The organism is Burkholderia sp. 22088 (assembly GCF_052045915.1).
Lineage (GTDB): Bacteria > Pseudomonadota > Gammaproteobacteria > Burkholderiales > Burkholderiaceae > Burkholderia > Burkholderia cepacia.
In genome coordinates, this window is record NZ_JBQEPY010000006.1 from 57672 (window position 1) to 173014 (window position 115343).

96 protein-coding genes, 1 tRNA gene and 4 pseudogenes (1 of these 101 only partly in view) are annotated in these 115343 nt (G+C 66.0%); 40 read left to right on the forward strand and 61 right to left on the reverse strand.

Annotated features, from left to right (window positions below; genetic code table 11):
* The 4 genes from ACTJLD_RS13075 to ACTJLD_RS13090 form a co-directional block, all read left to right on the forward strand.
* Nucleotides 1–863 carry the 3' portion of an AraC family transcriptional regulator gene (locus ACTJLD_RS13075; protein ID WP_440658957.1) on the forward strand. The gene continues 172 nt to the left of window position 1, outside the view, so only the last 863 of its 1035 coding nucleotides appear in the window; its start codon lies beyond the left edge, outside the window; the stop codon is at nt 861–863.
* Between the two features lie 121 nt (nt 864–984).
* The gene (locus ACTJLD_RS13080) at nt 985–2577 is read left to right on the forward strand and encodes an NfeD family protein (RefSeq protein WP_059698293.1); all 1593 of its coding nucleotides are present in this window, start codon (nt 985–987) and stop codon (nt 2575–2577) included.
* Entirely contained in the window at nt 2574–3347 is a 774-nt protein-coding gene (locus ACTJLD_RS13085) for a slipin family protein (protein ID WP_027789620.1), read from the forward strand. The genes ACTJLD_RS13080 and ACTJLD_RS13085 overlap by 4 nt, the downstream gene beginning before the upstream one ends.
* A gap of 168 nt (nt 3348–3515) precedes the next feature.
* Nucleotides 3516–4457 (forward strand): Abi family protein, encoded by a 942-nt coding sequence (locus ACTJLD_RS13090; RefSeq protein ID WP_059698297.1) that lies wholly within the window; start codon nt 3516–3518, stop codon nt 4455–4457.
* 439 nt (nt 4458–4896) lie between these two features.
* Here the strand turns inward: ACTJLD_RS13090 and ACTJLD_RS13095 are convergent, their stop codons facing one another.
* Nucleotides 4897–6174: an HAD family hydrolase gene (locus tag ACTJLD_RS13095; RefSeq protein WP_059698299.1), complete on the reverse strand. Its 1278-nt coding sequence runs from the start codon at nt 6172–6174 to the stop codon at nt 4897–4899.
* Between the two features lie 425 nt (nt 6175–6599).
* Here ACTJLD_RS13095 and ACTJLD_RS13100 point away from each other — a divergent pair, with 425 nt between their 5' ends.
* From ACTJLD_RS13100 to ACTJLD_RS13125, 6 genes and pseudogenes are all read left to right on the forward strand, one after another.
* The gene (locus ACTJLD_RS13100; RefSeq protein ID WP_440658960.1) at nt 6600–7496 is read left to right on the forward strand and encodes a M24 family metallopeptidase; all 897 of its coding nucleotides are present in this window, start codon (nt 6600–6602) and stop codon (nt 7494–7496) included.
* A 44-nt stretch (nt 7497–7540) separates the two neighbouring features.
* Nucleotides 7541–9328, forward strand: coding sequence for an SDR family oxidoreductase (locus ACTJLD_RS13105; RefSeq protein ID WP_440658962.1), 1788 nt, complete (start codon nt 7541–7543; stop codon nt 9326–9328).
* Nucleotides 9329–9358: 30 nt separating this feature from the next.
* Nucleotides 9359–10264 carry a metal-dependent hydrolase gene (locus ACTJLD_RS13110; RefSeq protein WP_027789624.1) on the forward strand — a complete coding sequence of 302 codons (906 nt, stop codon included), beginning with the start codon at nt 9359–9361 and terminating at the stop codon, nt 10262–10264.
* Between the two features lie 79 nt (nt 10265–10343).
* The gene (locus ACTJLD_RS13115; RefSeq protein ID WP_060349946.1) at nt 10344–10631 is read left to right on the forward strand and encodes a hypothetical protein; all 288 of its coding nucleotides are present in this window, start codon (nt 10344–10346) and stop codon (nt 10629–10631) included.
* A 251-nt stretch (nt 10632–10882) separates the two neighbouring features.
* Nucleotides 10883–11260, forward strand: a pseudogene (locus tag ACTJLD_RS13120) (DUF2917 domain-containing protein).
* 314 nt (nt 11261–11574) lie between these two features.
* Nucleotides 11575–11949, forward strand: coding sequence for a DUF2917 domain-containing protein (locus ACTJLD_RS13125; RefSeq protein ID WP_027789627.1), 375 nt, complete (start codon nt 11575–11577; stop codon nt 11947–11949).
* Nucleotides 11950–12097: 148 nt separating this feature from the next.
* Here ACTJLD_RS13125 and ACTJLD_RS13130 read toward each other — a convergent pair whose 3' ends face one another.
* Nucleotides 12098–12376 (reverse strand): hypothetical protein, encoded by a 279-nt coding sequence (locus tag ACTJLD_RS13130; protein WP_006480752.1) that lies wholly within the window; start codon nt 12374–12376, stop codon nt 12098–12100.
* A gap of 819 nt (nt 12377–13195) precedes the next feature.
* Here ACTJLD_RS13130 and ACTJLD_RS13135 point away from each other — a divergent pair.
* Complete coding sequence (locus ACTJLD_RS13135; RefSeq protein ID WP_021163282.1) at nt 13196–14497, forward strand: NCS2 family permease; 1302 nt, start codon at nt 13196–13198, stop codon at nt 14495–14497.
* A 90-nt stretch (nt 14498–14587) separates the two neighbouring features.
* On the opposite strand, the gene ACTJLD_RS13140 is transcribed toward ACTJLD_RS13135, so the two are convergent.
* The 3 genes from ACTJLD_RS13140 to ACTJLD_RS13150 form a co-directional block, all read right to left on the reverse strand.
* Nucleotides 14588–14860, reverse strand: a complete 273-nt coding sequence (locus ACTJLD_RS13140; RefSeq protein ID WP_334045871.1) for a tetratricopeptide repeat protein — start codon at nt 14858–14860, stop codon at nt 14588–14590.
* Between the two features lie 210 nt (nt 14861–15070).
* The gene (locus ACTJLD_RS13145) at nt 15071–15358 is read right to left on the reverse strand and encodes a DUF1488 domain-containing protein (protein WP_011354308.1); all 288 of its coding nucleotides are present in this window, start codon (nt 15356–15358) and stop codon (nt 15071–15073) included.
* 239 nt (nt 15359–15597) lie between these two features.
* The gene (locus ACTJLD_RS13150; RefSeq protein ID WP_011354307.1) at nt 15598–15789 is read right to left on the reverse strand and encodes a DUF2964 family protein; all 192 of its coding nucleotides are present in this window, start codon (nt 15787–15789) and stop codon (nt 15598–15600) included.
* 553 nt (nt 15790–16342) lie between these two features.
* On the opposite strand from ACTJLD_RS13150, the gene ACTJLD_RS13155 reads away from it, so the two are divergent.
* The 8 genes from ACTJLD_RS13155 to ACTJLD_RS13190 all read left to right on the forward strand — a co-directional run bounded on the left by ACTJLD_RS13155 (nt 16343) and on the right by ACTJLD_RS13190 (nt 21767).
* Nucleotides 16343–18247: a sigma-54-dependent Fis family transcriptional regulator gene (locus tag ACTJLD_RS13155; protein ID WP_174392605.1), complete on the forward strand. Its 1905-nt coding sequence runs from the start codon at nt 16343–16345 to the stop codon at nt 18245–18247.
* Nucleotides 18248–18312: 65 nt separating this feature from the next.
* Nucleotides 18313–18615: a 2Fe-2S iron-sulfur cluster-binding protein gene (locus tag ACTJLD_RS13160; protein ID WP_042977775.1), complete on the forward strand. Its 303-nt coding sequence runs from the start codon at nt 18313–18315 to the stop codon at nt 18613–18615.
* Nucleotides 18616–18673: 58 nt separating this feature from the next.
* Nucleotides 18674–19168 (forward strand): SRPBCC family protein, encoded by a 495-nt coding sequence (locus tag ACTJLD_RS13165; protein ID WP_440658965.1) that lies wholly within the window; start codon nt 18674–18676, stop codon nt 19166–19168.
* A gap of 92 nt (nt 19169–19260) precedes the next feature.
* On the forward strand, nt 19261–19638 hold the full coding sequence (locus tag ACTJLD_RS13170) for a DUF2946 domain-containing protein (protein ID WP_060312688.1): 378 nt from the start codon (nt 19261–19263) through the stop codon (nt 19636–19638).
* A 302-nt stretch (nt 19639–19940) separates the two neighbouring features.
* Nucleotides 19941–20306, forward strand: a complete 366-nt coding sequence (locus ACTJLD_RS13175) for a copper resistance CopC family protein (protein ID WP_124533120.1) — start codon at nt 19941–19943, stop codon at nt 20304–20306.
* Nucleotides 20307–20387: 81 nt separating this feature from the next.
* Nucleotides 20388–20834: a copper chaperone PCu(A)C gene (locus ACTJLD_RS13180; protein WP_059485187.1), complete on the forward strand. Its 447-nt coding sequence runs from the start codon at nt 20388–20390 to the stop codon at nt 20832–20834.
* Nucleotides 20835–20865: 31 nt separating this feature from the next.
* Nucleotides 20866–21039 carry a hypothetical protein gene (locus ACTJLD_RS13185; RefSeq protein WP_021163271.1) on the forward strand — a complete coding sequence of 58 codons (174 nt, stop codon included), beginning with the start codon at nt 20866–20868 and terminating at the stop codon, nt 21037–21039.
* Nucleotides 21040–21137: 98 nt separating this feature from the next.
* The gene (locus tag ACTJLD_RS13190) at nt 21138–21767 is read left to right on the forward strand and encodes a LysE family translocator (protein WP_440658968.1); all 630 of its coding nucleotides are present in this window, start codon (nt 21138–21140) and stop codon (nt 21765–21767) included.
* A gap of 40 nt (nt 21768–21807) precedes the next feature.
* On the opposite strand, the gene ACTJLD_RS13195 is transcribed toward ACTJLD_RS13190, so the two are convergent.
* Nucleotides 21808–23133: a leucine-rich repeat-containing protein kinase family protein gene (locus ACTJLD_RS13195; RefSeq protein WP_440658969.1), complete on the reverse strand. Its 1326-nt coding sequence runs from the start codon at nt 23131–23133 to the stop codon at nt 21808–21810.
* Nucleotides 23134–23284: 151 nt separating this feature from the next.
* Between ACTJLD_RS13195 and ACTJLD_RS13200 the strand changes: the two genes are divergently transcribed.
* Nucleotides 23285–23369: transfer RNA gene (locus tag ACTJLD_RS13200), tRNA-Leu, on the forward strand.
* 446 nt (nt 23370–23815) lie between these two features.
* Here the strand turns inward: ACTJLD_RS13200 and ACTJLD_RS13205 are convergent.
* The 5 genes from ACTJLD_RS13205 to ACTJLD_RS13225 all read right to left on the reverse strand — a co-directional run bounded on the left by ACTJLD_RS13205 (nt 23816) and on the right by ACTJLD_RS13225 (nt 29725).
* Nucleotides 23816–24067, reverse strand: a complete 252-nt coding sequence (locus ACTJLD_RS13205) for a PAAR domain-containing protein (protein ID WP_060312694.1) — start codon at nt 24065–24067, stop codon at nt 23816–23818.
* A gap of 62 nt (nt 24068–24129) precedes the next feature.
* The gene (locus tag ACTJLD_RS13210) at nt 24130–24615 is read right to left on the reverse strand and encodes a hypothetical protein (protein ID WP_060312695.1); all 486 of its coding nucleotides are present in this window, start codon (nt 24613–24615) and stop codon (nt 24130–24132) included.
* On the reverse strand, nt 24612–26396 hold the full coding sequence (locus ACTJLD_RS13215; RefSeq protein ID WP_060349953.1) for a LysM peptidoglycan-binding domain-containing protein: 1785 nt from the start codon (nt 26394–26396) through the stop codon (nt 24612–24614). The genes ACTJLD_RS13210 and ACTJLD_RS13215 overlap by 4 nt, the downstream gene beginning before the upstream one ends.
* A 3-nt stretch (nt 26397–26399) precedes the next feature.
* The gene (locus ACTJLD_RS13220) at nt 26400–26978 is read right to left on the reverse strand and encodes a hypothetical protein (protein ID WP_060312699.1); all 579 of its coding nucleotides are present in this window, start codon (nt 26976–26978) and stop codon (nt 26400–26402) included.
* Nucleotides 26975–29725 carry a type VI secretion system Vgr family protein gene (locus tag ACTJLD_RS13225; RefSeq protein WP_440658971.1) on the reverse strand — a complete coding sequence of 917 codons (2751 nt, stop codon included), beginning with the start codon at nt 29723–29725 and terminating at the stop codon, nt 26975–26977. The genes ACTJLD_RS13220 and ACTJLD_RS13225 overlap by 4 nt, the downstream gene beginning before the upstream one ends.
* Before the next feature lie 410 nt (nt 29726–30135).
* On the opposite strand from ACTJLD_RS13225, the gene ACTJLD_RS13230 reads away from it, so the two are divergent.
* Nucleotides 30136–30279: a hypothetical protein gene (locus ACTJLD_RS13230; RefSeq protein WP_155687493.1), complete on the forward strand. Its 144-nt coding sequence runs from the start codon at nt 30136–30138 to the stop codon at nt 30277–30279.
* Nucleotides 30280–30548: 269 nt separating this feature from the next.
* On the opposite strand, the gene ACTJLD_RS13235 is transcribed toward ACTJLD_RS13230, so the two are convergent.
* Nucleotides 30549–31439 carry a LysR substrate-binding domain-containing protein gene (locus ACTJLD_RS13235; protein ID WP_027789638.1) on the reverse strand — a complete coding sequence of 297 codons (891 nt, stop codon included), beginning with the start codon at nt 31437–31439 and terminating at the stop codon, nt 30549–30551.
* Between the two features lie 138 nt (nt 31440–31577).
* Between ACTJLD_RS13235 and ACTJLD_RS13240 the strand changes: the two genes are divergently transcribed.
* Nucleotides 31578–32819 carry an MFS transporter gene (locus tag ACTJLD_RS13240; protein WP_060086204.1) on the forward strand — a complete coding sequence of 414 codons (1242 nt, stop codon included), beginning with the start codon at nt 31578–31580 and terminating at the stop codon, nt 32817–32819.
* 391 nt (nt 32820–33210) lie between these two features.
* On the opposite strand, the gene ACTJLD_RS13245 is transcribed toward ACTJLD_RS13240, so the two are convergent.
* The 4 genes from ACTJLD_RS13245 to ACTJLD_RS13260 all read right to left on the reverse strand — a co-directional run bounded on the left by ACTJLD_RS13245 (nt 33211) and on the right by ACTJLD_RS13260 (nt 38949).
* Nucleotides 33211–35082, reverse strand: coding sequence for a clostripain-related cysteine peptidase (locus ACTJLD_RS13245; RefSeq protein ID WP_440658972.1), 1872 nt, complete (start codon nt 35080–35082; stop codon nt 33211–33213).
* A 167-nt stretch (nt 35083–35249) separates the two neighbouring features.
* On the reverse strand, nt 35250–37070 hold the full coding sequence (locus tag ACTJLD_RS13250; protein WP_440658974.1) for an ArnT family glycosyltransferase: 1821 nt from the start codon (nt 37068–37070) through the stop codon (nt 35250–35252).
* On the reverse strand, nt 37070–37831 hold the full coding sequence (locus tag ACTJLD_RS13255; RefSeq protein ID WP_440658975.1) for a polysaccharide deacetylase family protein: 762 nt from the start codon (nt 37829–37831) through the stop codon (nt 37070–37072). Before ACTJLD_RS13255 ends, ACTJLD_RS13250 begins: the two co-directional genes overlap by 1 nt.
* Nucleotides 37828–38949, reverse strand: a complete 1122-nt coding sequence (locus ACTJLD_RS13260) for a glycosyltransferase family 4 protein (protein ID WP_060173655.1) — start codon at nt 38947–38949, stop codon at nt 37828–37830. The genes ACTJLD_RS13255 and ACTJLD_RS13260 overlap by 4 nt, the downstream gene beginning before the upstream one ends.
* A 491-nt stretch (nt 38950–39440) precedes the next feature.
* Here ACTJLD_RS13260 and ACTJLD_RS13265 point away from each other — a divergent pair, with 491 nt between their 5' ends.
* Entirely contained in the window at nt 39441–40781 is a 1341-nt protein-coding gene (locus ACTJLD_RS13265) for a helix-turn-helix domain-containing protein (protein WP_440658976.1), read from the forward strand.
* 117 nt (nt 40782–40898) lie between these two features.
* Here ACTJLD_RS13265 and ACTJLD_RS13270 read toward each other — a convergent pair whose 3' ends face one another.
* Both ACTJLD_RS13270 and ACTJLD_RS13275 read right to left on the reverse strand, forming a co-directional pair.
* Nucleotides 40899–42272 carry an HdeD family acid-resistance protein gene (locus ACTJLD_RS13270; RefSeq protein WP_027789645.1) on the reverse strand — a complete coding sequence of 458 codons (1374 nt, stop codon included), beginning with the start codon at nt 42270–42272 and terminating at the stop codon, nt 40899–40901.
* Nucleotides 42273–42339: 67 nt separating this feature from the next.
* A pseudogene (locus tag ACTJLD_RS13275) lies at nt 42340–43120 on the reverse strand (Lnb N-terminal periplasmic domain-containing protein).
* Nucleotides 43121–43352: 232 nt separating this feature from the next.
* Here ACTJLD_RS13275 and ACTJLD_RS13280 point away from each other — a divergent pair.
* Nucleotides 43353–44120 carry a hypothetical protein gene (locus tag ACTJLD_RS13280; RefSeq protein WP_440658977.1) on the forward strand — a complete coding sequence of 256 codons (768 nt, stop codon included), beginning with the start codon at nt 43353–43355 and terminating at the stop codon, nt 44118–44120.
* Between the two features lie 57 nt (nt 44121–44177).
* Here the strand turns inward: ACTJLD_RS13280 and ACTJLD_RS13285 are convergent.
* The 11 genes and pseudogenes from ACTJLD_RS13285 to ACTJLD_RS13335 form a co-directional block, all read right to left on the reverse strand.
* A pseudogene (locus tag ACTJLD_RS13285) lies at nt 44178–44255 on the reverse strand (biopolymer transporter ExbD); the annotation flags it as partial.
* 1 nt (nt 44256) lies between these two features.
* Nucleotides 44257–45501, reverse strand: coding sequence for an MFS transporter (locus ACTJLD_RS13290; protein WP_027789646.1), 1245 nt, complete (start codon nt 45499–45501; stop codon nt 44257–44259).
* Nucleotides 45502–45523: 22 nt separating this feature from the next.
* Nucleotides 45524–47035 (reverse strand): PepSY-associated TM helix domain-containing protein, encoded by a 1512-nt coding sequence (locus ACTJLD_RS13295; protein WP_440658978.1) that lies wholly within the window; start codon nt 47033–47035, stop codon nt 45524–45526.
* A gap of 1 nt (nt 47036) precedes the next feature.
* Nucleotides 47037–47300 (reverse strand): hypothetical protein, encoded by a 264-nt coding sequence (locus ACTJLD_RS13300; RefSeq protein WP_027789648.1) that lies wholly within the window; start codon nt 47298–47300, stop codon nt 47037–47039.
* Nucleotides 47300–49423 (reverse strand): TonB-dependent siderophore receptor, encoded by a 2124-nt coding sequence (locus tag ACTJLD_RS13305; protein ID WP_440659143.1) that lies wholly within the window; start codon nt 49421–49423, stop codon nt 47300–47302. Before ACTJLD_RS13305 ends, ACTJLD_RS13300 begins: the two co-directional genes overlap by 1 nt.
* 212 nt (nt 49424–49635) lie before the next feature.
* Nucleotides 49636–51402, reverse strand: a complete 1767-nt coding sequence (locus ACTJLD_RS13310; RefSeq protein WP_440658980.1) for an ABC transporter ATP-binding protein — start codon at nt 51400–51402, stop codon at nt 49636–49638.
* A complete protein-coding gene (locus tag ACTJLD_RS13315) occupies nt 51399–53120 on the reverse strand; it encodes an ABC transporter ATP-binding protein (protein WP_440658981.1) in 1722 nt (573 codons plus the stop codon). Before ACTJLD_RS13315 ends, ACTJLD_RS13310 begins: the two co-directional genes overlap by 4 nt.
* Nucleotides 53117–54169, reverse strand: coding sequence for a Gfo/Idh/MocA family oxidoreductase (locus tag ACTJLD_RS13320; RefSeq protein WP_060086199.1), 1053 nt, complete (start codon nt 54167–54169; stop codon nt 53117–53119). The genes ACTJLD_RS13315 and ACTJLD_RS13320 overlap by 4 nt, the downstream gene beginning before the upstream one ends.
* Nucleotides 54166–59640, reverse strand: a complete 5475-nt coding sequence (locus ACTJLD_RS13325; RefSeq protein WP_440658983.1) for an amino acid adenylation domain-containing protein — start codon at nt 59638–59640, stop codon at nt 54166–54168. Before ACTJLD_RS13325 ends, ACTJLD_RS13320 begins: the two co-directional genes overlap by 4 nt.
* Nucleotides 59637–64046: an amino acid adenylation domain-containing protein gene (locus ACTJLD_RS13330; protein ID WP_440658984.1), complete on the reverse strand. Its 4410-nt coding sequence runs from the start codon at nt 64044–64046 to the stop codon at nt 59637–59639. Before ACTJLD_RS13330 ends, ACTJLD_RS13325 begins: the two co-directional genes overlap by 4 nt.
* 123 nt (nt 64047–64169) lie before the next feature.
* A complete protein-coding gene (locus ACTJLD_RS13335) occupies nt 64170–65111 on the reverse strand; it encodes a helix-turn-helix transcriptional regulator (protein WP_021163802.1) in 942 nt (313 codons plus the stop codon).
* Between the two features lie 217 nt (nt 65112–65328).
* Between ACTJLD_RS13335 and ACTJLD_RS13340 the strand changes: the two genes are divergently transcribed.
* From ACTJLD_RS13340 to ACTJLD_RS13355, 4 genes are read left to right on the forward strand one after another with little or no spacing between them, the layout of a single operon-like run.
* Complete coding sequence (locus ACTJLD_RS13340) at nt 65329–66981, forward strand: (2,3-dihydroxybenzoyl)adenylate synthase (protein ID WP_440658985.1); 1653 nt, start codon at nt 65329–65331, stop codon at nt 66979–66981.
* Nucleotides 66978–67751, forward strand: coding sequence for a thioesterase II family protein (locus ACTJLD_RS13345; protein ID WP_060206586.1), 774 nt, complete (start codon nt 66978–66980; stop codon nt 67749–67751). The genes ACTJLD_RS13340 and ACTJLD_RS13345 overlap by 4 nt, the downstream gene beginning before the upstream one ends.
* Nucleotides 67748–68053 carry an isochorismate lyase gene (locus ACTJLD_RS13350; protein WP_021163799.1) on the forward strand — a complete coding sequence of 102 codons (306 nt, stop codon included), beginning with the start codon at nt 67748–67750 and terminating at the stop codon, nt 68051–68053. Before ACTJLD_RS13345 ends, ACTJLD_RS13350 begins: the two co-directional genes overlap by 4 nt.
* Nucleotides 68050–69501 carry an isochorismate synthase gene (locus ACTJLD_RS13355; protein ID WP_440658987.1) on the forward strand — a complete coding sequence of 484 codons (1452 nt, stop codon included), beginning with the start codon at nt 68050–68052 and terminating at the stop codon, nt 69499–69501. The genes ACTJLD_RS13350 and ACTJLD_RS13355 overlap by 4 nt, the downstream gene beginning before the upstream one ends.
* 25 nt (nt 69502–69526) lie before the next feature.
* Here ACTJLD_RS13355 and ACTJLD_RS13360 read toward each other — a convergent pair whose 3' ends face one another.
* Complete coding sequence (locus ACTJLD_RS13360) at nt 69527–70411, reverse strand: LysR family transcriptional regulator (protein ID WP_081064767.1); 885 nt, start codon at nt 70409–70411, stop codon at nt 69527–69529.
* Between the two features lie 78 nt (nt 70412–70489).
* Between ACTJLD_RS13360 and ACTJLD_RS13365 the strand changes: the two genes are divergently transcribed.
* On the forward strand, nt 70490–71791 hold the full coding sequence (locus ACTJLD_RS13365; RefSeq protein ID WP_440658988.1) for an aspartate aminotransferase family protein: 1302 nt from the start codon (nt 70490–70492) through the stop codon (nt 71789–71791).
* An 81-nt stretch (nt 71792–71872) separates the two neighbouring features.
* Here the strand turns inward: ACTJLD_RS13365 and ACTJLD_RS13370 are convergent, their stop codons facing one another.
* Nucleotides 71873–72622 carry an SDR family oxidoreductase gene (locus ACTJLD_RS13370; protein ID WP_059698358.1) on the reverse strand — a complete coding sequence of 250 codons (750 nt, stop codon included), beginning with the start codon at nt 72620–72622 and terminating at the stop codon, nt 71873–71875.
* Between the two features lie 41 nt (nt 72623–72663).
* Between ACTJLD_RS13370 and ACTJLD_RS13375 the strand changes: the two genes are divergently transcribed.
* The 3 genes from ACTJLD_RS13375 (at nt 72664) to ACTJLD_RS13385 (ending at nt 75013) form a co-directional block, all read left to right on the forward strand.
* Nucleotides 72664–73641 carry an AraC family transcriptional regulator gene (locus tag ACTJLD_RS13375; protein WP_175854262.1) on the forward strand — a complete coding sequence of 326 codons (978 nt, stop codon included), beginning with the start codon at nt 72664–72666 and terminating at the stop codon, nt 73639–73641.
* A 62-nt stretch (nt 73642–73703) separates the two neighbouring features.
* Complete coding sequence (locus tag ACTJLD_RS13380; protein ID WP_440659145.1) at nt 73704–74561, forward strand: AraC family transcriptional regulator; 858 nt, start codon at nt 73704–73706, stop codon at nt 74559–74561.
* Between the two features lie 44 nt (nt 74562–74605).
* On the forward strand, nt 74606–75013 hold the full coding sequence (locus ACTJLD_RS13385; RefSeq protein ID WP_021161420.1) for a DUF2000 domain-containing protein: 408 nt from the start codon (nt 74606–74608) through the stop codon (nt 75011–75013).
* Between the two features lie 40 nt (nt 75014–75053).
* Here ACTJLD_RS13385 and ACTJLD_RS13390 read toward each other — a convergent pair whose 3' ends face one another.
* Together ACTJLD_RS13390 and ACTJLD_RS13395 are read right to left on the reverse strand one after the other, a co-directional pair.
* Entirely contained in the window at nt 75054–75500 is a 447-nt protein-coding gene (locus ACTJLD_RS13390; protein WP_027789666.1) for a hypothetical protein, read from the reverse strand.
* Nucleotides 75472–76071: a nucleotidyltransferase domain-containing protein gene (locus tag ACTJLD_RS13395; RefSeq protein ID WP_027789667.1), complete on the reverse strand. Its 600-nt coding sequence runs from the start codon at nt 76069–76071 to the stop codon at nt 75472–75474. The genes ACTJLD_RS13390 and ACTJLD_RS13395 overlap by 29 nt, the downstream gene beginning before the upstream one ends.
* Nucleotides 76072–76233: 162 nt before the next feature.
* Between ACTJLD_RS13395 and ACTJLD_RS13400 the strand changes: the two are divergent.
* Nucleotides 76234–76371, forward strand: a pseudogene (locus ACTJLD_RS13400) (DUF2000 family protein); the annotation flags it as partial.
* A 25-nt stretch (nt 76372–76396) separates the two neighbouring features.
* Here ACTJLD_RS13400 and ACTJLD_RS13405 read toward each other — a convergent pair.
* Nucleotides 76397–76747 carry a VOC family protein gene (locus ACTJLD_RS13405; protein ID WP_060086188.1) on the reverse strand — a complete coding sequence of 117 codons (351 nt, stop codon included), beginning with the start codon at nt 76745–76747 and terminating at the stop codon, nt 76397–76399.
* A gap of 66 nt (nt 76748–76813) precedes the next feature.
* A complete protein-coding gene (locus ACTJLD_RS13410) occupies nt 76814–77737 on the reverse strand; it encodes a DMT family transporter (RefSeq protein WP_440658991.1) in 924 nt (307 codons plus the stop codon).
* A 199-nt stretch (nt 77738–77936) separates the two neighbouring features.
* Here ACTJLD_RS13410 and ACTJLD_RS13415 point away from each other — a divergent pair, with 199 nt between their 5' ends.
* Nucleotides 77937–78788: a LysR substrate-binding domain-containing protein gene (locus ACTJLD_RS13415; RefSeq protein ID WP_440658992.1), complete on the forward strand. Its 852-nt coding sequence runs from the start codon at nt 77937–77939 to the stop codon at nt 78786–78788.
* 115 nt (nt 78789–78903) lie between these two features.
* Here ACTJLD_RS13415 and ACTJLD_RS13420 read toward each other — a convergent pair whose 3' ends face one another.
* From ACTJLD_RS13420 to ACTJLD_RS13445, 6 genes are all read right to left on the reverse strand, one after another.
* On the reverse strand, nt 78904–79605 hold the full coding sequence (locus ACTJLD_RS13420) for an ABC transporter ATP-binding protein (protein WP_011694813.1): 702 nt from the start codon (nt 79603–79605) through the stop codon (nt 78904–78906).
* Entirely contained in the window at nt 79605–80378 is a 774-nt protein-coding gene (gene livG, locus ACTJLD_RS13425) for a high-affinity branched-chain amino acid ABC transporter ATP-binding protein LivG (RefSeq protein WP_027789672.1), read from the reverse strand. Before livG ends, ACTJLD_RS13420 begins: the two co-directional genes overlap by 1 nt.
* Entirely contained in the window at nt 80375–81646 is a 1272-nt protein-coding gene (locus ACTJLD_RS13430) for a high-affinity branched-chain amino acid ABC transporter permease LivM (protein WP_060206594.1), read from the reverse strand. Before ACTJLD_RS13430 ends, livG begins: the two co-directional genes overlap by 4 nt.
* 11 nt (nt 81647–81657) lie before the next feature.
* Nucleotides 81658–82584: a high-affinity branched-chain amino acid ABC transporter permease LivH gene (gene livH / locus ACTJLD_RS13435; protein ID WP_119336947.1), complete on the reverse strand. Its 927-nt coding sequence runs from the start codon at nt 82582–82584 to the stop codon at nt 81658–81660.
* A 184-nt stretch (nt 82585–82768) separates the two neighbouring features.
* Nucleotides 82769–83887, reverse strand: a complete 1119-nt coding sequence (locus tag ACTJLD_RS13440) for a branched-chain amino acid ABC transporter substrate-binding protein (protein WP_027789675.1) — start codon at nt 83885–83887, stop codon at nt 82769–82771.
* Between the two features lie 425 nt (nt 83888–84312).
* The gene (locus ACTJLD_RS13445; RefSeq protein ID WP_440658993.1) at nt 84313–84672 is read right to left on the reverse strand and encodes a hypothetical protein; all 360 of its coding nucleotides are present in this window, start codon (nt 84670–84672) and stop codon (nt 84313–84315) included.
* A gap of 26 nt (nt 84673–84698) precedes the next feature.
* Between ACTJLD_RS13445 and ACTJLD_RS13450 the strand changes: the two genes are divergently transcribed.
* Nucleotides 84699–85322, forward strand: coding sequence for a hypothetical protein (locus ACTJLD_RS13450; RefSeq protein WP_175755556.1), 624 nt, complete (start codon nt 84699–84701; stop codon nt 85320–85322).
* A gap of 790 nt (nt 85323–86112) precedes the next feature.
* On the opposite strand, the gene ACTJLD_RS13455 is transcribed toward ACTJLD_RS13450, so the two are convergent.
* From ACTJLD_RS13455 to ACTJLD_RS13505, 11 genes are all read right to left on the reverse strand, one after another.
* Entirely contained in the window at nt 86113–86397 is a 285-nt protein-coding gene (locus ACTJLD_RS13455; RefSeq protein ID WP_124671656.1) for a hypothetical protein, read from the reverse strand.
* Nucleotides 86398–86775: 378 nt separating this feature from the next.
* Nucleotides 86776–87390 (reverse strand): hypothetical protein, encoded by a 615-nt coding sequence (locus tag ACTJLD_RS13460; RefSeq protein WP_440658994.1) that lies wholly within the window; start codon nt 87388–87390, stop codon nt 86776–86778.
* Nucleotides 87391–87887: 497 nt separating this feature from the next.
* Nucleotides 87888–88241 (reverse strand): hypothetical protein, encoded by a 354-nt coding sequence (locus ACTJLD_RS13465; protein ID WP_440658995.1) that lies wholly within the window; start codon nt 88239–88241, stop codon nt 87888–87890.
* A gap of 221 nt (nt 88242–88462) precedes the next feature.
* Nucleotides 88463–89230, reverse strand: coding sequence for an RHS repeat domain-containing protein (locus ACTJLD_RS13470; RefSeq protein WP_440658997.1), 768 nt, complete (start codon nt 89228–89230; stop codon nt 88463–88465).
* Between the two features lie 576 nt (nt 89231–89806).
* The gene (locus ACTJLD_RS13475) at nt 89807–90229 is read right to left on the reverse strand and encodes a hypothetical protein (protein WP_063808140.1); all 423 of its coding nucleotides are present in this window, start codon (nt 90227–90229) and stop codon (nt 89807–89809) included.
* Between the two features lie 9 nt (nt 90230–90238).
* On the reverse strand, nt 90239–94540 hold the full coding sequence (locus ACTJLD_RS13480; RefSeq protein WP_440658998.1) for an RHS repeat-associated core domain-containing protein: 4302 nt from the start codon (nt 94538–94540) through the stop codon (nt 90239–90241).
* Nucleotides 94537–94995, reverse strand: coding sequence for a DcrB-related protein (locus ACTJLD_RS13485; protein WP_059497124.1), 459 nt, complete (start codon nt 94993–94995; stop codon nt 94537–94539). The genes ACTJLD_RS13480 and ACTJLD_RS13485 overlap by 4 nt, the downstream gene beginning before the upstream one ends.
* 17 nt (nt 94996–95012) lie before the next feature.
* Nucleotides 95013–97151, reverse strand: a complete 2139-nt coding sequence (locus tag ACTJLD_RS13490; protein WP_059698369.1) for a type VI secretion system Vgr family protein — start codon at nt 97149–97151, stop codon at nt 95013–95015.
* Nucleotides 97152–97551: 400 nt separating this feature from the next.
* Complete coding sequence (locus tag ACTJLD_RS13495; RefSeq protein WP_048024871.1) at nt 97552–98061, reverse strand: OmpA family protein; 510 nt, start codon at nt 98059–98061, stop codon at nt 97552–97554.
* A gap of 85 nt (nt 98062–98146) precedes the next feature.
* Nucleotides 98147–99379, reverse strand: a complete 1233-nt coding sequence (locus ACTJLD_RS13500) for a diguanylate cyclase domain-containing protein (protein ID WP_440659147.1) — start codon at nt 99377–99379, stop codon at nt 98147–98149.
* 32 nt (nt 99380–99411) lie between these two features.
* On the reverse strand, nt 99412–100125 hold the full coding sequence (locus ACTJLD_RS13505) for a YfiR family protein (protein WP_440658999.1): 714 nt from the start codon (nt 100123–100125) through the stop codon (nt 99412–99414).
* Between the two features lie 480 nt (nt 100126–100605).
* Here ACTJLD_RS13505 and ACTJLD_RS13510 point away from each other — a divergent pair, with 480 nt between their 5' ends.
* Together ACTJLD_RS13510 and ACTJLD_RS13515 are read left to right on the forward strand one after the other, a co-directional pair.
* On the forward strand, nt 100606–102009 hold the full coding sequence (locus ACTJLD_RS13510) for a hypothetical protein (protein ID WP_440659000.1): 1404 nt from the start codon (nt 100606–100608) through the stop codon (nt 102007–102009).
* A 152-nt stretch (nt 102010–102161) separates the two neighbouring features.
* Nucleotides 102162–103403 (forward strand): NAD(P)/FAD-dependent oxidoreductase, encoded by a 1242-nt coding sequence (locus ACTJLD_RS13515; RefSeq protein ID WP_440659001.1) that lies wholly within the window; start codon nt 102162–102164, stop codon nt 103401–103403.
* 23 nt (nt 103404–103426) lie between these two features.
* On the opposite strand, the gene ACTJLD_RS13520 is transcribed toward ACTJLD_RS13515, so the two are convergent.
* From ACTJLD_RS13520 to ACTJLD_RS13560, 9 genes are all read right to left on the reverse strand, one after another.
* Nucleotides 103427–104194: a FadR/GntR family transcriptional regulator gene (locus ACTJLD_RS13520; RefSeq protein WP_027789687.1), complete on the reverse strand. Its 768-nt coding sequence runs from the start codon at nt 104192–104194 to the stop codon at nt 103427–103429.
* 68 nt (nt 104195–104262) lie between these two features.
* Nucleotides 104263–105153: an amidohydrolase family protein gene (locus tag ACTJLD_RS13525; protein ID WP_440659002.1), complete on the reverse strand. Its 891-nt coding sequence runs from the start codon at nt 105151–105153 to the stop codon at nt 104263–104265.
* 80 nt (nt 105154–105233) lie between these two features.
* Nucleotides 105234–106175, reverse strand: a complete 942-nt coding sequence (locus ACTJLD_RS13530) for an ABC transporter substrate-binding protein (protein WP_021161439.1) — start codon at nt 106173–106175, stop codon at nt 105234–105236.
* An 88-nt stretch (nt 106176–106263) separates the two neighbouring features.
* On the reverse strand, nt 106264–107301 hold the full coding sequence (locus ACTJLD_RS13535) for an ABC transporter permease (protein WP_440659004.1): 1038 nt from the start codon (nt 107299–107301) through the stop codon (nt 106264–106266).
* A 31-nt stretch (nt 107302–107332) separates the two neighbouring features.
* Complete coding sequence (locus ACTJLD_RS13540) at nt 107333–108871, reverse strand: sugar ABC transporter ATP-binding protein (RefSeq protein ID WP_440659005.1); 1539 nt, start codon at nt 108869–108871, stop codon at nt 107333–107335.
* Between the two features lie 12 nt (nt 108872–108883).
* The gene (locus ACTJLD_RS13545) at nt 108884–109660 is read right to left on the reverse strand and encodes an SDR family oxidoreductase (RefSeq protein WP_222213081.1); all 777 of its coding nucleotides are present in this window, start codon (nt 109658–109660) and stop codon (nt 108884–108886) included.
* Between the two features lie 43 nt (nt 109661–109703).
* On the reverse strand, nt 109704–110981 hold the full coding sequence (locus tag ACTJLD_RS13550; protein ID WP_124919575.1) for an L-fuconate dehydratase: 1278 nt from the start codon (nt 110979–110981) through the stop codon (nt 109704–109706).
* 23 nt (nt 110982–111004) lie between these two features.
* Complete coding sequence (locus tag ACTJLD_RS13555) at nt 111005–111847, reverse strand: ureidoglycolate lyase (protein WP_027789693.1); 843 nt, start codon at nt 111845–111847, stop codon at nt 111005–111007.
* 42 nt (nt 111848–111889) lie between these two features.
* A complete protein-coding gene (locus ACTJLD_RS13560) occupies nt 111890–112654 on the reverse strand; it encodes an SDR family oxidoreductase (RefSeq protein ID WP_021161445.1) in 765 nt (254 codons plus the stop codon).
* 666 nt (nt 112655–113320) lie between these two features.
* On the opposite strand from ACTJLD_RS13560, the gene ACTJLD_RS13565 reads away from it, so the two are divergent.
* The 3 genes from ACTJLD_RS13565 (at nt 113321) to ACTJLD_RS13575 (ending at nt 115282) form a co-directional block, all read left to right on the forward strand.
* On the forward strand, nt 113321–113611 hold the full coding sequence (locus ACTJLD_RS13565) for a DUF3331 domain-containing protein (protein WP_021161446.1): 291 nt from the start codon (nt 113321–113323) through the stop codon (nt 113609–113611).
* A gap of 170 nt (nt 113612–113781) precedes the next feature.
* Entirely contained in the window at nt 113782–114768 is a 987-nt protein-coding gene (locus tag ACTJLD_RS13570) for an oxidoreductase (protein WP_124671641.1), read from the forward strand.
* 214 nt (nt 114769–114982) lie between these two features.
* On the forward strand, nt 114983–115282 hold the full coding sequence (locus ACTJLD_RS13575; RefSeq protein ID WP_021161448.1) for a DUF4148 domain-containing protein: 300 nt from the start codon (nt 114983–114985) through the stop codon (nt 115280–115282).
* Nucleotides 115283–115343 lie beyond the last annotated feature (61 nt).

Consider the following 115343-nt stretch of genomic DNA (forward strand, 5'->3'; position numbering starts at 1 on the left):
GGAACGCGATCGCACGCACGCTTGACGACGAGTTTTTCGGGCAGGATCGCCACCCGATGCGCAGCGGCAGTTTCATCGCGATGAGCCAGGCGGCGCTGACCGCGCGCGACGGCCTGCACGCGATGGCGCGCGCGGTGAATTTCATGCACTGCGTGCTCGACGACCTGCACGCCGAGCTCGACGCGAACCCGCAGCGCGTGCGGCTGCGCTTCGTGCACCGCAACAACGGTGCGACGCCGGCGATGTTCACGTATGCGACCTATTTCATCATCGTCTACGGGCTGACCTGCTGGCTGATCGGGCGGCGCATCCCGCTGCTGCATGCGAGCTTCCGCTGCGACACGCCGCCCGCCGACCATGAATACCCGTCGATGTTCTGCGACGACATGCGTTTCAACGAACCCGATTCGTATGTCGATTTCGATCCCGAATTCGCGACGCTGCCGGTCGTGCAGAACGCGAAGTCGCTGAAGACATTCCTGCGCAACGCACCGGCGAGCTTCATCGTCAAGTACCGCAACCCGAACGCGCTCGCGCAGCGCGTGCGCGCGGTGCTGCGCGGGATGCCGCCCGCCGCGTGGCCGGGCGCGGGCGGGATAGCCGCGCGGCTGCACGTGGCCGAGGCCACGCTGCGCCGCAAGCTGCACCAGGAAGGCCACGCGTACCAGTCGATCAAGGACACGCTGCGGCGCGACCTCGCGTTCGAGGCGCTGGCCGACCCCGCGCGCACGATCGCCGACGTCGCGGCTGCAACCGGTTTCGCGGAACCGAGCGCGTTCTACCGCGCGTTCCGCAAATGGAGCGGACGCAGCCCGGCCGACTATCGCGACGAAGTGCTCGCGCGCGGCGGCGGCGCGAGCTGATACCGGCCGGCACGGCGCTCGCTTCGCGCTTTCCGCCGAAACCGCCTAATCTTTAAGCATCGGGCCCACGCCCTTTCCGCAAGCCGGATGGCGCACGGCCACGCGCCGCCCGGACGCCCCGATGCACGTTCACCGTCACGGGCCGTCGCCGGTGCCTGCCACGCCCGGCGGCCACCCTCGTCACCCGCTGTCCGCGCGGGTCGCGCGCGCCGCGCTGTTCGCGGCGCTGCTCGTCGTGTGTGCCGCGGTCGCCGCGGTCGCCGCGCCGCCGTCCGCCGACACACCCGCCGCACCCGCCGCCGCCCGCCCGGTCATCGTGATCCCGATCAACGGCGCGATCGGGCCCGCCAGCGCCGATTTCATCGTGCGCTCGCTCGACCGTGCGGCACGCCAGCACGCGCCGCTCGCGATCCTGCAGCTCGACACGCCCGGCGGCCTCGACACGTCGATGCGGCAGATCATCAAGGCCATCCTCGGCTCGCCCGTGCCGGTCGCCGCGTTCGTCGCGCCGGGCGGCGCGCGGGCCGCCAGCGCGGGCACCTACATCGTCTATGCCAGCCACTTCGCGGCGATGGCGCCCGGCACCAATCTCGGCGCGGCGTCGCCGGTGCAGTTCGGCATCGGCGGCGCCGCGCCGCCGGGTGCGAACCCCGCCGCACCGCGCCCGCCGGCCGGAACCCCGGGCGCGTCAGGGGCATCCGGTGCGTCCGAGGCCGCCACGCAGGCCGCATTGCCGACCGACACGCAATCGACCGAGATCCGCAAGGCGATGCAGGATGCGTCCGCCTACATCCGCGGCCTCGCACAGCTGCGCGGGCGCAACGCCGAATGGGGCGAGCGCGCGGTGCGCGAAGCCGTCAGCCTGTCGGCCAGCGAGGCGCGCGCGCAGCACGTCGTCGACCTGATCGCGCAAGATCCGGCCGACCTCGCGCGCCAGCTCGACGGCCATACCGCAACGACCACCGCCGGCACGGTGAAGCTCGCGACCACGCACGCGCCGCTCGTCATCGTCGAACCCGACTGGCGCAGCCGCTTCCTCGCGATCATCGCCGATCCGAACGTCGCGCTGATCCTGCTGACGATCGGCATCTACGGCCTCTTCTTCGAGTTCGCGAACCCCGGCTTCGTGCTGCCGGGCGTCGCCGGCACGATCTGCCTGCTGGTCGGGCTGTTCGCGATGCAGTTGCTGCCGATCAGCTATGCGGGCCTCGGCCTCGTGCTGCTCGGCCTCGGCTGCCTGGTCGCCGAGGCGTTCCTGCCGACCTTCGGCGTGCTCGGTTTCGGCGGGATCGTGTCGTTCACGATCGGCGCGCTGATGCTGATCGACACCGACGTGCCCGGCTACGGGATTCCGTGGCCCGTGATCGCGAGCCTGGCGCTCGGCGGCGGGCTGCTCGTCGCAGGCGTGTCGAGCGTCGCGCTGCGCGCGCGGCGGCGCCCGGTCGTGACGGGTGCCGAGGCGATGGTCGGCAGCATCGGCGAGGTGCTCGACGACGGCCTGCGCGCCGACCAGCCGCACGGCGCGGCCGGCACCGCTCCATCGGCCGCGGGCTGGGCGCGCGTGCATGGCGAGCGCTGGCGCGTCGCGAGCAGCGTGCCGCTCGCAGCCGGCTGCCGGGTACGCGTCACCGGCCGCCAGGGGCTGATGCTCACCGTCGCGCCGCTGTACGACGTGCCGGCGCAGGAACAACAACATCAAGGTGAACCAACATGATCGGCTACACATTCGGCTTCAGCAGCGTCCTGATCGTCTTCGCCGTGGTGCTCGTCGCGTCGTCGATCCGCATCTTCCGCGAGTACGAGCGCGGCGTCGTGTTCATGCTCGGCCGGTTCTGGAAAGTGAAGGGGCCGGGGCTCGTGCTGATCATCCCGATCGTTCAGCAAGTCGTGCGGATCGACCTGCGCACCGTCGTGTTCGACGTGCCGCCGCAGGACGTGATCACGCGCGACAACGTGTCGGTGAAGGTGAATGCGGTCGTGTATTTCCGCGTCGTCGATCCGGAGAAGGCCGTGATCCAGGTCGCGCGCTTCTTCGACGCGACGAGCCAGCTCTCGCAGACGACGCTGCGTTCGGTGCTCGGCAAGCACGAGCTCGATGCACTGCTGGCCGAGCGCGAACAGCTGAACGCCGACATCCAGAAGACGCTCGATGCGCAGACCGATGCATGGGGGATCAAGGTATCGACCGTCGAGATCAAGCACGTCGACCTGAACGAGACGATGATCCGCGCGATCGCCCGGCAAGCCGAGGCCGAGCGCGAACGGCGCGCGAAGGTGATTCATGCGGAAGGCGAACTGCAGGCATCGGAGAAGCTGCTGCAGGCCGCGCAGCGGCTCGCACTGCAGCCGCAGGCGATGCAGTTGCGCTACCTGCAGACGCTGACGACGATCGCGGCGGACAAGAACTCGACGATCGTGTTTCCGCTGCCGATCGATCTGCTGGGGGCGTTGCTGGATCGGTTGGGCGGGAAGCGGGAGGAGTGAGACAGACATTCGGATCCTCGCCGGATACTCACCGGATTCGCCGGACGAGGGGCAACAGGCATCGATACCGACCGGCGCCCCCTATCAGCCGAATGGTATGGAAGATGGCCGCTCGCGGTCCGATGGCGTATACAACGAGATCCGCATGCATGGCAGTACGGATCAACGATGGGCAAGACTCGGACAAGGAAGACGGCATCGGCGACGCCAACCAGGGCCTATGGCAAGGTGGCCCTCAGCGCCGAGGAAACGCTGCATCGACTGTGGCAACGCGGCCTGCGCATCGACGATCGCCCGGCGAACTTGCGAATGCTCCGGTCGATCGGCCATTTCCGGTTGCTGGTCTACATGCGGCGGTTCCAGAACCCCACGACCAAGCGATTCTGGCCTCGAACCCGATTCTCCGACATCGTTGAACTCTACGCATTCGATCGACGTCTGCGCTCGATCACGATGGACGCGGTCGAGCGCATCGAGGTTGCGCTGCGCGCCGCACTCAGCAATCCCCTCGCAATCGACTACGGCAGCCACTGGTACGTCGAGAGGGACCGTTTCGTCGACCTGCGCCACTACGCGCGCATTCTGGATCAGATCGCCCGGGAGTGCGAAACCCGGAAAGGCTCGGCATTGACTCACTACTATCGAACCTATGCCAGCCCCGACCTGCCGCCGATCTGGCTGGTCTGCGAGCGGCTGAGCCTGGGCGCGTTGTCCCGAATCTTCAGTGCGCTCTCGATGCGCGACCGCAAGGTCGCCGGACGCCATGCGTGGCCGGACATCCCTGATACCGTGCTCACCAGCTGGCTTCAATCGCTCACCGACCTGCGCAATGCGTGTGCGCACCACGCCCGGCTTTGGGGAATGAAGCTGACGGTATCGCCTCCCGCCAAGCCGGCCGGGCGAACGCTCGCACGGTATGCCCCGGAAATGACCCGGCCGGAGACGTTCTACGCGCGCGCAACGATGATGAAGGCCCTGCTCGACCCACTCGGTCATGGGACCGAATGGCGCGAAGCCTTGCGAGCGACGTTGACGGGGTGTGAGCACGTGGACGCGGCGGCCCATCTCGGCTTCACGACCGATTGGCATTCGACGCCGGCGTGGCGGTGAGTTCAGGACGGATGCAACCGAACACGCGGCAGGATGCCCGTCACGCTCCGCTTTCGACGCGCTGCATTTTGACATTCGTTCGATACTTCGCTAGCATTGCCGATGAAAACGCTGGGGACGCCTCTCGACGATGCGCAACACTTCAGACGGCAAAAGGACGCGCAAGCGTCCTTTTTTATTGTCCGCCTCCTCCGTTGCGAGCTCGATCCGCTTCCCTCTCCGGATTCGGTGCCACTCCCGCACCCGATCGATCGTCCGGCGCCCGGTCCGGCGCTTCTCCTTCATTTTCGTGTTTCCGCTGCGTCGACTTGCTGGGGGCGTTGCTGGATCGGCTGGGTACGCCGCGCGAGCGCTGAGACGCGCGAGTTCCGGCCCGCGCGACGCGCCGCCGTCGATCCCGCCGGACACCGGGCCGCCACGGCCCGGCAGCAGGCACCCGTCAGGCGAGCAGCTTGCGCTCGCTCTTGCCGTACTTGATCGACTTCTCGTCGGGAATCATCAGGCCCGTGTGCTCGTCGCGGCCCTGCAGCAGGAAGCGCGCATCCGGCTGGCCGATCTGCCCGGCCGCGAGCTTGCTGTCCGCGCCGATCTCGCCCTTCTTCATCCGGTTGACGATCACGCCGGCCGCGGTGTCCTTGAAGTCGCGCAGCATCCACGCGTCGCCGTCGCTGTCGCCGAACACCAGCAGCGGGCCGTAGCCCTTCTTCGATACGAGCACGTTACGGATGCCCACCGTCTTGCCGGGCCCCCAGTTGAAATGCCAGCCGGCCGGATAGGTGCTCGTGTACTTGCCGTCCTGCATGTCGAGGCGCAGGCCGATCACGTTCTCCGGCGGCACGCCATAGCCGTAGTTCGGATTGCCGGCGAACACGCGCACCACATCGTCGAGCGACGCGGTGCTCACGTACACGTCGATGCCGTTCGCGCGCAGCGTGTGCATCACCGCGCGGATTTCCTCATGGATGCGAATGCCGTGGAAATGCGTGTCGGCCACGACGCCGGCCTTGCCCGGCAGCGTCTTCGGGCTTTCGTAGCGAACCTTGCGCAGCGCGTCGCCGATCCCGTAGTTGTCCGACGCTTCCGCCATCGCCTGCAGCTCGGCGGTCGTCATGTTCTTGTAGAAATAGATGATCCACTTGTAGCCGACTTCGAGCGGGTGCGTGTCGCAGATCGCGTCGTACATGAAGTACAGCTTCGCGCGGAAATCCTTGAACTGGTCGGTCTCGTGAATCTCGTCGAGGCTCTTGCTGCCGCCGAAACCCTTGTAGTTCGCGTAGAGCCAGCGGTAGTCGGATTCGACGTCGGCGGCGAGATCCTCCATCGTCACCGGCTTGCCGTCGACGGTCGTGTAGTCCTTCATGAACGCGCCCTTCGGCACGTCCTTCCACATCACGCCGACGAATTCGTCCGGTGTCAGCTTGTATTGCAGATGGTTGATCTGGTACATCAGCAACGCCTCTTCGCAGTCGTTCATGATGCACGTGTTGTCCCAGTCGAACACCGCGTACGGGCGGCGCTTTTCGTCGTAGCGCGCGCTCGCGACGCCATGCTGGTCGAGCACCGCCTGCAGGCGCGCGGCGTTGAACGGCGACCAGCGGCCCGGGTCCAGCGCGTCCGGCGCGGTGGCGCTCTTTGCGTCGGCGGTGCCGGCCTTGAGCATCAGCGACGTCGCAGCGGTCGCCGCGGCAAGGGTGTTCATGAACTGGCGGCGTTGCATGGTCTCTCCGTGGAAATGTCGAATCGGTTCCGTTCACTGCCCCGTGCGGCGCACTGGCGGGTCATCGCCACCGCGAAGCCGGGACGGCTTCGAATCGGGGGCGAATGATGTGTCGAAATTATTTCGGCAATTTGACAGCGTCACGCCGCGACACGACGGCGAGTTGATCCGGCGCGACATGCCGGGCATCACGAAACGATCGAACACGGCCGTCCGGGCCGGACGCACCCGCTCGCGACATCGTCCGGAAACCTAGAGGCTCCCCTCCATTTCCCCCTGCCATTAGGACAAATCCTCACGTCCCGGCACGCGGAACCGTCTATGATCGTTACATTGTTCAATGACACATTAAATGCTGACTGAATAACCCGTGACGGCGACGCCGGCGGACGGATTCCGGATCAGCGCCCCCTTGGAGACGCATCATGGCCGACCACTCGCTGCCGGAAGTCCACCTCGACGAGCTGCCGCAATTCCGCGCGGTCCAGCAGCTTGCCTACCGCTGTGTCGAGACCGTCGGCGCGATGCTCTACCCCGGCATCACCGAAAAGGAAGCCGCGCGCCTCCTGACCGAATGGCTGCAGGACAACGGCGTACACGACTGGCTGCACAAGCCGTTCGCGTGGTTCGGCGACCGCACCGCCTTCCAGGGCTTCTCGGGCCTCAAGCACATGGGCGGCTTCAATCTCGCGTTCTTCCCGAGCAACCGGCAGCTCGAAACCGACATGCCGGTGATCCTCGACGTCGCGCCGGTGCTCGACGGCATCGTGGCCGACGTCGGCTACGCGCACTGCCTCGGCCAGAACCCGATCCTCGAGCAGTTGCAGGACGACCTGATGGACCATCGCGACCTGATCGTGCGGCTCGTGAAGGCGCGCCGGCCGATGGCCGAGGTCGCGCAGGAAGTCGACGCGCTGTGCCGCCGCCAGGGCGTCGAGCCGCGCCACAAGGCCTATCCGTTCCAGGTGCTCGCGCATCGCGTCGCGAAGATCCACAAGCTGTCGAAGCCGCGCTTCGTCGCGCGCTTCGGGCTGAACGCGACGCGCAACCTGCTGCTCGACCAGGGGCGCGCGGCGAAACAGCAAGGCTGGTCGCCGCTGTGGTCGATCGACCGCCGCTCCGAGCATGCGCCCGTGCCGGGCCTGTGGGCCGTCGAGCCGCATCTCGGCTTCGCCGGCGTCGGTGCGAAATTCGAAGAGCTGCTCGTGATCACCGAAGACGACGCGTACTGGCTCGACGACGACCTGCCGCACGTGCGCCGCTGGCAGCGCCACCTGGCCGAGCGTGCGCAGGCCGTCGCGACCGTGCCGGCCGCCGCCTGACGCGAACCCGCCTTTCTCCCCACTCCCTGAACGACGGACTTACGATGCAGCCTCTTTCCGACGAAGCGCCGCTGGCCCTGTTCGAATCGGTTCATGGCGAAACGGCGGTCGCCTCCGGCGACCTGACGCTCGCGGTCAGGACCTGGGGCGACCCGGCCCGCTCGCCGGTCGTGCTCGTGCACGGTTATCCCGACGACAGCAGCGTCTGGCAGCACGTCGCGCCGCTGCTTGCGCGCAAGCACTACGTGATCGCGTACGACGTGCGCGGCGCGGGCCTGTCCGGCGTGCCGAAGCGCACGGCCGACTACCACCTCGCGAAGCTGACCGACGATTTCGTCGCGGTGATCGACGCGCTCTGCCCCGGTCGCGCCATACATCTGGTCGCGCACGACTGGGGCTCGATCCAGGGCTGGGAATTCGTCACCGATCCGCGCCTTTCCGGCCGCATCGCGTCATACACGTCGTGCTCGGGGCCGTGCCTCGACCATGTCGGCTTCTGGCTGCGCGAACGCGTGCTGCACCCGACGCCCGCGTCGCTCGCCAAGCTCGGCGGCCAGCTCGTGCGCTCGTGGTACGTGTACCTGTTCCACCTGCCGTTCATCCCGGAGCTCGGCTGGCGGCTGTGGCTTGGCCGCGCGTGGCCGCGCCTGCTGCGCCGGCTCGAGAAAACGCCCGTCGCGCCGCGCCCGACGCAAGCCGACGACGGCGCGCGCGGCGTGCGCCTCTATCGCGCGAACTTCATCCGTTGCCTGTTCGCGCCGCGCGAACGCCATGCGCATGCACCGGTGCAGACGATCGTGCCGCTCGGCGACAAGTACGTGAGCCCCGCGCTGTCCGAGAACCTGTCGCGCTGGGTGCCGCAGTACTACCGCCGTGAGGTCGCGGCCGGCCACTGGCTGCCGCTCGCCGATCCGGCGCGCTTCGCGGATCTGGCCGGGCAACTGATCGACGCGGTCGAATCGGGCAACGAGCCGCCCGCACTCGCGAACGCGCGCCGCCGCGCAACGAGCGGCCGCTTCAGCGGCAAGGTCGCGGTCGTCACCGGCGCGGGCAGCGGCATCGGCCGCTGCGCGGCGCTCGCGTTCGCGCGCGAAGGCGCGACGATCGTCGCGTGCGACATCGATCTCTCGAGCGCCGAACGCACCGCGCTGCTGATCGGGCTGACCGGCGCGCAGGCCCACGCGAAACGCGTCGACGTCGGGTCCGCCGACGAAATGGAAGCGCTGGCGACGTGGGTCGGCGACGAACTCGGCGGCGCCGACGTGGTGATCAACAACGCCGGCATCGGCATGGCCGGCGGCATCCTCGACACGAGCACGCGGCACTGGGAGCGCATCCTGCACGTGAACCTGTGGGGCGTGATCCACGGCTCGCGGCTGTTCGCGCAGCAGATGGCCGCGCGCGGCACCGGCGGGCACATCGTCAACACCGCGTCGGCCGCCGCGTTCGGGCCGTCGCGCGACCTGCCCGCGTATGCGACGACGAAGGCCGCCGTGCTGATGCTCAGCGAATGCATGCGCGCGGAGCTCGCGGAAAAGGGCATCGGCGTGACGGCCGTGTGCCCCGGCTTCGCGGAGACCGGAATCATGGCGTCGACGCAATACGCGGGCGCCAGTGCACAGGACGAAGCGCGGCTGCACAAGCGCGCGACGAAGCTGTACCAGATGCGCGGCCTGAAACCCGAAACCGTCGCGCAGGCGATGGTCGACGGCGTGCTGCGCAACCGTCCCGTCGTCGCCGTCGGCGGCGAGGCGCATGCCATGCGTTTCGTCGGCCGCTTCATGCCGTGGCTCGGCCGGATGATCGCCCGCGTCAGCATGGCATCGCATTGACGGCGCACGACGCCGCACAGGGAGACAAAGATGACCGATACCGCCGACTATCACAAGATCAAGGCCCGGCACGTGAAGTTCGACTTCAGCGACACGCCGGTCACCTGGGTGCCGAACGACCCGGGCAGCACGCACATCATCAACACGCTGAACCTGCTGTTCCCGGAAGGCGAGCTGTGGTTCTGCCGCGTGTACAACAAGGCCTTGCCGCTGATCACCGACGCGCGCCTGCGCGACGAGGCCGAAGGCTTCCTGCGGCAGGAGGCCGTGCACTCGCGTTCGCACGGCGGCGTGCTGAAGCACTACTACGACCGGCACGGGATCGACACGAAGCCGTTCACGCAAAAGCTCAACCGGCTGTTCACGCGCGTGCTCGGCGAACAGCCGCTCGGGCTGAAGATCGGCCACACGCGTTTCTGGCTGCGGCAGCAACTCGCGGTGATCGCGTCGCTCGAGCATTTCTTCGGTTATCTCGGCAACTGGGTGCTCAACGCGCACGGGCTCGACGAGGGGAAAGCCGACCCGACGATGGTCGACCTGCTGCGCTGGCACGGCGCGGAAGAGGTCGAGCACCGCACGGTCGCATTCGACATCTACCGGCACATGGGCGGCACCTATCCGGAGCGCTGCGTGCACATGGCGTTCGTGATCCTGCTGCTGCTCTACTACATCACGACGGGCGCGAAATTCATGTACCGGCGCGACCCGGACGCCGGCCGCTACCCGGGTTTCGTGCTCGCGTGGTGGCAAGGCTCGCGGCGCGGGCACCTGCCGTCGTTCTGGAAGGTGATCGGCGCGGCGCTGCGCTATTTCAAGCCCGGCTATACGCCGCATCACGAAGGCTCGACCGAACAGGCGCTCGCCTACCTCGCCCGCTCGCCGGCCGCACAGGCGGCCGCGCACGGCGGCAACTGGGGCACGACGAAGGGCGCCTGACCGGGTTTCTTGCCGGCTCCACGGGCGGCGCCCGCCGAAATGCGTACAATCGCGGCTTCAATTTCCCGGAGGTGCCGCGATGGCCATGAAGAAAACCGATCTCGAAAAGAACAAGGCGCTCAAGCTGACGCACGCGATGAAGCAGTCGAGCTCCGCGCGTTTCGGCAAGGGTGCCGAAGAAGCCGTCAAGCTCGACCGCCGCGCGCAGCGCAAGCTCGACCAGGAACAGGGCCTCGTGCCGTTCGCATGCAAGCTCAACGCCGAACTCGTCGAACAGCTGAAGGTGCGCGCGGCCACGCACCCGGAAGGGATGACGGGCCTGCTGTCCGAGCTGCTCGTGAACGGCCTCGCGCAACGCGACGCGTAACCGTCACGCATCTCGAAATTTCCGTTGACATTGATGCGCTGCCACGACACACTCGTTCGCATGCTTATGCTCAAGCTCGCCGCCATCGCGCATGAAAACCGAGTGAACGCCCATCCGTGGCGATCACTGGAGGCGCTTGTGCGTTAGCATCGAGATTCAGTTGCGCATGTCACAAGGCCTCGCCGGAAACGGATGGGGCCTTTTTGTTTTGGTGCGCGTCATCCCGCCCGGCTCAACGGATGGAGATGACGATGGACCAAGCAAGCCGGCTGGTTGTCTGCCCCGATCGGTGCCGCACCGATGCGATCGCGTTGCCGCGGGTCGTGATCCAGTTCACGGTCGCGCCGCGCAAGACGCTGGCGTGGCGCGCGCAAAACGATGCCGAGATTCGCGTGCACGACGCGACGCTGTGGGTCACGCGGCTGGGCAGCGTCGACGATTACTGGATATGAACCGGCGACGTGCTGCGCGTGCGGCGCGGCGATCGCATCTGGATGAGCACCGACGACACCCGTCCGGCCGAGGCATCGATCACGACCGCGTACGCGACGGGACACAGTGCATGGCTCGCGCGTGCGCTTGTACGAATGCGCAGCCTGTTGCGCGAACGATGTCGAAGTCGCTCATGACGAACGCGTCGCGACGCATGCGATCCGGGTGCGCGGCCACTCGCGCGCAGTCGCCGACGCATCCCCTGCACTATCTCGAAAATTGTCGTTGACAACGCCGTTCCACGAAGACAAACTCGTTCGCATGCCTACGTACACGCTCGTCTCCGCCTCGATTCATCGATCGATGAACATTCGAAAGAATGGTTCACGGGAGGCGCTTGTGCGTTAGCAATCGGGCAGTACCGCATGTCACACAAGGCCTCGCCGGAAACGGATGAGGCCTTTTTGTTCTGGTGCGCGTCATCCATCCGGCTCAATCACTGGAGAAGACGATGGACCAGGCAAGCCCGCTGTTTGACCGTCCCGATCGGCGCCACGCCGGCACGATCGCGTTACCGACTGTCGTGATCCGTTTCGCGGTCGCGCCGCGCACGACGATGACCTGGCGCGCGCCGCGGGACGCGGAGCTCCGCACGCATGGCGCGGCGCTGTGGGTCACGCGCCCGCCGAGCGTCGACGATTGCTGGGTGCAGCCCGGCGACGTGCTGCGCATCGCACGCGGCGAACGCATCTGGCTCGGCACCGTTGCCGACCGGCCGGCCGAAGCGACGCTCACGACCGCGTACGTGCGTCGCGGCGAGCGCTTCAGGCGCACGCTCGCGCAAGTGCAACGTTTGCTCTTCGGGATAGCGGGAAGGAGTGGATGAGCGACGTGCCGTCAGGCATGCGAGACGCGGAACGGCCGCGACCGAAAACGGACGCACCCGCGGCATGAGGCGCCGCGGGTGCGCATCGAATGACGCGACACGCCGGTGCGTGCCGCGAGCGATCGCGCGCCGCGATGCAGCTGGTGCATCAGGTGCTGGCGGCGAGACGCGGGCCCGTGCTGCGGGGAGTGGAATCGAGGTCGGGGCGTTGCGCTGCCTGCGAGGTCACCCACGGATCGATGCCCTGCTTCTGCACCTCCTCGAGGAATGACACACGTGTGCGCCAGTAATCCGCTTGTAATTTCGCGTCGATGACGCGCTGTTCGGCAGCGAACAGTTCCATGCGCGCCGTCACGAGCATCGACGCAGCGGTTTTTTCCGGCGTGGGGGCGTGTCGCATCGCCCAACGGCTGATCCAGTTCAACATGCTGACCTCCGTGATTACGGACGAACCCGCATCGGGCAATCGCAATCGGCCGTGCCTGCCCGAACGCGCAACGGCCTTGACCGCACTTCACCGCCCGGCCTGCACGGACTGCGACTCCCCCGCGTCGGCAATTACCGGCCGGCGTGTGCATGCGCGGTGTATCTATCCTAGAAAGACTTGCCGGTTTATGCGATGGGGTCTTGCAATCTTTTACACAGAAACCACAGTCGCCCCCGCATCACGACATGACAGTTGCGGGCGGGACGGCTTCGGCGCACGATAGCCCGATATCGGCAACCGCCTGGACTGAAGAATGGCGGCTGCACGCCGCTGCCGGGCCTCTGCACCGGCCGCGCACGTGCTGCCTGCCCCACGTTCGTGCAGCATGCGGGCGCTCCGTTTCAGCCGGATGTCATCCCGCACCCGCCACGCGCGCCACACCGCGCGCCGCTTTGTGCGTCCGCTTGCACGTCCGGTTTGCACTCGCTTCGCACGTTGTTGCGCACGCATCGGCCGGCTCCGTTCGCTTGCCTCGCCTCCTTGCCTTGCTCCCGTTTCCGCCATTTCTTCCGGTTCGTTCCACCCGAACCGGTAAAATGCGCGCCTTCGCCGCGCGGCCGGGCTGCCAGACCGTTCGCGCGCCGGCAGCCGACCGATCTTGCGATCGTGCCCCCAACTATATCGTCCGAGCTATCCGCGCTATTACAATCCGCCGATAGCCGGGCAATAGTGGCTGGTTACATTAAGCCCGCCGTCCGCTGCCCGTACAACAATTCGGCACAACAAGCAACACGACAACCCGACCGGAGAAACGCCTTCATGGAATCCATCAAGCGGTATTTCGGCTTCGCTGAAGCCGGCACCGACTTCCGCACCGAAATACTCGCGGGCGTCACCACGTTCCTGACGATGGCCTACATCATCTTCGTCAACCCCGCGATCCTCGGCGACGCCGGCATGCCGAAGGAATCCGTGTTCGTCGCGACCTGCCTCGTCGCGGCGCTGGCATCGATCATCATGGGGCTGTACGCGAACTACCCGATCGCATGCGCGCCCGGCATGGGCCTGAACGCGTATTTCGCGTACACGGTCGTCAAGGGGATGGGCTTCACGTGGCAGGCCGCGCTGGGCGCGGTGTTCATCTCCGGCTGCCTGTTCCTGCTCGTCACGCTGTTCCGCGTGCGCGAAGCGATCGTCAACGGCATTCCGAAATCGCTGCGGATCTCGATCACCGCGGGTATCGGCCTGTTCCTCGGCATCATCTCGCTGAAGACCTCGGGCGTGATCGTCGGCAACCCGGCCACGCTCGTCACGCTCGGCGACCTGCACAAGCCCACGACGATCCTCGCGATCATCGGCTTCTTCACGATCGTCACGCTCGACCACCTGCGCGTGCGCGGCGCGATCCTGATCGGCATCATCGGCGTGACGATCCTGTCGTTCTTCTTCGGCGGCAACCAGTTCCACGGCGTGTTCTCCGCGCCGCCGTCGATCGATGCGACGCTGTTCAAGCTCGACATCGGCGCCGCGCTGTCGACCGGCATCATCAACGTGATCCTCGTGTTCTTCCTCGTCGAGCTGTTCGATGCGACCGGCACGCTGATGGGCGTCGCGAACCGCGCGGGCCTGCTCGTCGAAGGCAAGATGAACCGCCTGAACAAGGCGCTGCTCGCCGACAGCACGGCGATCGTCGCGGGCTCGGTGCTCGGCACGTCGTCGACCACCGCGTATATCGAAAGCGCATCGGGCGTGCAGGCCGGCGGCCGCACGGGCGTGACGGCCATCACCGTCGCGGTGCTGTTCCTCGCGTGCCTGTTCATCGCGCCGCTCGCCGGCGTCGTGCCGGCGTATGCGACGGCACCGGCACTGCTGTACGTGTCGTGCCTGATGCTGCGCGAGATGGTCGAGGTGCCGTGGGACGATGCAACGGAAGCCGTGCCGGCCGCGCTCACCGCGCTGCTGATGCCGTTCACGTACTCGATCGCGAACGGCGTCGCGTTCGGCTTCATCGCTTACGGCGGCCTCAAGCTGCTGACGGGCCAGGCCCGCTCGGTCAAGCCGATCGTGTGGATCATCGCGGCCGTGTTCCTGTTCCGCTTCTTCTATCTCGGCAGCGAGTGACGGTCGCGCTTCGGCGCGATGCACGACGAACGAACGCCACCTTCGGGTGGCGTTTTCGTTGGGCGGGTCGCGCGGGCCCGCCCGCGCGCATCACGGCGTCGCGACGCCCTTGAGTTCCTCGTCGTACAGCCGCTGCGCCAGCGGCGGATCCAGCGCCTTGACGCGGCGGTACAACTGCATCGCGTCATCGATCCGCCCGGTGCGGCGATAGGCGACCGCCAGGTTGGCGATCACGTGAGCGTCGTCGGGATACGCGCGGTTCATGCCCTCGAAGATCCCGACCGCCGCATCGGGCCGGTTGCTGCGAATCGCCGCGATACCCGTTGCCTCGAGCGCCAGCCGGTTCGCCGGATCGAGTTTCAACGCCTGATTCGAATGATTTTCTCTGCGATCCTGACGAAACGATACGCCGGGTCGTGCCGGCACACTAGCAGCCGGCCGGGCGCGGCAGCAATCCGGTGCGGCCCGCATACGAAAATGCCGCCCGGGCCCGCCGAACGGCATCGCATGAAAGGCAACGTCTTCGCGTGCGCGGCGTTCAGCGACGCGCGCAGCAAGACGGGCGTCGTGTCGTCAGCGCCAGTTGGCCTCGTAGAAGCGGACGTAACCGCTGCGCAGCGTCACGCATTGCGCGCGCGTCTCCGACAGCAGGCGCCGTGCAGCCGCCTCGATACGGTCGCGGTGCTGGTCGAATGCACCGACCATGTCCTCGAAGCGCGGCGAAGCCGCACCGAAGTGGTCTTCCAGCGCCTCGGCGGTGATCTGACATTGAACGCGCTCGCCATTCACCAACGCCGTGAACGCAAGCATCAGGTCGCGCCCCGAATACTCGGGCTTCTCGTTCGTGAAATGGATTTGCATGGGACCCGCCTCGACCGGTAGAAAACGAATGACCGCGTCCGTCGTCCGCCACCGGCCGGACGAAATGTACGCGGGCTCGCCGGCGGGGCACGGCCCGCGGGTAATGGCGCGGGTAATGCATGCCGGTTGCTTTCCACTTTAGACGGTTTCGCGCGGGAGACAAAATTTACGGCGTGCGTCGTTCCGACGCGCATTTCATCTGATCAGCGCGGCATCCGGCACCGTTTCGGAAACCGGCGTCAGTGAGGGTCGTTGGGCCAGACGTTGAGCGCGATTGCGGCCGTCGTGGCGCCGACCGCAATCGCGGCCGCCCCGTATCGCACCGCATCGGTCAGATCGAACAGCAGCCCGTGGATCGCCACGGCAATGCCGCCCAGCATGATGAATGTGGCGATGGCCGCCAGCACGACTCTCAGTTCCGTCCGAACCATGATGCGTCTCCCGAACGGATGCATGTCACGTCGCATGCATGTTGCAATGCGGAACACGGCGCGTGCGTGCTCCGTTTCAATCATTGCAGGCGGGCATTTAAAAGCAAGTGGATTTTATACGCGGTCGCACATCGCACGCGGCGCTTGTATGATGATGTGTGCCCGGATGGCCGGCGTTCGCGCGTCGATGGTGCGCCGCACGCGCAGGCGGGAACCGGTAGAGGAATCCGGCGAGCACGTGTGTGCCGGATCGGCCGGATTCGAGGAGCGTGGGGCTCGGGTGGCGCTGGAGTGGTAACCCGGGTCGACCGTGAAGCAGGGGCTCGAGTGCTAACTTGGGTCGACTGCGAAGCATGGGGTCCGAGTAAGCGCTAAAAAGCCAACTCGGGCTGACCGCGAAGCATGGGACCAGAGTAAGCGCTAAAAAGCCAACTCGGGCCGACCGCAAAGCATGGGACCAGAGTAAACGCTAAAGCGCCAACTCTGGCCGACCGCGAAGCATGGGACCCGAGTAAGCGCTAAAGCGCTAACTCGGGTCGACAGGAGACAAGTCATGCCGCAACCTTTCGTGCTGCCCGCCGCCGCGGGTCGCACCGACCTGCTCGCGCAGGCGCATGCGCGTTCGACCGCGGTCGGCCTGCGCGCGCACGAACGTCCCGATTTCTCGCCGCTGTCGCGCATCGCGCTGCGCGAACTGCTCGACACGAATCACGCGCTGTTCTCGCACGCCCGCCCGGTCATGGAGAACCTCCACGCGCAAATCGCCGACACGCAAAGCCTCGTGCTGCTGACCGACGCGGACGGCGTCATCCTGCACAGCATCGGCGACGCGGACTTCATCGAAAAAGCCAACCGCGTCGCGCTGTGCACGGGCGTTTCGTGGGCGGAAGGCGCACGCGGCACCAACGCGATCGGTACTGCACTCGCATCGGGCCAGGCCGTCGCCGTGCACGGCGACGAACACTTCCTGCGCGCCAACCACATCCTCACCTGCTCATGCGCGCCGATCTTCGACCCGTTCGGCCGCACGCTCGGCACGCTCGACGTCAGCGGCGATCCGCGCGGCTCGAGCCCGCACACGCTCGCGCTCGTGCGGATGTCCGCGCAATTGATCGAGAACCACCTGTTCGCGAACCAGTGCGCGGAAGCCCTGCGGCTGCGCTTTCATGCGCACGAGGAATGCGTCGATTCGCTGTTCGCCGGGCTCGTCGCCTTCGGCCCCGACGGCGGACTGATCGCCGCGAACCGCAGCGCACAATTCCAGCTCGGCGCGTCGTTCGACGCACTGCAACATCAGGCCAGCGACGCGCTGTTCGGCATGCGCTTCAGCCAGCTCGCGCAGCAGGCGGCACGCGCACCCGGTGCGATGTTCCGCCTCACGCTGTCGACCGGCGTACGCGTGCTGGCGCGCTGCGAATTCGCGGAAGCGCACAAGACCGCCGTCGCCGTCACGCCGCCCGCACCCGCCGCGCGCGTGCGCACAGCGGACCCCGATGCGATCACGTTCGCGACGCTCGACACGGGCGACGCACGCATGGCAGCCGTGCTCGAACGCGTTGCGAAGATCCGCGGGCGCGACCTGCCGCTGTTGATCCTCGGCCAGACCGGCACCGGCAAGGAATGGCTCGCCCGCGCACTGCACCAGGCATCGCCTCGCGCGGACGGCCCGTTCGTCGCGGTCAACTGCGCGGCGCTGCCCGATTCGCTGATCGAGGCCGAGCTGTTCGGCTATGAGGACGGCGCGTTCACCGGCGCGCGCAAGCGCGGCAGCCCCGGCAAGATCGTGCAGGCCGATGGCGGCACGCTGTTTCTCGACGAAATCGGTGACATGCCGCTCGCGCAGCAGGTCCGGCTGATGCGCGTGCTGCAGGAACGCGCGGTGATGCCGCTCGGCGGCGCGCGCGCGGTGCCCGTCGACGTGCGCGTGGTCTGCGCGACCCATCGCGACCTGCGCGCGATGATCGCGGAAGGCACGTTCCGCGAAGACCTGTTCTACCGGATCAACGGGCTCGCGGTCACGCTGCCGGCGCTCGCCGCACGCACGGACCTGCCCGCGCTCGTCGAGCGGATTCTCGCGCGGCTCGCACGCAGCGAACCGATGCCGCGCCGCATCGCGGCCGACGTGCTCGACGCGTTCACGCGCCACCGCTGGCCCGGCAACCTGCGCCAGATGACCAACGTGCTGCGCACGGCCGGCATGCTGGCCGAGGACGAAGACGAAATCACGCTCACCCATTTGCCCGACGATTTCTGGCTCGACTGCGACGACGCACCGGCGGCGCCGTCATCCTCGGCACCGGCCGCATCGGCCGGCCCGCATGAAGGCACGACGCTGCAACACCATCAGGCCGCGGTGATCGATGCCGTGCTGGCACGGCATGGCGGCAACGTGTCGGCGGCCGCGCGCGAGCTCGGCCTCGCCCGCAATACCGTGTACCGGCATCTGCGCCGGCATTGACGCCGGCCGCCGGCCCGTTCGGGTATGCTTGGCGCGTTGCCGCAGAATCGCCGCCCGCCTTCGCCATGACCCATCCGGAACACCTTCCCCTCGTGCGCATCGAGCCGCTCGGCGCGACCTTCGATGCGCCCGATTCGCTCACGCTGCTCGAAGCCGCCGCGTTCGCGCGCGTGTCGCTGCCGCGTTCGTGCCGCAACGGCACATGCCGAAGCTGCCTTTGCCGGATCGTCAGCGGCAGCGTACGCTACACGATCGAATGGCCGGGGCTGAGCCGCGAGGAAAAGGCCGACGGCTATACGCTGCCGTGCGTGGCCGTCGCGACGTCGGACCTCGTGCTCGACGTGCCCGACGCGGTCATGCTCGACTAGACGCGGCCCGCGGTCGCGCGTGCCGTCCGGCAAAGGTTGATCCTGTGTGGAGAACGTCATGACCCAGCAAACCGATCGCATCGAAAAACAGGCCCTGCTCAACGCATCGCCCGACCGCGTGTGGGAAGCCGTCAGCAATTCCGGCGAATTCGGCCAGTGGTTCGGCGTCTCGTTCGACGGGCCGTTCGCGGCCGGGCAGCCGCTGTTCGGCCGCATCACGCCGACCCGCGTCGACGACGACGTCGCCAAGGCGCAAGAGCCCTATGCGGGCACTGTGTTCGAAATCGTCGTCGATCGCGTCGAGCCGAAGCAACTGTTCTCCTTTCGCTGGCATCCGTTCGCGATCGACCCGAATCTCGATTACACATCCGAACCGATGACGCTCGTCACGTTCGCGCTCGCGGCGCAGGCCGGCGGCACGCTGCTCACGGTCACCGAAACGGGCTTCGATCAGTTGATCGAAACGCGCCGCGCGAAGGCGCGCGAGATGAACGATCAGGGCTGGGCCGCGCAGATGACCCTGATCGCGAAATACCTGGCCAGGCACGCGTAGCGCGCTGCAACGCCGCACCGCCGTGTCGACATGCGACTCGACGTGCGTGGCATAATCCGCTCCATCGTCGCCCCTACGCCGCCGCGCATCGCATGCTGAGTCGTCGTCTCCGGAAGATCGGCAGTCTGATCGGGATGCTCGCCATCCTGATGACGGCGCTCGCACCGACGATCTCGCAGGCCCTGACGACGCAGCAGCGCGTCGATACGCTGCTGGCCGGCTACTGCACGGCCGCGCCGGCCACCGGCGAGCACTCCGCCGATGCGTCGCGAAAGAGCCTGCAGGCCCACCTCCAGGCATGCGGCTATTGCAGCCTGCTCGCCCATACGCCCGCCCTGCCCGCGCCCGAACTGACGTTCGCGGCCAACGTGCACGTCATTCAGCATCGCGAAGCGACCCGCTTCGAAAGCCTGCGCCGCGCGCTGCCGCTCACGGCCGCACAACCGCGCGCCCCTCCGTTCACGTCCTGATTCGTCGTCAACGCCCGTGATGCCGTAGCGCATCGCGCGGCTCGCGCACGCCGCCGGCGTGCGCGACGTGTCACGTTTCGAAGGACGATCATGACTCACCGTGTTGCGCGCGGCGTCGTACCGCGCGTGCGGCCGCTTGCTGCCGGTGCGTACCGTCGCGCCGGCATTCGCCTGCGGGCAAGCGCCCGGCCGCGCACGTTCGCACCGGCGTCGGCCGCCATCGGTGCTGCTGCGATGGTGCGCGTGCATCCGTCCGTCGAATCCGTGTTGCTTCATCCGATTCGCCACTCGCACACTCAACCATGAAAACCGCCACTTTCACTCGCGGCACGCTCGCCGCACTCGGCTTCGTCGCCATCCAGGCCGCCCACGCACACGCACTTCCGAAGACGCAGGAACCGGCCGCCGGCGCCACGCTCTCAACCGCGCCGCATGCGGTCTCGATCGGTTTCAGCGAGGCGCTCGAGCCCGCTTTCAGCTCGATCGCCGTGACCGACAGCCACGGGCAGTCGGTCGCCGATGGGAAATCGTCCGTCGACGCCGGCAACCGGAAACGCATGCACGTCGCGCTGGCCAGCCTGACCGCCGGCACGTACACGGTCGCGTGGATCGCGGTGGCCAGCGATGGCCATCGCACACAAGGCCACTACGCGTTCACGCTGAAATGACGTTCGCGATGCGCATCGGCGTTTCGTGCCGAGCGCGTCGCCGCCGATAGCCGCCGCATCCACCCATCAGGAGAACCAACCATGAAACGCCCGATTCCGACCGGCCTGCTGTTCGCACTGCTCGCGCTGCAGGCTCCCGCCACGTTCGCCGCGCCGGCCGTACAGGCAGAAAACTGCTGGATCCGTGCGATGCCGGCGACCGTGCCGTCGTCCGGCTACTTCACGCTGAAGAACGACGGCGACGCGCCCGTCACGCTGACGGGCCTCGACACGCCCGCATACGGAATGGCGATGCTGCATGAAACGCAAACGAACGGCAGCACCGCGAAGATGGTTCACGTCGACGCCGTCGAAGTGCCCGCGCACGGCACGGTGACCTTCAAGCCGAAGAGCTATCACGTGATGCTGGAGCAGCCGCGCCAGGCCGTCGCGCCCGGCGCGAAGGTGCCGTTCCGGCTGCGTTTCGCGGACGGTTCGACGGTATCCGTGACCTGCGACGCCAAGGCGCCGACCTACGCCGGCCAGTAACGCCGCCCGCCCCCGATCGAAGGAGACGCACATGAAACACCGCCTGCCGCTGGCCGACCTGATCGTCCGCTACCGGACGCCGCTGAACGTCGCCGTGCTGATCGTCTGCGGGATATGGGCCGGATGGATCGCGTGGATGACGCGGCCTGCCGCGATCGATACGCCACCGTCGATCCCCGCGTACTGCATGCGCGACGCGCGCTGACGCGCCGAGACGGCACAGTTCCGGGCAAGCCCGGGCCATATATTGGCGTGGCATCATCGCGCCATCCCGCCCGCCGGAACCGCCTCTCGGAGCGCCGCATGTCCTTTCAGACCTGGATGCTGTTTGCCGCAGCCTATCTCGCCACGACGCTGTCGCCGGGCCCCAACGTGCTGCTCGTCATCCGCAACACGGTGCGCTACGGCACGCACGGCACGGCCGCGACGATCGCGGGCAATCTCGTCGCGCAGGGCGTGGTCGTGGTGCTCGTCGCACTCGGCGTCGGCGCGGTGCTCGCCGCGATGCCGCCGCTGTTCGTCGCGATGAAGGTGGCCGGCGCCGCGTACCTGATGGTCCTGGGCGTCAGGCAACTGCGCGGCGATCGCAAGGCCGGCGCGTCGACCGGCGCGGCGGAGCTCGCCGCGCCCGACCGCGGGAAGCTGTTCCGCGAAGCGCTGTTCGTGTCGGGCAGCAACCCGAAGACGATGATCTTCCTGTCGGCGTTCATGCCGCAGTTCATCGTGCACGACCGCCCGCTCGCGCTGCAGTTCGTCGTGATGTACGCGACGATCGCATGCACCGTCGTGATCGTTCACAGCATCTATTCGGCCGGCGTGCGCCGGTTCCATCACGGCTTCGGCATGAGCCGCGCGGTGCTTGCGCTCAAGCGCGCCAGCGGGCTGCTGTTCGTCGGGCTCGGGATCAAGCTGCTGACTGCGCGGCAGGCGTAAGCGCTCGTATTGCCGAGACCGAACTTGCCGTGCCGTCCCGTCAGCGTGTTTGCGCAGCCAGCGCGGCGGTGATCTCCACGAACGACGGCCGCGCGTCGACATCCTCGTTCAAACAGGCTGCCGCCAGTGCGTCGAGCGTGGGCCGGCCGGCCCACGCCTGCTGCCCGCATCGATCGAGCAACTCGCCGAGCAGGTAACCGAACGCGCGCACCTCGAGCCGTTCGAACCGCGCACCACGCATGCGGTCGCTCACGTCGTAGAACGACGCCGCGCCGAAATCGCCGAGCAACGCGCCACCGGCGCCGTCGTGCAGGATGTTGTGCGCATACAGGTCGCCGTGCATGATGCCGCGTTCGTGCAGATGGCCCGCGACCGACGCGATGCCGTGCGCGATCCGCAGCGCCGCGGCAGGCTCGAATCCCGTGCTGTCGGCATACACGTCGCGCGTGCAGGTCGCGAAGCTCGGCGGCCCCGCGAGATTCGTCAGCGCGGGATCGACGAGTTCCATCACGAGACCGTGCGTGCCGTCCGGGTGCCCGCGCACCTTGCCGATCACCGGGATCATGTTCGGGTGGCGGCCGGCATGCAGGCATGCGGCCATTTCGCAATCGGGCAGGCCGTCGCTCGTCACCGCGCCCTTGAACAGCTTGACGGCGACCGCGCGCGGCGCACGGTTATCCGCCGTCCATTGCGCGCGGTAAATCACGCCCGATGCGCCTTCACCGAGCTTCTGCCCGCATGCGAGCGATGCCCAATCGACGTCCGCGACATCCGGCTCCGCCGACGCCGCGGCTTCCGGTGCCGCACCGAACGGATTGCCGGCGGCAGCAAGCCACGCGAGCCGCGGCATCCGCAGCAGCCAGTCCGGCAGTTCGTCCAGGTGATTCGCCGACAGGCGCACCAGTTCGAGCGCGCGGCAGGCGGCCAGCCCGGCCGGCAGCGTGCGCAGCCGGTTGCCGGCAAGCATCAGCTTTTGCAAGCGCGAGCAATCGCCGATATCGGCGGGCAACTCGTCGATTGCGTTGTCGGTGAGGATCAGCCAGCGCAATGCGCGCGGCAGCGATCCACGCGGCACGGTTTGAATCCGGTTCGCCTTGAAGCCGATCATGTCGAGCTGTTCGCACGCGCCGAGCACGCCGGGGAACGCGGTGAAGCGGTTGCCGGACGCGAACAGGATGCGCAGGCGATGCAGGCGCGGCAGGTCGTCCGGCAGCGCGGTGAGCGCATTGCCGGTCAGGTCGAGCACTTCGAGCGTGTCGGCGAGATCGAAAATCTCGCGCGGAAAGGCCGTCAACCCGCATGCGAGCTTGAGTTGCCGTGCGCCGGCCAGTTGCCCGGCCTGCAGTTGTTCGAGGGTATGTGTCACGCGGAGAAAACGGGTTGCGGTTGCGGCGGCCATCGGGTCGATCGCCCGAATTCTACCGGGATCGCTTTCGCGCATCCGCCCATCGTGTCACACCCTCTTCACAAACGCGAAATGTGACGCTACAATTGCGCCCCTTGCAGTGCAATGCAGTGCCGACGTGGTGAAATTGGTAGACACGCTATCTTGAGGGGGTAGTGGCGAAAGCTGTGCGAGTTCGAGTCTCGCCGTCGGCACCAGATGCGGTTTAACCGCGCTTCGAGTTCAGCAGTCCCCGCCTTGCGTCGGTTCCGACGATCCAGCCGCCTCGCAACGAGGTTTTCGTCGTGGTTCCTTCCTCATCACCCGCCTGACGCGGCATGTGCCAATTGCCGGCCGACAAGACCTGTCGGAGCATGGCCCACATCGATAACCGCACGCTCCCCTTTCCAGCTTGAAGTCCATTCGATCGGACACTGTCGGGAACGCTGTGCGTCGCTCTTTACTGACGGCGCAGCCCCTCTCCGCGATCCGAGAGAAGCAAATGACCGATGTCCGGTCGACTTCAATGCGGCATTCCCTTGTGCCCGGATCACGGGCACAAGCCACGTTGGTCGATACGACCACGACGTTCAATGCGCACACGGCCATTTTTGGCCGTTCGATCATGCGCGTGACTTTTGACTGCGCCGCAGGGACAGCAAACTTACCGGATGCTCGAAATCAGCGCGCACCCGCACGTAGCGTGGTGCCCCTGTCGGGCGACCCATATGCCGCGATCGGTTATTTTGGCATCGCCTTCCAGAATCACGTTCGGATTCACGTCAGGATGCCGGGGACACTTCACGAGGTCGCCCTTGCGCGCCACACGCCGTCCGCCGTAGCGCATGGTCTCCGAAGCGGTAATGACCTCGCCCCCGTGGTCAGTGGTGTCGCCGAGTCGAATCAGATCAATCATGGAGTTTCCCTCATTCGGCAACCTGTCGACTGCCGCAACAGGATCAACGAGATATTCACGCGTCAGGGCAAGTTGAAGACCTGACTGCAAGGCAGCTTTGCTCCGCTATCGATCGTCAGATTGAAGTACGGTTTGCGATCGAGATGCTTTTCGTCCGCATCGGGATCGGGGATATTTCGAAATCGCTCGAAAACGAGCGTCTTGCCGTTCCGCAACCGTATCGACATGAACTTCATCGATTGATCGAATGCCGGCGTTCCCCATGACGAATCAATCGGCTTCCCCTCGCCAGCGGAGAGGTAGACCGACAGGGTATTGCCCCACTCCTGGCGGGGCACCACCTTCATCTGATCGGCATCCGCCTGAGGCACGCCAACATTGACGGAAAGTTTCTTCCCTCCCTTTGCCGTGCAAACGAACTCCTGATTGCCGCCGAACCGCTGCTGAAACGCGACGAACGGATCGGCGTTGCCTTGATCGGCCAGAACTGTCGCCCCCCAGCAAGAAAGCACTGCGCCAGAAATCAAAAACCAGGCATTCCATTTCATTTGATCCAGACTCCCGTTACCTTTCTACCCTTTCCGATCAACGTGGGTTTCTCGCCCTTGCGCATCACCCTGCTATTCGGACTGATGTAATCACTCGCGAAAAGCGGTCCGGGCAGTACGACCTCGGCGTGACCATGAGTCGATCCATCGGTCGTACCGTAGACGATCACGGCACCCTCGGGGGCATCATAGGGGCTGGCGATGCGATAGGACGGGTCGGAAAGAATGTTTTTGAATCCAGCCTTTTCAAGATCGATTCCGGCATCTTTGGCTTCGACCTGTGGCGGGTACGAATCGACCATGCCGGAAGCCATGAGCGCGATTTTCACATACTTCCAGCACTCCATCGTCGACACACCGGGCGCTTTGGCGACACTGTAGATCGGCTGCCCCAACTTCGCCTTCTTGACCGCGGCAGGCCCGCTGAAATTCGCCTTTCGCTTACCGTACTTGGCGTCCCTGCGCAAAATCTCGAACATCTTCTGCTTGGGGTCGCCGTCCGGCGGCGCATCATCGGACGCGTGCGCCACGGCAACAGGATGACCATTGTCGTTGCGGGTCACTTTCGCTTGATGCGTGGCCGGAGAAGACGCATCCGCCTGCTCGGCCGACGAAGCAGGCGTTGAAGATGCCGCCGTTGGAGAGGACGTTGCTCCCGGCGGCACGGGTGCCGACGATGTTGCCGCTGGAGAGGGCGCTGCCGCCGGCGACACCGGCGTCGAAGATGCCGCCGCTGAAGAGCGCGCGGCTCCCGACGCCGCACCATTCGACGGCAGCTTGATTTGCTGCCCCGGCTTGATCAAATTGCCGTCCAGCCCTGGATTGACTCGCCGGAGCTCGGCAACGCTCGTCCCGTGCTGGTGCGCAATTTTCCATAGCGAATCGCCGCTCTTGACCGTATACGCGCCCAGCTTGCTATTCCGTCGGTGATCCCCCGGCGCCCCGGGATGCGAATTTGTCCGGGCTTCGACTTTGCTATGCGGACTCGTCAGCGTCAACGTGGCAAACGAGCCGGAAAGCGAACCCGTCCATGCCCGCTCGAGATTCGTCTCCACCTCCCTCACCCAGACCTCCAGCGTCTGTGTGAACGGAATGTTCTTGACGGGCTGACTGATTTTTCCGGACGCGTCGCTATGGCCTTCCTGCAGTACTTTCCCTCCAGACTTCACCTGGTAGTGCACGCCGGAAACGGGCTGTTTTTTCTTGTTGACGAACTGAACGCCCAGTGCACCCGAGCAGCAGCCGAGATCGTAGTCGCCGAACTTGTCGATGTAGTCTGAAACCGTAGTGCCGTTCGCATCCGAAGGATCGTCGGCTCCATTCGATTCAAGGAATTTCATCACGCCGGGATGCTTGGCTGTTCCGAAACCCTTGAGGTGAGCCGCGCCGACAATACCGGAGTGCGTGATCGTTATGCCGGCAATGACCTTGCCCTCATATTGATCCGCACCTTGCTGACGAGCTCTCGAACAAAGCAACCGGACCCATGACACAGCCGCCACGTCCTGTTCATCGGGAGAGTTCCTGAAATCCTCCAGACTGTGGATTCCATCCTTTCCGGTCCAGGTTCCTTTCCATTGATACTGGAACTTCGTATGGTGGTTCGGCAATTTGATGATGGGAGACGTACCGTCCGACACGTAATAACCCAGATCGCTCAACGCGGACTCGCCAAACTGATATTTACCGACGTATCCGTACTTGTTGATGACCTGATAGTTCCCGCCACCCTCGCTCTGAAAGAGTGCGCCCAGGAATTCCTTGATTCCGCCCTTGCTCATGGTTCACTTCTTCTTGCAAAAAATTCGAGCGTCGTCCGCATCGATCCTGATCGGATATTGCGTCTCGATCAACGTCTTTTCAGCTGCGCTCGGACTTCCCAGCCATTGCGGCGCGCAGCGATACAGCAAGCGTCCGGCGGTGCGATGAGACTGTTCGTCATAAAGCATCGCGACGTTCGTAACGTTGCACTGATTGGCCTGGCAAATATGGTAGAGCCACTCGCGTGAATCGCCCACCCGCCAGAGCGATCCTTGTGTCGCAGGGCCACTCAGCAGGCGTTTTCGAAGCATCTGCACATCCAGGCCGGACGCATTCAGAAAGTGGTCGAACGCGCTCGACAGCGTCCGGCCGGCCGGGGTTTCGGCCTGACTTCCATCCGGATCCACGAGATTGAAGATCTCGGTTTTATATTCCGAGCTTGCCGGCGTGACATTTTCCGCCACGGAAACCTGGCTCTGTGCCTTGCAACCGAATGCCGCCGAACAAAACAAAACCATCCAGAAAAATCTGAACCGGGCCTGATACGAACGGACTTCGAAGAATCCCTTCAATCGCACTTTTTCAGTGTGTTCCTGCGTCATTCCTGCACTCCATCTCCGCTAGAAAACAGGTCATCGTGGACCGTGTCCAAATGATGAGTCCAATCGCCGTTCCTCACGCTGACCTGTACCGTCTCTTCCGACTCCGTGAAGATTCTGCCGGTCATGCCATCCTGATCAAGCGTTCCGTAATAGTGAGAATCCTCGCCGACCTTGATCATGTACGGTGCATTGCCGAGTATTTCTCCATCTGCGAGCGCCCCCGACAGATCGAATCGCAAGCTGTACGGGCCCGCGCTCTGGGGTATGGGCATCGGCGGCAAAGGCATGCGCGCCGAATCCGGGCCAGGCACATCCCAGCTCGCGGCCCGCTCCAGAATCGTGCCCGGCGAACCATTGACGATCCCGTTGCCATTGATCTGGATGTACGATCCGCCTGCGCCGATCCAGACCTCCTTTGCCGCCGAGATCACCACCTTTCCATCGGTGCTGGTGATCGTCAGATCCCTCAACGCGGCAAGCGCCATCTGGTCACCCTGCGCCTGAATCTCGACCTTGCCTTTCGCCGCGAACAATTTCATCCCTGCGTTCTGCACGAACAGACTGATCTTCTCCGCGACGCTCGCGACGAGCGACTTTCCGCTGGCGATGAACATGCCTTGCCCGCTGACCAGATTGGTCTGCTGATCGCTCGTGACATGGACCGATTGCTGCGTGGACAACGCAACGCCGGACGGGCTGGCAAGCAGCATGACGGGGGTCCTGAAAACATTGGCGTTGCCGGCGCCACCGCCCGCCGTTCTGCCGCCCGACTGCACGCCCTGCGCGTTGCCTTGCGTTGCATCGGTAAACGCCTTCAGCGATTCGTGCGCTTCGGCGAGACCTTCTGCCTGATGCGCCAGGCTTACCCGCGACATTGCTTCGATCGTGCTTTCGGCGCCGACGAGCTGCTGCTGGGCTTCGCGCACGTCGAGTTGCTGACTGTTCGCCTGTTTCGCATGTGTCGTGACGTACAACCCCCGTGCGGCTCGCACGGCACCATACGCATCCGTTTTCAGGTCGAATCCCGAGCCCAGATACGAGCCGCGCGCGTTGCCGTTCTGATCGATCAGGTATCCCAGATGCAGCAAACTGTTGCCATTGCTGCTGAACAGTCTTGCGCGATTCTGTCCCGTCGCATCGTCCAGAACCATTTCGTTATAACCGGCCCCTGAATACTCCTTCGACCGGTAACCCGAAAGGATGCCGTTACTGTGCCACTGCGGTTGAACGTTCCCGTTGTATACACGGTGCAGGACGATGGGCCTGTCACAGTCTCCACCGACGTAACCGACCAGCACTTCCTCGCCGACACGTGGAACGTGAACGCTCCCGTAACCGCCCCCCGTGTCCGACTGGGCGACTCTCACCCAGCACGACGCGCTCGCATTTCCCGAGTTTTGCCGGTCCCAGATGAACATGACCTTGACTCGATTCAGCGCGTCCGTATAGACCTCTTCGCCCTGCGGCCCGACGACGATTGCCGTTTCCAGTTCCATCGCCGGCTTCTTGTGCTCGAACGGGCTCCGATACGGGACCGTCACACGCTGCGCCTCGACCTCCACCCGATAAAAGCCGACTGAACCGTCAGCGTGTGCAACGACTCCGCCCGCCTGCGCGAGCTTGGCCTGGGCGAGTTCGCCCTGCAGGCTGTACGGAAAGCTCGATTCATGACTCGACAGCGGCAGGTTGTTCTCGATATACCGATGCACCTTGATTGCGGCGAATTCACGCTGAGCTGCCGAATCGCGGTCATGCTCCGGATGCCCGGTCAACACGAAACGGCAGCCGGCATCGATCCCCCGCACGCCGCCCACGCCGAAAAATCGCTTTGCCCGGGACTCCCATTCCTCCAGGTGCATCTTCGAGAGATGCTCACCGCGATTGCGATCCAAATACGTATAAGCGCCCGTGTATTCGTAAACTTCGGCCTGCTCCGGCAAACTCCCCTGGCCGGACATCGTCGGCAATGTCGTGCCTTTGGGATTGGCGAAGGACGAAGGCGCTTTGTAGTCGAACGTGCGTGTGGTGTGCACCGCACTTTGCAATGTCCGCGAACCCGCCCACTGCGTAAAAGCATCCGTTTCTCCACCCGTACCCGATCTGGAGAAACCGACTGAATTGGGAGACATCTCATCGAGCGAGTAGACGTCGTCGGTCACGACGAGTCGATGCGACTTCCCGTCTTTATCCTGCCGCCAGAAACCGAACAGCCCCTCCTCCTCCAGCAACCGATGGACAAAATTCCAGTCAGTCTCGCTCTGGCGGCAATACGAACGCGGAGGCAGCGGCTTCAATAGAGCAAATTCGAATTGCCCTTGGGCTTGCGGATGCGCATTGAATACGTCCGTGATGATGGTGTCGACGCTCTTGTCCTGCCAATACCGCATATCGCTGCGGAACTTGAGGAAATGCATCCACGAAGCGAAGGTCAATTGATAGCTCGAAAGGCTGCCGTCGGCACCCAGTCTGCGAGCCGTATGAATGTAACCGTTGAGCGGTCGATAGGACTTGTTCGCTTGCTGAATCCAGAGTGTCATCGGCTGGGCAATCAGCGTTTTCAGCTCGATGTCGCCTGCCGTGGATACCATATCGAGCGTGACGCTGTAGTCACGGCCAAGTTCGGAACAAGTCACGGCTCGTCGTGGCACCAGCGCATTCTCCGGCAACGCCGGAATGCTTGTCTTGAGCAGGCGGTCCTGCTGGATCAGGCCGCCACGAATCGCCTGAGCCACTTCGTTCATGTTCATTCGTTATCCGTCTTCTTGTTCTTTGCAAGCCTGCAGCGGCCTGCACTCTCACGGGAACGGCTTCCCGTCATGCCGCCGCAATTCTAGCGGCAGCAACGAGTCGTGAGAATGTACCCGGCTCGCGAAAACAACAAAAAGATCACGTAAAAGTTGATACACGAATTATTAAAGAACCGAGTTTCGCATTTTGATGACAGAATCATTCAAATTGCCAAACGATCGTCTTTCTATTTCTTTTCAATTTATATGACAGAAAAACAGATTCGTAATACTCGTCGCTTGATCAGGTTGTCGTCACTGGCACCGATGTCAGCATGGCCGCCGCTGCAGTCCGCATGAACCGGCGAAGTGCTCCCTGATGACATCGATCGGCTTCCCACCACCCGGTCGGCGCCTGGCAGGTCGTGATCGTGGCGAACGACAAGGAAATTCCAGCCATTGGGCAACAGGGATCTCCCGTGCACCCCATCATCGACCTGCGTGCCGGTGAAATTGAAATCAACGTCAATTTCCTGGCAAGCAGGCAACCCTCTTCTGCGTGGCGCAGCGAATGAATAGTGAATTCCTCACCGACAAGCTCCACAACCGATCACGACGATCATCGATTGAAAATTCCAGAATCCATCCTTCATTTTCATCTCGCGATCAACACCGACAGATTGCAGACGGCAACGCACGCCAATTAACAAAAATACTTCTTCGTCGATATTGAAGTCATTCAAATGCGAAGGCCAACATCCCGTCGAATACAACATCATCGCTCTTCAAGCATGTTCGAAAAACGCGACGGCACATGGCTTCGCGGTTTTTGTTTCCGCGGCCCTCACGCCGCCCCATCCTCCCCCGCCAGCATCAGAAAATTCCGGACCACCGCCGACGATTCATCGCATCGTGACGCAATGGCGAGCCGCGCCCGCAACGCATCCCCCGCCAACGGCCGATAGACGACTCCGGCAACCTGCACCTGCGTAATCGCCTTCGGCACGACCGACACGCCGAGCCCGGCCGCAACCAGCGTCACCGCGGACGCCATTTGCGGCGCAGGCTGCGCCATGCGCGGCTCGAACCCGGCGGCATTGCATGCGGCGACGATATGGTCGAACAGCGCGCCGCCGGCCTCCCTCGGCACCTGCACGAACGACTCGTCAGCCAGCTCCACCAGATCGATCCGCCGCCGCTGCGCCAGCCGGTGCGCAACGGGCAGCGCGACGAACATCGGTTCGTCGTCCCAGTCGAGCATCCGCAACGTCGCGGCGGCCCGGCGTGCCGGCCGCACGATCGCGACGTCGAGGTGCCCGGCCTCCAGCGCCTCCAGCAGCATCCGCGACGCGGCCTCCTGCAACGTCAGCTCGGCATCCGGAAACGCTTCCCGAAAGCGCCGGATCAGGTCCGACACTTTCGAATTGAACGCCGCCGTCCCGGTGAAACCCACGCGCAGATGCCCGGTTTCCCCGCGCGCGGCCCGCCTTGCCGCGCGCACCGCACGCTCGGCGGCGTCGAGCACGCGGCGCGCTTCCTGCGCGAAGACCTCGCCCGCCAGCGTCAGCTCGGCGCCGCGCGCGGTCCGCCTGAACAGTTCCACATCGAGCTCGCTTTCGAGCGCCTTGATCTGCTGGCTCAACGGCGGCTGCCCGATGCCGAGCGCCTCGGCAGCCTTGGTGAAATTCGACGCGGCCGCCACGGCCAGAAAATAACGGAGATGCCGGAGTTCCATTCGTACGTGCTCTCACGGTGTGCCGGGTGGGTTCACCAGCCAGTGGTTAAACATATCGCTGCGGTTACTTTCATATATTGGACATATACATGACCGTGCGCAAGAATTCAGGCGTTCCTTCGCACATCGAGCGCAGTCATGTCCTCCCCTTCGCTTTCCCGTGCCCTGCCCGGCGCGCAACAGGCCACGCCCGATGCGTTGCCCGCCGGCATTTCCCCGCGCTCGGCCGCCTACAAGCGCATCGCTCTGGCGCTCTTCCTTGCCGGTTTTTCCACGTTCTCGCTGCTGTACTGCGTCCAGCCGCTGCTTCCCGCGTTCGCACGCGAGTTCGGGCTCGGTGCGGCCTCGAGTTCGCTCTCGCTGTCGCTGTCGACCGGGATGCTGGCGATCTCCATTCTGTGCGCCGGCGCGCTGTCCGAACGCGTCGGGCGGCGCGGGCTGATGTTCGCGTCGATGACGCTCGCTGCGCTGTTCAACGTGCTCGCCGCGCTGTCGCCCGACTGGAACCTGCTGCTGGTCTGGCGCGCGCTGGAAGGTTTCGCGCTGGGCGGCGTCCCGGCTGTCGCGATGGCGTATCTCGCCGAGGAAATCGCGTCGGAAGGGCTCGGTTTCTCGATGGGGCTCTATGTCGGCGGAACCGCGTTCGGCGGCATGGTCGGACGGATCGGCATGAGCATGCTGGAAGAGCACTTCTCGTGGCGCACGGCAATGCTGACGATCGGTGTCGTCGACCTGGTCGCGGCGGCCGCGTTCGTGATGCTGCTGCCGCCGTCGCGGCGCTTCGTGAAGCGCACCGACCTGACGCTGCGCCATCACGTCCGGCTGTGGGGCGAGCAACTGCGTCACGCGCGGCTCCCGTTCGTGTTCGCGATCGGCTTCCTGGTGATGGGCGCGTTCGTGACGATCTACAACTATGCGGGCTTCCGGCTCACCGCGGCCCCGTTCAACCTGAGTGCGACCGCGTGCGGGCTGATCTTCGGCGCCTACCTGTTCGGGATGGTGTCGTCATCGAGCGCCGGCGCGCTCGCCGACCGTCTCGGACGCGCACCGGTGCTCGTCAGCGGCGTGCTCGTGTTCGCGGCGGGCCTCGCGCTGACGCTGTCGCATTCGCTCGCCGCGATCGTCGTCGGCATCGTGCTCGTCACGATCGGCTTCTTCATTGCCCACTCGGTCGCGAGCGGCTGGGTGGGCTATCTCGCGGGGGCCGCGAAGGGGCACGCCGCGTCGCTGTACCTGCTTGCGTACTATCTCGGGTCGAGCGTGCTCGGGTCGATCGGCGGCACGTTCTGGCAACACGGCGCGTGGACGGGCGTCGCCGCTTACGTCGCGGTGCTGCTCGTGCTCGGGCTGCTGGCTGCGCGCCGGCTGGCACGGGCGTAGTGGGTACGTAAAGGGCACATCACGGGTGCGGCGCGGGTCGCGCGCGATCCGGTCCCCCGTGGCCTGCTTCAAGTACGCCACGCATCGGGATAGTCGCGCATCGATCAGGATGCCGGCCCATTCTGCCGCTTCACCGCGTTGTTGCTCACACGCGAGCAATGCCCAAACAACGTCCGCACCCCCCCCGATCGGCCGGCGCTACCGCTTCCGGCACCGCGCCGAACGGCTTGCCGGCGACTGCGGCAAGCCCGGCAGGTCGTCTGGCTGCACGGTGAACGCACTGCCGGTCGGGTCGAGTACTTCGAGCGAATCGGAAAGATCGAACATGAGCCGGAGCGCGCCCCGGACGTTCCAGGACCCTGCTCCTCTCCGAGGGGAACAGGGTTCTTCGTCACATCTCGGGAGACAGACGCAAGCGGTTCGCCAGGTCTGCTACGGCGAACCGGAATCGATACGAGTCGGGCTTCCCGGTCCTTCCGATTTTCCAGCTTCCGTCCTGCGCCACGGCCGCCTTGCATACGACAGTCTCCGGGTCGGGAATGGTCCATGCCGACAGGTCAGCCCTCCAAAGCTGCGGCGTCAATGTCCACGTTGAGCCGATCGGCGTCACATGACCGACTGCCGTGCCAAGTAACGGCACGAACCCCTTCAGAGTCATGTCACCACCCGGCTCTCCCGACGCCAGCAAGAAGCCGGTGACTTCTGTGGTGGACGTCTCCTCGCGGTAGGATACCGGGATCACGAACGATGTTTCGGTATCGCCAGTTACGCCCGGAATCACCGACACGATGCAACCATTGAGCGCGTACCATGGCTCCGACAATTTGGTCGAGAGCTTGCGGAAATCGCCGCCCAAATTCGCATCCCCGGCCGTGGCAGGTGACGCCGGTCCGATAGGACGAACTGCCACGATTTGCCCGACGCTGTCTTCAAGCGCAGCCATCGGCACTTCTTCCTGCCAGAGCTTCGGGGAATACGCGAAAGCCTGAACATCATCGCCGGTCGCGACTGGCGGCGAGATCTGGACGAGTACATCGAGCGCCGCCCGCAATGCCGCGCCGTATTCGCCGACAAAACGCCGGTAGGACGTGCTGAAATCCAGGCTGTCGTATGTCTTCATGACGGCGGTGTCGTACGCAGCGCCTGCCGGCATGAAAATCGTCAATCCTTGCGCCAGCGACCGGTTGCTTCCCGCCCGCTTGACGACGACGGCCTGATTCAGCGCTTTTTCGACCTCACTGCTCGCGACAGTCGGCCTCGGCAGCGCCGCAAGCTCGAGCGCCCTTGAAAACTGCACCAGATCGACCATATCGGTGACTCTCGTCCAGTCGGTATCGAACGAACGCGCGTTGACGCGTGCACGTGCGATGTCCTCCACACTGTTTCCGTTGGCATAGAGATCGCGGCCCAGTGCGTCAGCCACGCCGATGACACTGTCCAGCGCCCCCAGGTCGACGAGCGAAACCGTGAAATCCGGATTGTCTCCCGCGCGCAAGCCGGCATAGCTGTTGACGATCAGCGTTCCCAGGTCTCGGGCATTCATACCAGGCTGTGCGACGAGACCGCCCAATACGCTGGCGTAATCCCACCCGCCGAATTCAAGATCCTCGGATGCGACCAGATAGTCCGCATACGGGCGAAACGCGGCGGCAACCTCGACACTGGCCATCAGGCATGCGTCGAACCCGACCAGATCGAAGCGCTTTCCCGTGGCCGCGGTCGCGCGCTGAAACGCCTGGGTCATGTCCCGCAACGACAAACGCGGGAGGTCCCCCGCATCGCGCTCGGCCTTCGTCGTCGTCCGATAACCAAAGCCGCCATTCGGGCCGCCCCCGTGATCGCCCAGAATGACCGCGACCCGCTTCGCCGGATACTGCCGGATACCCCATTCGAGAAAATCGCTCAGCGTGGCCGATGCCGCCATGTCCTGCCCTCCGAGGTCGGCCAGCCTGGTTCGCCGCCCCTGCGAGAGCTGCCAACGTTGAGTCCGAGTCCAGTCGACGTCCTTCTGCACCTGGTCTCCGCCGCCGGTCGTAACCAGGATATTCACGTTCGTACCGGCCGTGGCCTTGGTCATCGTGTCAAGATCGGATTGAAGGTCCGATGTCAAATCCGAACCGACAAGATAAACGAGCACCGTACGCTCGGCCGTCGCCGTTATCGAATCGTCTCCCGATCCGCAAGCGCTCATCAATCCGGCCAGCGCGAAACCCGCGAGCAGCCATCCGATCCGCCTCCACGTCATGCACCAGCGCTTTCCCATTGTTTTCTCCTGAAATGTACTCATCCGTTGTCCTTCGCATCACGCCTCGCCCCCTCACACCTGACCGACGAGCGAAGCAACGATTCCGATCAGTTCCGCGACGAGCAACATCAACGCGCCGATCACCAGTATCGCGAGCCAACAACCGCGGCGTCCGCTGCGCGTCGTCATCTGCGCTCCGGCAAATTCGACCCGGCACTCGGCCACTCACCGTTCACCGCGCGATAAACGGCGAGTGCCTCGCGCGTATCGCCGGGGCGCGCGCCATGCCAGAACGGCGCCCATGACGCCCCTGGATCCGGCACCGCACCGCGCATGCCTTGTACGACGAGCCAGCGGCACGCGCGCGCACGCGGCTCGTCCATCGGTACGTAGCGGAGTCCGGCGAAGTAATCGAGCATCGGCGCCTCGGATTCGCCGAGCCCCGGGCTCGCGATGCAATCGCCCGCGCGCCACTCGCGTGCAAGCTGGATCTTCAGGTCGTCGAACACCGACCGATAACTTTTCGCTACGTCGAGCCAGGGCAGCAACAGCGTGTAGACAAGGCCCCAGGCGAGCACCACGCCGCTGGCCCACGACAACGCACCACGCCACGGGCCCGCTCCGCGCAGCAACAGCAACGCGGCAAGCCAGCCGACGCTCAGCGCGAACGCCGCGCAGATCGCCGCGGGTTGCAGAGGAATCGTCCAGTCAAGCGGCAGCCAGCCCCCCAACCACCCGAAGATGTCGCGCGGCAGCGTGTCGTGCGTCATCGCAAGCCAGACGCACCACACCAGCACCGCACATGCACCGAACAGGCCGCGACTCGCGTAATCCCACGCGACATGCACGCGAGCCGGTATACGCTCGACGCTGCGCGCGGCGATGAGCGACAGCGGCCCGATAAACGGCAGGACGTAGAGTTGCCGCGACGTCGCGGCAAAGTGGAGCACGATCAGCCCGATCGCGGCGAATGCGACCGGCAGCGCGATCGACGGATTGCGCCAGCCGCGCAACACACCACCGGCGATCGCCACGACCGCGAGCGGACCAACCGGAAACCCGACCGTCAGCAATGCACGCCAGATGAACAGCAGCTTGTCGTTCTCGGCGCCGAGCATCGGCACCGAGAAACCGAAGAAGCGGCCGACGTTGTTGTCCCAGAACCAGACGGCGAACAGCGTTTCCGAACGCAGATAGAGCGCCGTCGGCCAGATCAACGCGAACGGTGCGCAGACGAGCGCAGCCATCGCGAGCGCACGCGCGCAGGCACGCGTGCGACACGCCGGATAAAGCACGAGCGCGACACCGAGGGTCGCGCTGAACACGAGCGGCACGAACAGGCCCTTCGACATGAACGCGATTCCGATGCCGACGCCCAGCCGCGCGGCCGCCCAGTAATCGGCATGGCCGCCTTGCAAGAGCCCCGCGACAAGTTCGAGCAGACCGCAGAAACCGATCGCCGCGCCGGCCATCAGCGCAACGTCCGTCATCATGTCGTGCGAGTGTTTGAGCACCACGAGCGTCCCGGCGCACAGCGCGACGGGACCGAGCACGCCCAGCTCGAACCAGCGTGTCGAGCCGGTTGCCACGCGCGCCGCACGCGCGGTGAAGCCGAACGCCAGCGCCGCGAAAAATGCGCTCGCAAGCCGCGCCGCGTCATGCAACGGCAAGATCGCGCCGAGCAGGCGCGCGAACGCGACCGCGACCCAGTCGTACAGCGGCGGCTTCTCGAGAAACGGCGTACCGGTGTTGGCCGGCACAATCCAGTCGCCGGAATCGAGCATGTGCCGAATGATCCCGAACGTGTAGGCCTCGTCCTGTTTCCACGGGTCGTGGCCAATGATGCCCGGCGCCAGATACGCGACTCCCAGCGCGACGAACAGCAGCACGCGCACTATCGGCCGCGCGACCCAATCCGCGTCGAATCCGGACGGTGTGCCGCGCCCTGCATGCAGCGGGCCCGCACGGCAAAGCCGTCCGGCGTTTGCGGCGGATCTGTCGCGCATCACCGGAAGAACCTCCCGAGAAAGCGCGTGACGCCACGCCCGCCCGGCACGGCAATACGCGGCAGCAGAAACGGATCAGTACGCGCATCAGCACGTCCGCGCACGGTCGTCGTCGCGTTCTGGAAGCCGGCTTCGATGACAAGTCGCCGCACGTTCGCGTCGAGCGCACCATACGGATAGCAAAACGACACGATCGGGCATCCGGCCGCATCCTCGAGTTGCGCCTTCGAATGCGCGATCTGCCGCCACGCAGCCGGTGAAGGCACGTCGGACAGCACAACATGATCGACGGTATGCGCGCCGACCTCGTGCCCGTGCGCGTACCATTCGCGCAGCGCACCGAGATCCATCAACGCGCCCTCGGCCGTCGCGAGCCTGCGATCCCAATCATTGCTGCCGCCCAGCCTGCCCGACACGAAGTAGCAGGTCGCGGTAAAGCCGAGCGCATCGAGCACGGGCAGCGCATGCTCGGCCACATTGCGAAAACCGTCGTCGAACGTGATGGCAAACAGCTTCTCGCGCCGCGCCTGCGGCAGCCGCCGCTGCAAGTCGGTGACCGACATGCCGCGATAGCCCAGCGCCTTCAGCACACGCATCTGGCGCCGAAACGCGCGCGGATCGACGCTCAGGCCGCGCAATACGTCCGAATGCGGCGGTAACGGGCGAATCTGGTGATACATCAGAATCGGGACGCACGCGGCGCGTTTTGCCGACGGCCGCTCCTGCGGCGTGACCGGCGGTTGCGTCGGAACACCGGTCATGCAGACACCGCCGTCCCGCGGATCGACGCACGGTAAACCGAACTCGTTTCGTCGATGAACCGCGCGAAACTGAACTCGCGTTCGCTCCTTGCGCGCGCGGCGCGCCCCATCTCGGGAACACGTTCGGGATGTTCGGCAATCTCGCGCAGGACGGCGGCGATCGCTTCGGGCGATCGCGGCGGAACGATCCAGCCGTCGATCCGGTCGTCGACGTTTTCCGGCAAGCCGCCGACATCGGTCACGATCACGGCACGGCCCATCGACATCGCTTCGCGGCACGCAAACGACAGGCTTTCGTGATATGACAGCACGAACGATGCGTCGCAGGTCGCGAGGATGTCATGCGTCCGATCCGTCGGACCGACGAACGCGACGTTCGCGGCCACGCCGCAATGCGCGACGAATTCGCGCTGCTCCTTCGACGGCCAGTCGCCTGCAAGCAGCACGCGAAACTTCGCGCGCAATGCATCCGGCAATTGCGCAAGCGCGCTGACCAAATCGCTCCACCCCTTGTGCGGCCCGGTGCCGGCGACGCTGCCGAGCACAATGGCGTCCGCACCGGCTTCGCCGAAATACCCGATTCGCCGACGCCGGATCTCGGCCTGCCCGCCCGTATGCGGCGGCAACTGCACGCCATGCTTGATTACCGTGATGTCGCCGTACGGTGACTGCCGCTCGAGCATCAGCCGGACGTAGTCACTGACGGCGATCGTCGTGTCCGTCGCGAACCGCGCCCGCAAAAAATTACCGATGCTGCCGGCCGCATAGGTGTTGTGTTTCGTAAAAACGACCGATGGTCGCGTGCGACAGCCCACGAGTGCGAGCATGACCTGCCGGTGATCGGCCGAGCCGTTGACGTGGATGATGTCGAACGCGGATTGCTGGATCAGGCGCCGCAGCCGCACCAACTCGGGGAGAAATGTGCGCCAACACGGCTTGAACTGCATGTCGACGATGCGCACACCCGGTAGCGTATCGACCATGCGCGACAGGCGACTGCCGGCCGGCGATGCGACCGCGACGCGATACCGACGGCCCAGACCGGCCGCAAGGTGATAGATATAGGTGTCATGCCCACCACCATTTCCGCCATGAAAGTTGGTATAGAGAATTTTCATCGCTTGTATTCTTCAGACGGTGTCACGCACGTGCGCCCGCATTTATCGACAGGCATGCCCCTCTGTCACGCGGATGCAAGAACCGGTTTCACCCAGTTGCGCCGCGTAACGCCGCACGATTCGCAATCGAATAATTCAGGATTTCCCGAGGGAAACGTGTCCGATATAAACCGCATCGGTCACACGATTGTATTGACTCTGTAAGATTATTTATTCCGGAATATCGACGGAATTTCTCTAAAAAATAAGCATCCGGGTGTAAGGTGTTCAGGCCTTCATTTTTTTCATTTCTGCCCGGTCACCTTGTTTCACCACACGCAGGTTCCGTATGCATAGTCGGCGTAACCGGTCGTATACCCCGTATACAGCGCGGCAGCTTATCGAGCGACCGGCTTTTCCCTACGATGTCGGCCGGAAACCGCATTGCTCCCGACATTGATTGACCCCCATTAATATTCAATCAAGAAAAAACATTCGAACTGGCCATCATGATGAGTGAATCGCCAATCCAAACGCATCGCTTTCACAGTAATGACCCGGATGAGGTTTCCGATTTTCTCGTGGCGACCTATACGGAGAACCGCTTTCGTGCATGTCACGCCAGCAATCGGGACGTCACTGTCAGTGGCCAGCAATGGAACGGGCTCGCGGTTTACGATGGCAATTTCGAAATACCGTTTCATTTTCAGTCGGGCGGCCCCCGCCCCAACTATCTCTTCTCGTCGTGCATCAACGGCGGATCGACTTACTCGAGCGGGAATTCGGTCGCGCAATGCGCCATCGGCGATGTGATGCCTGTTTCGTCCGCGAGCGACGCAACGTGCCTGTCACGACCCGAGGGGCTGCACCACATTGCCGTGATCCTCGATGTCACCGAGGTCAACGAGTTTGTCGGACACTGGCTCGGCCACCCGCTCGACGAACTCATCCAGTTCGACCTGTCGCCGCTGGCCAAAGATCTCGCCACGCAATGGAACGCGTCCGCGGATTGCCTGCGTCGAATGATGCTGATGTCGCCATCCCCTGATATCGCGATACGCTCGCTGTACGAGCACATGCTCAAGCTCGTCGTGACCGGCCACAAGAACAACTACAGCGACGTCGTCCTGAGCGATCGCCACGCGCCCGAACACCTCGCGCGTACCGCGGTTGCGACGATCGAAGCCGACCCGACACGCTGGGCAACGCTCAGCACGGTTGCCTATGCGCTGGGATGTGCAACGAACACGCTGGAAAACGGCATCCGGCGCCTGACCGGCAAACATTCGAGGGACATCATCCTCGACGCACGTCTTCGCGCCGTTCACCGCGCGCTGGCCGTCGATATCGGCACCGGTTTTGTCGGCGTGCTGCGTGCATACGGCTTTGCGCCGTCGTTGCGCTTCGTTCGCCTGTACCACCAGCGATTCGGAGAGCCACCGAGCGCAACGTACCGTCGAAATCCGAGCGCTCAGGACGTCAGTCGAAACATCCGCGAGCGTCCGGACATCCTCTATGAAACGTCCATCAATCGCTGGATCGATGCCTCGCTCGGCAAATCGATCAGCCTTGCCGACATCGCCCGATACACCGGCCTGAGCGAGCACGCGACAATCGCGGCGTTCAAGGAGCGATTCTCACGTACACCGATGCAGTACGTGATCGAACGCCGCCTGGAACGCGCACGCTGGCTGCTGTGCCATACGTCGACGAGCATCCTGTCGATCGCGCTCGATTGCGGGTTCGGCAGCCAGAGCTATCTGACGACGCAGATCAAGCGGTACTACGGCGTCACGCCGCGTCAACTTCGACTGTCGGGTCACGTACCGGCAGGCGACGACGACAGCCGATAAATCGCATCGCACCGCCGTCACGGCACCACGCCATTCGAACATCGCGAGTCGCGCGCATTTCGGCGGAATCCTTATGTTTTTTCCCAGGCGTGGCCGGAGCGCAATCCGTATGCCGCATCATTGCGCGGTGCCCGCGTCCTGCGCACGCCATGCACGTCGCTGTTGCGACAGCCGGCTTGCGGCAACCCCTGCTGCCTTCCACCACGCGAACGGACGCGGATCGGCCAGCATGCTCAGTGCACGCGCATAGTCGAGCGCGAGGCCCGGCGTCCACGCCATCGTCACCGCACGCTTGCGAATCTGCGCGGCAACCCACAGTTCGGGCGTGACGAGCACTCGCAGAAAACTGCCCCACCCCGTACTGCCGCCGTGCAGTCGGCCCACCGCACCGTCGATCGCCGCCTCGAGCGCATAGGCAACGGTGCTCGAGCAGTTACGGTGAGTGAGGTTGTACGTCGTATCGATCCGGTAACGCTCCCAGAACGCGCGCAACTTCGCCGGATCGTAATTGCGGATCCGCACGCGTATCGTGGAAGGACACCACGCGCGCGACTCCGTTGCATAGTCCGGTTGAAACGTGCCGGGCACGTCGTTTTCGCGCGTTGCGCGCAGGATACGGCCGAACTCCGATGGCGAACGGTCGATTTCGGCGGCGGGATACAGGCTGATGTAGATTCCCTCGGGCGACTCGAGCGCCGCATGCCCGGTCGAAATGTTGCCGTTGACGTCGACCGCGGCGATGTAGCGGTCGACCACCGGATGATGCTGTGCCGGCGCCTTCGACGAACCCGTCGGCGTCCACACATGCACGGTCAGCGCACGCTCGTGATCGGCCGGCGGGCCGTCCCATTCGGTTCGATCGAACGGGCTCGTGCGTGCCTCCGATGCGACGTCGGGAAACAATGCAGACCAGCGTGACACGCTGAATGCCGGATTGCGTTCGAGACGCCGCACGCGGGCCGCCAGCGCCAGCATGTTCGTGCCGCCGAAGATCAGGAACAGGCCAAGGCAGTACGGCAACGTGCCCACGTAGTGGGTCGGGTACGGTTGAAAGAAAAACACCGCGATCAGGATCTCGACTGCCCCCCAACCGAGTGCGATCCTCCAGCGACGATACCGGACGATCCACGCGGATACGCACTGCAGTGCCCCGTCGACCAGGAACAACGCGCCGAAAATCATCGACAGGATCAGGTTGCCGTGATGGTGTCCGGCAAAGATCAGCATCGACGCGGCCACGACCGCGACTCCCTTCACGTAGCGCAATGCGCGTTGCCCGCCGACGCCGGTCCATGCGACGGCCAGCGTCGCCCCACCTTCGAGCAGGCACAACCACGCAAAGAGCGTGACCGGAAAGTGCATTGCGCCGTCGAGCGCATCGACGAACACGACGAGCCCCGCGATGACCCATACGATGCCGATCCAGACAATTCCTTTCGCGCGCTTGCGCAGATAGTCCACACCCAGCAACAGCATGACCAGTCTCACCATGTTCCGCTCCCTCGTCGTCGCCGGCCACGGTGCGCGAGTCGTCGCAGGCCGGTGGCCAGGCATGGGTTCATTTGTTCCGTGCGAGCGGTAGCGATGCGCGGATCGCCGCCGAGAAATCGCCATCGATCATCGCGCCGGGAGCGCGCTGAATCAGGCTTGCCGACTTCAGCGCATCGAACGGTATGGAATCGTCGAGCAGGCCGAGCTCATGTCCGTATCGGTCCGCATAACCACTCAGCAACACCTTCCAGCTGTATCCGACGTCAGGGGCAACCGATCTGACGTGGTGCAAAATATTCGTCGTGCAATTGTTGAGCAACGTGTTGTAGAACTCCGGATGGCGTTCGAGCGCATGTACGCGCCGCAGGTAATCCTCAAACAATGCACGTGCGGTCTCGGACGCGACGCGCACGGAACAAGTACACGCGTTCCCGGCGCACATCGGTGCGAACGCCGATCAAATCCCGCTCGTCGGCAACGACGTATACGAGGTCGTACAGCGGCAAGAAACCCTTGTACGGCGAGTAGCGCTGCCCGTGCCGCCGGCGCGTCTCGATCGAGATCGCGATATAACGGCCGCCGCTCAGGCCGAAACTCAGGAACGCGTGGGCAATCGCTTCGTTGGTCCAGCGCGACACGACAAGGTCGACCGTCGTCACCGATTCGAGCGCGAACGTTGCGTCGTAGTACGCCGGCATGCAGTCGTCGCGTGTGCGATATCTGAAGTTCCGCACATCGCGCACGGTGACCTGCGCCCCACCCCATTCGATCCGGGCGGCACGCGCGTACTCCGGCGCCCACACGGCCGGCGCGCGCGCAACGCGCAGCAGCGACGACAGCGGACTCATTCCCGTTCCGTCACGGCAACCGGCCGCGGTAACCCGCCGCCGCTCCCGGAAAACGCCACGTGTGTGCGCAGGCCCACTGAAAACGGCACGAATGGGCGGAAAGTCGTCGTCGAACCAGTCATGTCAATACGATCGATATACGGTCGCCCCCATCCTTCCCGATAGCCGAAACCGCGCCTCGCCTTGAACGACTCATCCGCACATCACGATGTGGCGTTCGATTCAGCCCTCAATGATCGATACCCAGGCGGCCCATTTTATGCCGTCACCCGACGAAGGAGTTTCGTTAAATATTCTCGTTTTTTTGAAAAATTCCGATCGATCGCGGCTGAACAATCAGGTCGTGCGCCACGAGCATGACGAAGTTTCGCCGGAGAGACTCCCGGCGTCTCCTGCAGTACGACAAGCCGTTCCCCCGTCACTCCGACGACAATTCCACTGCCCCGACAGAATCGGATCATTCATGCACAAGGCCATTCGTGGATGTCAAACGGCGCGCTGCTCGGCGGAACATTGCATCGAGACCGACGAGGCCTCCGGATTTCGAGCCTCCCGCGATATCGTTGATGAGTTGGCTCACGACATCGCGTGGCTCTTCCTCAACGGCAGATTCGACCTTGCCGTCAGCTTCGCATTTCTGAAGCGACTGGTTCGACTGGCAAACCTTGATCTATCGCTTTTTGCGTGGGACATATTTGATGCCTTTGCATGCGGCGCATATCGCACCGATGCGTATCCGTCCGACCTTGATCCTGCCGTTCATCACACGCTACCGCGACTGCGAGCAATCCTGAGTATGCGTCGCGGCACCTTTTCCGCGATTTATATCGATTCCAGTTCAAAACGCAGTGCGGTGCAAAGGGTGGAGAAACCCAGGCGAATACCCGGACCAGACGATCATCCCCAGCGAACGAATCACGTTCTCACGGATGCCGATGGAATCGGCGGCCCACACGTTGGCCTCTCGACGCGCCCCGTGCAGCCTGCCGGCTCTCGGTGACGGAGCATTCCCGGCCTGCACCGGAAACACATTCCGGCACCCGCCGCCTTCACTCCGCTACTGCACATACTGCTCGTTACCCGTCAGCCCGATCTTCGTCGCGCCTACGCGTTGCGCCGACGCCAGTACCGCGGCGTCACGCCAGCGCATCATCCCCCTTCACCGCATACGCCGACTCGCGCCGCTTCAGCCGCATCGCGATCAGCGCCGCGAGCACCGCCAGCGCGGCGCCCGTGAGAAACCCGCCCGTATAACCGACCTTCGCGGTGAGCGACAGAATCGTCGACGACGCGATCAGCTCGCCGAGGTCGCGCGTGCTCTGCACGGCCGTCACGTCGGTGCCGGCCTGGTCGCTGCCGCCCGCGAAGCGCATGCCGGCCGTCATGATCGACACCGACGTGATCCCGGTCGCCAGCGAACCGAGTACCGTGCACAGCCATGCCCACGACGGCGACACCGGCAGCCACCCGCCCGCCTGCGCGAACCACAGCAGCGCGGCCGCGCCCGCACAGCTCACGCCGGCCGTAAACGCACGCCACAACCCGAGCCGCCTCACGAGCCACGCACCGCCGCCGCAACCGAGCACGACCGTCACGATGCCGCCGGCCATGCCGAGCTTGCCGATCGCGTCGAGCGTCCAGCCCGCGTCGTTGAGGAACAGCTTCGACAGGCCGAAGCCCGATACGGCCGTCATCGCCGACAGCAGCGCGAGCGACAGCAGCGACCACGAGCGCGGCCGCTTCGCGAAACGGACGAGGCTCGCATCATGCTCGGGCTTCGCGCGCGCACGATCCGCATCGCGCGGCAACACCCACAGCACGCAAACCAGGCTCGCGAGCGGCACGGCCGCCAGCGCGAGAAACGCGGCCCGCTGGCCGAACAGGCCGATCAGCGTCAACGTGCCGGCGCCGCCGCCGAAGAAGCCGATCATCACGCCCGCGATCTGGATCGCGTTGATCTTCGCGAGCGTGTCGCCGCTGAAGTGCTCGGCGGCCATCCCGTCGTTCGCGATGTCCTGGGTCGCGCTCGCAAGCGACGCGACGGCCAGCAGGCCGACCGCCCATCCGGCCGTCGCGACGGTCATCCCGATCTGCGCGAGGCTGCCGAGGCAGAGCACCACGAGCGTCTGCATCGGCAGCATCCAGCTGCGCCGCCGGCCGATGCGCGGCGACCAACGGTTGTCGACGACGGGCGCCCACAGGAACTTCACGACCCACGGCAAACCGACGAGCGGCAGGAACGCCAGTGCATGAAGCGGTGCGCCGTCGTGGCGCAGCAGGGTCGGCATCGCATCCATCGCGATGCCGATCGGGATTCCCTGTGACAGGTAAAGCAGCGTGATCGTGATGACCAGGCGGCGATGTTCGAGCAGATCGCGCATCGAAGTCTCCAGTTGCATGAAATTAAAAAGGTTCGGCGCCGGCCGGCACACGCGCGGGCCGTATCGCATCGCGGCGCGGACGGCGCGCGGCACGCAGCAGCAATGCGCCGAACGCGACGAGGGCCGCGTCGATCGGCCAGTACACGGGTTCGCCCGCGCCGAGCAGCGCGATCGCGCAATGTGTCGCCCCAGCCAGCCCGTAAGCGGCGCCGGCCGCACGCATCAGCGTGCGCAGCCAGGCCGCGCGATCGGCCACGCAGGCCGCGAGCGCGAACGCGCCGCCCCACACGGCCCAGAACAGCATCGCGAGCACGTGGTCGACGTGCGCGCCGGCGGGCAGCGCACGCCCCGCGAGCAGCAGGACGCCGCCCGCCAGCACCAGCCCGCCGCAGGCGCCGACGGCGACCGCGGCCAGCACGTTCGCCGAGCGGTCGTGCTGCGCCCGCCGCCGCTCGATCCACAGATGCAGCCCCGTCGCGCAGAGCGCGCACGCCGCAAGTCCCATCAGGAAATGCAGCACGCGCAGCACGCCGCCCATCGCACCGACCCAGCCGTATTGCGCGAAATGCAGCGGCTGCACCGCGATGAACGCGCGCAACCAGAAGCCTCGGCCGCGCGACGTGGCGTCCGCGAGCCATTGCCCGTCCACCGCGCGATACAGGTGACGCTCGAACAGCGCCGTGCTCGGCAGGCCGGCGGTCGTCCCGGCAATCTCGACACGCGCGTTCACGTCGCCCCACCGATGCAACACGACGGCTTCGCGCCGGAAATCCGGCGTGCGCGCCGCATCGCGCCGCAGCAGCGCCTCGAGATCGGGCGCGCGTTGCCACGCGCCGCCGGCGGCAGTCGGCGGCGGCCCGCCGAGCAGTTCGGCGAACGCGCGCTGCGGTTGCCCCGGATACGCGACGCCCGCAAGCGACACCGTGCCGAGCGCGCCCAGCCCCGACAACGCGCCGGTGAACGCGAACAGCACGAGCCACGGCGAGCCCCACAGGCCGATCCACGCGTGCAGGTCGAACAGCGCGGCGCGCAACCCGCTGCCGCGCCGGATGCGCGCGGCAGCAGGCCAGCGCCGGTGATGCACGACCAGGCCCGCGACGATGAGCACGAGCAGCACGATCCCCCACAGGCTGACGAAGATCCGCCCGGGAAAGCCCGCGAACAGCGTCTTGTGCAGCGTGACGAGCAACGCCGCGCGTCCGCCGTCGGCCAGCCGCTCGCCCGTCGCCGGGTCGAGCGCCAGCGTGCAGGCCTGGCGTGCGTCGCAGAAACGGATCGCCGGATCGTCCGGTTGCGGCAGCACGATGCGCGCATCGCGCAACGGCACGCCGAGCGCCGCCGCGCGCGCGACGAGCGCATCGAGCGGCAGCGCCGGCCGCGCGACGGCGACCGGCGGCGCGCGCCACCAGCCCTGCATCGAATCGGTCGCGAGACTCCACGTGCCGCTGAACAGCACGACGAACAGCACCACGCCGAACAGCGCACCGGCGCCGCAATGCAGCGCGCGCCAGCGCGAACGCGATGAAGCGTCCATGTCAGCGCCCTCCCCAGAACATCGCGCACGGCACGAGCACCGCGAGCCACAGGCAGGCGCGCCACGCGGCCTGCCGCCGCCCGGGCGCGACGAGCACCCACAGCAGCGCGGCGACACCCGCGGCCAGCGACAGCAGCACCGCCGCGTAGAGCCGGTTCAGGCCGTCGGCCGGGTAATGACGGGCCAGCGTGACCGCCAGCGCGACCGCGCCCGGCAGCACGCCTGCGATCGCGAGCGCCGCCCGCGTCCCCCAGCCGCCCGCCATCAGAACTGCCCGCGCACGGTCAGCATCACGTTGCACGGCTCCCCGTAGCGGTTGTTCCAGCCCGGCTGGCTCAGGCTCAGGTAGTACTTGCGGTCGAACAGGTTGTTCACGTTGACGGCCGCGCTCCAGTGCTTGTCGTAGCGATAGCCGAGCCGCACGCTGGCGAGCGCGTAGCCGCCCTGGCTCATCGTGACGCCGTTCGCTTGCGCCGAGTAATTGCTCTGCACCTGCACGCCGCCGCCGACGCTCCAGCGCCGTTCCTGCCACGGCAGGTCGTAGTTGGTCCACAGCCGGAACAGGTGGCGCGGGTTCAGCAGCGGCGCGAATGTGCCCGCGTTCGCGAGGTTGTCCGCATAGCGCATCGTGTCGTACGTATAGCTCGCCCACACGCTCCACCACGGCGTGATGCGGCCGTTCGCCTCGAACTCGAAGCCCTGGCTGCGCACGCTGCCGCCGTTCACGTAGTAGCAGTTCGGCCCGGCGCACGGATGCGCGAGATCGACCTGCGGATTGTTGTCGAGATCGATGCGGAACGCCGCGAGCGACACGTTCAGCTTGCCGCCCGCCAGTTCGCCCTTCACGCCCGTCTCGTAGGTGCGTCCCTTCACCGGTGTCAGGATGCCGCCGCCCCACATCGACTTGGTTTGCGGCTGAAACACTTCCGCATAGCTCGCGTACCACGACCAGTCGCGCGCGAAATCCCAGATCAGCCCGCCGTACGGCGTGAACTGGTGGCCGGTGTTGTAGTGCGCGCCGAGGCTGTCCTGGTTCCACCAGCTCATCCGGCCGCCGAGCACGAGCGTGACGGGTTCCGCGAGCTTGATGCGGCCGAGCCCGTACACGCCCTTCTGCGACACGTCGTTCTGCTGCGACTGCTGGTACGGGCCGACGCCCGGCTCGGGCACGCTGCTCGGGTTCCAGCGGTAGACGTTCACCGGCATGCCGGCCACGTTGCCGAGCAGCTGCGCCGACATCTGCCCGCTGCTGCTGTTCGCGTAGGTCACGCCGAACAGCAGGTCGTGCGTCAGCCCGAACGCATGCACCGGGCCCTGCACGTTCGCATCGATGCTGCGGCTGTAGCTGCTGAACCGGTACGCGCCGCCCGTCAGCGCGCCGCCCGCACCGGTCGACGGATCGATCGCGCCGTACGAGCCCGCGTATTTCAGGTCGGAGCGCACGCTCTGGTATTCGCCGCTGACCTTCGCCTTCCAGCCGGCGCCGAGCTTCTGCTCGACCGACGCGAACGCGCGCGTCGTGTCCCAGTCGAAGTGGCCCCACGCGGTGTCGAGGAACGTCGAGCGCGACAGGCCGAGGCTCGACCCGTCGCGCGCCATCGGCACGCCGGACATGTCGGGCACCGAGCGCGTCGTCTGGTACTGCGCGCCGAACGTGAGCAGCGTGTCGCGCGTCACGTCGACTTCCGTGATGCCGTAGATCGAGCGCGTGTCCTGTTTCGCGCGGTCGTAGAAGAAATGACGATCCTCGTATGCGGCGACGAGCCGGCTGCGCACGGTGCCGGCCGCATTGAGCGGGCCGCCGATGTCGGCTTCCGCGCGGTAGCGGTCCCAGCTGCCGACGCTCACGCTCGCGTTCGCGGAGAACTGGTACTGCGGCCGCTTGCGCACGAGGTTAACCGTCGCGGCCGGGTTGCCCGAGCCGTGCAGCAGGCCGTTCGCGCCGCGCAGGATCTCCACGCGTTCGTACACGGAGATGTCCTGCGGCGCGCTCGCCATGTCGCCGATCACCACCGGCACGCCGTCGAATTCGAACGAATCGACCTTGAAGCCGCGCACGAAATACGCGGTGGTGAGCAGCACGTAGGGCTGCACGGTCACGCCCGCCGATTGCTGCATCACCTCGTCGAGCGAGTACAGGTTCTGCTGGTCGATCCGTTCGCGCGTCGTCACGCTGACCGACTGCGGAATCTCCCGCAACGCCAGCGGCATCTTGCCGACCGTCGCCACGGCCGGATCGTCGGCCACGCCGCGCGACGCGGTCACGGAAATCGCCTTCAGCTCGCCCGCGGCAGGCTTCACGGCGGTCGTTTCCTCCTTCCGGACTTCCGCGCCGGCCGCCGGCGCCGCATCGGCGAACGCCGCCGCCGGATGCGCGGCGATCAGCAGGCCGAGATACAGCGACGGGCGCCAGCGCCCTCGCCCCAAACGGGCGACGCGCGCGCCCTTCGTCATCGATCTCCCAGGTTCCAGCACCTCGTACCGCATTCACGCCCCCGTACTTGATAATCATTCTCATTATCAAATAGAACCGGCAGGCCATTTTTCGATCGAGGGGCTTTTCCTATCGATTCCGGGCACGCCGGCCCGCATTGTTCACGTCAGTGTTCGGATTCGGCCGGCCGGGCTTCCGCGATCGTTTCGGCCGGTGCGAGGCCGTCGGGCAGCTGCCCGGCGCGGGCGAAAGTCGCGTACCACGCGTCGGCCTGGACGAGCTGCGCGTGCGTGCCGGTCGCCCGTACGCGGCCCGCATCGAGCACGACGATCGTGTCGGCGGCCGCCGCGAGCGCCGGCTGGTGCGTGACGACGATGCGCGTGCGCTGCCCGCGCAGCGCGACGAGACTGTCGCGCACGCGCCGCGCACTCGATTCGTCGAGGCTCGCGGTCGGCTCGTCGAACATCAGCACCGGCGCACGCGACAGCAGCGCGCGCGCCAGGCACGCCCGCTGGCGCTGCCCGCCCGACAGCAACTGGCCGCCCGGCCCCACGTCGGATTCGAGCCCGTCCGGCAAGCGCTCGGCGTCGCGCAGCAGGCCGACCGCGTCGAGCGCGTCGCGCAGTTCGGCATCGGTCGCATCCGGGCGGCCCATCCGCACGTTCCACGCGAGGCTGCCGCGAAACAGCCCGTTGTCCTGGAACACGAGGTTGCGCGTCGCCGCGAGTGTCGCCTCGCTCAGGTGCCGCACATCGGCGCGGCCGAGCAGCACGCGCCCGGCGCCCGGATCGTCAAGCCGCGCGAGCAGGCCGAGCAGCGTGCTCTTGCCGGCGCCCGTGGGGCCGACGATCGCGACGAAGCCGCCCGCCGGGCAATGCAGGTCGACGCCGTCCAGCAGCGTCGCGCCGGCGGGCGAACGGTAGCCGACGCGCACCGCGTCGACACTCGCGTCGTGTACCGGCGTGCCGCGGTCGGGGCTGTCGAAACGCGGCGCATGCAGCACCGCGAGCACGGTGTCGAGCGCGCGCCAGGCGCCGCGCAACGCCTGGTCGAGCTGCGTGAGCTGCGCGAGCGGTTCGATGAAACGCACGAGCAGCACGAGCACCGCCACGGCCGTCGCGGCATCGAGCCGGCCCGCCGAGACGGCCCATGCGCCGCCGGCCAGCATCGCGACGAACACGCCCTGCACCGCGCCCGCGAAGCCAAGTTCGATCGGCAGCGAGCGGCGCATCAGCGCGCGCGTGCGGCGATGCTGCGCGTCGAACGCGTGCTGCAGCGCCGCGCGCGCGTCGCCTTCCCGGCCCGCGAAGCGCAGCAGCCCCTGGTGCGTGGCGAAGGTCTGAAGCTGCACGGCCATGTCGCGATCGCCGGACGCGCGCGCCTGCTCGAACGCAAGGGTGCGCGTGCCGCCGCGCTCGAGCAGTGCGAACAGCAACACGGCGGCTGCCGCGAGGCACAGCGCGATGCGCCAGTCGATCCACGCGAGCCCGGCGACGACCGCAAGCGGCGTCACGACCGCGCCGATCAGCGGCCCGAGCAGGTGCGCCGGAATCCCCATCGCCTGCATGACCGGCCCGCGCAGCAACCCGGCCGGATGACTGTCGCGCACGGCCTGCCACGACGCGATGCGCGGCAGGTGCCGCACGAGGCGTTCGACGAGACCGGCCGCGAGCGCGCCGCCCGCGCGATAGCCGCCGCGCTGCGCGACGTACAGCACGAATGCGTGGCACAGGGTCAGCGCACCGAGAACGATCGTCCAGTGCAACACGGCTGCCTGCGCGCCGGCGAACCACGCGCGGATCAACGGCACGAGCAGCAACCCGCAGGCGCCGTCGAGCAACGCGGCCGCCATCGCCCAGCCGACCCCGCGCCACAGCGCGCGGCGTGTGCCGGATGGCAGGCACCGCAAACGTTTGAGCGATTTCATCATCATGCGGCCTCCCCGTCCGCGGCACCGCGTTCGCGCCACAGCCGCGCATACAGCCCGCACGCGGCCAGCAGCACCGCATGCGTGCCGCGCTCGACGATGCGGCCGCGATCCATCACGAGAATCTGGTCCGCCTGCCGGATCGCGTCGAGATCGTGGCTGACGATCACGCGCGTGCGCGCGTCGCCGCGCAGCGCATTGCGCAATGCGCGCCCGGTTTGCGGATCGAGCGCCGACGCCGGTTCGTCGAGCAGCAACAGCGGCGCCGTCGACAGCAGCGCACGCGCAATCGCCAGCCGCTGCAGTTCGCCGCCGGACAGCCGCACGTCGCGCCCGCACACGCAACCGTAGCCGCCCGGCAACGCATCGATGCGTTCGTCGAGACAGGCCGCGCGCGCGGCCGCACGAATCGCGTCGTGATCGGCATCGGGCCGGTAAAGCGCGATGTTCGCGGCGATCGACACGTCGAGCGCGGCGGCCTGCTGGAACACCATCGCCACCTGTTCGCGCCGCGTGTCCGGCGCGAGCAGCCGCAGATCGGCGCCGCCGAGCCGCACCGTGCCGCGGTCGGGATCCATGAAGCGCGCGAGCAGCATCAGCAGCGTGCTCTTGCCCGCACCCGACGGCCCGACGATCGCGGTGGTCGTGCCCGCCGCGACCGTCGCGTCGATGTCGCGCAGGATCGGCGCGCCGTCGATGTCGACGCTCACGCCGCGCAGCTCGATCGACGCATCGCGCGGCACCTGTGCCGCGCCGTCGGCCGGCTCGGGCAGGCCCGGCTGGGCGAGCAACGCATCGAGGCGCGCAGCGGCCGCGCGCGCTTCGCGCAACGCGTCGGCACCGTGGCCGAGCGCCCGCACCGGCGCGGCGACCGCCCAGATCAGCAGCGCGAACGCGCACAGTTCGCCGACCGGCAGGCGGCCGGCCGTGAGCCAGGTCGCGCCGAACACGACCCACGCGAGCAGGAACGGCGTGCCGAGCAGCACCTGCGTGCAGGCACCGGGCCCGCCGACGCGGCCGACCCACGCCGAAAACGCCTGGTCGAAGCGCCCGGTCGACGCGAGCGCGGCCGCCTCGATGCCGGCGCCCGGATACTGCCGCACGAGCGCCGGGTTCTGCGCGAGCTGCGCGTAATCGCCCATCAGCTGTTCGAGTGCCGCATTGCGCGCCGCAATGGCCGGTGCGAACCGCGCCGAGCGCATCCAGCGGAACAGCGCGGCGCCCGCGACGAGCGGGATCAGCGCAAAGGCGAGCAGCACGGGATTCAGGTAAAGCAGGCACGCCAGCGCCGCGCACGGCACGACGACGAGTTGCGTGACGTCGGCCGGCGCATGCGCGACGAGCTGGTGCAGCGCACGCACGTCCTGGTCGACGTGACGCGCGACGCGGTCGCTGCCTGCTCGCGCGAACCAGCCGAGCGGCAAGCGTTGCAGATGATCGGCGAGCCGCCTGCGCAAGCGGTCGGCGAGATCGGCGTCGACACGGTGCGTCAGGTGCAGCGCGACCGTCTGGCCGCCCAGCCAGCACACGCCGGCCACCACGGCCGCGACGAGCCAGCCGCGCGCCGTCGCGTCGAGCTGTGCCGTCGCGCGCCATGCGTCGGCGATACGGCCGAGCGCGAGCCACGGCACGAGCGACGCGACACCCGCCAGCGCCTGCAGCACGACCGCCGCCGCAAGCGGCGCCGCGAACGGCCGCAACATCGAAAGCAACGGCCCCTTCATGCGGCACGCTCCAGCAGCATGCCGAGCGTGGCCGCGCACGCGTCGCCCGGCGGCTGCTCCGGAAAACCGAGCTGCATCGTCAGTTGCTGCCAGACGCGCGCCACGTCGATGCTGCGCTGGTTGCACGCGTGCAGCCCTTCGCCCGACACGAGCCGGTCGACCGCGCGCACGGCCGCCTGCGGCCAGCTGCGGGCATGAATCGCGCCCCACGTATCGCGCGCTTCGTCGCAGATCTGGATGCTCGGCATGTCGTCGCCCGCCGCGTCGCCGAAGATCGGGAACAGCCCGTCGTCGTCCGTCGCCGGTTCGCGCAGCGCGGGCGCCCACCACAGCGGGCCATGCGGCGACGCGAGCGTCCACGTGCCGGCGTCCGTCGTCAGCGTGATGCTGAACAGCATGCTCATCCGGCCGTCGTCGGCCGCCGCCATCTCGTTGTGCACGCGCAGCGAGACCGGCGTTTCGGCGAGCACCATCGCGCATTCGCGCATCGACGACAGTGCCGGCCCGACCGGCTCGACCGACCACGGGCCCACGCCCTGCAGCGCGGCGGCGAGCACGTCGAGCGCCGCGTAACTGGCCTGCACCGAGCACACGACATCCGCATGCACGGGCGCGCTCGTTTCACGCAGCCGTCGCGCGACGGCGATGAAGCGGGAGACGACCGGCAGGTTCGGATAGAAACTGTTGAGCAGGCAGCGCCGGCCGTGACGCGACGCGGTGCGCAGCACGCGGTCCCATTCGTCGGGCAGCAGCGGATGCTCGATCACGACGTCGATCCCGCGCTCGAGCAGCCGGCACGCGAGCGCGGCCCCGTCGGCGCCGCGCGCCGCGCCGCCGACCGCGACGCACGCAGCGCGCACGTCGTCGGGCAACGCTTCCGGACGGTCGAACACGGGCGCGCCGACGCGCGCGGCCAGCGCGGCGGTACGCGCGCTGCCTTGCCCCAGGATGCCTGCGACGCGATACGTGCCGGACGCGGCGAGGCCCGCCGCATAGAACTGGCCGAAGCGGGAACCGGCCACGACGACCGGCAGCGGATGAGCCTTCATTGCGCCTCCTTCAGGCGGGTGTCGACGAACGCGGCGTTCAGGCAGTCGAAATGACCGCCGGGGATGTCGACGGACGTGATGCCGCCGAGCGCCTGCGCCGTCCAGTATTCGGTGAGCGCCGCGCGCTGCTGCGGAATCAGCGGGTTGCAACGCTCCGGCACGAACAGCCGCAGCGCACCCGCGTACGGCGCGTCGCCCGCCCAGTGGCTCGCCTGCACCGAATGCATGAAGAGCCGGTACAGCCGTTCGCGCTCGTCGAACAGCGGATGCGCGACCTCGTCCTGCATCGACAATCCGGCGGCCGCGCGCAGCACGCGGCGGCGCAACGTGTCGAGCGGCTCGCAGCGGTCGCCGAAAATCTCCAGCTGGGCCTGCAGGCTGCCGGGCGCGAGACGCGCGGGGTCGGCCTTCAATGCGTCGGCGAGTGCGTCGGCCAGCACGTACGTTTCCGGAAACCCGAGCGCGTCGAGCGGCAGCCCGAGCGTCGCCGCGAAGTTGAACAGCACGAGCCGCTCGTCTTCGATCAGGTACGGAATCCGGTAGCTCGACACGATGTCGAGCGTGCGCACCTCGACGCCGAGCTGCACCAGCGACTTCGCCATTTCGAGCGCGACCAGCCCGCCCGAGCAGTAGCCGAGCACGTCGACCTCGCGCACGCCGGTGCGCCACAGCGCATCCGCATAGCGCCGGCCGAGCGTCGCGTTCAGGTGGCGCGCCGGCAGGTCGAGATAGTCCTGCGCGTCGCGCACCGCGAAGCCGAGCACCGGGCCGAGCCGCGCGAGCGCCGGCATGACCGGGCGATACGCATGCACGGTGCCGAGCCCTTCGTGCACGATCACGCGCGGCACGCCGTCGCCGGGCGCGAGCGGGATCGGCCGCACGCCGGCGCGCACGCGCGGCGCAGGCGCATGGACGACCGCCGAAACGTGCGCGCTGCGCGGGGCGGCCGGCGCACCCGGCGATGCGCTGCCCGACGGCTGCGCATCCGCGTCGCGCAGGCATTGCGCGAACGCGGCGGGCGTCGGTTGCGCGAGCACCCAGCGCAGCAACCGGTCGAACGGATGCGCGTGCGCGAGCGGTTCCTCGCCGCGCAGCCGCGACACGAGTTGCGCGATCAGCAGCGAATCGCCGCCCGCGGCGAAGAAGTCCTGATCGGGCGTGACGTTGCGCGTATCGAGCACGGCTTCCCACAAGCCGATCAGCCGCGCCAGCAGCGGATCGGCGGCGGCCTGCGCGTGAGCCGGCCGGGCGGCCGCCGGCTCCGGTTCGCGGATGTCGGCAATGCCGGCCAGCGTGCGGCGATCGATCTTGCCGTTCGCGGTCACGGGCAGGCGGTCGAGCACGCGCAATTGCGACGGCACCATGTAGCCCGGCACGCGCTCCGCGACGCATGCCAGCAGCGCGTCCGGCGCGATGCGCGCCGCACCGCGCTTCACGTGCGCGAGCAGGATGTCGTAGCCGAGTGCGTCGAGCGGCGTGCCGGGTGCCACGCAACCGAGCGCGCGATCGCCGCCCGCCTCTTGCAACCATTCGAGCCACTGCGCGCGCGGCACGAACAGACGCGCCGATTCGACGCGCGCGTCGTGCGGCGTTTCCATCATCAACCCCTGGCTGATGCTGATCTCCGGATGCTCGGTCGTCAGTTCCTGGATCACCCACCACGCATCGGCCGCCGACAGCGCACGCAATCCGGCAACCAGCGCGACCGTGTCGCGCGCATTGTTCAGCGCGCCGGAGCTGATCGTGATGTCGATCGAATGCGGCGCAATACCCTGCGCGTCGAGCGCCGCGTTCATGTCGAACCGCTCGAACCGCATCCACGGATACGCGGCGAAGCGCTCGCGCGCCGCCGCGAGGAAATAGCTCGACACGTCGCTGAACAGGTAGTCGATCCGCGCGCCCGCTTCGACCAGCGGCGCGAGCGCGTCGACGATCGCACGCGTCGCAGCGGCCGTACCCGCGCCGATCTCGAGGATGCGCCACGGGCGCTGCGGCTCGCGCGCGACGATCGCACGCACCGCCTGTGCCATTCCGTCATGTAGCGCCCGCGCATGTTCGCCGTCGCTGTACATCGCGTCGGCGATATGCGACGCGCCTTCCGGGAACATCAGGCCGGCGGGCGACACGGTGCCGTCCACCTGCACGTCGATGCATCCCGCGCTGTCGCGGAAGTAGTCGACGAGGACAGCCGGCCACAGATCGGGCGACGCATCCTGCGCAAACGCGTCCCAGCAGGCATGCGCATCGGCATGGCCGGCATCGGGCCGCCTGCGCCAGCCGCCTTCGGCATCCGCGTGCAGCACGCCGTGCCGGTCGAGCATCGCGAGCCAGTGACGCAGCAGATGCTGTCGCGCCGCCGGCACGCGCAACCGTTCGCACAACGTCGCGAAGTCCGTCGCCGCCTCCTCGGTCAGCGCCCCTGCCGGCACGATCCACGCTGCCAGCGATGCAACGCAGGCCGCTTCGAGCCGGGCAACCGACCGCGCCACGTCCGCATGCGCGGGCCAGCGCGCGGCGTCGAACGCCGTGCGCACGTGCGCCGCGATCTCGTGCAGCGCGTCGTCCTGCTGCGGCGGCTCCGCGCCGTGCAGCGACACGAAGCTCGCGAGCCGGCGCTCCGTGCCGTCGCCGAGCACGATCGTCGCGGCCGCGCCGACGAGCGGATGCGCGGTCAGCGCCGCGTCGATCTCGGCCAGCTCGATCCGGTAGCCGCGGATCTTCACCTGATCGTCCTGCCGCCCGAGGAATTCGAGCGAACCGTCGGCGCGCACGCGGCCGAGATCGCCGGTGCGGTAGAGTCGCCGCCCGTCGCCATGACGGATGAAGCGTTCCGCCGTTCGCACCGGATCGTTCGCGTAACCCGTCGCCAGCCCGACACCGCCGATATGGATCTCGCCGCGCACGCCCGGCGGGCATGGCCGGCCGAGCGCGTCGAGCACCTCCATCGTCTGCCCGGTCAGCGCGCGGCCGTAGGGAATGCTGGCCAGCTGCGTGTCCGCCGGACGGATCGGATGCTCGATCGACCAGATCGACGCCTCGGTCGCGCCGCCGAGGCTGAACAGCGCGCTGTCGGGCCAGCGCCGCCACCAGCGGGTGGGCAGCGTCACCGGAATCCAGTCGCCCGACCACAGCACGCGGCGCGGGCCCGGCACATCGAGCGCCGGTTCGCTTTCGACGTAGTCGATCAGCATCTGCCCTTGCGCGGGAACCGAATTCCACAGCGTCACGCGATGGCGCGCCATCAGCGCGGCCCAATGCGACGGATCGTTGCCGCGCGCCGGATCGGGCAACACGATGCACGCGCCGCGCGCGGTCGCGCCGAAGAAGTCGTAGACGGACAGGTCGAAACTCAACTCGGCCAGGCCGAGCACCACGTCGCCGTCGCCGACTTCATGGCGCGCGCTGATGTCGGCCAGCGTGTTACAGACGGCCGCGTGGCTCAGCATCACGCCCTTGGGTTCGCCGGTGGAGCCCGACGTATAGATCACGTACGCGAGTGCGTCGCCGGGAATGTCGCGCGCGGCGCGCGGCGGCCATTGCGGATCGACCGGCACTGCATCGACATCGATGCGCACGCACCCGTCGTGTTCGAACCCGAGCGCCTGCACACTGACGACCGCACGCACCCGCGCATTGCGCAGGATCGCCTGTTGCCGCAGCGCCGGCTGGCGGCTGTCGACCGGCACGTACGCGGCGCCCGCCTGGACGATCGCGAGCACGGCCACGAGCTGGTGCGCGCACTTCGGCATCAGCACCGCGACGGTATCGCCCGCGGCGACGCCGGCCTGCTCGAGCGCCGACCGCAGCGCCGCCGCGTGCTGCGCGACGTCGCGATACGTGCGCGCCCCCTGCGCATCGATCACCACCGGCGCATCGGGCGTACGCAACGCCTGCGCGGCAAAGCCGGCCGCGATGTGCGTATCCGCATCCGGATGGATCCCGGCGGCGGGCGCAGCGGACGGCAGCACGATGTCGCCCGCGCGCGACCACCACGCCGCGTCGGCGGCGAGCCGGCCCAGCAGGGCGACGTACGCGTCGAACATCGCCGCGGGCATCCCGTCCGGAAACAGGTCGTCACGCACGTCCCAGCCGATTTCCAGGCCGCCGAACTGATCGGTCACCTGGCAGTCGAGCCACACCTGCGGCGTCTGGCTGATCATGTAGCGCGGCGGCTCGGCGCGGGCCGCGTGCTCGCCGAGCAGCCGGCCGACACTGCCGATGCCGCTCGTGAACACCACCGGCATCAGCGCCGCATCCTTGCCGCGCCGTCGCGCGAGTTCGCGCATCACGTCGACACCGGTAAACGCACGATGGTCGAGGTCGTCGAACATCCGCGCGCCGATCGTGCGGGCACGCTCGACGAAATCGCGCCCGTGCGTCGCGTCGACCGCGAGCAGGCTCAGCGCGGTGAAATCGCCGAGCACCGCGTCGATGCGCGGATGCACGGGCGGCCGGTTCAGCACCGTCAGGTTCAGGCAGAACGCGGGCGACTGGCTCCAGCGGCCGACGACTTCGGCGAACGCGGCCAGCGCGACACTCGCCGCGCTCAAGCCGAAGCGGCTCGCGTGGCCGCTCAGCGCGGCCCATTGCGCACGATCGAGCCGCGCATGCCGGTGCGTGAAGCGCGGCCGTGCGCCGGACGGCATCGCGGGCACCACCGGCAGATCGGGGCGCGGCGGCAGATCGTCGATGCGCGCAAGCCACCACGCCTTGTCGCGTGCATGATCCGCGCGCGTGCCGGCATGGGCTTCATTGACGACGTAGTCGCGGAACGTCGCGTCGAGCGGCTCGGGCTGCCACTGCGGGTCGTCGTAGCGGCGCCGCCATTCGGCGAGCAGCAATTGCAGGCTCGCATAATCGATCAGCGTGAAATCGACCGACAGGTGCAGCACCGCACCGTCCGGCCCGAGGCTCACTTCCGGCTGCAGCACCGGCCAGCGGTCGAGCGCGTGCACCGCATGGTCGAGACGCTCGCGCACGCGCTTCACGTGCGCGTCGAATGCATTCGCATCGGCATCGCGCAGGTCGTGCACCGCGAGCGGCTGCCACGGCACGTCGGGCAGCACGCGTTGCCATGCGTTGTCCTCGACGATCGCGCGCAGCATCGGATGCCGCGCGACGCACGCGTTCCACGCCGCCTCGAAGCGCACGCAGTCGAGATTCGCGGGCTCGCCGTATTCGACGTACAGATGGCACGCATTGCCGCCGAACTCGAACGACTCGTGGCGGCCGAGCACGTACGCGGCCTGCACCGGCGTCAGTGCGAACCGCTCGTGCCGGCGCACCGGATCGCAGCGCCATGCGCCGTCCTGCAGGAAGCGGACGAACGCGTCGCGTTCGGCCTTGATGCGCGCGGCCAGGTCCGCATCGAGCGCGCCGGCCGGCGCGCGATAGCGCAACTGGCCGCCGTCGTCGCACCACAGTTCGATCTGGCGTTCGCGGCAAAGATCGAGCACGTCATCGAAGCTCACAGCACGCCCTCCTCGATCGTCGCAACCGGCGTGTCGCCGGCGGCCTGCGAGGCTTGCAGGGCCGGCGCGGCCAGTGCGGCCTCGTCGAGCTGCGCGGCGAGACCCGCGAGCGTCGGCTGCCGGTAGAACGCCGCCATCCCGACCCGCACGCCGAGCCGCTCGCGCAGTTGCGCGAGCAGGCGCGTCGCGAGCAGGCTGTCGCCGCCGAGCGCGAAGAACGTCGCGTCGCGCGCGTTCGCCGGGCGGCCGAGCGCGTGCTCCCAGCATGCGAGCAGCGTCGCCTGCCGTTCGTCGGCCGGCACGAATGCATCGTGGGCGGCCGGTGCGTCGCCGAGCGCGCGCGCGAGCGCCTCGCCCACCGCCCGCCGGTCGATCTTGCCGTTCGCGTTGAGCGGCCAGCGCGCGATGCACCACAGCGCATCGGGGCGCATCGCGTCGGGCAAGCGGTCGCGCAGCCAGTCGGCCAGCGCCGCTTGCGCGGCCGGTTCGCCGGCACGGCGCGCGTCGATGCACGCGAATGCGTTCGAACGCCAGCTTCGGGAGTCGAGCGTAAAACCGCACGCATGCGCGGCGGCGGCGATCGCATCGGGCGTGAACGGCCGCGGCAACGACGCATCACCCGCCACGCTCGCGACGAGTTCACGCAGCGGCGAGTCGCGCAGCACGTCGGCGAACAGCAGGCGGCCGTCTTGCGCCAGCAACGCGGCCGCGATCCTGAACGTATCGCGCGGGTCGTCGCGCAGGTGTGCCGCCGCGAAACTGATCACGCAATCGAATTCGCCGAGATGCCGCGCGGGGAACAAGCCGTCCTGCATCGTCTGAAGCGCGGGCCTCGTAAGTGTGAAGCGTGCCTGTGCGGTATGCAGCAGCCCCGGCGACACGTCGAACAGCGTCACGTCGAAACGTGGATCGTCGAGCACGCCGAGGCCCGCTTCGAACCATTGCCCGGCGCGGGCGTCGACCACCGCGACCCGCAGCACACCCGTGCGCGCAGCGGCCTGTGCCTCCAGCGCGCCGGCAAACTCGCGCAGCGCGCGGGCGCCGTCCGGCAAACGCGTCGCGAACGCAAGCGGTGCCACGCACGGGTCCAGCGGTACGCGCTGCGCGGCGGTATCCGGATCGGCTGCGAGCGCGCGCAGCGACGCCGTCAGATCGTCGAGATCGGTTGCATACCAGTCGAGCCGATCGAGCGCACCGTCGATGGAGATCGACGCATCGCCTTTCGCGTGCCGGTGCGCACGCAACGACGGCGGCAGGCCCGCGCCGCCATCGAGCAGCCGATCGGCGACGGCGCGCGCAACGGCCGCTTCCGCCTCAACCGTATCGGCCCGGTCGGCCTCCGCGAGCGACGACGGCGCGGCATCGGCAACGCACGCGACAACGCAATCGGCCGGCACGAACGCGGCGACGATGCGCGCAACTTCGCCATTCACGACGCTCGCGCACGCACCGTCGATCTGCGGATGCGCGGCCAGCGCGGCCTCGATCTCGCCCAGTTCGATCCGGTGCCCGCGCACCTTCACCTGGCGATCCTCGCGCCCCAGGAATTCGAGCGTGCCGTCGGGCCAGTAGCGGCCACGGTCGCCCGTGCGATACCAGCGGCCCGACGCGTGCTGCACGAAGCGCTGCGCGGTCAGCTCGGGATCGTTCCGGTAGCCGCGCGCGAGACTGTCGCCCCCGATCAGCAGTTCGCCCGGCACGTAATCCGGCACATCGCGGCCGTCGGCATCGACGACGCGATAGGCCTGCCCCGGCAACGGCCGGCCATACGGAATCGAACGCCAGTGCGGCGGCACGTCGCGCACCGTCTGCACGTTCGACCAGATGCCGGCCTCGGTCGCGCCGCCGAGCGCATGGAACGCACATGCGTCGCCGCATCGTTCGCGCAGGCGCGCCGGCAGGTCGAGCGCGATCCAGTCGCCGGACAGCAGCGCCGCGCGCACGCTGCGGCATGCGTCGGCCGCGGCGGGCACCGCCAGCGCCATTTCGAGCAGCGCGGGCGCCGAATTCCACAGCGTCACGCGATGCTGCGCGATCAGGTCGATCCAGCGCGCCGCGTCGCGCGCATCGTCCTGGGTCGGCAGCACGAGCTCGGCGCCGGCACCGAGCACGCCGAACAGGTCGTACACCGACAGGTCGAAATCGAGCGCCGATACCGCGAGCAGCCGGTCTTGCGCACGCACGCCGAGCAGTGCATCGATCGCGTCGATCGTGTTGAGCGCCGCCGCGTGTGTCATCTCGACACCCTTCGGCACGCCCGTCGAACCGGACGTGTAGATCACGTACGCGGTGGCCTGCGGCGCCACCGCGAGCGGCGCGGCCAGCGGCGCATGTTTCATCAGCGATGCAACATCGAAACGCGGCAGCGGCGCATCCGCGTGCGCCGTGTCGCCGATCGCGGCCTTCACGCCGGCCGCGCGTTCGATCAGCGTCTTGCGCGCGGCCGGCTGCGCAATGTCGAGCGGCACGTAACACGCGCCGGCGGCCAGTACGCCGAATACCGCGGCCACCTGTTCCGGCCCGCGCGGCAGACTGATCTCGACGGCATCGCCGTGACCGATGCCGGCAGTACGCAGGCCACCCGCGATCGCCAGCGCCTGCGCGGCCAGTTCGCCGCGCGTCACCACGCGCTCGGCGCACCGCAATGCGACGGCCGCCGGCTCGCGCGCGGCCGATGCAAAGAAGTCGGCATGCAGCGTGCGCGGCCGCGCGGGAGCGGGCACCGCGTTGAGCGCATCGCGCACGCGTCGCTGCGCGGACGGCAGCTCGACCGCGATCGGCAGCCGCCAGTCGCGATCGCACAGCGCCTGCACGAGCGCGACATACGCGCCGAACATCGCATCGACCATCCCGTCGGGAAACAGGCCGTCGACGCTGTCCCATGCGAGCAACGCGCCGTCCGGCACGCGATAGAGCTGGTGATCGAGCCACACCTGCGGCGTCTGCGAAATCATGTCGTGCAGATCGCCGAACACGCGCGCGAATGCGTCGGGCACGAACGGCGCGTCGCCGAGATTGCACGAGAACACGACGGGCGCCGCGCGCGGCGCACCCTGCCTGCGTGCATCGCGCAGCACGTCGAGCGCCGGATACGCAGCCTGCGCGATCGCGCCGTGCAGCCGTTGCTGGAACGCGCGTACCGTGTCGGCCGCGCTCGCGTCGGCGCGCACGTCGCATTCGACGAGCAGCAGCGTCGTGAAATCGGCGATCACGCGGCCGAGATCGGGCGCATCGCCGTGCCGGTCGAACAGCGGCACGTTGAGCAGGAACGCCTGCCGGCCGCTCCAGCGCGCGAGCACCGCCGCGAACGCCGCACCGAACACCGACGACAGCGTGACGCCATGCTGCGCGGCCCGCGCCTGCAGGCGCGTCAGTTCGGCCGTGCTCAGCGTATGCGTGACGCGGCTGAAACGCGGCGCGCGGATCGTTTCCGGCGCACGGGCGAGCGGCAGCGCCGGCCCTTCCGGCAGTGTCGCGAGCCGCGCCTGCCATGCGTCGCGCGCCGCGGCCCGCGCATCGCGCGTATCGGCCGCGCGACGCGCGAGCCAGATCGGGAACCACGTCGACGGCGCGTCGGGCAACGCCGACGGCTCGGCATACGCGGCACCGATCTCCTGCATCAGCAGCCGCACGCTGTCCACGTCGGCCGCGAGCAGGTCGACGCTCAGCCACACGCGATCCTCGCCGCCGGGCATCTGCGCGAGGCCCATCATGAAGACCTGCGCGTGCTCGACGTCGAGACATTCGTGCGACCGGAACGCGCGCAGCGACACCCATTCGGTTTCCGCTTCGGCGGGCGTCCGGTCGCGCCAGTCCGCATGCGCGAACACCGGCGCCTCCGGTGCCGCGACGATCTGCTGGCGGCCACCGGCAAAGCGCGCACGCAGCATCGGATGGCGTTCGCGCACGAGTCGGCATGCCGCGTCGAGACGAACGGGATCGATCGCGCGGCTGCGAAACTCGAGGAATGCGTGGCAGCTCACGTTGCCGAGCACTTCACCGTCGCCGCGGCCGAGCCAGTACGCCTGCTGCACCGCGGACAGGTCGAACAGCGCATGCACGTCGACATCGCCCCCCTCTGCGGCCTCGACGTCGGGCGCCGCGGATGCGCCGCGCGGCGCATTCGCGAGCAGCTCGGCCCACGCGCCGAGCGTCGGCGTACGCGCGAACGCATCGAACGTCAGCGCGTAGCCGAGCCGGTTCACGCGCGTCTGCAGATACATCAGCCGGATCGAATCGAGGCCGCAGCTCAGCAGGTCCTCGTCATCGTCGAGCGACGCGATTTCGTCGACGGGCTCGTCGAGCAGCGCCGCGATCATCGCGACGAGCTGCGAGCGAAAGGCAATGGGAGAAAAACAGGAAGGATCGGAATGATCGATGGTTGAATCGACAGCGGTCTGGCTCATGGGCACGCCTTGTATGGGTCGTTCGATGGCGGATCCGCGCGGCGGCGGCCACCCGTGAATGAGAATCTATCTCATTCACGCCCATGAGCCCGGTCGATTGCTTTAGGCGGCCGGTCAGTTGTTTTAGATTGCCGCGCTCTCCAGTTCGGCATCGTCGATCGCGTTCGACGATGCGCGAATGTCGCTCGGCGAAATGCCGTAGCGCTTGCGGAACGCGATCGAGAAATGCGCGGGGCTGTAGCCGACGCGGTACGCCACGGTCGACACGTTCGCGTCCTCCGCGCACAGCATCGCGTGCGCGGTCCGCAGCCGGTATTCCTGCAGGTACGCATACACGCTCGTGCCGAACACCTTGCGGAAGCCGGCCGTCAGCTTGCGCGAATTCATCCCCACCCGGCCCGCGAGCGCATCGAGCGTCGGCGGCTGCTGGAGCTCGCGCGTGAGGATGTCGCTCGCCGCGTACACGCGCTCGACGTCCGACGACGTGACGCGCACGTCGGCCGGCGCGAACTGCCGCTGCGTCGCCAGCAGCTGCGCGCTCAGCGCGGTCAGCTCGAACGCCTTGGCCTTCAGGTAGTACTCGCGCACCGCGCCCTCGAACGGGCACGTCGCGATCTGTACCGCGAGCGCCTGCAGCGCCTTCGATGCCGGGCAACTGACGATGCGCGGATCGCCGCCCGTCGGCGCGAGCATCTTCTCCGGCAACAGGCTCAGGTTGCGGTCGAGCGCATCGAGGCCGAGCTGCACGATCGTGTAGCGCAGCGGCACGTCGCGGTCGTAGATCTGGTGCGTCGTGAATTCGCCGTCGTTGGCGATCACGCACAGGCCCGGCCCCTTGATGCACTGCTCGGGCTGGCCCGGCACGCGGCAGCGCAACTGCCCGCTCTGCACGAGGACGAGCTTCAGCCCTTTTTCGAGCGGCTCCTCGTACCAGTCGCGGCTGTCCGAGCACAGCGTGCCGCTCATGAGTTTCATGCCCGCGTCGATGTGCACCACGCCCGGATGATTGCCGGGCACGAGCACCGGCGGGTGACGTCGTGACGAAGCGAAGGAGGTCGAGCTCATCGGAGGTCCGTTGGTTAGGCGGCACGCGCGGCCCGGCGCGCGCCGGCGGCAACCGGCCGATTCTCCGGCCGGGCCGGGCGGGCGCCGCGCGACAGGCGCCCGATCGAATGAAATTGCCGCGATATCGAAAGAAACGACGTTATCGCGGCACTTGTTACAAATGATAATACCTCTCATTTACATTTTTTGACAACTTGCCGGAACCCAAGGTCAGCGCATGCACTCTTCCCTTCCCTCCGTGGCGCCGGCCATCCCGGCCGACGCGCCCGACTGGCCCGACGACTTCGCGCACCGCTATCGCGACGCCGGCTACTGGCAGGACACGACGTTCTTCGAGGCGCTCGACGCGCAAGCGCAGCGCGCCCCCGACGCGCTCGCGGTCGTTGACGGCACCTGCCGGCTCGGCTATCGCGACCTGCTGGCGCGCATCCGCCAGCTTGCGGGCGGCCTCGCTCGTCTGGGCCTGGCGCGCGGCGACGCGGTCGTCGTCCATCTGCCGAACGGCGCACGCTTCATCGAGACCTGCTTCGCGCTGTTCCAGCTCGGGGTGCGGCCGGTGCTCGCGTTGCCTGCCCACCGGCACTACGAGATCGGCGCGTTCTGCCGCTTCGCCGGCGCGCGCGCGTATCTGTGCGCGGCACAACTCGGCGAGTTCGACTGCCGGCCGCTCGCGGCCGCGTTGCAGGCCGACTGCCCGACGCTCGAGCACGTCGTGATGGACGGCAACGATCACGCGTTCACACCATTCGACGCGCTGTACGACGCGCCGCCGCTGCGCGAATGCGCGGCACGCGGCGACGACATCGCGTGCTTCCAGCTGTCGGGCGGCACGACCGGCACGCCGAAGCTGATCCCGCGCCGCCATCGCGAATACCTGTACAACGTGCGTGCGTGCAGCGTCGCGAGCGGATTCGACGCCGGCACCGTCTATCTCGCCGCGCTGCCGATGGCGCACAACTTCACGCTGTGCTGCCCCGGCACGATCGGTGCGCTGCTCGCGGGCGGCCGCGTGGTCGCGACCGGGCGGCCCGAGCCCGAACAGAGCTTCGCGCTGATCGCGCAGGAACGCGTCACGCATACCGCGCTCGTGCCGCCGCTCGCGCTGCTGTGGCTCGACGAACAGCCGCAACGCCGGGCCGACCTGTCGAGCCTGCGCGTGCTGCAGGTCGGCGGCGCGCGGTTGATGGACCACGCGGCCGCGCGCGTGACGCCCGTGCTCGGCTGCCGGCTGCAACAGGTGTTCGGGATGGCCGAAGGGCTCATCTGCTGCACGCGGCTCGACGATTCGCCCGAACGGATCGCGCATACGCAGGGCCGACCCGTGTCGGACGGCGACGAAGTGCGCATCGTCGACGACGCCGGCGAACCGGTCGCACCCGGCGAGATCGGCGAGTTGCAGGTGCGCGGCCCGTACACGATACGCGGCTACTACCGGCTCGCCGAGCACAATGCAACCGCGTTCACGGCCGACGGCTTCTATCGCAGCGGCGACCGCGTGCGGCGCACCGCCGACGGCGACCTCGTCGTCGAAGGCCGCGACAAGGACCAGATCAATCGCGGCGGCGAGAAGGTCTCCGCCGAGGAAGTGGAGAACCTGCTGCTCGCGCACCCGCAGGTGCATGACGCGGCGGTGGTCGCGATGCCCGACCCGCTGCTCGGCGAGCGCACGTGCGCGTTCGTCGTCGCACGCGCACCCGCGCCGTCGAGGCTGGTACTGAAACGCTACCTGCGCGACTGCGGGCTCGCGGCCTTCAAGATTCCCGATCGCATCGAGTTCATGCCGCGCTTCCCGGAAACCGGCATCGGCAAGACCAGCAAGAAATCGCTGCGCGACCTGCTGCGCCGCCAGTTGCAGGCGGCGGCCGCATGAGCGCGCGCCCGACCGGTTCGAACTGGATCCGCGAGCTGCGCCTGTCGCCGTGCCCGCGCGCGCAGCTCGTGTGTTTCCCGCATGCAGGCGGCACCGCGAATTTCTTTCGCAACTGGAGCCGCGCGCTGCCATGGGACGTCGACCTGCTCGCGCTGCAGTATCCGGGCCGCGAGGAACGCTTCGGCGAACCGTGCCTGACGTCGATCGACGCCCTCGCCGGCCCCGCCGCCGACGCGCTGCAACGCTATGCGCACGCGCCGCTCGTGCTGTTCGGGCACAGCCTCGGCGCGGCGCTCGCGTACGAGGTGGCGGCGCGGCTCGAGGCGCGCGGCGCGGCACCGCTTTACCTGGCCGTATCCGCGTTGCCGCCGCCGCATCGTCAGCGCCTGTCCGATCTGCACCTGCAATCCGACGACGCGCTCGTGGCCGATGTCGCGCGGCTGTCCGGCGAGCACGCCGCGCTGCTCGCCGATCCGGAGATGCGCGCGATCTACCTGCCGATGATCCGCCACGACTACCGTGCGATCGAGACGTATCGCCGCGACCGGCCGCCGCGGCTCGACACGCCGCTCGGCGTGATGCTGCCGCTGGCCGATTCCGAGCTCGACGACGACGAAGCGCACGCGTGGCAGGACGTCGCGTCGCGCCCGATCCGCATCGAGACGTTCAGCGGCGACCACTTCTACCTGCGGCACCAGTACCCGGCGCTGATCGCGCATCTGGTCGAACGGATCGACCAATCCCTTCGTTACGGAAAGGAGTACACATGAAAACACCGGACGCCTGCACGGGGCTGCCCGACATTCGCGAAGCCATCGATCGCCTGGACGCCGACATCATCGACGCGCTCGGCCGGCGCATGCAATACGTGAAGGCCGCATCGCGCTTCAAGCCCGACGAAGCGAGCATCGCCGCGCCGGAACGCGTGGCCGCGATGCTGCCCGACCGGCGCCGCTGGGCCGAACAGGCGGGCCTCGACGGCGACTACGTCGAGACGCTGTTCGCCGGCCTGATCGCGTGGTACATCGCGCAGCAGACGCAGCACTGGCGCCGGCAACGGGGGCTCGCATGAACGCCGGCCTCCCGCTGCTGCACGACACGTTCGCCCGTGCGGCCCGCCGCGCCGCAGACACCGGCACGCCGACGCTCGCGTCGGTGTCGGTGCCGGTGCGGCCGCTCGACTTCTTCGACCTGATCGCCGCGTGGGACGACGGGGCCACGCCGTGGTTCTTCCACGAAGCCGGCGATGCATCCGTCACGCTGTTCGGCTGGGACAGTGCGCTCGAACTGACCGCCGCCGGCGACACGCGCTTCGCGCAAATCGATGCGCGCTGGCGCACGCTCGTTCGCGATGCCGTGACGGCCGGCCCGCAGCCGCCGCGCGCCGTCGGCGGCTTCCGGTTCGATCCGCGCGGCGCGCGCAGCGCGCACTGGGCGCCGTTTCCCGACGCCAGCATGACGGTGGCGACGCTGCTGATCGTGCGCGAAGGCGACGCGCACTGGGCCGTCTGCCAGCACGTCGTCGCCGCGCACGACGATCCGGCCGCGCTCGCGCATGCGTGTCTCGCGCGCATCGAGTCGCTCGGCACGCTCGCGGCCGCCCGCGACGACGCTGCACCGCATCTGCTGCACACGCAGGCGCTGCAGGCGAGCGAATGGCAGCACGAAGTCCGGCGCGCGGTGGACGCGATCCACGGCGGCGCGTTCGGCAAGGTCGTGCTCGCGCGCGACGTGCTCGAACAATACGCGCGGCCCATTGCCATCGCGCCGCTGCTGCGCCGGCTGCGCACGCGCGACGCGCACGCGCACCTGTTCGCGGTCCGCCGTGAAGGCGCCTGCTTCGTCGGCGCCACGCCGGAACGGCTCGCGCGTGTCGCGGCCGGCGACGTGCGCACGCATGCGCTGGCCGGGACGATCCGGCGCGGCGCCACGCCCGACGACGATCGCGCACTCGGCGCGGCCCTGATGGCTTCCGCCAAGGAGCGGCTCGAACACGCGCTCGTCGTCGACGCGATCCGCGCCGCGCTCACGCCGCTGTCGCACGCGCTCGACGTGCCCCCGGAACCGTCGCTGCACCGGCTGCCGAGGCTGCAGCACCTGAGCACGCCGATCCGCGCGACGCTGAACGCGGACGCGACGCTCTTGCAGGTCATCGCGGCGCTGCACCCGACGCCGGCGGTGGCCGGCCATCCGCGCGACGCGGCGCTCGACCACATCCGCGCGCATGAAGGATTCGATCGCGGCTGGTATGCGGCGCCCGTCGGCTGGATCGACGCGCACGGCAACGGCGACTTCATCGTCGCGCTGCGCTCCGCGCTGGTCGAAGGCGGGGCCTGCCGGCTGTTCGCGGGCTGCGGCATCGTCGCCGATTCCGAGCCGGTCAACGAATATCAGGAGACCGAACTCAAGCTGTCGGGCATGCAGGCGGCGATCCGCGTGCGTGATGTGGAGGCGGGGGTGGAGGCGGCACCGGATGCGCATGACCCGGCACGGGTGTCGGCTTCGTCGACGGTCGAGTGACGCCGCGGCGCGGCGGCCGCGCGCATCACAACAGCGGCAGCGTGAGCCGGATATGTTCGGCGAACGCCGCCGTCAGATGCGACGGCCGCTTGCGATCGAACTTCAGCGTAATGCCCACGGCAGGCAACGGCGGCAGGCGCGGATCGCCGGTGACGATCGCCAGGTCGGCCGGTACCGCCGTCTGCGTCATCACCGCGAACGCCTGCCCCGAACGCACCAGCGCGATCAACCCCGCGAGACTGCTGCTCGCGTAGGCGACGCGGTAATGCCGGCCGGCGCGCTCCAGCGCCTCGCAGGCCGCGATGTGGTCGAGCGTGTCGCGATCGGACAACGCGAGCGGCAGCGGATCGAAATGCCCGGGTTCCAGCCCCGGATAGCCGATCCAGACCAGTTGCTCCCGGCGAATGATGTCGTCGTTCGCGCCGTCGTCCGGCAATGAAATCATCGCCAGGTCGACCGCGCGTTTCTCCAGTTGTTCGACGAGCCGCGGCGTCGGCCCGCACACGACCTCGACGATCGCCTGCGGATGCTGGCTCGAAAACTGCCGCAGCAGCGACGGCAGCCACACCTCCGCGTAGTCGTCCGGGCACCCGAAGCGGATCGTCCCCGACAACCCCGTGCCGCACAGGTCGGCCATTGCTTCGTCGTGCAGCCGCAGGATGCGCTGCGCATGCACGAGCAGCCGCTCGCCCGGATGGGTCAGCACCACGCCGCGCCCGGTGCGCTGGAACAGCGGCTGGTCGACGGCCTCCTCGAGCCGCTTCATCTGCTGGCTGAGCGCGGACTGGGTGCGGCCGACACGCGCGGCCGCGCGGCTGAGCGCACGCACCTCCGCGATCACGACGAACGAGCGCAGCAGGTCGATTTCAAGCGAAAGCCCCAAGGTATTAGCTCCTTTTCTACCTTGCATAAGAACTATTCGTTTCCATCAAACCAGACGCACGCCTAGACTGCAAGCGCCGCCTGCCCTTTTACCCGGAGATGCCCGATGTCCCTGAACGACGACCCGACCTTCTGGCGCAACGCCAGACAGCACCTGGTCCGCTACGGCGGCACGTTCGAGCCGATGATTATCGAGCGCGCGAAAGGCAGCTTCGTCTACGACGCCGACGGCCGCGCGATCCTCGATTTCACGTCGGGGCAGATGAGCGCGGTGCTCGGCCACAGCCATCCGGAGATCGTCTCCGTGATCGGCGAATACGCGGGCAAGCTCGACCATCTGTTCAGCGGGATGCTGTCGCGGCCGGTCGTCGACCTCGCGACGCGCCTCGCCGACATCACGCCCGACGGGCTCGATCGCGCGCTGCTGCTCAGCACCGGCGCGGAATCGAACGAAGCGGCGATCCGGATGGCGAAGCTCGTCACCGGCAAGTACGAGATCGTCGGCTTCGCGCAGTCGTGGCACGGGATGACGGGCGCCGCCGCATCGGCCACGTACAGCGCCGGCCGCAAGGGCGTCGGCCCGGCCGCCGTCGGCTCGTTCGCGATTCCCGCACCGTTCACCTACCGGCCGCGCTTCGAGCGCAACGGCACGTACGACTATCTCGCCGAACTCGACTACGCGTTCGACCTGCTCGACCGCCAGTCGTGCGGCAACCTCGCCGCGTTCATCGCGGAGCCGATCCTCAGTTCGGGCGGGATCATCGAGCTGCCGGAAGGCTATATGGCGGCGCTCAAGCGCAAGTGCGAGGAACGCGGGATGCTGCTGATCCTCGACGAAGCGCAGACGGGCGTCGGGCGCACCGGCACGATGTTCGCGTGCCAGCGCGACGGCGTGACGCCCGACATCCTGACGCTGTCGAAGACGCTCGGCGCCGGGCTGCCGCTCGCGGCCATGGTGACGTCCGCGGCGATCGAGGAACGCGCGCACGAACTCGGCTACCTGTTCTACACGACGCACGTGTCGGACCCGCTGCCGGCGGCCGTCGGCCTGCGCGTGCTCGACGTGGTGCAGCGCGACGGGCTCGTCGCTCGGGCGAACGTGATGGGCGACCGGCTCAGGCGCGGCCTGCTCGACCTGATGGAGCGTTTCGACTGCATCGGCGACGTGCGCGGACGCGGGCTGCTGCTCGGTGTCGAGATCGTCAAGGATCGCCGGACGAAGGAACCGGCGGACGGGCTCGGCGCGAAGATCACGCGCGAATGCATGAACCTCGGGCTCAGCATGAACATCGTGCAGTTGCCCGGCATGGGCGGCGTGTTCCGGATCGCGCCGCCGCTGACCGTCAGCGAGGAAGAGATCGACCTCGGCCTGGCGCTGCTGGGGCAGGCGATCGAACGGGCGTTGTGACGGCGCGCGGTAACGCCCTTCCCCGCACCACGCAATCCGTCGCGCCGGCTCGACCGACCGGCGCGACGAATTTCCGATCGATCAACGCGCCTCGGCCGCCCACGCTTCGGCATCCGCGCCGGCCGGAATGCGCATCGGGCTCGACGGATCGGTCGCCGCGCGCCACACGGCTTCGGCGACGTCCTGCGCATGGGTGATCGGCCCCGATGCATCGAGCATCCGCGCGACGGCCTTCCCGACAAACTCCGCATACGCGTCGTGTTCGAAGCCATGCATGTGCGCGCGCGCGTTGTCGCCGAAACGCGTGTCCGGCGCCCGGCCCGGCAGCACCAGATGCGCGCGCACGCCGAACGGTTCGAGTTCGACCGCCATCGATTCGGTGTACGCATTGACTGCCGCCTTGCTCGCGCGATACGCGCCGACCAGCGGCAACGCCTTCAGCGTGACGCTCGACGTGACGTTCACGACCACCCCGGCCCCGCGCTCGCGAAACTGCGGCAGCACGGCCTGCGTGACTGCGATCGTGCCGAGCGTGTTGGTCTCGAACAGCGCACGCACCGTATCGAACGGCATGAGCTCGGCCGGCGCGGCCGCGCCGAAACCCGCGTTGTTGACGAGCACGTCGATCGGGCCCGCCGCGTCGATCGCGGCACGGATGCTGTCCGCGTTCGTCACGTCGAGCGCCAGCACGCGCAGGTGCGCCGAAGGCGGCAGCACGGCCGCGTCCGGCGTGCGCATCGTCGCGACGACCTGCCAGTCGCGTGCGAGGAAATGGCGGGCGATCTCGAGGCCGAAGCCGGAGGAACAGCCGGTGATCAGTACGGTCTTCATGCGAACTCCTGAGGTGTGTTGGGCATGTGTCCGTACGATAGATGGCCGGATCCGTATTCGCTACAATCGGAAATCCGATTTTCTTTTGCGAGCGTCCGACAATGATCGACCCACTGACCGAAGTCGTGACGCTGCTGCAACCGGGCGCGCGGTACTCCAAGTCCGTTCACGGTGCGAGCCCGTGGTCGATCAGCCGCACGGTCGCAGGCGAGCCGTTCTATTGCGCGATCCTCGATGGCGGGTGCCGGATCGCGATCGACGGGCACGCGCCGATCGAACTGCTGCCCGGCGATTTCGTGCTGATTCCGGCCGCCTACGGCGTCGCGATGTCGAGCCTCGAACCGCCGCCGCCGGGCGTCGAAACCGCGCCGCCGGTCGCGCTCGACAACGGCGAATACCGGATCGGCGATCCGGGCAACCCGGTCGACACGCGGATGATGGCCGGCAACTGCAGCTTCGGTTCACCCGACGCGGCACTGCTGGTGTCGCTGCTGCCGCAATTCGTGCACGTGCGCGGCGAACCGCGGTTGACCACGCTCGTGCAACTGGTTCGCGACGAATCGCGCGCACAGCGGCCCGCGCGCGAAATCGTGCTGGCGCGGCTGCTGGAGGTGCTGCTGATCGAGGCGCTGCGGTTCACGACCGACACGAACGCGTCGCCCGGCCTCATGCGCGGGCTGGCCGACAACCGGCTCGCGGCCGCGCTCCGCGGGATGCACGAACGCCCCGCGCATCCGTGGACGGTCGTCGAACTCGCGAAGGAAGCGGCACTGTCGCGCTCGACTTTCTTCGAACGCTTCAACCGCGCGGTCGGCGTCGCGCCGATGGAATACCTGCTCACGTGGCGCATGGCGCTCGCGAAGAACCTGCTCCGGCGCAATGAAGGCCGCATCGCCGAGATCGCGGGGCGCGTTGGCTACAGTTCGGCGAGCACGTTCACGGTCGCGTTCACGCGCCACGTCGGGCGGCCGCCGGCGCAATACGCGCGGGACGAACAGGCGGCGGCGAACGACGCGTGAGCGGGCGGCATCGGCGTACACTGCAGGACACGTCACGACGCGGCACGAAACGAGCGATGGAGATGGACACGGCGACGAACGGCAGCGACGCACCCGACCACTGGCTCATCGCTCGGCGCGATGCGGACACCGGCATCGAAAGCCTGCATGCGCATTTCAGCGGCCATGCATACGATGCGCACGATCACGACGACATGCTGGTCGGCTTCACCGAACAGGGCGTGCAGCAATTCCAGTGCCACCGGTCGGTGCATACGAGCGTGCCGGGCCGTGCGATCCTGATCGAGCCGGGCGCGCTGCACGATGGCCACGCGCCCGAAGCGGGCGGCTTCACGTATGGAATGCTGTACCTCCCGCAGGCATGGGTCGAGCGAGCGGCACGCCGGCTGGATCTGCCGGGCCTCGGCGGCGTCGAAGCCGCGTTCGGCCACACGCTGGTCGACGATCGCGGCCTCGTCGACACGATCCGGCAGGCGTTCGTCGCGCTCCACGGCAACGAGGGCAAGCTCGCACGCGACCAGGCGCTCGACCGCCTGCTGACGCGGCTCGGCGGCGAATTGCGCGCCCCGCTCGCGACCGGCGGCAATGCCGTCGCGCCCGCGATTGCCCGCGCGCGCGATCTGCTGCATGCGCGCATGAGCGACGATATCGGCCTCGACGCACTCGTCGATCTCACCGGAATCGACCGGTTCCGGCTGACGCGGCTGTTCCAGCGCGCGTACGGCACGTCGCCGCACGCGTACCTGGTGCGCTTGCGGCTACGCGCCGCGCGCCGCCTGCTGGCCACCGGCCGCACACCCGCGCAGGTCGCGGCCGACGTCGGCTTCGCCGACCAGAGCCACCTCGGCCGCTGGTTCCGCCGCGCATACCGGATCACGCCGGCTGCGTACCGGCAAATGTGCACAAACGTTCCAGACTGATCCCACGCGGCATCCGATCATGTGCGCTTCAACGAGGAGCAATCATGTTCGATACCAAGGTGGCGCTGATCGTGCGCGACGATCTCGCGGCGTGGCAGAAACTCAATGTCGTCGCGTTTCTCGCGACGGGCGTCGCGGCTGAAGCGCCCGAAGCGCTCGGCGAGCCTTACGAGGATGCGGCGGGACGCCGCTACGGCCGCATGCTGGGCCAGCCGATGCTGGTGTTCGCGGCCGATTTGAACGGCCTGCAGGCCGCGCATCGGCAGGCGCTGTCGCGCGAACTCACGATCGTGCCCTACGTACACGCGATGTTTTCGACCGGGCACGACGCGGCCAACCGCGAAGTCTTTCGTGCCGGCGATGCGGAGCATCCCGACCTCGTCGGGCTGGCGTTGCGCGGGCCGAAGAAAGCAGTCGACAAGGCCGTGAAGGGGCTGGCATTGCATACGTGATGCATCGGCGTTTCGAGTTGGCGATTCGACACGGTAACGGCTACTGCGCGGCCAGCAACTCCGGCTTGTTCCCGTCGATCCACGCCTTTACGTCAATCAGGAGCGCCGTCGCACTATCGAAACACTCGCGAACCGCTGACGCCTGAACCACATCCCCGGAGTAATCGGACAGGTTGCGCTGCTTGCGCAGCGCGTCCAGTACGATCATGCGCTCGACCGGCAAACCGATTGTCTGTGGAAGCGTCTGGATCGCCGTCTGGTGGTGCCCCGGCCGGCTCGTCAACGTACGAAAACCGTTCGCGTGCAACGCCAGCATCGCGAGTTGCATGATCGCCTTGTACGCCGCATCAAAGCGGTTTTCGTTACTCAATGCCGCGATTTGCGCATCCGCCAGATTTCGTTCCGCCGCAGCCAGCAGGCGCGTCGCTTGTTCCCGGTCCGGCCGGATTGCATCAAGACTAACGCCGAGCAAGTTCTGCAAGGTCATGGTCGCTACCAATCAAGAAAATCTTGGGTTTTCCAAGCACGTCCCGTAAAAATGCGTCCTGCCCGGCGACGCCCTCACGAAACTCGTCCGCCGACAGCACCTTGGGATTGATGTCCCGCCCCAACGTAGCCTGCGCATCGTAGAACAGCCGGACCACCGTTGCAAAGCCGACCGAGCCGATCACCATCACATCGACGTCACTGTCCGCCGTCTCCTGGCCGCGCGCGACGGAACCGAACACGAACGCCACACGGATTTCCTCGGCGCAGGGCAACAGCGCTTCGGATAGCACATCAGCCATACCCGAGGTCTTTCGCATGATCGAAGCCAGTTCCTCGTAGATCGGACAACTTCGATTGGCACGATAGAGCACCTGATTGCCCTGCCGATCCCGGCTCAGGATGCCGGCTTCGGCCAGCTTGCTCAGTTCCTTGTGCAGCGTACCGGGCGTCGTGCCCGTCAAACGGGCGATTTCGCGGACGTGCAACGCCTGATCGGGCCGCAACAGGAGCAGGCCCAGCGCGCGGCGACGATAGTCACCAAACAGGGTCGAGGCAATGGATCGCAGCATGATTGACTACGATTGTAGCTCAATTGGCTACAAGGCATAGTCCGAGTTGCCGATTGTGTGCCGATCCAGGCCGATTACCGAAATGTAGCCAATTTGACTACGATCGGAGCGAAATTGGCTACATCCATCCCGCGATCAGCATGCAATCCATCACGTCAAAGTGCTACCGGACACGACGCTGCCAACCGCGAAGTCTTTCGTGCCGGCGATGCGGAGCATCCCGACCTCGTCGGGCTGGCGTTGCGCGGGCCGAAAAAGGCGGTCGACAAGGCCGTGAAGGGGTTGGCTTTGCACACGTGAACCCGAGCCGCCCCCGCATCCCGTATCAACGATGCGCGAGCACGTTGACGAGCTTGCCGAACGGATCGCGCACGTAAAACCGCCGCACGCCCCAAGGCTCGTCAGCCGGGCCGTATTCGACGGGAATCCCGGCGGCATGCACGCGTGCGAGCGCTTCGTCGACATCGTCGACCTCGATCGACAGATCGGGCGTCGGCGTACCCGCCCCGCCCTGCGATGCGAAGCTGATCTGCACGTCCATCTTCTCGGCATTGCCATAGGTTGCGATCCAGCCGTGGTCCATCAGCAAGTCGAGGCCGAAGATCCGCTGGTAGAAGCGCTTTGCGTCGTCGATTGATCGTGTGTCGATATTGGCGACGATCCGTTTGACCTTCATCGGATTCCTTCACAGGTCGTGACAGTACCGCGACGCTACACCGGAATCGCGTGCAGAACCAGCGCATCAGCGCCCGGCCGCTTCCATCCCGGCACGCCGGGCCCGGGTGGCCCGCTCGCCTGGCTTGCCGGCCAGCCACACCCCGATCGCGACGACGACGATGCCGAGATAAGTCGACACCGCGATGCTGTCGCCGAACATCCACGCGGCCCAGGTCAGCGTCACCGGCGGTTCGAGATAGACGAGGGTCGCCACGCGCGTCGCGGGCATGCGCTTGAGCAGCGCCCACAGCGACAGGTAGGCCACGAAGGTCGAGAAAACCGTCAGCCACACGACGGACACCCACACATCCGGCTGGGTCGGCACGTGCAGATCGCCCGTGACGATCCCGCTCGCCGCGAACAGCACCAGGCTCACGCAGCCTTGCACGAACAGCGGCAGGCACAACCCGTCCCCGTTGCTGCGCGCGACCGTCAGCGCGCGGCGCCGCTGGTAGATCGTCGCGATCGACAGCCCCGACGCGGACACCAGCGGCAGCAGGTACATGACGAGCCCGACCGATCCGGCCGGCAGCGCATATTGCCCGCCGATCACGATGCCCACGCCGACGAACCCGACGACGAGGCCGGCCCACTGGCGCGCCCCGCTGCGCTCGCTGCCCTCCAGCGCCGTCATCGCGGCCGTGACGAGCGGCTGCAACGCGGCGACGATCGCGGCGATGCCGGGCGGCAGGCCGTGCTGGATCGCGACGTATACGCAGGCCAGATAGAGAAACTGCGACAGGAAGCCGATCACCGCGTGGTAGCGGAGCTTCTCCCACGTCAGGCGCCCGAGCTGCCGGTTGAGAACGATCGCCAGGCACAGCGTGACGAGCAGGAACCGCCAGAACAGCAGGTTGAACGCGCCGGCCGTCTCCGCGCCGAGCTTGGCGCCGATGAAGCCGGAACTCCACGACAACACGAAAACGAGCTGAAGCAGGAATAGCTGCATGGGGCGACGGCTCTCGGAAGGTTGCCGGGGACAGGCGCGGGTTCTTGATCGACGTGAATCATTCCCCGGATACGTGCAACGCACGACCGGCTGCCTGCCGTTGTCTGCCGGTTGGCCTGTCGGTTGACCCGAGAATAGGCAGGCCCAATAATTCCGTCAATCGACATTACCTGAATCACTGATTCGGAATTTCAAAATCATGCCCCGTACCCTGGACGTCGACCTGCTGCGTACCTTCCACGCCGTCGCGAAGCTGGGCCGCTTCAAGGATGCGGCCGCCCAGGTGAATCGCAGCCCGTCGTCGGTCACCGCGCAGATCCAGAAGCTCGAGGAAATGGTCGCGCAGCGCCTGTTCACGCGAAACAACCAGGCGGTCGAACTCACGCAGTTCGGCCACAAGCTGCTGAGCGACACCACGGAGTTTCTGCTGAGCCACGACCGGCTCGTCGAATCGCTGTCGCCGCAGATGCTGACCGGCAAGTTGCGGCTCGGCATTCCCGATTCGTACGCCGCGCACTTCATGGCGGAATTCCTGCCCCGCTTCGCGGCCGATCGGCCGTTGCTCGAACTGACGGTCGAAGCGCGTTCCAGCGACGAGCTGCTCTCGCTGTTCTCCCGCGGCCAGCTGGACATCACGATCGCTGTCGTGCCGAAAGCGCCGCCGCACGGCGAGCTGCTCGGCAAGACGCATCCGGTGTGGGTGGCCGCGCGGACCTTCAAGTTCAATCCCGACGTGCCGCTGCCGATCGCCGTGCAATTGCAGGGCTGCCCGTACCGCGACACCGCGCTGAGCGCGCTGAAGAAGGCGAAGATCGCGCACCGGTTGCTGCTCGAGAGCGCCAGTTCGCCGGCGGTCGAAGCCTGTATCGCCAACGGCCTCGCGGTCGGCCTCATCGAACACGAGCGCGTGTCCGGCAACCTGACGAGCCACGTCGCGGGGATCGCACTGCCCGATCTTCCGCCGCACCTGATCACGATCCTGACGGACGACGGCAATCGCGCCGCGCTGCATTTGCGCGACGTGCTGAAAAGTACGTTCAGGATCGGCTAGGGTAGAAAAGTCATCGGCAGGTCGAGGTCGAGGCCGAACCGCTGCCGATAGCGGTGTTTCGCGTCGTCGCCAGGCGTAGACCGCCGGCCCGTTGCAGGCCGGCGGCTTTCCGGCATCAACCGCCGAGATACGCCTGCTTGATCCGGTCGTTCGCGAGCAGGTTCGCACCCGTATCCGCGAGCACCACGCGCCCCGTTTCGAGCACGTAGCCGCGATCGGCCACGCCGAGCGCCTTGTTCGCGTTCTGCTCGACGAGGAACACCGTGACGCCTTCGTCGCGGATCGTCCTGATGATGTCGAAGATCTGCGCGATCACGAGCGGCGCGAGGCCGAGCGTCGGCTCGTCGAGCAGCAGCAGGCGCGGCTTGCTCATCAGCGCACGGCCGATCGCCAGCATCTGCTGCTCGCCGCCCGACATCGTGCCGGCCCGCTGCGTCGCGCGCTCCTTCAGGCGCGGAAACAGCTTGAACACGTGCTCGATGCCGTCGTCGATCTCGTGACGGCTCGCGAAGAAGCCGCCCATCTTCAGGTTCTCGAGCACCGTCAGGCTCGGGAACACGCGCCGCCCTTCCGGCGAGATCGCCATCCCCTGCCGCATGATCTGGTGCGTCGACATCGCGGTGATGTCGTTGCCCTCGAACAGCACGCGGCCCGACGATGCGCGCGGCGTGCCGCACACGGTCATCATCAGCGTCGTCTTGCCGGCGCCGTTGCTGCCGATCAGCGTGACGATCTCGCCCTTGTTCACCTCGATCGACACGCCCGCGAGCGCCTCGACCGCGCCGTAATGCGTATGGACCTGTTCCAGCTTCAGCATCACTCTTCCCCCAGATACGCCTTGATCACGCGCGGGTCGTTGCGGACCGCTTCCGGCGTGCCGATCACGATCGGCCGGCCGTGCTCCATCACGAGGATGCGGTCGGACACGCCCATCACGAGGCTCATGTCGTGTTCGATCAACAGCACCGACACGCCGAACTCGCGGCGCAGCTTGTCGATCAGGTGCTGCAGTTCGACCTTCTCCTGCGGGTTGAGGCCGGCCGCCGGCTCGTCGAGCATCAGCAGGCGCGGCTCGGTGATCATGCAGCGCGCAATCTCCAGGCGCCGCTGGTGCCCGTACGACAGCGTGCCGGCCGGCCGGTTGGCGACCGACGTCAGCCCCATCCGGTCGAGCCACACCGCCGCGCGCTCGAGCGCTTCCTTCTCGGCACGGCGATACGCGGGCGTCGAGAACAGGCCCGGCAGCAACCCCGCCTTCACCTTGCGGTGCTGCGCAACGAGCAGGTTCTCGACGACGGTCAGCGACTTGAACAGGCGGATGTTCTGGAACGTCCGCACGAGGCCCTTCAACGCGATCTTGTGGCTCGGCAGCCCCGCGATCGCATGGCCGTCGAGCACGACGTCGCCGCCGGTCGGCTTGTAGAAGCCGCCGACGCAGTTGAACACCGTGGTCTTGCCCGCGCCGTTCGGCCCGATGATCGCGAACACTTCATCGCGGCGCACGTCGAAATCGATCCCGTCCACCGCGAGCAACCCGCCGAAGCGCATCTGCAGCCCGGCGACCTTCAACAGTTCTGCATGTGCGCTCATCGCGGCAGCTCCACGTGGGGACGGCTCGCGGGCAGCAGGCCCTGCGGACGCCACATCATCATCAACACCATCACCAGACCGAAGATCAGCATCCGGTACTCGGCGAAGCCGCGCGCGACTTCCGGCAGCACGGTCAGCAGAATCGCCGCGAGAATCACGCCGAGCTGCGAACCCATCCCGCCGAGCACGACGATCGCGAGGATCAGCGCCGATTCGATGAAGGTGAACGATTCAGGATTCACGAGGCCCTGGCGCGCCGCGAAGAACGCGCCGCCGATGCCCGCGAACGCCGCGCCGAGCGTGAACGCCGACAGCTTGATGCGCGTCGGGTTCAGGCCCAGCGAACGGCACGCGATCTCGTCGTCGCGCAGCGCTTCCCACGCACGGCCCATCGGCATGCGGATCAGGCGGCTCGTGACGAACAGCGTGAAGCCGACCAGCACGAGCGCGAGCAGGTACAGGAAGATCACCACGTGGTCGCCGCTGTATTCCAGCCCGATCAGTTCGTGGAACGTCTTCGCACCCTCGACGCTCGCGCTGCGCGTCATCTCGTAGCCGAACACGGTCGGCTTCGGGATGCCCGAGATGCCGTCCGGGCCGCCCGTGAGGCTCGTCAGGTTGTTCGCGAGCAGGCGGATGATTTCGCCGAAGCCGAGCGTGACGATCGCGAGATAGTCGCCGCGCAGCCGCAGCACCGGGAAGCCGAGCAGGAAGCCGAACGTCGCGGCCGCGATCGCGGCGAGCGGCAGGCACTCCCAGAACGACAGCCCGAAGTACTGGTTCAGCATCGCGTACGTGTAGCCGCCGACCGCGTAGAACCCGACGTAGCCGAGATCCAGCAGCCCCGCGAAACCGACCACGATGTTCAGCCCGAGGCCGAGGATCACGTAGATCAGCGCGAGCGTCGCGACGTCCACCGCGCCGCGCGAGCCGAAGAACGGCCACACGAGCCCGACCGCGAGCAGCACCCATACGACCGCGCGCTGCTGCCGCGCGCCCATCGCGGGCATCGCCGGCAGCTTCACCGCCGATTTCGCGCGCACGAGCCACGGCTTGAACAACTGGAACAGGAACACGGCCGCGACCGCGATCCACACCGGCCGCCAGTGCGGCGTGAGCACCACCTGATAGCCGTCGAGCTTCAGTTGCAGCCCGAGCACCGGAATCGTGAGGATCGCCGTCAGGAACGCGGCGGCCACGGCATTTTTCAGCGCCTGGCCGATCGAAGCGTCGGCGGCCGGGCGGCGAACGGAAATGACTGTACTCATCTGCGTCTCCCTCAAACCTTTTCGATGTCCGACTTGCCGAGCAGGCCGGTCGGGCGGAAGAGCAGGATCAGCACGAGCAGGCCGAACGCAACGACGTCCTTGTACTCGGCCGGCATGTAGCCTGCGGCGAAGGTTTCAGCGAGGCCCAGCAGCACGCCGCCGAGCATCGCGCCCGGGATGCTGCCGATCCCGCCGAGCACCGCGGCTGTGAACGCCTTGATACCCGCGACGAAGCCGATATACGGGTTCAGCTTGCCGATCGTCAGCCCGATCAGCACGCCGCCGACGGCCGCCAGCATCGCGCCGAGCACGAACGTGAACGAGATCACGCGGTTCGTGTCGATGCCGAGCAGGTTCGCCATCTTCATGTCCTCGGCGCACGCGCGGCAGGCACGGCCCATCCGCGAATGCGAGATGAACAGCGTGAGCGCGATCATCAGCACGACCGTCACGCAGACGATCAGCAGGCGCGCATACGGAACCGTCACGTCGAAGTCGCCGCCGAGATGAATGTCGAACGCGCCGGAGATCAGCACCGGCACCGACACGTCGCGCGCGCCCTGGCCGATCTGCACGTAGTTCTGCAGGAAGATCGACATGCCGATCGCGGAGATCAGCGGCACGAGGCGCGGGCCGCCGCGCAGCGGCCGATACGCGACGCGCTCGACCGCGAAACCGTACAGCCCGGTGACGATCACCGACACGATCAGTGCGGCGCCGAGCACGAGCGGCAGCGGATAACCGGCGGAGATGCCGATGGCCGTGAGGGTGACGAGGCCCACGTACGCGCCGATCATGTAGATCTCGCCGTGGGCGAAGTTGATCATGCCGATGATGCCGTAGACCATCGAATAGCCGATGGCGATCAACGCATAGATCGCACCCAGCGTCAGGCCGTTGACCAGTTGCTGGGCGAATTGCGGAAAGAAGTCAGTCATGTGCGGGAAGCTCCCGTTGGCGCTGTGTCGCGTACCGCGCCGGATCACGGCATTCGGCCGCGCGCAACGCACGGTGTCGTCTCGGGCCGCCTGCCGGCCGCGCACTGGGGACACGCGCGGCGCGAATGCACACCCGCCCCGTCCGGGTTTCGGACAGGGCGGATGCGTGGGCGGGTACTCCGTATTACTTGGCGGCGGTCTTCGTCGCGTCCTTGTGCCACGTGTACACGACGAACTTGAACGCCTTCAGGTCGCCCTGCGCGTCATACGCGACCTTGCCGATCGGCGTGTCGAACGTCGTCTTGTGCATGTACGCGGCGACCTTGGTCGGGTCGGTCGTCTTCGCGCCGGCGATCGCGTCGGCGATGATCTTCACCGCGGCGTACGACGGCATCTGGAACGGGCCGTTCGGATCGCGCTTCTTGTCCGCGAACGCCTTCACGAGCGCTGCGTTGGCCGGATCGGCCGAGAAGTCGGCCGGCAGCGTGACGAGCATGCCTTCCGAGGCCGGGCCGGCGATTGCCGTCACGTCCTTGTTGCCCACGCCTTCAGGCCCCATGAACGTGGCCTTCACGCCCTGCTCGCGCGCCTGGCGCAGCAGCAGGCCCATTTCCGGGTGGTAGCCGCCGAAGTAGACGAAATCGACGCCTTGCGACTTCAGCTTCGTGATGATCGCCGAGTAGTCCGAATCGCCGGCGTTGATGCCTTCGAACAGCACGACCGGGATCTTCGCGGCTTCGAGGTCCTTCTTCACCGACGACGCGATGCCCTGGCCGTACGACTGCTTGTCGTGCAGCACCGCGACCTTCTTCGGCTTCACGTTGTTGATGATGAAGTGCGCGGCGGCCGGGCCTTGCTGGTCGTCACGGCCGATCGTGCGGAAGATGAAGTGACGCTTCTTGCCTTCCGTCAGCTGCGGTGCGGTGGCCGACGGCGTGACCATCACGATGCCTTCGTTCTCGTAGATGTCGGAGGCCGGGATCGTCGACCCCGAGCACACGTGGCCGATCACGTATTTGATCTTCTGACTGACGATCTTGTTGGCGACGGCGACGGCCTGCTTCGGTTCGCATGCGTCGTCCATCATCACCACTTCGAACTTGTTGCCGCCCGCACCGCCTGCTGCGTTGACCTGCTCGATCGCGGTCAGCGCGCCGGCCTTCACCATGTCGCCGTATTGGGCGACCGAGCCGCTCATCGGACCAGCGATGGCGATCTTCACGGTTTCCGCTTGCGCGGTGGCCGCGCCGGCGGCGAACAGCACGGCGGCGACGGAAATGGACGTAAGACGGGACAGCGTCATCTGGGAGCTCCTCGATGTTGTTTAGTCATACGGGCAAAGGCGGCATGACTTGCGCAATCGAACAGCACCCGGGGCGAGGACATGGGACACGCCCGAGACACATAGAAGACGGAACTCCAGCGGAATGTTGCGTAGCGGGGCCCGGCTCTTGCAGTCCCCGAAGGGGACGTCTGGTTCGGAAAGACATCGTGATGCGTCTTGCATTGCGCAAGCGTTTCGCCTGCCCCGCTTGCCAAACCGCTTGATCGGAGGGGTGGTCCGACAGCCGTTGGCAAGGCAGTCGAAATTATATGGGCGTTTTTAAATCGTCTGTCAAAAATGCCGGTCTACCGAGGGAAAACACGTAGAGAGGTTGTGACAGTCGGTAGCAATGACGGCGCAACCTCGGGGCGCTGGGGGCGGGGGCTGGGAGTGCAATCTGGTTGCTATTGGCGGAGGTTTTTCGGCGCTGTGCCTTGTCGGGATTGGGATCGGGTGATAGGCGATTTTTCGTGGGGTGTGGCGGAACCGCAAAGGGTCGCATCGTCGTTCTTCAATCGACTGATGATTGGTTTGGCGAGCACCATTGCAGTGCGTTGGGTGGAGACGCTCAAGCCTTCTATTTGCCGACTATTTTCGCTCATTGGAAAGGCTATTGTTAATGATGTGAAATAATACGAATTCGCCTCTGCAATCCAGCCAGCCTTCCTGCGAGACGCGTCCACCGCGCCTCGCAGTCGCTTCAGGGCCACTTCAACGCCCGCCCGTCGCCCAGCCGCCAGCCAGTGATCTGCCGTTTTTTTCATTGCACATCACCTGATTGGGATCGCTCATGAATCATCCGTTTCGCCTTTCCTCCGCCGCCGCGATCGCGTGCGCGCTCTCTGTTTCTGCCGCCAATGCGTCGGGCCGCGATACGCTGACCGATCGGTCGGCCGGTGCCAATGTCTTTCGTTCCGAACGGCGCGCTGCCATTCGCGACGATGGACATACGCCACGCATGAACCGCCGCCGCTCGCAGTACGCCGCGCCCGTGGAGCGCAGTCCGTTCGATACGCCGGATACGCGTCCGTTGCGTGTAACGGGCGATGCGCTTGTGGCACCGCCGCCTTCGTCGGAACACGAACCCGATTTGGTATTGCCCGCGAATCGGGTCGCGCTCGGGGCGGGTGGCAGCGATAGTTTTGGCCGCGCGGTGCCCGGATACGAGCAGCGTGAGCAGAACTGGAATGAATACCTGCGGGCGAATGGCTCACGGCCGGCGGGTAGTGGCGGATCGTATGCGGCGCAGCGGCCATACGACGCGCCGCGCGGGCCGCATGGTGCGCCGAATCCGTTCGATCCGTCCGTGCCGCAGCCGGAGACGCGGACGTTCTATGACAATGGAGCGGGGACGCATTGCACGGCTACCGGCGGTGCGGGGACGTCGCGGTCTTCTTGCAATATCGCTTGGTGATCCGCTCGTCGCGGGTGGCTTAGGTTGCCCTGCCCGGCGCGCTGCGCGAGTTCGCGCAGCGCGGTCGCATCCTGCGGCGTTGCCTTTTATAACTGCGTGATGATCAGGCTGCCGGGCTCGACCAGGACTTGTCCTTTGCGGCGCGGGACAAAACACGCGTCGTTGATCAGCCATATTCCACCGATCTTTATGTACGGCTAGAACTTTTCCGGCCTGGGGTCCATTCTTTTCGGGGAACCCCACATTTCCTGGATCGTGACGAAACGTTCCGTCTTCGGTGGGCGTGCTTTATGATTCGGCTTAGCCATGGGCAACGCCCACTTAGTGGGCCGCGGTTAGCGAGGCGTGAGTGTTGGTAGCACTTGCGGCCTGCGCTCGTTTACTACGGCGATTTTGATGGTTCGGATTCCTCCTTTGTTGGTGTTCGGTGGAAACGGTGCATCGATAGGGAAAATCGACGCATGTGGCACGTCCATTCGCGCGTACGATGTGCACGCAAACATCATCAGTTGGACATTGCCTATTAGACCATTGTCGACGCCTATTAGGATGTACGTTAGCCATTGAGATAGGCGCGTGACTTGGTCAGTTCTCGGTTTATTGCACGCTTTGAAGCCAATTAGGAGCGAATCGATGCTAGCGCAGCCTTTCCCTGACTCGATCAATCAGAACGTGACGGTTGGAAACGGTTCGACCTTGGCCGCGCGCCACGTATAGCCGCTACCGGCAGGCGGTGAGCCTACGCCTCCCCTTCCTCTAACGCGTACGCGCATAGCGGTTGCCGTGATCGTTACGATGGCATCCGCATTAGACATTCGCGCAGGCGCTTGATCAACTCCGGGTCGTCAGTGCAATCGATGGGGCGGATGTTGTCGAGTGCCGGGACGTTCGAACTTATCCACTTCTGGGCCGACTTCGGGCCGGCAACCCAGTAGATCGTGTAAGCAAGATCAAGTTGCTCATTTAAAGCCTTGGCGAGATCCCGGACTTCCGGAAAATTCTTGAATTTCGCAAAGAGATCGGAGAAATTTTTCCAGACATCGTCGCCAGCATAGTACTGTTCGAGCCGAATCAACAGAGCACTCCCCCCCAAAAAGAAGCTAGATCACCATCCTCGAGATCACGCGCCGACGGCACGAGCACTACGCCGTCACAGTTCTCGCTGGCTCAGCCTCCAATCCTGTAGGGATGAAGACGCGTAGACCCTTCCACTATCAGGACGACTGATCTGGCGTGTAGCAACACCATTGACAAATTCCGTAAAAATCTCTCCGAAACCACACATAAAATCCGTCCTAGAGTGAAAATACTCTCTTCTCATGAATAGATCACTCCGCTTATTTTCATTCGACTCGAAATTTCAATCGATAAGAAATCAACAAAACCCATACGAGCCCGGAAAATAAGGAAAGCAACGCTACCTCGCCCGATCTCAGATCGCTCACGCATACAATTATCTAAAATATTTTTTTAGAACACCCTCATCAAACGGCTTACTTCCCGACACCTTACTTCCCAATAAATAATCAACATCCAGCCCACTCAATTCGACACCATTGCTTTTCGCCGCAAACACAATGGTCAAAAATGGATAGGAATAATAGCTTGGATTTTCCATTACATCCCGAATCAATCCAACCCCAATCTCCATCGCATTTATGACCCTCGGCAAATAAATACCTGTCACTTTTTCGCATATCCATCGACATGTCGACTCGACTTCCATCTCGTTCCGCGGCAAGTCAACTGCACCACCGTAACTCGGAGAAAATGACTTCACTCTGTCCATGGATGTATTCATCGCGAGCACCAACCCCGTAGGTATCCTCGACTTATATGGTGGATGATTTTTTTTAAAAAAATCCTGAAGATCAGGAGAATCGGCGGCGACAGAAAGAATGTAGCCATTTTCATTCTTCAGGAATCTGAATCCAATTCGCCCGCTACCCACACTCTCTCGACCGACAAGAATTTCCCCCTTTGACACCTTAGCCCCGCTCTCACTGACCTGTTCCGCGAGAACTTCCTGCAATCTTTTTTCAAAAATCTTCCTTAACTCCGCGCTCACCTTGCACACCTCAGCATTTCAGCCATGGAATGTTGCACCGTACGAAATATCACGCACTCCAAGCACCTCACCTATATCTACATTGCCAGCTTCGGCCCAAATTGCCCAGATTTTCCCCGCTGACGACATAATTACCCTACAACCAATTCCGGCGACCGTATCGATACCATCCATTCTTCTTGCATCTAACTGTTCCGAACCTTGTAGCAGCCTGCAAGATCAACTCGCCGTCGGCGTCAGTCAATTCCTAAGGCAATCCCGAAACGTTGCTGCAGAAATAGTGGACCGTAAGCCGTACATCGACACCGTTCGCCGCCGGCTTGCCTAGGTCGATCCGCCCAAGCGGCACGTAGCTATCGAATCGCACAAGTAACCCGTGATTCCTCGCTCTGGCGGCCGTCATAAATCTCCTTTTGATCCATATACCGTCCCACTGGGAATCGATACTCGCATAACATCACGCGAATGGGTCAAATACGCTAGACATCTCGTTTGAATTATTTAGCAAAATTGTTCGTCAAGCGAAATGGATACATCCACGCTTCGTAAACCCTCATTTTAAAATCCTCACTCATCACATCTCCATCACGAGCTTCCATTTGATTTACCCTTGAAATTACATACCCCTCATTCACCTCATTACCTTTTTGGTAAAATTTCAACTCCATCTCACCGAGGTCACTAGCCTCAAGAAGACTCTCAAACGCACTATTAATTAGCGAACTAGATGCAAAAATATCCGCGCCCGCATCTTCGCAGGAAAATTTCAAATATAGTATCGCCTTTTTCAGAGCATTAATTTCGCCCACCTTCAAAGAAATACTCTTTTTCGGCTCACTCTGATCAGTCATGCGCATCCACCTCCTCTAGAATTTATCTGACGACTCGTCATACCCAATCGCTCCTCACATGACATACCGGATAAATTTCCATTGGGATTCTTTCCTGAATGCGACATTTCACCAACACCCAGCCTTCCATCACGAATATATTCAAGAAGCGAAGACGACTTAATATTAACCATCCGCTCACCTGTTGCCTTGAATACAAATACCCCCCTCTTCCCGCCCCCTCATTTCCAACAAATATCTCTCCCAACATCACCATGCGCAATCAACATATTCACCAAATAAACCTTTTCAATCGAATTTAGACTTATAGCGACAATTTTAAATATATAACCCAAACGAACCCAATTGATATAATGAATAAATATATTTTCGCCAGCCCACCCTACGGTGCATATTGATAAAGATCCCCTCATCAATCCAATCGGACCAGAGTTGATGAACCGTCCGATGTCCGGATCATAGAAGCGGAAGGTGTTGCAGTGCAGTCCAGTCTCGCGATCCAGATACGGCCCCTGGAAGCGCGAGTTCTGCGGTTTGGGCACATGAACAGGTGTCGGCGTCACCTCCTGCACCACAACCCAAGCCGCTACGGATCGGTGCGCAACCCACTCCTCCTGCACCGAGTTGCCCCACATCTTGTAGCGAGCCTGCCAGATCAACTCGCCGTCGGCGTCGGTCAACGCCTCCGGCAGCCCCGACACGTCATTGTGGAAATAGTTGACCTCATCCCTTGCATCGGCATCGTTAGCCGCCGGCGTGCCGTGATCGATCCGTGCCAGCGGCACATAGCTGTTGGTCTCATACAAATACGTCAGCGCTTCCTCGCCCTGACGGTCGTGATACGTCTCCCGCACGAGCCGCATGCCGCCCCACCGGAAATCTGTACTCGCGTAGCTGCCATTGAACTTGCGGATCCGCCGACCAAACGCGTCGTATTCGAAATGCGTCGTCCCGATACCCAGTCGGTCCTTCCTCACGACGGCCTTCAACTGGTTCCAATCGTCGCATCCAAGAAAATTATTTTATACCTATAAATCAACTCCGAAATTCATCATTTTCTAGACAATAATTAATTTCATCGATAAACCACTTCACCCCCTCATTCCGGTCGACCTTGTTTTTAAAAATGTAGCCCAATTGACTCACCAACATCCAGCATCTCAAATTGCAACCCCCAACAGACTTCGGCATCTCCACACCCTCTTCATCTAGATAAATTTCGTCTCTTTTTGGCTATTCTTCCATGAATTCAAGTTCGCATAAATCCAGTATTTTCCAAAAAAAATGGAATACCCTCAATCAGCTCTACAAGAGAATCACGAATCTCCACAATTTGCCCCACATTGATCATCCGTCACGACCACATCACGTTTTCGCCCATCGCCCCCGATCAATATTCGCGACGCTATGAACTGTGGCCCACTGAGACGACCAGCAACAGAAACCGACATTTGCTTCGTGTTTTAAAATTCTCGATATAGATCATTGCGCCTTACGTCCGCCTAAGCGCCTATTAGCACACAACCTCCCCTATCAAAATTCCCCAATCACGGGAACATTTAATTTCAAAATGAATACACCCACAACTCATCAAAAACAAATTCCGCGCTCAAAAAATCGGTCAATCTTTCAAAATCATCCAGCTCATCGGGCAATGAAAGACCGATTCCCTTTATCCCATCGATCTGAACAAATCCACACCATGCAATCTGAGTATCAGAATTTTTCAGCACGTCACCCACGGACATACCAGGCCAGAGTTTCCCGAGAAAATTTCCTCCGAAATTTCTGTTGCAAGCAAGACTTTCAATCCGCCCACTTTCTGGATCATGGTAGATCGTAATTGCACCACCATTGATTTTGACGGTGTTTTGATTGACTCGCTCTACCTCACACTCCGCACTCAACCTATCAACAACACCCTGAACTTCCTCGCCCAGTAAAATTCCACCCAGAGATTCCGCGGGAACAATTATATTATTCAGCATCTATATTCCTTATTTTGGAGAATTAGACAAATTCCCATCCACATACACAGGGCTATCGAAAATTCTGTCGAAATTCTGAAACTCAGATGGTCCAATTCGCCCTTGAACTTCCCCATTTCGATACACCTTCCAATACTCACTCCCATGAACTCCGCCTCCAGGGTGGAAATCTAGAACATCTACGTCACCATTCCCGGTCGTTCGTGTGAACAATGTGTGAGAAGTCTTGGGGCTATTTTGATTTGTTATGCTCTTCGTAAACCCTTTATCCGTTAGAAACGACTCTACATCCTGAGGTTTTTTTCCAGTGAGCCGATCAACCCATCGCTCGGCAATATTATTCCTCTTGTTAAATGCCTTCGTACACGTCAACCCCCAAGGATCAATCCACGAGATGGGGTTGCGGGCATATTGATATAGATTGAATCCACCGGAGAGACCAATCGGATCTGGCGTAATGAAGCGCCCTACATCTGGATCGTAGTATCGAAACAGGTTGTAATGCAGCCCCGTCTCTCGATCCAGATATTCCCCTTGGAAACGCAAATTCTGCGACCGTGGCGCACGGACAGACACAGGTGCCGTCTCCTGCACCTCGCCCCATGCAGGCGTCGACCGCTGCGGCGCCCGCGCAACCCACTCCTCCTGCACCGCATTGCCCCAAACCTTGTAGCGGGCCTGCCAGACCAGATCTCCACCTGCGTCGGTTAACTCCTCCGGCAGCCCCGAAACATCGTTGTGGAAATAGTAAACCGCATCCCTCGCATCAGCATCGTTAGCCGCCGGCTTGCCCTGATCGATCCGTGCAAGCGGCACATAGCTATTAGCCTCATACAAATACGTCAGCGCTTCCTCGCCCTGACGGTCGTGATACGTCTCCTGCACCAACCGCATGCCATCCCACAGGAAATCCGTACTCGCATAACTGCCATTGAGCTTCCGAATCCGCCGACCAAACGCGTCGTATTCGAAATGCGTCGTCGCGATCCCCAGCCGGTCCTTCGTCACGACGGTCTTCAACTGGTTCCAGTCGTCGTATTCAAGCGCCAGCTCTTTAGCCGGCCCATGACCACTCACCTTGCGAACCAGCCGACCATAAACGTCATACTCGAAGCGCTTGTCCTCGAACATCTTGAGCCGGTTGTGCTCGACGTAGCCACCCGGGTGATCACTCGACACCAGGTTAGCCGCCGCATCCCAGCGAAACACTTCCGACGGCAATCCCGGCCCCGCCGCCTGCTCAATACGACCAGTCGGGTCATACCGATAGTTCGTCGTGCCGTAACGCTGATCGCGCTTCTGGATCACGTCGCCCGCTGCATCGTATTGCCACTGCTTGGCAAGCAGATCATCAGCCGCATGGCCACGCTGCGCAGCGTGCCGCGCACGACGGCCTACCGCGTCATATCCGAAATGACTGGTCAGCTTGCCCTGCGTTCGCAGCACCTCGCGATGCAGATCATCGCGTTCCATGTCGGCGACCGCAGCACCGTCAACGCGAATCTGGTGCACATGTCCCGACCCGTAATGCAGCCAGTCGATCGTGCGCTCGCCGGAGATCGTGGTGCTGACGCGATTGCCGAGTTCATCATAGGTATGCGCGAGCCAGCCGGTCGGCGTGTATTCCTCGACGACCTCACCGCGTGCGCCGTATTTCAAGCTGACCCGATTCTTCAGCGACGGGCCGCGAGCAGCCATCGTGTACAACTCGGCGGATGTGATTCGGCTCGCCTTGTCGTACAGATATTCACATCGCTCATGCGCAGCTTGCTTCGCCGTCAGCCGACCGATCGCGTCGCGCTCGTATCGCGTCTCGATCTGCCCATCCCGGACACTCGTGCCTTGGCCGCACACGTCATATTCGTACGTACGCTTGTGACCATCCAGTCCGATCTGCGCAGAAACCAGATCGCGACGGTCATACTGGAAGCGATACGTCTCGCGATTCTCGTTGGTCAAACTCGCCAACCGGAACGCATCGTCGTACCCGAATCGCACGACACGATCAGCCGCATCCGTACGTGATACCAGCAATCCCCGCGGATTGAGTTCATAACGCGTGCTGCGCTGATTCGCATCAACGACCTCGACGAGCCGCCCGGCCGCATCGTATCGAAACATCTGGCGCGCGCCGTCAGCCGTTCCGATCCCCGTGACACGTCCCATCGCATCCGTTTCATAGACGGTGGACTGGCCCATCGCGTCGGTCACGCGCGCAAGCGTACCTCGCGCATCGTATGCAAACCGCGTGACCTTGCCTGAACAATCCGTGTACGAGGTCAACTGCGCGCGGCCATTCCATTCGAGGAACTTGTAACCACCCCGCGCATCGCGGATCGTGTGTACCAACCCGCATTCATCCCGGTGATACTCGGTCGCAAAGCCCGCCGGATCGCGCGTCATCGTCAGGTTGCCGCGATCGTCGTAGCGGTAGATCCAGCGCGAGTTGGCCGGATCGGTTTCCGCGACGGGCAGGTCGTAGTGCCCATTCCATTCGGTGCGCTCAACCTGACCGAGTGCGTCTATGCGCTGCGTCTGCCGCCCGCGCTCGTCATATTCGAAGCGGGTCGTGTTCCCTGCCGGATCAGTCGTACTGACCAACTGCCGCTTCGCGTTCCACTCCAACCGCCACACATGACCTTCGGCATCCGTATGACTCGTCGGCTGCTGATCCTCGTTCCACGTCCACTGCGTCACGCGGCCGATCTGGTCGGTAATCGTCACCGTGCGCCCGGCGAGGTCCGCATTGAACGTATACGCTTCGCCGTCGTTGGTCCAGTGGCGCACGACACGTGCACCGCGCCCAACACCCTCCCACGCATAGAAACACTGCAAGCCGCCGCGCAACGTGTGCTGAACCATCAGTCCACGCTCGTACGCGAAACGTCGCGCGATATAGCCGCTGCGATCAGTAACGGCAACCAGCTCGCCAGCATCGTTGTACGCGTAACGCACCAGCGTGTCGGGTTGCTCACCGTCCACGCCACGCGTCAGCTCGATCGCGGCGATGCGTCGAGGGTGCGACTTGTCGTAGGCGAACGCCACGACGCGACCAGCGCTGTCATGCAGTCGTGCCGGCCGCACGACCTCACCGGCCGCTTCCTGCTCCACCTCGATCCAGTTACCGTTGCGATCCTCGAGACGCCACAGCTTGAGCGTCTCGTCACCCGCATCGCTCCGGGCACGACCGAAATCGCGATACACACCATCGACCGTCTCGACCACATAGTGGCCACCCTCGGTGCAGATCAGGTAAATGCCTTCAGGCACGCTGAAGTGACTCTCACCCGGCGACACAGCCGGGAACACGATATCGCGCCCCTGCTCGTCCCAGTAAGTGATCGACTGAACCTCGCCGTGTTCACGCGCGAGCCGCAGTTCGACGCTGATCGGCACGCTCCATCCCGTCCCGAACAGGCTGTCGGCACGATCATCGAGGCTGCTATAGAAACGCTGCCACACGATCGGCAACGGCCCGGGCAGTACGAAGTCGGTATCGTCCGTGCCGTCGAGAACCTTGCTGCCGGTAATGACGTTGACCGGATGCCCTGCCGACGGCCTCGCCAGGCTACCCAGCCAGGTACCGAACGCACCCGCCGCAAAATTCACCGCAAGACACGGCACCTTGCTCTTCAGGAACTGCCCCCAGCTCATCTTCCCGCGCCCGCAAACCGCGAGCGCAATACCCAGCGCCGCCCCCAGCCATCCGAGCCGGGTAGCCGACTTCACGTCCCTCACCCGCTGCGTGCCGCCACCGATGAAAACGTTGTCCGAACCTTCGGCAATCGTCCCGTCGCAAGTGGTCTTGTCCCCGACCCGCGCGGCCGGTTGATCGTTGATGTAAACACTCCCCGACCCATCGGCAATCATCTGCGGCCCGGGATGATCGGTACACGCAACGGTATCGAGATCGCCCGGCTTCGCCGCCCGCGCCGCCTTCTTGTTGTTGACGTAAACGTTCCCCGATCCGCTTGCGATCTTGCCCTTGATCTCGGGCGGCACCATCGAATTGGCCAGCGCCTTCGCGCCGTCGTCGATGGCTTCGTTCATCCCGCTCGCTTCCATCAGCGCGCCCGAGCCAACGGCCACGCCGACGCCGATCGCGATCACGAGCGGCGTCGCCAGCCCGGCCGTGCCGATCTCGAGCGCGGCGAGGCCGGCGAATATCAGCCCCTCCATCGCCTCCGCCACCAATGCCCCGACGATGGCGCCGCCGACTACCGATCCGACCGTACCGACCAGTTCACCCAGAAACGACGTGTGCTGGATCGGATCTTCGAAGCGAGCGGCCGCGAAGTTTTCCGCGCTCACGACGCGTCACCCGGCCCGAGCAGGGTCGGTCGCGCCGCGCGCGGCTGGAAACTGGCCAGCATGCGGTCGGCGATCGCCTGCTGCTCGTCGGTCAGCGGTGCCGCGCTGGTCAACGTCATCACCAGCACGCGGCCGGCGTCGTCCGACGGAAACATGGTCTGCACCTGATGCCAGAGCCGGCCGTCCCGTTCGTGCGTGGAGTCGATCTGGACGCCCGCACGACCCGCCACCGTCACGGGCCGGCGTGCTTTCTCGGTCAGCATCCTGGCATCGCGCGACGCCACTTCCCATTCGCGCGCGACGAACGCGTCGAGATTCTCCCCGTCACGCAAGCGCCCGCGAGCGATCACGAGATTGAGGCCGCCGGGGCCGGCGTTCATCATCAGGATGTTGACCGTACGATCAAGCGCCGCGTCCGGCAGTTCAAAAGTGCCTTCGTGAATTGCGTAGTGCATGGCTGGTTTCGTTCGTTTTATTTGTTGAGATCGATGCGCTTGCCGTTGACCATCACGCCGTCGTCGGTCATCAGGATCACGGAGCCCTTGTGTTCGAGGCGAATGCCTTCCGGCGCAAGCGAGATCGAGCTGTCCATCACCTTCAGCAGGATGCCTCGCTCGGCCATGTAAACCTGCGTGCCGCCGCCCCCGTCCTTGGCCGGCGTCGTCACCTCGACGGTGGTCGCGGTCGTGCTGCGCTTCTCGGCGATCGTCTCGGTCAGGTTGCCCTGCGGAATCTGCTTCTCTTCGCTGCCGGTGGCCACCAGCACGGTACGCATCGGCCCCAGCACCTTGTGCGTCTCGTTGTTCTCGACGACGGTGTTCATGTCCTTCTGCGCGTGCATGAAGAATTCCTGCATGCCGTTCGTGTCGGTCATGCGGATCTCGTTCGACCCCTGCCCCTTGTGCGTCTGGCTCTTGATCCCCATCGTCTGGCCCGCCGCACCGTGATACGGGTTGCCTTGCTCGCCGTTGAACACGCGGCCGACGATCACCGGGTTGTCCGGATCGCCCTGGTTGAACGCGACGAGCACCTCCTGCTTGATCCGCGGAATCGCGGCCGCACCCCAGCCGTCGCCGGCCCACGGTTGCGACACGCGCACCCACATCGAATCGGATCCGTCCTTCTTGCCGCGCCTGTCCCACGGAAAATGCACCTTCACCGCGCTGCCGTTCGTGTAGATTTCCTCGCCCTTCGGCCCGACGACGATCGCCGACTGCGTGCCGTGAATCACCGGCTTCGGCGTGCCGCGCGGCGCGCGATACGGCACCTTCTTCGGCAGCAGCGCGAAGCTGTTGCGGTAAGGCAGCTTCGCGCTGTGCTGCGTGTAGTCGTTCACCGCCTCGTGACGCACGTGCAGGATCACGTATTCCTGGTTGTTCTCGAGCACCGGGTGATTCGCCACGGTGACGGCGCCCGCCGTGGTCATGCGCCACGCGTAGCCGCCGCCGGTATAGCGGTGGGCCTGCGCCTCCTCGGCCTCCATCGCAAAACGGGCGTAGCGGTTGCCGTCATCGCCGTGGTCGTACAGCGACTGATGCTCGAACCGCTCGGTCGCGTCGAGCCGCGCATGCTTGAGGTTCTGCGGCCCGGCCTCCACCAGCATCAGCGGCGACGACGGGTTCTGGTGGTTGAAGTCGCGGAACGTGACCTTGCCGACGCCAAAGCGCCGGCCTTCGTGCAACTGGTCGATCCCGCTGTCCTCGCTCGCCTCGGTGGCCGCGAACGGCACCGTGGCGAGCCCGTCGATCGGGCGGAACAGCAGGTTCGAATCGCCGATCACCAGGAAGTGCTTGTCCTTCTCGTAGCGGTGCGTCCAGACGAGCCCCTCCTGCTCCATCAGCCGCGCGCAGAAGTTGTAGTAGCTCTCCTGGTACATCACGACATACTCGAGCGGCTTCTGGCTCGTCCGGATATCGAACACGAAGTCGGAAAACCCGTGCTCCTGGAAGATCTCGGTAAGGATGTCCTGCGCGGTCTTGTTCTGGAAGATCCGGCAGTCGGTCGAGCGCGTCAGGAACCAGAACCACGGCACCGCCGTCAGGTGATACTGCGTGACGTTCCCTGGGTTGCCCGCGCGGTCGAACGACGCCACGTAGCCGTCGAAGTAGCGGTCGTTGTCGCCGGTACCCGATGCGACGACGCGCTCGAGCGTCGACAGGCGCGCCTGCTGGTCGAACCGGATCTTGACCTGCTGGCCGATCAGGTCTTCCGGGCGCAGGTCGTGGCGATGGGACAGCAGGTCGAGGTGGATCTCGGGCAACCGGTTCACGTGCTCGTCGACGACGGCGGCGCTGACCAGCAGCACATCCGGGCCGAGCGGCGTATCGAGCGTCACGTAGCGGTTGAGCTGGGTCAGGCGCGCGGGGTTGGCGGCGCCGTTGATCGCCTCGGCGATCGCGCCGGGCGTCTTGTCCATCAGCGAGAAGCCGGTCTGCGCGAGCTGCATCGCGCGCTGGACGGTGTCGACGTGGCCGGCCAGCCCCGCGAGCGGGCCGAGGCTGCCGGCGACACTCGACGCAACCGGGCCGGCCAGGCCGCCGAGCGCGCTCAACGAGCCCAGCCCGCCGCCGCCCAAACCATTGGGAATACCCCCGTTCGGAGCGAAACTCATTCTTGTTCCTTGCGTATGATCTCAGGTTCCGTAGGCCGGCTGGCCGGCCCGAAGCCCCGATAATGTAGGACAAATTCCGACAGCGCGGAAGCCACTCGCAAACGTTTACGCTCGCGCCCCGAAAATCGGGAAACCAGGCTGGCAGCGGGATTCCGGGGCAGGATCGCCCTCGGCGCACCCATGGCGAGGAAGTATTCAAGGAGCCGGCGGGGGCGATTTCGTCCGGGCAGGTGAAAGCCCCGGCTCGAATGCGTCGAGCAACGCCATCCGGTCGTCGAAGACTGCTTCACCCGGTAATGCGCCACGTCAGCATGTCAGGGGCATGACGATCGGCTGCTCGCGGGGAGCGAACCCCCGGCATTCCGCGGCACGCGCCGCGTCGCCCCACCGAAACGAAGCCTCAGCGCGGCGAAACCACGATCGCCGCCCGCCGGTTCTGCGCGCGGCCCGCCGGTGTCCGGTTGTCGCCCACCGGGTCGAGCTTCCCTTTCCCGACGACCGCGATACGCTTCGGGTCCAGCCCGAGATCGACGAGTTCGATCGCCACCACCTCGGCACGCCGACGCGACAACTCGACGTCGTAGTCGTCCACGCCCTCTTCGTCCGTATAACCGTAGACCCGCACCCCGTTGATCCCGGCCGAATGGAGCGTGCGCCCGATCCGCTCGACGATCCGCCGCACATCGGGCTTGAGGTTGTAGCGATCGAAATCGAACAGGATCGGCCCGGTCGAGCCGAATTCGAAACCCTGCTGGGTTTCCTGGAAACCGGCCGACTTGAGCGCCGTGACCTGCGTCTGCGTCAACCCGCGATGAAGCGGCGGCGTCTTGCAGCCGCCCAGCGCCATGCACAGCAGCAGCGCGCCCCAGACGCACGTACGCCCGATGCCCACAGGAAACGAGTGGTTCATTTCGCATCCCCTTCGAGTGCGCCCGCGCCGGACGCGCTTGTTGTCATCCGCGGCTGCGGCCTCGCCCGCAGCGCGAAGCAATCGATCAAACCGGTCCCGCGACACCTTCGGCCAGCTGCCACGAGCCTGGCCGGGCGCGCTTGGCCCGGTACATCGCTGCATCCGCCGCGCGCAGCAAACCGCTCGCGTCCGATGCGTGGTCGGGATACAGCGCTACGCCGGCACTCATCATGGTGGCCACCATGCGGCCGTCGGACAGCTCGATCGACGGCGCCATGCCGGACAATATCTCGTCGGCGATCCGGCACACGCTGCCCGCTTCGGGCACGCCCGCCAGCATCACCGCAAATTCGTCGCCGCCGAGGCGGGCGACCAGATCGGTCTCGCGCACCTGCGTGCGCAGCCGCGACGCGACGCCGATCAGCACCGCGTCGCCGGCATCGTGACCGAGACAATCGTTGATCTCCTTGAAGCGGTCGCAGTCGAGATACAGGATCGCGACTCGCTGGCCCGTCGCATTCGCATCGCCGAGCGCGCGCGCCAGGCGCGACTCGAACTGCACGCGATTGGGCAGCCCGGTGAGCGCATCGTGCGTCGCCTTGTGTTCGAGCGACGCGTTTTCGTCGCGCAGCGTGTTCTGCCAGTCTTCGAATTCGTCGAGCAGCGCATTGAAGTCGTCGCCGAGCTCGTTCAGTTCCGCGATCGCCGCCGGCTCGACGCGCCGCGCGAATGCCCGTTCGCGCCGCACCGCGTGCGCGACGCCGGCGAGCGCACGCAGCGGCGCGACGATGTTGCGCAGCAGGCGCTTCGAGCTCACATACGCGCCGAACACGCTGACAGCCAGGCAGCCGAGAATGCCGCCGATGCCGCCGAGCAGGAAGCCGAAGAACTGGTGCCCGCGGCCGCGCACGACGACCTGCCCGACGACGATGCCGTCATGCACGACCGGCACCGCGACGGGCCCGGGCAGCGCGACGTCGGCCACGATGCGTTCGAGCCGCGCGATCCCGTTGCCGGCCGGCAACTGCCACGTCGCGAACGGCTGGCCGTTGCTGTCGATGACGACGACCTGCGCGACGTCTTCCTCGCTCGCGATCATCCCGATCGCCTCGTTCGCCGCGACGCGATCGCCGAACACGAGCGCCGCCTCGACCGTATAACCGAGCGAGCGGGCCAGCAGGTTCAGGTTGTTGCCGGCATACGCACGCAACGCGATCACGGCGACGACGATCAACGACACGGCCGCCATCGCGACGGCGACGAACGCGAGGCGCAGGTGCGCGCGGCGCAGCACGCTTTGCAGCGTGGGGCGCGGCATGCGCGAAGGGGGCAGGTGGAGCAAGGGCCGCATCATGGCGCCCCCGGCCGTCGTGCGAGATTCAGCACGTTCGGATGCACGCGCACGCCGCTGCGCGCCACCGCATCGAGATTGATGTCGAACGACACGCGATCGCCGTCGACATTGAGACAGAACATGCCGCCCGCGGTGCAGGACGGATCGTGCTCCGCGATCGTCAGGACCGGATGGCCGGCCAGCGCGCTTCTGACGCGCGTTCTCTCGTCGTTGTTCAAGGTGCCGAGATACACGACGTCGCACGCGATGCCGAGCGACGGATCGTCGAAGCGGACGTGCTGCACGTCGAGCAGCGTCGAGCCGGCCTGCAGCGTATCGGTCAGGCCGCGCGCGTAGTCGGGGCGGCCGGTGACGCACAGGTGCAGACGAACGGGCATGGTCGGCCAGCGCGTGAAGCTGACGATGCCGAGCACGACCTGACGCACGGCGGAGTCGTGTGACAAAACGACGTGATCGGGTGTCGCCGCGGAATCGGCAGGGCTTGCGGCGGCGGCGATGTGCATGGTGTCGGGCAGACTGTCCGCGTCGGCGGGAACCCCCGCGAGCACGGCCGGCGCCGCCCCCAGAACGCAAACGATTGCGAGAAGTGCGTGGCGCAGGGAAGCGGTACGGCCGGGCCGGCCCGTCTTCCGCGCGGCGATCGCCGCCGCGCACGTTGGCGTCGTTGCCGTCGCAAAACCGGCAGCCGCCGCGCACACTTTCGCATCCATGATGGCAACATCCGCTGGCGTCGCTCCGGCGCTGCCTCCCGCCTCCCTCCGTGCGCGAGCAGGCACCGTATCACGCGCACGATTGCTTCATCTTAGGTAAAAATCCGCGTGATCCACCAGTGGGAAACACCCGCTGGGAAGCGGGGCAAGCACGCTGAATGCGGCTTGCTCGCGACGCTGCGCGTGACTGCGAACATCGTCTTCGATTCAGCGTCGGCGCCGCAGCATTGATCGGCGGATTGGCGCACCGGTTGCATTGTGGATTGCCTCGGTACGAACGGACCGGCCGCAACGGGATGTCTTGCGATGCGCCGTTCGCAATGGCGTAGCGAGCACGCGACGCACGCGGCCGGGCATTCCCTCGAACGCGGGCCGTCGCATCCGGTGACGGCCCGCTGCCGAGAAAGCCACTGACGTAGAATGGCCGGCACCGTCGATTCCTCCGACGAAACTGCACGTCATCTCACCTCGCTGATTCCAATGAACCTCATCGCCAGGATTTTCGGCGCGCGGCCACCGTCCACGGCGCCCTCGCACACGGTCTACTTGCAGCAAGGCCAGGCGATGCCGCTCGCCGACGCGCTGCAGAAGATCGCCGCGAGCCGCGACGTTGCGCTGCTCACGCAGGCGATCGGTCATTACTCGGGCTATGTTCGCGAAGCGGCGATCGCCCGCGCGGTCGAGCTTGGCGACAGCGCGCTGCTCGAACCGATTGCCGCACGCATCAACGACTGGGTGCCCGAAGTGCGGCGCGCCGCGACGAACGCACTCGTCACACTGCTCGCGACCGTGCCGCCCAGGTCCTTCGCCGCACTGCTTCCGTCGTTGCGCCAGCTCACGTCGGCCACGCGCGAAGATCACGGTCCATGGCTGCACGCATTCGAACAGCGGCTGGTGCAGACAGGCGGCGTCGATACGATCGTCGACGCGATGCACGCCCCGGACTTCCAGCTCCGGCGCATCGCTTGCCTCGTGGCATTCGATCACCGGATCCTGCCGGCTGCCGAACTGGTCACGCACGGCCTGACCTCCGGCGACATCGTGCTCGCCCGACGGGCGGTGGCGATGCTCGACGACGTGCCGGCAAGCGACCGCATGCGCTGCATCGATCTCGCGGCCGACTCCCCGTTCGGCCCGGTTCGCCGCGCCGCACTCGCTTACATGATCGACCAAGGCATCGACGACGGCACCGAGGCATTCCTGTGGCGGTCAACGCTCGATTCGCAAAGCAGCTTGCGCGCCGCGGCGGCCCGGTTGCTCACCGAACTCGGCCGGAATGTCGCGGACCGCTGCGTTGCGCTGCTCGATACGGGCACGTTGTCCGGTACCCGGGTTCGGGCGGCGCTGTCGTTGCTCGCCGAACTGCGCGCGCCCGCCGCGATAGCGACGATGGAGCGGTTCTCGACGGATGCGCGCAGCCCGGTTCGTGCGCACGCACTCGTGCTGCTGGCTCGGCTGTCGCCATCGATCCGGGACGAGGTGGCCGCGCGCGCACTGCTGGACCCCGCCCGCAGGATTCGCAAAACCGCGGTGCGCCTGTGCGAGCAAGGTGCATTCGTCTCGCTCGCGCAAATCGAACAGGTGCTCGAGCGATACGGCGATCGCCATGCCGCACGTGCGATCTGCTCACGGGATCAGTGGGACAGTCTCGTGTGCATCGTGCTGATTGCCGCGCGCAATGAGCAACCGGACGATCCGGACGACGCGCTGGCGCGCGACCTGCAAACGTGGCTGCGCAATCCCGTCTCGATGTGGACGCGCCCCGGCGCGGCGCAGCGCGCGATGCTCGACACGCCGCAAGCAACACGCCTGCTGGCGACGGTTGCACGCGATCATCGCGAGGAGCTGCGCACCCGGCTCCTGGAACACGGAATCGAGATCTGACGCGCGAGCGGCCGACAACTCGCAGCCCGCAACACGCCCCGCGCCGCGCCGCGCCGTCGCGAGTATGCTTGCAGTTCGAACGAATTCCCGTTCGGGCGAAACAACCGCCACGATCTCGCGCTCGCCCGGCTAACCGTCACTCACCACCACCCATGGACTTCGACGTCATCGTTCTCGGCGCCGGCATCGTCGGCGTCTCCGTCGCACTGCACCTGCAGGATCGCGGACGCAAGGTCGCCCTCGTCGATCGCGGCGCGCCCGGCGAAGGCACGAGCTTCGGCAACGCGGGGCTGATCGAGCGCTCGTCGGTCGAGCCGTATCCGTTCCCGCGCAGCCCGTTCACGCTGATGCGCTACGCGCTGAACCGCTCGACCGATCTCTACTGGCACAGCGCGTCGCTGCCCGCGTTCGCGCCGTGGCTCGCGCGTTTCTGGTGGGAATCGGCGCCGCTGCGCCACGCGGCAGCTTCACGCGACATGCTGCCGCTGATCGAACGCTGCATCGTCGAGCACGACGCGCTGATCGCACGGGCCGGTGCCGGCGAACTGATCCGCGCGAACGGCTGGCTGGAAGCGTTCCGCACGCCCGCCGCATTCGAACGCGGCGTGGCCGAGGCCGGCCTTACCGCGCGCCGCCACGGGCTCGGCATCACGCCGCTCGATGCCGCCGCGCTGCTCGCGCACGAACCGAGCCTCGCCCCCGGTTTCTGCGGCGCGTTGCACTGGCTCGATCCGAAAAGCGTCGTCGATCCGGCCGCGCTCGTCAAAGCGTATGCGCATCTGTTCGTGCAAGGCGGCGGCACGCTGCTGACCGGCGACGCCGCGAGCCTCGACGCACTCTCGCCCGGCTGGCAAGTGAACACGCAGGACGGCACGGCCGCCGCGCCGGCTGTCGTCGTCGCGCTCGGCCCGTGGTCCGAGACGGTGTTCGGCAAGTTCGGCTACAAGATCCCGCTGCGCGAGAAGCGCGGCTATCACATGCATTACGCGCCGTCCGCGCGCGGCGTGCCGTCGGCGCCGATCGTCGATCGCGAATACGGCTACGTGATTGCACCGATGAAGCGCGGGCTGCGGCTGACGACCGGCGTCGAGATCGCGCGCCGCCGCGTGCCGCCGACCGGCGTGCAGCTCGAACGGGCGGAACGCGTCGCGCGCCCCGTGTTCGGTTTCGGCGAGCGGCTCGACCCGCAACCGTGGCTCGGCTTCCGGCCGTGCACGCCCGACATGCGCCCGGTGATCGGCCCCGCGCCCGCGCATCGCGGGCTGTGGTTCGCGTTCGGGCACAACCATCACGGGCTGACGCTCGGCCCCGTCACGGGCCGCCTGCTGGCCGAGATGATGACGGGCGAAGCGCCGTTCACCGATCCGGCGCCGTATCGCGCGGATCGCTTCTGACCGCGCAGCGCATCGACGCGCGCTCAGTCGAGCGCGCGCCCGAAGATGCGGATCACTTCGTCGAGGTGCTCGGCCATCGCGCGGCGCGCGGCGTCCGGGTCGCGCGCGCGGATCGCATCGAGGATCGCGCGGTGCTCCAGTTCCGATCGGTGCGGCATGTCGTTCGGCATGTACAGCGACTGCAGCCGCTGGAACATCAGGTCGTACTTGTGCGCGAGCAACTGCTTGATCATCAGCGCATACGCGGCGTTGTCGCTCGCTTCCGCGATGCGGATATGAAACAGCCGGTCGCCCGGATGCGTGAGCGAACCGCTGCGGTTGTCTTCCTGGTTGCGCAGGAACGCCTCGTGGATGCCTTCGATCTGCTCGTCGGAGCCGTGCTTCGCGGCAAGTGACGCGGCTTCCGGCTCGATCAGCCGGCGCGCCTGCAACAGCGCGAACGGCGGGATTTCGGTATCGAGATCGAGTGCGATGCCGAGTTCGGGATCGATCTCGATGACCGTGAACGGCGCGGCCTTCGCTGCCAGGTCGGGCGCGGGTTCGGGTGCGGCGGCCGTTTCGGGGTGGCGCACCTTCACGCCGTCGCCGACGCGCACGCTGACGAGCCCGCTCACTTCGAGCGCGATCAGCGCTTCACGCACGGACGTGCGCGACACGCCGAACTGTTCGGCCAGTTCGCGCTCGGGCGGCAGGTAGCTGCCCGGCGGAAAATCGCCGGACTCGATCATCGCACTGAGCTTGTCGGCGATCTGCTGGTACAGGCGGCGGTTCTGGATCGGCTGGATGGACATACGTTGATGCTGGTGATCGGTTGCATTTCGGACGGCCCGGCGAAGCGCACGGGTCGTTCGCGCCTATTCTATATGCCGCGCTTCGCGTCGCCCGGCACCGCGTAACAACGCGCCGCCGTCCCGCCCCACAGCGCGCTGCGCTCGGCCGCCGACAGCCGCGATTCGGCCCAGCGCTCGACGATCGATGCGACTTCGTCATACGACGCGGCCAGCAGGCACACCGGCCAGTCCGAACCGAACATCAGCCGCTGCGGGCCGAACGCGTCGAGCGCCGCGTCGAGGCACTGCTCGATATGCCGGACGTCCTTCCCGCGCAGGCCGCGCTTCCAGTCCGCTTCCGTCACGAGCCCCGACAGCTTGCACGCGACGTGCGGCAGCGCGCCCAGCTCGCGCAACGCGGCGCGCCAGCGCGCGAGCGCCGATTCGTCGCGCTCGAATTCGGCCAGCGCGGGCTTGCCGGCGTGATCGAGCACGAGCCAGTGCGCGTCGTGCCGTGCGCAGAACGCCTGCACGTCCGGCAACTGGCGCTCGAACACGAGCACGTCGTACACGTAACCGTTCGCCTGCAGCCACGCGATGCCGCGGTTGAAGCCGGGATCGGCGACGAATGCGCCGGCGTCGGCTTCGTCCTGCACCTGGTGCCGGAAGCCGCGCAGCTTCGGGCTGCGCCATTCGGCGACGCGCTCGGCAAGCTGCGGCGCGGCGAGATCCTCCCAGCCGACCACCGCCGCGATGTGCGCGTCGTCGCGGGCGAGATCGAGCAGGAACGCGGTCTCGTCGCGCCCGGCGCGCGCCTGCACCGCGATCGATGCGCCGAGCGCCTGCGCATGCATCAGCGCCCGCAACGCGTCGGGCAGGTAGTCGCGCGCGAGCACCTCCATGCCTGGGCCGATCCACGGATAGTCGGCCGCGCGATAACGCCAGAAGTGCTGATGGGAATCGATACGCACTGCGCCCATGGTGTCCTCGTGTTCTGCTCCGCCCGCCCGCGCCGCCGCACACGCTATGCGCCGCGCGCGGCGGCGCCGTGGCACGGCGTTCAGTCGTACAGCACCGCCGCGATCTTCGGATCGTCGATATTGGTCTTGTCGTACCAGTAGAAACCGGTATCGATGACCTTCGGCAGCTTCTCGCCCTTGATCGCCTTCACGGCCGCCTCGACCGTCTTGTAGCCGATCCCGATCGGGTTCTGCGTGATCGCGCCGGCCATCAGCCCGCTGCGGATCGCGTCCTTCTGCTGCTTGCCCGAATCGTAGCCGACGATCACGACCTTGCGCTTCATTTCACGCACGCCGTTGACCACGCCGATCGCCGAGCCTTCGTTGGTGCCGAACAGCCCCTTGAGCTTCGGGTACCCCTGCAGGATCGACTTCGTCACCTCGGTCGACTTCAGCTGGTCGCCTTCGCCGTACTGCACGGTCACGACCTGCACCTTCGGGTGCGCCGCTTTCATCCGCTCGAGAAAACCGTCGCGGCGGTCGATGCCGGTGCGGCTCGTCTGGTCGTGCGCGACCACGGCCACTTCGCCCTCGTCGCCGATCAGCGCGGCGAGCTTGTCGGCGGCCAGCGCGGCGGCGGCCTTGTTGTTGGTCGCGGCGGTCGTCACCGGGATGTCGCTGTCGACGCCCGAGTCGAATGCGATCACCGGAATCTTCTCGGCCTGCGCCTTCTTCAGGAGCGGCAGCGCGGCCTTGCTGTCGAGTGCCGCGAAGCCGAGCGCGGCCGGCTTCTTCGCGATCGCGGCCGACAGCATGTCGATCTGCTTGTCGACCATCGCCTCGGTTTCGGGCCCTTCGAACGTCACCTTCACCTTGTAGTCCTTCGCGGCCTGCGTCGCGCCCGATTTCACGGCCTGCCAGAACTGATGCTGGAAGCCCTTCGAGATCAGCGGGATGTAGGCTTCCTGCGCGTGCGCACCGGCCGTGACGCCGACGGCGAACGTCAGCCCGACGATCGCGTTCAACACCTTGCTCCTGATCACTTCGCGTCTCCTTTTTTCGTATCGACTGGAACGACTGGAACGCCGGCCGGAACCGGCGGTGAAGCACATGCCTGCGTGCATACGTGTGTCAGCGGCGCCGCCGGCGCAGGATGTCGACGTAGACGGCCAGGATGATGATCACGCCCGTCACGACCGTCTGCCATTCCTGCGCGACCGACATGATGCGCAGGCCGTTGGTCAGCACGCTCATGATGAACGCGCCGATGATGGTGCCGACGATGCTGCCCGCGCCGCCCGACAGCGACGTGCCGCCGATCACGACGGCCGCGATCGCATCGAGCTCGTAACCCTGCCCGAGCGCCGGCTGCGCGGAGTTCAGCCGCGACGCGATCAGCAGCCCGGCGATCCCGCACACCGCGCCGCTGAACGTGTAGACGGCGATCTTCCACGCATCGACGTTCACGCCGGACAGCCGCAACGCCTCCTCGTTGCTGCCGAGCGCGAACGTGTAACGGCCGAAGATCGTGCGGTTCAGCACGATCGATGCGCCGATCGCGACGAGGAACAGGATCAGCACCGCATTCGGGATCGGCAGCGCCGGAATCAGGTTGCCGATCAGCGAATCCTGCGCGATCGACGTGAAGCCCGGCGTGTCGTTGAAGTAGATCGGCCGCGTGCCCGAAATCACCAGCGACAGCCCCTTGAGCAGCATCATCATGCCGAGCGTCGCGATGAACGGCGGCACCTTCATCTTCGCGATCACGAAGCCCGATACGCAACCCGACAGCGCGCCGAAAAACAGCGCCGCCAGGATCCCGAGCGGCAGCGGCATGCCCCACTTCGTCAGCACGACGCCGGCCATCACCGCGCAGAACGTCATCAGCGTGCCGACCGACAGGTCGATGCCCGACGTGATGATCACGTAGGTGCACGCGACCGCCAGCACGCCGTTCACGGCGGTGGCCTGCAGGATCGTGACGAGGTTGTCGACTTCGAGGAAGTTCGGCGACGCGAAGCTGAAGAACACGATCAGCAGCACGAGGCTCGCGAGCGCGAGCAGCTTCTGGCGCGCGGCGGGGTTGAAGAAGCGCGACTTCAGGCTCGATGCGCCGGCAGGCGTATCGGCGGACGCAAGGGGCGGAACGGGATGCGTATCGTTGGACATGATCGGATAGGCGTATGGATCGGCGTCTGAATCAGGACAACACGGTCGACTCGCGCTGCGTCGCGAGCTGCATGATCTTTTCCTGCGTGGCGTCGGCCGCGCGCAGCTCGCCGGTCACGCGCCCCTCGCACATTACGAGAATCCGGTGGCTCATGCGCAGCACCTCGGGCAGTTCCGACGAGATCATCACGATCGCCTTGCCGTCGGCGGCCAGCGCGTCGAGCAGCTTGTAGATCTCGCTCTTCGCGCCGACGTCGATGCCGCGCGTCGGCTCGTCGAAGAACAGGATGTCGCAGTCGCGCAGCAGCCACTTCGCGATCACGATTTTCTGCTGGTTGCCGCCCGACAAAAGGCGCGCGGGCTGCGCGACCGACGGCGTGCGGATCGCGAGCTGCCGCACATACGCGTGTGCGGTGTCGCGCATCGCGCGCGCGTCGAGAAACACGCCACGGCGCACGAAACGACGCATGCTCGACATGGCGATGTTGTTCTGCACGTCCATCCCGACCGCGAGCCCGAAGTGCTTGCGATCCTCGGACAGATAGCCGATGCCGTGCTTCACCGCATCAGCCGGCGTGCGGATCGTCACGGTCTTGCCGTGCACGCGGATCTCGCCGGCGTCGATCGGGTCGGCGCCGAACACCGCGCGCGCGACTTCGGTGCGGCCCGCGCCCATCAGCCCCGCGAAGCCGAGGATCTCGCCGCGCCGCAGCGTGAAGCCGACGTCGCGGATCGCGCGGCCGCGCGACAGCCCGCGCACTTCGAGCGCGACGTCGTTCGCGGACGTATCGGGCGGCGTGCGGAATTCCGTCGCGAGCTGGCGGCCGACCATCATCGCGATGATCGCGTCCATCGACGTATCCGCCATCGGCACGGTCGCGACGTACTTGCCGTCGCGCATCACGGTCACGCGATCGGCGATCTGGCGCAGCTCGTCCATCTTGTGCGAGATATAGACGATGCCGACACCGTTCGCGCGCAGGTCGCGGATGATGCGAAACAGCTCGGCGATCTCCGCGTTGTTGAGCGCGGCGGTCGGCTCGTCCATGATCAGCACGCGCGAGTCGAACGACAGCGCCTTCGCGATCTCGACCATCTGCTGCTTCGCAACCGTCAGCCGGCCGACCGGCGTGCGCGGGTCGAGATCGAGCCGCATCCGCTGGAAGATCGCGGCGGCATCGCGATTCAGCGTGTCTTCGTCGACGAACACGCCGAAGCGGCCGCGCGGCTCGCGGCCGATGAAGATGTTCTGCGCGACGCTCAGGTGGTTCATCAGGTTCAGTTCCTGATGGATGATGCCGATCCCGAGCGCCTGCGCGGCGCGCGGATCGGCGATCTCCACCGCATGGCCGTCCATCCGGATCTCGCCGTCGTCGCGCTGGTACACGCCCGCGAGGATCTTCATCAGCGTCGACTTGCCGGCGCCGTTCTCGCCCATCAGCGCATGCACTTCGCCGGCACGCAGGTCGAAACGGCAATCGTCGAGCGCCTGCACGCCCGGGAAGCGCTTGCCGATGCCGGTCAATGCGATCAGCGGCGGCGCGGCAGTCAGGTTCGGGTCGGATTGCATGGAGCGCTGCCCTCAGCTGATCGCACGGTCGAGATGCGTATAACCGCCGTCGACGAACAGCCACTGGCCCGTCGTGTGCGATGCGCGTGCCGACAGCAGGAATACAGCCGTGTCGGCAATCTCGTCGGCCGTCGTGAAGCGTTTGCCGAGCGGCACCTTGCCCGCGATGCCCGCCAGCTTCGCGTCGGGATCGTCGAAACCGGCGAGCCAGTTGCGGTAAAGCGGCGTCATCACCTCGGCCGGAATCACCGCGTTCACGCGCACGCCTTCGTCGCGCAACGCGACGGCCCATTCGCGTGTCAGCGCGAGTTGCGCGCCCTTCGACGCGCAATAGCCGCTCGTGTTGCCCTGGCCGGTCACGGCCGTCTTCGACGAGAGGTTGACGATCGCGCCGCGCGTCGCCTTCAGGTACGGCACGCAGTAGTGCGCCATCACGTAGTAGTGGATCAGGTTGCGCTCGAGCGACGCGACGAACGCATCGCGACCGGCATCGAGCCCGACGCCGTCGTTGACGCCCGCGTTGTTGACGAGGCCGTCGAGACGACCGAAGCGCGCGACGGTCTGCGCAACCGCGTCGCGGCACTGTGCGTCGTCCTGCAACTCGACCGACATGCACGCGGCCTGCGGCTGCTTCTGCACGAGTGCGCGCCAGAACGCATCGTCGGGCGCGTGGCGCGCGAACACCACCGGGATCGCGCCTTCTTCGGCAAGCCGCGTCGAGATCGCGGCACCGATGCCCGACGCGCCGCCGGTCACGATCACGACCTTGTGTTGCAGATTCAGATCCACTTCGCGTCTCCGTCGTTCATGTTGTCGGCACGCTCAACGCGTGTCAGCCCCGGAACCGGTATTGCTCCAGCGATTCGGGCTTCATCTCGATCGAGAAACCGGGTGCCGTCGGCGGCATGTAGGCCGCGCCGCGCACGATGCACGGTTCGACGAAATGCTCGTGCAGGTGATCGACGTACTCCGTCACGCGCCCTTCCTTCGTGCCGGAAATGCACACGTAGTCGATCATCGACAGATGCTGCACGTATTCGCACAACCCGACGCCGCCTGCATGCGGGCAGACGGGCAGCCCGTACTTCGCGGCCATCAGCATCACCGCGAGAATTTCGTTCACACCGCCGAGCCGGCACGCATCGATCTGCACGACGTCGATCGCGCCGCGCGCGATGAACTGCTTGAACAGGACGCGGTTCTGGCACATCTCGCCGGTCGCGACCTGCACGGGCGCAATCGCTTCGCGGATCGTGCGATGCCCTTCGACATCGTCGGGGCTCGTCGGCTCCTCGATGAACCACGGCCGCGCGAACGCCAGCTCGCGCACCCAGTCGATCGCCTCGTCCACTTCCCACACCTGGTTCGCGTCGATCATCAGCTTGCGGTCCGGGCCGATCACTTCGCGCGCGATCGTCACGCGGCGGATATCGTCTTCCAGGTTCGCGCCGACTTTCAGCTTCACGTGGTCGAACCCGGCTTCGACGGCTTCGCGGCACAGCCGCCGCAACTTGTCGTCGCTGTAGCCGAGCCAGCCGGCCGACGTCGTGTAGCACGGGTAGCCGTCGCGCTCGAGAATCGCGATCCGTTCGGCCTTGCCCGGCGCCTGCCCGCGCAGCAGGTCGAGCGCTTCGTCCGGCTTCAGGCAGTCCGTCAGGTAGCGGAAGTCGATCGCGCGCACCAGTTCCTCGGGGCTCAGGTCGGCAACGAGCCGCCATAGCGGCTTGCGTTCGGCTTTCGCCCACAGATCCCACACCGCGTTGACGACGGCCCCCGTCGCCAGATGAATCGCCCCCTTGTCGGGGCCGATCCAGCGCAACTGGCTGTCCGACGTGACGTGCCGCCAGAAGCGGCCCATGTCCGCGCGAATCCAGTCGAGGTCGAGGCCGACGACGAGGTGACGCATCGCGTCGATCGCCGCGCAGCAGATCTCGTTGCCGCGCCCGATGGTGAACGTGAGGCCGTGACCTTCGAGCCCGTCGCGGTCGGTTTCGAGCACGACGTATGCGGCCGAATAATCGGGGTCCGGGTTCATCGCATCGGAGCCGTCGAGCTGGCGCGAGGTCGGGAAGCGCACGTCGAGGACGCGCATCGATCGAATGATAGGCATGACGAATCGTCCGCGAAAGGGAATCAGGCCTGCACGGTGCGCTGGCGTTGCTCGCCGAGCCCGTCGATACCGAGCGTGATCACCTGCCCGGCGCGCAGATAGACGGGCGGCTTCTGCCCGAGGCCGACACCCGGCGGCGTGCCGGTCGAGATCACGTCGCCCGGCTGCAGGCTCATGAAGCGGCTCAGGTAGCTGATCAGGTGCGGCACGCGGAACACCATCGTCGCGGTCGTGCCGTTCTGGTAGCGATGGCCGTCGACGTCGAGCCACAGCCGCAGCGCATGCGGATCGGGCACTTCGTCGGCCGTCACGAGCCACGGGCCGAGCGGCCCGAACGTGTCGTTGCCCTTGCCCTTGTCCCACGTGCCGCCGCGTTCGAGCTGGAATTCACGCTCCGACACGTCGTTCACGACGCAGTAGCCCGCCACGTGCGACAGCGCGTCGGCTTCCGCGATATAACGACCGCCCTGGCCGATCACCACGCCGAGTTCGACCTCCCAGTCGGTCTTCTCCGAGCCGCGCGGAATCTCGACGTCGTCGTTCGGCCCCGAGATCGCGCTCGTCCACTTGCCGAACACGACGGGCTCCTTCGGCACTTCCATCCCCGATTCGGCCGCGTGGTCGGAATAGTTGAGCCCGATGCAGATGAACTTGCCGACGCGGCCGACGCACGCGCCGAGCCGCGGCGTGCCTTCGACCCGTGGCAGCGACGACGGCGGAATGTCGCGCAACCGCGCGAGCGAGGCCGGCGCCAGCGCATCGCCGGCGAGATCGTCGATCACGCCCGACAGGTCGCGGATGTGGCCTTGTGCATCGAGCAAGCCCGGTTTTTCATGGTGCTTGTCGCCAAATCTCAGCAGTTTCATATCGTCTTGAACGGAAATGGAAAGTAGCGGGGAAAGGCGCGGTCAGTTCGACCAGCCGCCGTCGATCAGGTGGATCGCGCCGGTCGTGAACGACGCTTCGTCGGACGCGAGATACAGCGCGAGCGCGGCCACTTCGTCCGCGGTGCCGATGCGGCCGATCGGCTGGCGCGCGACGAACGCCTGGCGCACCTCATCGGCCGACACGTCGCGCATGCGCGCCTGGTCGGCGATCCGCTGCTCCAGCGACGGCGATTCGATCGTGCCCGGGCAGATCGCGTTGCAGCGGATGCCGCGTTCGACGAAATCGGCGGCCACCGCCTTGGTCAGGCCAATCACGGCCGCCTTGGTCGTGCCGTAGACGAAGCGGTTCGGCACGCCCTTCACGCTCGACGCGGCCGACGCCATGTTGATGATCGACGCGCCGCCCGCTTCGAGCATCGCGGGCAGCAGCGCGCGAATCAGCCGGTACATCGACGTGACGTTCAGGTTCAGCGAGAACGCCCATGCGTCGTCGTCGCAGTCGAGGATCGAGCCGTGGTGAACATAGCCCGCGCAGTTGAACAGCACGTCGAACGCGCGCTCGTTCGCGGCAAGCGCCGCGACGTCCTGCGCATCGGTGACGTCGAGCCGCCGCGTGGCCAGCCGGCTGCCCGCGCGTTCGGCGTCGGCCTCGAGCCGCACGAGCGCGGCTTCGTTGATGTCGGTCGCCAGCACGTCGGCGCCCTCGCTCGCGAACCGCAGCGCGGTCGCGCGGCCGATACCCTGCCCGGCCGCCGTCACCAGCGCGCGTTTGCCCTGCAATCTCATGAGCGACTCTCCCGAAAAAAACCGGCCACCCGTCGGCCGATTGGCACAAAGGACTAAAGGTCCAACCAATCATAGGAGTCGACTTCGCGTTTGTCACGAAATCGGGATTCAGTATTTACCCGGGCGTGGAAATCGGGCGGTCGAGCAAGCACCCCGCATTCGATGACACGCGGGAGCCCGTCCCGGGATCCGCGCACTCCCAATACCGGCGGGCCATCCAGCCGTTTGTTCACGCATGCCCGGCGCGGCGCCGCGCCAAACTGGCGAAAAAGTCATGTTCGCGTCAGGGTCTCAACGGGATGCGCGCGCCATCATGACGTACCGGACTGCGCTACCGGTCCATCGCCACCCCGCCCGCGTTCGATCCCTGCGGGCACCTCCGTCCCCCGGCGATGGGCTCCGTGACTGGGCGAGCAGACACGGCGCGCAGGCCGATTTCCCGCCCCGGACTTCATGTCCGGGGCGTTTTTGTCTGTGGTTTTCCCAAGAAAATAAGCGTGGATTGTTTCTAAATCGGCAAAAGGTAATTTGAGCCAGACAGGATGTTTTTTCCGGTCACAGACGCTTACATTTAGCGCACCACTCATGGAAACCGCTACGGATTCGCCATCGGGTAGTGACATCCACTGCCACGGACGAACCGCACGAGCTTTAGGAAACGGCAAAATGAAGGCCTCCAAATCCCTGCCTGTGCTCGATCCCGCCGACGTCCACGTCGAAATCCTCGAACGTTCCGATACGCTGCTCGTCGTCCGCTGGGTCGAGCCCGGCCGCTGTCACTACGGTGAACAGCGCTGGCGCCGCCGCTTCGCGCAACGCACCGGCACGTGCGCGCTGTCGCGCCAGGTCATCCAGCGCGGCGACGAAGTCTTCCGCCCGGCCGAACGCCCGGCGCCCGCGAACGCGGCCGCGATGATCTCCGCCGCCGAAGTGCTCGCGCTGGCCGGCGGCAGGTAAATCCTGCCGGCCGCGCATCGCCGCACGCGGTGCCGCACGACGATGCGCAAGCCCTAGAAGCGCCGGTCTAATTCCCCTGCTTGTCTGCCACGACCACGCGCACTATCGTTACACCACTCGATGTAACGATTATGTGCCGCGGCCACCCGGTCGCGCCGATGGAGGCAGACATGCATGCATGGAGCGCGCGCCACGTCCCGGCGCAGGGCGGCAAGGTCGCGGTCGTGACCGGTGCCAACAGCGGGCTCGGCTGGCAACTCGCGGAAACACTGGCCGCGAAAGGCGCGACCGTCGTGATGGGCTGCCGCGACGCAGCCCGCGCCGCGCAGGCCGCCGATGCGATCCGACGGCTCCATCCCGATGCCCGCGTCGAAGTCGACGCGCTCGACCTCGCCGATCTCGCCTCGATCGCACGCTTCGCGGCCGATGTGGCCGAACGCCATGGCCGCGTCGATACCCTCTGCAACAACGCCGGCGTGATGTTCCTGCCGCTGCGCCATACGCGCGACGGCTTCGAGATGCAGTTCGGCACCAACCACCTCGGCCATTTCGCGCTGACCGGCCATCTGCTGCCCGCGCTGCGCGCCGCGCGCCGGCCGCGGGTCGTGACGATGTCGAGCGGCCTCAACCGCGGCGGCCGGATCCGCGTCGACGACCTGCGCGCCGAGCGCCGCTACAACCGTTATCTCGCCTATTGCGACAGCAAGCTCGCGAACCTTGTGTTCGCGATCGAACTTCAGCGCCGTTTCGAGCGCGCGGCGTTCGCCGGGATCAGCGTGGCCGCGCACCCGGGCTACGCGGCAACCAACCTGCAGTTCGCGGGCCCGGCGATGGACAGCTCGCCCGCGCGCGCCGCGCTGATGCGGGCCGCGAACCGTTATCTCGCGCAGCCGGCCGACCAGGGGGCGCTGCCCGCGATTCATGCGGCGACCGCGCCCGATCTCGCGGGCGGCGCGTATATCGGGCCGTCCGGCTGGTTCGAGTCGCGCGGGCTGCCGGCGCCCGCGAGCGTGCCACGCGCGGCCCGCGACGCGGGATCGGCGGCGTTGCTGTGGGAGGCCTCGGAAGCCGCGACGGGCGTGCGCTTCCTCAGCTCGGGCGCGCCGGCCGGACGTTCGCCGGGCCGGCCGTTCGACACGGCGGCCGAGGCGCGGTGAAAGGCGAGTCGGCCTCCGCAACATTCTTCATACTTGTTGCACCAACCGATAAGAAAGCCCGTTGAAAGCCTGAGCCGGCGCGCCACTGTTACTGCCCAGGAAACAATCTATCGTCAAAATCAGCGTTTACCCTGAACCTTCCGATGACTAAGATTCGATCAATCGCTTAAGACATGGTGTCAAGAGCGAACTCAATAAAACACCGGAGGTCATCATGAAATCGCTCGTTTCCGCAGTCGTTGCCGCTGCCGCCCTGTCCGCTTCGTTCGGCGCATTCGCCCAAAGCACCGTGACCCGCGCGCAAGTGAAGAACGAACTGGTTCAGCTCGAACAAGCCGGCTACAAGCCGGGCCTGTCGAGCCCGTACTACCCGAACGACATCCAGAGCGCCGAAGCGCGTGTTCATGGTGCCGACACCAGCGGCTACGGCGCGCAACCGGCTCCGGCCGTCCACTCGGGCGCCCCGGCCGCAACGTCGTCGAACGCTCGCGACTCGATCTTCTTCGGCCAGTAAGCCGATGCGCCCCCGACGGGCGCCGCGCACAGCGCGATGAAGAAACATCAGGACGAGCCCC

Coding starts and splice junctions, on each gene's coding strand:
- ACTJLD_RS13395 (WP_027789667.1), bottom strand. CDS start 76,071: ATGCTGCGATCCATTGCCTCGACCCTGTTTGGTGACTATCGTCGCCGC.
- ACTJLD_RS13260 (WP_060173655.1), bottom strand. CDS start 38,949: ATGAAAATTCTCTATACCAACTTTCATGGCGGAAATGGTGGTGGGCAT.
- ACTJLD_RS13365 (WP_440658988.1), top strand. CDS start 70,490: ATGTCCCTGAACGACGACCCGACCTTCTGGCGCAACGCCAGACAGCAC.
- ACTJLD_RS13270 (WP_027789645.1), bottom strand. CDS start 42,272: ATGGTGAGACTGGTCATGCTGTTGCTGGGTGTGGACTATCTGCGCAAG.
- ACTJLD_RS13570 (WP_124671641.1), top strand. CDS start 113,782: ATGCATGCATGGAGCGCGCGCCACGTCCCGGCGCAGGGCGGCAAGGTC.
- ACTJLD_RS13235 (WP_027789638.1), bottom strand. CDS start 31,439: ATGGAACTCCGGCATCTCCGTTATTTTCTGGCCGTGGCGGCCGCGTCG.
- ACTJLD_RS13215 (WP_060349953.1), bottom strand. CDS start 26,396: ATGAGCAAGGGCGGAATCAAGGAATTCCTGGGCGCACTCTTTCAGAGC.
- ACTJLD_RS13520 (WP_027789687.1), bottom strand. CDS start 104,194: ATGTCCATCCAGCCGATCCAGAACCGCCGCCTGTACCAGCAGATCGCC.
- ACTJLD_RS13080 (WP_059698293.1), top strand. CDS start 985: ATGCACGTTCACCGTCACGGGCCGTCGCCGGTGCCTGCCACGCCCGGC.
- ACTJLD_RS13560 (WP_021161445.1), bottom strand. CDS start 112,654: ATGAGATTGCAGGGCAAACGCGCGCTGGTGACGGCGGCCGGGCAGGGT.
- ACTJLD_RS13370 (WP_059698358.1), bottom strand. CDS start 72,622: ATGAAGACCGTACTGATCACCGGCTGTTCCTCCGGCTTCGGCCTCGAG.
- ACTJLD_RS13210 (WP_060312695.1), bottom strand. CDS start 24,615: ATGAAATGGAATGCCTGGTTTTTGATTTCTGGCGCAGTGCTTTCTTGC.
- ACTJLD_RS13160 (WP_042977775.1), top strand. CDS start 18,313: ATGACCCATCCGGAACACCTTCCCCTCGTGCGCATCGAGCCGCTCGGC.
- ACTJLD_RS13475 (WP_063808140.1), bottom strand. CDS start 90,229: ATGCTGAATAATATAATTGTTCCCGCGGAATCTCTGGGTGGAATTTTA.
- ACTJLD_RS13380 (WP_440659145.1), top strand. CDS start 73,704: ATGGACACGGCGACGAACGGCAGCGACGCACCCGACCACTGGCTCATC.
- ACTJLD_RS13450 (WP_175755556.1), top strand. CDS start 84,699: ATGAATCATCCGTTTCGCCTTTCCTCCGCCGCCGCGATCGCGTGCGCG.
- livH (WP_119336947.1), bottom strand. CDS start 82,584: ATGACTGACTTCTTTCCGCAATTCGCCCAGCAACTGGTCAACGGCCTG.
- ACTJLD_RS13150 (WP_011354307.1), bottom strand. CDS start 15,789: ATGGTTCGGACGGAACTGAGAGTCGTGCTGGCGGCCATCGCCACATTC.
- ACTJLD_RS13155 (WP_174392605.1), top strand. CDS start 16,343: ATGCCGCAACCTTTCGTGCTGCCCGCCGCCGCGGGTCGCACCGACCTG.
- ACTJLD_RS13220 (WP_060312699.1), bottom strand. CDS start 26,978: ATGACGCAGGAACACACTGAAAAAGTGCGATTGAAGGGATTCTTCGAA.
- ACTJLD_RS13495 (WP_048024871.1), bottom strand. CDS start 98,061: ATGAACCACTCGTTTCCTGTGGGCATCGGGCGTACGTGCGTCTGGGGC.
- ACTJLD_RS13190 (WP_440658968.1), top strand. CDS start 21,138: ATGTCCTTTCAGACCTGGATGCTGTTTGCCGCAGCCTATCTCGCCACG.
- ACTJLD_RS13505 (WP_440658999.1), bottom strand. CDS start 100,125: ATGGATGCGAAAGTGTGCGCGGCGGCTGCCGGTTTTGCGACGGCAACG.
- ACTJLD_RS13510 (WP_440659000.1), top strand. CDS start 100,606: ATGAACCTCATCGCCAGGATTTTCGGCGCGCGGCCACCGTCCACGGCG.
- ACTJLD_RS13320 (WP_060086199.1), bottom strand. CDS start 54,169: ATGAAGGCTCATCCGCTGCCGGTCGTCGTGGCCGGTTCCCGCTTCGGC.
- ACTJLD_RS13525 (WP_440659002.1), bottom strand. CDS start 105,153: ATGGGCGCAGTGCGTATCGATTCCCATCAGCACTTCTGGCGTTATCGC.
- ACTJLD_RS13225 (WP_440658971.1), bottom strand. CDS start 29,725: ATGAACATGAACGAAGTGGCTCAGGCGATTCGTGGCGGCCTGATCCAG.
- ACTJLD_RS13125 (WP_027789627.1), top strand. CDS start 11,575: ATGGACCAGGCAAGCCCGCTGTTTGACCGTCCCGATCGGCGCCACGCC.
- ACTJLD_RS13535 (WP_440659004.1), bottom strand. CDS start 107,301: ATGTCCAACGATACGCATCCCGTTCCGCCCCTTGCGTCCGCCGATACG.
- ACTJLD_RS13295 (WP_440658978.1), bottom strand. CDS start 47,035: ATGGACGCTTCATCGCGTTCGCGCTGGCGCGCGCTGCATTGCGGCGCC.
- ACTJLD_RS13110 (WP_027789624.1), top strand. CDS start 9,359: ATGACCGATACCGCCGACTATCACAAGATCAAGGCCCGGCACGTGAAG.
- ACTJLD_RS13145 (WP_011354308.1), bottom strand. CDS start 15,358: ATGCAAATCCATTTCACGAACGAGAAGCCCGAGTATTCGGGGCGCGAC.
- ACTJLD_RS13340 (WP_440658985.1), top strand. CDS start 65,329: ATGCACTCTTCCCTTCCCTCCGTGGCGCCGGCCATCCCGGCCGACGCG.
- ACTJLD_RS13345 (WP_060206586.1), top strand. CDS start 66,978: ATGAGCGCGCGCCCGACCGGTTCGAACTGGATCCGCGAGCTGCGCCTG.
- ACTJLD_RS13280 (WP_440658977.1), top strand. CDS start 43,353: ATGATCGATACCCAGGCGGCCCATTTTATGCCGTCACCCGACGAAGGA.
- ACTJLD_RS13500 (WP_440659147.1), bottom strand. CDS start 99,379: ATGCCGCGCCCCACGCTGCAAAGCGTGCTGCGCCGCGCGCACCTGCGC.
- ACTJLD_RS13415 (WP_440658992.1), top strand. CDS start 77,937: ATGCCCCGTACCCTGGACGTCGACCTGCTGCGTACCTTCCACGCCGTC.
- ACTJLD_RS13410 (WP_440658991.1), bottom strand. CDS start 77,737: ATGCAGCTATTCCTGCTTCAGCTCGTTTTCGTGTTGTCGTGGAGTTCC.
- ACTJLD_RS13440 (WP_027789675.1), bottom strand. CDS start 83,887: ATGACGCTGTCCCGTCTTACGTCCATTTCCGTCGCCGCCGTGCTGTTC.
- ACTJLD_RS13175 (WP_124533120.1), top strand. CDS start 19,941: ATGAAAACCGCCACTTTCACTCGCGGCACGCTCGCCGCACTCGGCTTC.
- ACTJLD_RS13100 (WP_440658960.1), top strand. CDS start 6,600: ATGGCCGACCACTCGCTGCCGGAAGTCCACCTCGACGAGCTGCCGCAA.
- ACTJLD_RS13240 (WP_060086204.1), top strand. CDS start 31,578: ATGTCCTCCCCTTCGCTTTCCCGTGCCCTGCCCGGCGCGCAACAGGCC.
- ACTJLD_RS13430 (WP_060206594.1), bottom strand. CDS start 81,646: ATGAGTACAGTCATTTCCGTTCGCCGCCCGGCCGCCGACGCTTCGATC.
- ACTJLD_RS13575 (WP_021161448.1), top strand. CDS start 114,983: ATGAAATCGCTCGTTTCCGCAGTCGTTGCCGCTGCCGCCCTGTCCGCT.
- ACTJLD_RS13185 (WP_021163271.1), top strand. CDS start 20,866: ATGAAACACCGCCTGCCGCTGGCCGACCTGATCGTCCGCTACCGGACG.
- ACTJLD_RS13265 (WP_440658976.1), top strand. CDS start 39,441: ATGAGTGAATCGCCAATCCAAACGCATCGCTTTCACAGTAATGACCCG.
- ACTJLD_RS13310 (WP_440658980.1), bottom strand. CDS start 51,402: ATGATGATGAAATCGCTCAAACGTTTGCGGTGCCTGCCATCCGGCACA.
- ACTJLD_RS13375 (WP_175854262.1), top strand. CDS start 72,664: ATGGCCGGATCCGTATTCGCTACAATCGGAAATCCGATTTTCTTTTGC.
- ACTJLD_RS13490 (WP_059698369.1), bottom strand. CDS start 97,151: ATGAGTTTCGCTCCGAACGGGGGTATTCCCAATGGTTTGGGCGGCGGC.
- ACTJLD_RS13170 (WP_060312688.1), top strand. CDS start 19,261: ATGCTGAGTCGTCGTCTCCGGAAGATCGGCAGTCTGATCGGGATGCTC.
- ACTJLD_RS13205 (WP_060312694.1), bottom strand. CDS start 24,067: ATGATTGATCTGATTCGACTCGGCGACACCACTGACCACGGGGGCGAG.
- ACTJLD_RS13360 (WP_081064767.1), bottom strand. CDS start 70,411: ATGCAAGGTAGAAAAGGAGCTAATACCTTGGGGCTTTCGCTTGAAATC.
- ACTJLD_RS13135 (WP_021163282.1), top strand. CDS start 13,196: ATGGAATCCATCAAGCGGTATTTCGGCTTCGCTGAAGCCGGCACCGAC.
- ACTJLD_RS13165 (WP_440658965.1), top strand. CDS start 18,674: ATGACCCAGCAAACCGATCGCATCGAAAAACAGGCCCTGCTCAACGCA.
- ACTJLD_RS13090 (WP_059698297.1), top strand. CDS start 3,516: ATGGGCAAGACTCGGACAAGGAAGACGGCATCGGCGACGCCAACCAGG.
- ACTJLD_RS13255 (WP_440658975.1), bottom strand. CDS start 37,831: ATGACCGGTGTTCCGACGCAACCGCCGGTCACGCCGCAGGAGCGGCCG.
- ACTJLD_RS13245 (WP_440658972.1), bottom strand. CDS start 35,082: ATGGGAAAGCGCTGGTGCATGACGTGGAGGCGGATCGGATGGCTGCTC.
- ACTJLD_RS13565 (WP_021161446.1), top strand. CDS start 113,321: ATGAAGGCCTCCAAATCCCTGCCTGTGCTCGATCCCGCCGACGTCCAC.
- ACTJLD_RS13390 (WP_027789666.1), bottom strand. CDS start 75,500: ATGACCTTGCAGAACTTGCTCGGCGTTAGTCTTGATGCAATCCGGCCG.
- ACTJLD_RS13115 (WP_060349946.1), top strand. CDS start 10,344: ATGGCCATGAAGAAAACCGATCTCGAAAAGAACAAGGCGCTCAAGCTG.
- ACTJLD_RS13445 (WP_440658993.1), bottom strand. CDS start 84,672: ATGAAAAAAACGGCAGATCACTGGCTGGCGGCTGGGCGACGGGCGGGC.
- ACTJLD_RS13540 (WP_440659005.1), bottom strand. CDS start 108,871: ATGCAATCCGACCCGAACCTGACTGCCGCGCCGCCGCTGATCGCATTG.
- ACTJLD_RS13335 (WP_021163802.1), bottom strand. CDS start 65,111: ATGAGCTCGACCTCCTTCGCTTCGTCACGACGTCACCCGCCGGTGCTC.
- ACTJLD_RS13330 (WP_440658984.1), bottom strand. CDS start 64,046: ATGAGCCAGACCGCTGTCGATTCAACCATCGATCATTCCGATCCTTCC.
- ACTJLD_RS13105 (WP_440658962.1), top strand. CDS start 7,541: ATGCAGCCTCTTTCCGACGAAGCGCCGCTGGCCCTGTTCGAATCGGTT.
- livG (WP_027789672.1), bottom strand. CDS start 80,378: ATGAGCGCACATGCAGAACTGTTGAAGGTCGCCGGGCTGCAGATGCGC.
- ACTJLD_RS13095 (WP_059698299.1), bottom strand. CDS start 6,174: ATGCAACGCCGCCAGTTCATGAACACCCTTGCCGCGGCGACCGCTGCG.
- ACTJLD_RS13085 (WP_027789620.1), top strand. CDS start 2,574: ATGATCGGCTACACATTCGGCTTCAGCAGCGTCCTGATCGTCTTCGCC.
- ACTJLD_RS13180 (WP_059485187.1), top strand. CDS start 20,388: ATGAAACGCCCGATTCCGACCGGCCTGCTGTTCGCACTGCTCGCGCTG.
- ACTJLD_RS13300 (WP_027789648.1), bottom strand. CDS start 47,300: ATGGCGGGCGGCTGGGGGACGCGGGCGGCGCTCGCGATCGCAGGCGTG.
- ACTJLD_RS13385 (WP_021161420.1), top strand. CDS start 74,606: ATGTTCGATACCAAGGTGGCGCTGATCGTGCGCGACGATCTCGCGGCG.
- ACTJLD_RS13420 (WP_011694813.1), bottom strand. CDS start 79,605: ATGCTGAAGCTGGAACAGGTCCATACGCATTACGGCGCGGTCGAGGCG.
- ACTJLD_RS13315 (WP_440658981.1), bottom strand. CDS start 53,120: ATGAAGGGGCCGTTGCTTTCGATGTTGCGGCCGTTCGCGGCGCCGCTT.
- ACTJLD_RS13405 (WP_060086188.1), bottom strand. CDS start 76,747: ATGAAGGTCAAACGGATCGTCGCCAATATCGACACACGATCAATCGAC.
- ACTJLD_RS13350 (WP_021163799.1), top strand. CDS start 67,748: ATGAAAACACCGGACGCCTGCACGGGGCTGCCCGACATTCGCGAAGCC.
- ACTJLD_RS13290 (WP_027789646.1), bottom strand. CDS start 45,501: ATGCGCGATCTGCTCGAACATCGCCGCCTGGTCATCACGATCACGCTG.
- ACTJLD_RS13465 (WP_440658995.1), bottom strand. CDS start 88,241: ATGACTGATCAGAGTGAGCCGAAAAAGAGTATTTCTTTGAAGGTGGGC.
- ACTJLD_RS13355 (WP_440658987.1), top strand. CDS start 68,050: ATGAACGCCGGCCTCCCGCTGCTGCACGACACGTTCGCCCGTGCGGCC.
- ACTJLD_RS13485 (WP_059497124.1), bottom strand. CDS start 94,995: ATGCACTACGCAATTCACGAAGGCACTTTTGAACTGCCGGACGCGGCG.
- ACTJLD_RS13550 (WP_124919575.1), bottom strand. CDS start 110,981: ATGCCTATCATTCGATCGATGCGCGTCCTCGACGTGCGCTTCCCGACC.
- ACTJLD_RS13515 (WP_440659001.1), top strand. CDS start 102,162: ATGGACTTCGACGTCATCGTTCTCGGCGCCGGCATCGTCGGCGTCTCC.
- ACTJLD_RS13250 (WP_440658974.1), bottom strand. CDS start 37,070: ATGCGCGACAGATCCGCCGCAAACGCCGGACGGCTTTGCCGTGCGGGC.
- ACTJLD_RS13555 (WP_027789693.1), bottom strand. CDS start 111,847: ATGAAACTGCTGAGATTTGGCGACAAGCACCATGAAAAACCGGGCTTG.
- ACTJLD_RS13130 (WP_006480752.1), bottom strand. CDS start 12,376: ATGTTGAACTGGATCAGCCGTTGGGCGATGCGACACGCCCCCACGCCG.